A 111,737-nucleotide genomic window follows, 5' to 3' on the forward strand; every position below is an offset into this window, starting at 1 on the left:
AAGAATATTGATTTTTTAAGATATTATCTCAAATTGATAAAATGCACCATCAAAAAAGAAGAGGCTGTACCATTTATTTATGATACAGCCTCTTTTTATTTTCTGCTGGTGGTATCCCTCAACCATGGTCTGCGCCCGGCTTCCAGGATAGGAAGGTTAGCTTCTGTAGGTACATAAATCACTGCCTGTGGATTTTTATCGATGTTATCTATCCACAGCCAATGCAGGTATGCTTCATTATTGCGCAACGACTCGCCGATGATCTGGTTGGAGCGGGCCACGCCATGTGCGCGGATGGTATCGGCAGCAGCCAGCATCGCTGCACTTTCCATTTTAGCGCGGGCCTCGGCCACGGCTACTTCCTTGGATGCCTGGGCATGGGCCAGCAGGGCTTCTCCTTCCATGCGCTGGGAGTATACTTTGTACTGGGGGCAGCCCCATAATCCCAGGATGATCAGGCCAACAAACACCAGCAGTACAAAAGAAGAAAGAGAAATGATAGATCTTGTATTCATACAGGTAATGTCCTGAACCGCAGGACGGGGTTTGGTTTGTGGCGTAAATATAGCTATATGCCGGGGATGCACCGGCTGCGATTTCCCGGAAAAAAGGGAATTTCTGCGTTTTATATACTTCGTTCCCTGCTTCACCGTTTATTAAAATTATATTTGTAGCGTTTATCATTATTGTTATTATGATCGCATCCATATTAGCCAGGCTTGAGTCATCCCGTAAGGAGTTGCTGGATTTGGGGCTCAGGAATCCATTGTTGAATTACCGACAAACCAGTGGTAAAGGATTACATATTGTAGAAGAACAATCTGCCGCCATTTATGAGATATTGGTGCGGGAGAATAAAACCATGTCCTTCCTCGGACGCCCTGAAAAGAAGCAGGAGGAGGAAGCAGTGGAATATAATGAACCGGTGGTGTCGAAAGACGCGTATACAGATACTCGTTTACAGACAAATGAAACCCAGGTAAATCTGCATACCAAACTTTTGAATACGTATTATGCCGCCCGTATGAGTGTAGAGGAAACAGGCGCTAATATCCTGTATATTTCTCTGGGCATGCTGCATTGGTACGAAGAAACCGAACGGGAAGAAGTAAGACTGGCGCCGTTGATCATGGTACCGGTGTTGCTGGACCGTTCCAGTGCACGGGAGCGTTTCCGGTTGAAATACTCGCTGGAAGAGGTAGGCGCCAATATTTCCCTGCAGGCAAAAATGAAAGCCGATTTTAATATCGACATTCCCGATTTGCCAGATACGGAAGATTTTGACGTAAATGCATACTTCGCGGCTGTTACCGCTGCTATTGCTGGAATGCCAGGATGGAGAGTGGAGGCGGATGCTATAGAGCTGGGCTTTTTCTCCTTTGGCAAATTTATGATCTACAACGACCTGGATACCGCCAAGTGGCAGCAGGATAACGATATACTCACCCATCCTATTATTCAAAGCCTTTTTGGTGGCGGTTTTTCGGACGACCGGCCCGCCATACCGGAAGACGCATTTATCGACAATGATACCTCCGCGCATGAGCTGTACCAGGTAGTGGATGCCGACAGCTCGCAGATCATGGCCATGCTGGCCGTACAGGAGGGGCGTAACCTGGTGATACAGGGCCCTCCGGGTACCGGTAAATCTCAAACCATTACCAATATTATTGCCGACGCCATTGGGCGGGGAAAGAAAGTGCTGTTCGTTGCCGAGAAGCTGGCGGCCCTGGAAGTGGTGAAACGCCGGCTGGATAACATTCAGCTGGGAGAAGCCTGCCTGGAGCTGCACAGCCACAAGGCGAACAAGAAAGAACTGCACCAGGAGCTCCGGAGGGTATTGGAACTGGGACGCCCCAACATCCAGAAATTACAGGAAGAAGTATTATTGCTGGCAGATTGTAAAAAAACATTGAATGATTATTGCCTGTCGGTGAATGGGGCCATTGAGAAAAGTGGTTTGACAGTACACCAGGTAATAGGCCACCTGTTACGGTTAAGCGAGATGACGGCCGGTATTACTATTCCCCGGCTCGACTTACCGGATATCGCGCAATGGGATGCCACGGCAATGAGCCGGGCTACTGCTATGGCAGCGCGTATACAGGCTTGTTTGCAGGAAACGGGGGTACCGGCTTCCCTGACGTTTAAAGGCAGCGAGTTGACGGTGTTATTGCCGCATGAACAGGCGGCATTAACGGAGACGTTACATACGGCTATTACGGCCCTGACATCGTTACAGCAATCAGCTGCGGCTATCGCAGAAAAAATCGGGATGGCTACTCCGGCAGATGCCAACGGCATTCATGCCCTGATCGCTATTTGTGAGTTATTGTCGCAGCAACCGGATCTGCAGGACATCGCCGTAGACCACCGGGCCTGGTTACAACAGCGCCAGGACATAACAGATTGGCTGGCTGCCGGCGCTGCGGCTACCGAAGTACAGGAGCAATACCAGGAGGTGTTGATACCTGAAGCATGGGAGCAAAATGTGATGGAAATCCGCCAGGATTTGCTGGCACATGGCGAAAAATGGTATAAGTTCCTGATAGGCGCCTATAAACGCAGTAATCGCCAGCTGGCAGCGCTGTGTATAGGTCCTCTGCCTAAAGATAATGAGGAGAAGTTGCGCTACGTGGCTGCTATTATGGAATTCAGGCGACACGACACGGTGTTGAAAGAGCATGCTGCATTGGGGAGCGCGCTATTTGGCAGCCGTTGGCAGAAATCACAAACCGCCTGGAATGCTTTGAAGGAAGCTACCCGTTATATAACGGAGATGCACCAACGCATTGCTGCGGGTACCTGGCCGGCGGTGGTAATATCCTACCTGCGCGAGCATAAAGATGCCGCCGCCGCGCTGGCGGACAAAGCACTCCTGTTGCGCTTACTGGAAGAACAGCAGGCATATTGCACCACTGTCTTACAAAAGCTACAAATGAACGGGCAGCATTACCCGCTGGCATTTGAAGCGCAGCAAACGCTGTTGCAAAAATGGTCTGACCAATTACCGGAAATTCATCACCTGATTTCCTGGAATAATATCACGGAAACGGCTATAGGAGAAAAACTGGAGTGCCTGGTTACACCGGCTATTGAATGGGCAGGGGCTTCTCAATGGTTGAAGACTGCCTTGCAGAAAACCTGGTATGAGTACCTGGTAGAAACAGCGGTAAAATCGCAGCCGGCACTGCGTAAGTTTGAGCGTGGCGGCCATGAGGAACTGGTAGAGCAGTTCCGCAAGCTGGATGTGCTGAATCTCCAGTATAACCGTGCCCGTGCTGCTTTGCAGCATTGGGAGCAGATGCCCCGTATGGATGCAGGGGGACAGGTAAATATTCTCCGGACAGAATTTAATAAGAAGGCGCGTCATATGCCTATCCGCAAACTGATGCAGGAAGCTGGTTTTGCGATACAGGCGGTGAAGCCGGTATTTATGATGAGCCCACTGTCGATCGCTAATTTCCTGCCGCCAGCCACGCTGGAATTCGACCTGGTAATTTTCGATGAAGCCAGCCAGGTGAAGCCGGTGGAAGCGCTGGGCGCTATCCTGCGCGGAAAGCAGTTGGTAGTGGTGGGTGATAATAAACAGTTGCCGCCTACCAGTTTCTTTGATTCGCTCACCAAAGAAACCGATGATGAGGACAATGTAACTGCCGACATGCAGAGCATTCTCGGACTGTGTGATGCCCAGGGGGCGCCACAGCGGATGCTGCGCTGGCATTACCGCAGCCGGCATGAGTCGTTGATTACTTTATCTAATCATGAGTTTTACGAAAATAAGCTGGTAATATTCCCCAGCCCTGGTTCCAAAGAACAAAAAGGGCTGGTATTCCATCACCTGGCAGATACGGCTTACGACCGGGGAAAGACCCGCACCAATCCCAAAGAGGCAGAAATTGTGGCTGATGCCGTGATGGAGCATGCGCGCAAACATCCGGCACTGAGCCTGGGTGTGGTTGCTTTCAGTACTTCACAGCGACAGGCGATCAGCGATGCGCTGGAGTTGCGTCGCCGGCAATCACCAGAGCTGGAATCGTTTTTCAGCGGGCATGCTGACGAACCATTTTTTGTAAAGAACCTGGAGAATGTACAGGGCGATGAAAGAGATGTGGTCTTTATCTCTATCGGCTACGGACGTACGGAGGAAGGATATGTGGCCATGTCTTTTGGTCCGCTGAACAATGAAGGTGGAGAACGGCGGCTGAACGTACTCATCACCCGCGCTAAGTCGAGGTGTGAGGTCTTTACCAATATCACCGCGGATGATATCGATCTCAGTAAATCAAAAAGTTACGGTATACAGTCACTGAAAAACTTCCTGTATTTCGCGCAGCATGGCAGGTTGTATCTGACGGCGGAAACAGGATTGCCGGCGGACAGTCCGTTTGAAGAAAATGTGGCTGCCAAGCTGGAAGCATTGGGATATGTAGTGCGTAAGCAGGTGGGGTCGAAAGGCTTTTATATCGATATGGCCATTGTAGATCCTGCATATCCCGGACGTTATGTGCTGGGAATTGAATGCGACGGAGCGGCCTATCACTCGGCAAGGTCGGCCCGCGACCGTGATCGCCTGCGGCAGCAGGTGTTGGAAGCCATGGGTTGGAAAATATATCGTGTGTGGAGTACCGATTGGTTCCGCGATCCGGAACGCGAACTGAAACGCCTGGTGGCTGCCATTGAGAAGGCCAAGGCGGCTTATGCGATGTCTGATACAGCTACTATGGAGCCGGTGAACGATGCACCGCCAACGATTATGCGGGAAGCTGTCGAGACCGTTGAAGAAGAGGTGCCGGCTTATGAAACGGCGGTGTTGCCGGAAGAAATAAAAGAACAGGAATTCCACCTGTCGCCCATAGGTAAGTTGTGCGACTGGATAGAACAGGTAGTGGTAGTAGAAAGCCCCGTACACTTCGATGAAGTGGCGCGGCGCATGACAGAAGCGGCGGGCATTACGCGGGTAGGGCCACGTATCCGGGAAATTCTGCGGCATGCAGTGCGTCATTCTGACGCCAGTAAGCGCATTAAGATCAAAGGACAATTCCTGTGGAATACTGCGTTGCCTGCACCGGTAGTACGTAACCGCAGCCAGTTGCCGGCTTCCGCCCGAAAAATCAACTACATTGCCGTAGAAGAAATTGGGGTGGCCCTGGAAAAAGTGGTGAAAGATGCTGTGGCAATTCAACGGGAAGATGCAGTACCCTGCATTGCGAAGATGTTTGGTTATAGCCGCGTAACAGAAGAGATGAGAGAAGAGATTCTCAAAGCCATTGATATTAACGTGGAAGGCCGCCGGGTGCAGCAGGAAGGAGCGTTGCTGAAAGCATAAAGCATAAAGCATAAAGCGGAAAGCTATTGTGGAGAATAACTATTGCGATTTTTAAATATTCGCTAAGATCATTCTCCACAATAGCTTTTTTGCTTTCGGCTTTACGTCGTTTTAAAACAGCGCATACTAATACTGCCGTTTTGTATTTCTTCGTAAGTAAATTGTATGGATTCATTTTTATCTACCAGTCCCAGGGTATAGATCATGGGTAAATAGTGATCATTGGTAGGGATAGATAATTGTGCTTCGAGGCCCAGGTTGCGGTAGTTGACCAGGTCGTTGAAGGCGCCCTGTTCCAGTTTTTGTTTTACGGTGTTGTCGAAAGAGAGGGCCCAGTCGTATGGTTTGGCATTATCGCTGAATACCACCTGGCGGAGATTATGTACAATATTGCCACTGCCCATAATGAGCACGCCTTTGTTGCGCAGGGCTTTTAATTCGGCTGCCAGTTTAAAGTGATATTCCGGTGGCTGATGATAGTCGATGCTCAATTGATATACAGGAACATCGGCCATCGGATACATGTGTTTGAGTACCGTCCAGGAGCCGTGGTCCAGTCCCCAGTGGTCATCTTCTATGACCTGGGTGGAGGTGATGAGTTGTTTGGTTTCCCGGGCCAGTTCCGGTGCGCCGGGCGCCGGATATTGTACCGCGTACAAGGCTTCGGGGAATCCGCCGAAGTCGTGTATGGTTTCCGGTTGTGCCGCTACCAGCACATGGGTGCCTTTGGTGAGCCAGTGAGCGGAAATGACCAGTATGGCGGCAGGCTTATGGGACAGGTCTTGCCCCATTTTACCCAGTGCACGGGTAAAGGCGTTGTCGCTGATGCCATTCATTGGGTTACCGTGGCCAATGAACATGACGGGCATCTGGCTGGTGCTTTTAAATTCGCTGGTAATATTTCTGAGATCGTTGAGTTGCATGCTATTCCTCCTCGTGGCAGCATTGCCTTTGATAAAAAACTATTGAAACTGGCGTAAAAAATCCGCCAGGCTCATTTTCTCTAATCTATGTAGTAAAGCTCCTTCTATATCCTCGTAAAGATGGTCGAGGTGGAGGTTGATTTGTTTGCCGATTGGGCAGTCCGGGTTAGGTTTATTTTTACTGTTTCCCAGCAGGGAAGCCTGTTGTACGGCGTGGTATACTTCAGAAAGCCGGATTTTATCGGCTGATTTGGCCAGGGTGGCGCCGCCGTTTTTGCCTTCTTTGCTTTCTATCAGCCCGAAGTTGCGCAGGTTGCTGATTTCCTTGCGTACCAGTACAGGGTTGATGTTGATACTGCCGGCAATATAGTCGGAGGACAATAATTCCCCGGCCGAGCTGGCCATCAGCGTGAGTATATGCAGTGATATGGGGAATCGTCCGTTGTTCATTCTGTAATTGACTTTATTACAGTACAAAGGTACGATTATCCGGGGAAAGGAAAAATTTATCTGTGGGTGAAGAAGTAGACAATGCAGGCGATGATGAGCACCAGTACGATCAGGGCGATGACGCCGCCGTTTTTATTAGGTTTTTTCACCATACTGCTGAGACCGCGGGTATACAGGATGGCTTCTACCGTTTCTTTGGCTTCCCGGAGCCCGATAGGAGGGATTCCGGGCATTTTGTTCATTTCGGTGAGGTAATACTTGATGGCCGGGAGCTTGCCGGCATTCATACATAGCTGGATGACTTTTTCCTCCACGTTTTGCCTGGCAGGGTTAGTCTTCCTGGCAGCGGAGCTGTTATCAGTATCGGAAATAATCCGTTGGCATTGTTTACAGACGATAATAACGTTAACAGGGTCTTTTTCCGGGATGGTGCGTATAATTTGGTCGCTTCCACACCAGGGACATTCTTGTACAGTGTTCATTAATAGTGGAACGTTTTAAAAACTGCTATATAAGATAGTAAAAAAAGCTGAAAGGAAGGTATAAAATGGAAAGCGGAAAGCAAAAAGCCCTTGTTGCGAATAATCTCAGCGAATATTTAAACATCCTGTCAGTCATTCGCTACAAGGGCTTTTTGCTTTCCGCTTTGCGCTCCATTACAGTCCTTTCTTCAGGTGTCCGGCAAATGCTTTTTTAAATTTTTCGAGTTTAGGTTTGATCACGAAAGTGCAATAAGGTTGAGAACCATTGTCGTTATAATAGTTCTGGTGGTAGTTTTCCGCCTTGTAGAAGGTAGTCAGGGGAGCAATTTCGGTGACGATTGGTTTATCGTAGGCGCCTGATTCCTGTAATTTCTTCTTATAAAGCTCCGCTTTCTCTTTCTGCTCTTCGCTATTATAGAATATTACACTGCGGTATTGGGTACCTACATCGTTGCCCTGCCGGTTTAGCTGGGTGGGATCGTGGCTGAGCCAAAATGCCTGCAGCAGTTCTTCGTAGCTGACCTTGGTGGGATCGTAGGTGACCCGGATTACTTCCGCATGGCCGGTATTGCCGGTACATACCTCTTCGTAGGTAGGATTGGCCACCGTGCCGCCGGCATAGCCAGATTCTACCTTAATCACTCCTTCCAGTTCCTGGAACTGGGCTTCTGTACACCAGAAGCAGCCGCCTCCAAAGGTGGCGGTGGCTGTTTGTTGATTGTTACTTACTTCCATATCGCCCGGTACTTTATCTTTTTTATTTTGGGCACAGGCAAAAAGTGCCAGTGCAATCAGACAAATGAAGATGGAATATTTTCTCATAAAAATAAAATTTTAAAGATGCACCTTTTTTTAAATATGACTCAGATTCAATACTGTAGTCGCATTGCAGTCTGTCTGAGCACCTTTATTATCCCTGTTTTTATAATAATTTACGTAATAAATGATGCAGGAAAAGAACAAGTTAAGTAACTTTAACATTCTTTTGCAGTTTGTGGGAACCCGAGGGCGCCCTGGAAGCCGTCAAAAAACATACGTCAGCAGCAGCAGGAACCGATATAAAAAGCCGGCATAACCGGATACGTTTGATAGCATAATGACAATAGCGATGAACAAGAATTAATCATTTTCCCGGATAGTATTTTCCCCGCCACTCCGTTGGCTGCGCTTTCACGCGCATGATCGTAAACCTTTTACGCAGACACAAACAAGTATGGATTGTTTGTGGCTTCTTACTTTAAATTAAATAACACTTGAAATATTTTCCAGAATCTGCGTTGGTGCAGTTGGAATTCGATAAAGTACAGGCATTGCTGCAAGAGCATTGTAAAACAGAACTGGGCAAGGAAATGGCCGCAGAACTGCGCCTGCACACGCACATAGATTATGTTAAAACAGCCCTTCAACAGGCCCATGAATATAAACAACTCACCCTGTTGCAGGAGAATTTTCCCAACGATTACATACTGAACCTGAAAAAGGAATTACGGCTGCTGGAGATCCAGGGGGCCGTATTAACCGGTGAACAGGCCATGCAGCTGCGCAAGCTCGCAGAAAGTATGCACAGTATTGTCCGTTTCTTTGACCACGACCGCCGCATCCAGTATGCCGGCTTGTTTGACGTGATCAAAGACACCCATTATGAGAAGAAGATTACTGCCACGATTGACGAAGTGCTGGATGAACTGGGACAGGTAAAAGACAATGCTTCGTCCGATCTGGCCAAGATCCGCATGTCGCTGTTCCGTAAGCGTACGGAATTACGCCGGATATTTGACCGTATTCTCCAGAAACTGCAAAAGCTCAACTACCTGGCCGACCAGGAGGAGGCATTCCTCAATGGACGCAGGGTGGTAGCCATCTACGCAGAAAATAAGCGGATGGTGAAAGGGCTTATCCTGGGTGAATCGGATACCCGTAAAACGGCTTTCCTGGAGCCGGAGGAAACGATACAGCTCAATAATGATATACAGTCGCTCGAAAGAGAAGAGGGCCGGGAAGTGTACCGCATTCTCAAAGCCATGACGGCTTCCCTGAGCAGCTACTCCGGTTTGCTGAACAGCTATCACCAGGTACTGGGCACCTTTGATTTTATCAGAGGGAAAGCCAGGTTGGCACTGGACATGGATGCCAATTATCCGATGCTGTTGCCACATGCCCAGTTGAACCTGGTACAGGCTTATCATCCGTTGCTGTTGCTGTACAACCGGAAAAACCAGAAGCCTACCATCCCGGTGAATATCAACCTGGATAAGGACGCGCATATCCTGGTGATCAGCGGACCCAATGCCGGTGGTAAGACGGTGACCCTCAAAACCATCGGGCTGATACAGCTGATGTTGCAGGCTGGCCTGCTGGTACCGGTCCATCCTTCGTCGCAGCTGGGTATTTTCAAACAGCTGATGATCCATATCGGGGATACACAGTCGCTCGAATTTGAGCTGAGTACCTACAGTTCTCATCTCAAAAACATGAAATATTTTATGGAGAATGCGAACGGCAAAACGTTGTTCTTCATAGATGAACTGGGTAGCGGCTCTGATCCTAACCTGGGAGGGGCTTTTGCGGAGGTGATCATGGAGGAACTGGCCAAGAAGCATGCTTTTGGCGTAGTCACCACGCACTACCTGAACCTGAAGGTAATGGCCAATAAGGTGAAAGGTATTATCAATGGAGCGATGGGCTTCGACGAACAAACGCTGTTGCCCATGTATAAATTGATGGTGGGTAAGCCTGGAAGTTCCTATACTTTTTCCATTGCAGAGCGTATCGGGTTACATCCTTCGTTGATAGCCCGTGCCAAGAAGCTGGTGGATGAAGGGCATTTCCAGCTGGATAAATTGCTGAATAAAGCCGAACAGGATCTGCAGAAGGTGGAGCATAAAGAGAAAGAACTGCAGAAGTTACTGAAGGAAAACGAGCGGTTGAAGAAAGAATACGAGATACTGGCCGATAAGGAGCGCAAGCAACAGCAGTATACCTTGTTGAAATTACAAAACCAGATTAAGGAAGATGACCTGCAGTACCTGAAAGATATGGAGCGCAAGCTGAAGCAGATCGTGATAGAGTGGAAGCGCGCCGATGACAAAGAGAAAGTGATGAAACAGGCCGAAATTCTATTATTCCGCCGCAGGGAAAAGCAGCATAATGAGCAGCTGCAGAAAAAAGTGCAGGATAAGTTTGAGGAAGTACGTGGGGAGATTGAAGTAGGCATGCTGGTGAAAATTGTGACCAACCGCCAGGTGGGTAAAGTGTTGGAGATCCGCGACAAGCGTGCCATTGTGAAGATTGGTAACATTCCGATCAATGTAAAGCTCAGCGACCTGGTATTGGTGCAGGAGAAGCCGACAGAAAAGATAGAAGAAGGGAAGTAATATCGATGGTATAGAAAATATCTATACCGCGTATAGTTGGAAGATGGATATCTAATCAGCTACCTTTACTTCCTCAATTTGAATGATGGTTACTGTTAAAATATTCAACCAATGGAAGTATTAGAACGCGTTATAACACGTAATTCGCCTATTGAGGTTTATAACTGTGACTATGCAAATGGCGCTAATTTTTTTATGGGCGAGTGGAAAGGGTTTGAGGCTTGTATAGGGGATATGAATGTCCCGCATCGTCATAACGGATACAGCATTGATATATTGATCAAGGGCCGTATAAGGCAGTCGATCGATTTTAAACAATACGAAATGGACGCGCCTGCGCTGATGTTGATGGAGCCTAACCAGGTGCATCAGCATGAGATGGATCCGGACGCTGAGTTGATCAATATTTATTTTACTAACGACTTCCTGGTGCCCGAAATGCAGGGAGTCGTTAGTTGCTGGCGTTGTGTATTCAGTTCCGGGATGATTCCCCTGAATGAAGAGCAGCTGGAGGAGGTATTGTCGTATGCAGACCTGATCCGCAAGGAGTATAACGGTGATAAGCTACGGAAGGAAGCCATTATCCGGAATTTATTGAATGCGTTTGTGATCGCCTGTGGCCGGATTTCTGAGCCATCGGGCGACTGGATGAATGCGGAGAGCTCGCAATATAATATGGCGCGGCAGTTTAAGATGTTGGTTGACCAGCATTTTCATGAGAAGGCGCAGGTATCTGATTATGCAGAAATGTTGTACGTTTCACCGGGACATCTAAATGACACAGTGAAAGCCTTGCTTGGAAGGAATGCAAAATTTATTATAGATGAAAAGCGGATTATGGAGGCAAAGCGGCTACTGTATTGGGGTGAGCACTCTGTTAAGCAGATCGCGGCGCAGTTGAATTTCGAGGATGACGCCTATTTTAACCGCTTTTTTAAGAAACATTCCGGGTTTACGCCGGCCTCTTTCCAAAAGAGTATCCGTGAAAAGTACAATTAAACCCGTAATAATTTAAACGTCCGTTAACATTATTGTTTTATTTTTGCATCGTTATCAATAAATGGTGTTGCCCGTACACCATTCAAAATTTGAAAACCAATGAGAATTTTTTAGCGGAGATTCCGCAATACCTTTCTATTAATTTTATTTACAGTAGTAACATTTAGTTGTGTGCTTACGTATAATATGCTGTGACATTATGCGTTGCCCGAAGCCGCAACATTAACTACCTGTATTTTCACTCCCGAATGCTGTTACCAAACTGCTGCTGTGAAGCAATGTGAGTTGTATTGTCTTCATTACGGAGAGAGATTTATTGTTGCACGATTAAAAAAAACAAGTATGAAACTAAGGAGAACTATTTTCGCAAATTTGCCGGCAGGCTTAATTTATAGTGCTATCATCCTCGCAGTGATGTCTGGCTGTGGCACATCACAGGCACATCAGGAGCAAGGGGGAGCGCAGCCTTTACCCGTAATTAAAGCAGTTACCTTACCTGCTACAACGTTTCAGGATTTCCCTGCTTCGATAGAAGGGACCCGTGATGTGGAAATAAGACCACAGGTAGACGGCTATCTAACGAATATTTCAGTAGATGAAGGTGCTTACGTCAGCAAAGGTCAAACACTTTTCACGATCGACAGAAGACCTTATGTAGAGCAACTCAACAATGCCACCGCAAATTTACAAGCTGCAACAGCGGCATTAGAGAATGCACAAATCAACGTTGATAAATTGAAACCGCTACTTAGTAATAATGTGGTATCGGATGTTCAATTAAAATCGGCTGAGGCAAGTTACAATTCAGCGAAAGCTAATGTTGCCCAGGCACAGGCCCAGGTAGAAGCTGCCCGTATCAATCTTGGGTTCACAAATATTACCGCGCCCAGCGATGGTTATGTAGGTAGTATTCCCTTTAAAACGGGAAGCCTTGTTAGCAGAGGAATGGCAGGCGCATTGACTACTATTTCTGAAGTAAAGGATATGCGTGTTTATTTTTCTTTGAGTGAAACCGATTTCCTCAAATTCAAGGAAAAATATCCGGGTAACAGCTTTGCTGAAAAAGTAAAAGGAATGCCAGCGGTAGAATTAATCCTGGCAGATGGAAGTGTTTATCCTGAAAAAGGAAAAGTTGAAATAGTGGAAGGGCAGTTTGACAAAACTATTGGTGCAATTAGTTTACGTGCCAGCTTTCCTAATGCACAGGGAGTGCTTAGAAGTGGTAGTACCGGTAAAGTCAGAGTACCTACTTTACATGCTTCTGCATTGGTAATTCCTCAGGAAGCCACCTTTGAATTGCAGGACAAAGTGTTCGTTTATACAGTGGCCGATAGTAATAAAATCGTTACAAAACCACTGACCATTTCTGGCAAAACATCTAATTATTATTTTGTGACTGATGGCGTGAAGGTGGGAGATAAGATTGTATTATCTTCTCAATCTACCATGATGATGGGTGGTTTAAAAGACGGCGTTGTTATTCAGCCACAAATGGTATCTATAGATAGTTTGTTGAAAGCAAAGCCGCTGCTTTAAAATAATTAAGCGTGAAAGCACGCCAGTGTTAAGAACGTTTACACAAAACATTATTCAAATTGTGACGCAGGCAGTGTTGTTACACACATGCACTGTTTGTGTTCGTGCGGACATACCGCAGCCATAATTGTTATTTATGTTAAAACGATTTATTGAAAGGCCGGTGTTATCTACGGTTATTTCTATCATATTAGTTATACTGGGAGGGTTGTCTTTATTCTCCCTGCCTACGGCTTTATTTCCTGAGATTGCGCCGCCATCTGTACAGGTTATAGCCAATTACCCTGGCGCCAACGGGGAGGTGATATCCCGTACAGTTGCTACCCCGATAGAAGAATCGGTAAATGGTGTGGAGAACATGACGTACATGACCTCCAATTCCAACAACGATGGTAGCTACATCCTGACAGTTTTTTTTAAACAAGGAACGGATCCTGATATTGCGGCAGTAAACGTACAAAACCGTGTATCTAAAGCTAATAGCCAGCTGCCTCCCGAAGTATTACAAGCCGGGCTTTCTACACAGAAAGTGCAGAGCAGCTTCCTGATGTTTGTGGCCTTATATAGCGAGGATAGTGTTAAGTATAACGAACTGTTCCTAAATAACTATGCAAGAATTAATATCATCCCTCAGTTACAACGTATACCAGGGGTGGCACAGGTACAGCCATTTGGTTCAAAAGATTATTCGATGCGTATCTGGTTGAAGCCCGACCGGCTTGTTGCTAATAATCTTTCTACAACAGAAGTGATGAATGCGATCAAAGATCAGAACGTAGAAGCTGCACCAGGGCGTTTGGGACAAAGTAGTAAGGAATCTTTCGAGTATATTATTAAATACAAGGGAAAGTTAAATAAGCCTGAAGAGTATGAAAATATGGTGATTAAGGCAAATAACGATGGTTCAGTTCTTCGCCTTAAAGATTTGGCCAGGGTTGAACTTGGTGGCTATACTTATACTGCCTCGAATTTGCTTGATGGCAAACCGGCTACTGGTTTTGGTATTGTGCAGACACCGGGCTCCAATGCCAATGAAATTCTTACCGAACTGGAACGACAGATTGGAGAGTTTGATAAGGCGTTACCCGGTGGTATGAAGTTTAAGATAATGTACAACTCGAAGGAATTTTTGGATGCATCTATCGACCAGGTAAAGGAAACACTGATCATTGCGTTCATCCTTGTGGCCATCGTGGTTTTCATTTTCCTGCAAGATCTGCGCTCTACATTGATCCCGGTAATTGCTGTTCCTGTTTCGATTATAGGTACCTTCTTCTTCTTACAATTATTCGGCTTTAGTATTAACCTGCTTACATTGTTCGCATTGGTACTGGCTATTGGTATTGTGGTGGATGATGCCATTGTGGTTGTAGAGGCCGTACACTCAACGATGGAACGTGAGCATTTAGCGGCAAGAGAGGCAACAGTTAAAACGATGAGTGAGATATCCGGTGCGATTGTTTCTATCACATTGGTAATGGCAGCAGTATTTATACCAGTGAGCTTTGTACAAGGTCCTGCGGGTGTATTCTATAAACAATTCGCCTTTACACTGGCCATTGCTATCTTTATTTCTGCGGTGAATGCGTTAACGCTAAGTCCGGCGTTGTGTGCTTTATTTTTAAAGAACCAGCATATAGGCGAAGGTGGAAAGAAAAAAGGTTTTGGTGCCCGCTTCTTCGATGTGTTTAATACCGCTTTTAATGCGATGACGGCAAGATATATACGGAGCATCAAATTCCTGATGAAGAACAGATGGGTGGCCATTACCGGATTATTGCTTGTGGTGGTTGCAACAGTTTGGCTGATCAAAACAACACCTACCGGGTTTATTCCGGATGAGGATCAAGGGTTCGTAGTTGGTATCACCCAAACACCTCCCGGTAGTTCACTTAGCAGAACGGAGAATGCGACGAGCCAGATTAGTAAAATTGTGATGAAAGATGAGGGTGTGAGCGATGTATGGGCTGCAAATGGGATGAACTTCGTAACAAATGCGAACGCTTCCCCTAATGCTGCGATATTTGTAAGGTTAAAAAATCGAAACGAGAGAGGTGCTGTAAAAGACCCGACTGCTATTGCAGGCGGTTTGTTAGGCAAATCAATGCAGGTACATGATGCCTTAACTTTTTTTGTTGGTTTTCCAACAATACAGGGTTTCGGTAATGTGAGCGGGGTAGAAATGATGTTGCAAGACAGAACAAACGGATCGCTGGAGAAATTAGCAGGAACGGCATGGGGTTTTGTTGGTGCATTGAGTCAGCGGCCAGAAGTGGCAAGTGCGTTCACTACTTTTAATACGGGTAATCCACAATACACAATTGATATAGATGAGGTAAAAGTGAAACAATTGGGTGTATCTGTTGGTGATTTGTTGAGTACGCTGCAAACATATTATGGTAGTAGTTTCGTTTCAGACTTTAACCGTTTTGGGAAATATAGCCGCGTAATGGCGCAGGCCGACATTTCATACCGGTTGGATAAAAGTTCATTGGATGCTATTTATGTAAAGAACAACCTGGGTACGATGGTACCGGTAAGTACAGTGGCCAAATTTACACGGGTATATGGCCCTGAAACAGTTACACGAAACAACCTGTATACTGCTGTTACCATTAATGCTACACCCAAACCAGGTTATAGTACCGGTGATGTAATTAAAGCCATTGGAGAAGTATCGAAAAAGGCATTGCCACAAGGATATGCCTATGAGTTTACGGGTATTACGAGGGAAGAGATAAGAGCGGGGAACCAAACTGCGTTCGTGTTTTTATTGAGTGTGTTGTTCGTATTCTTCCTGCTGGCTGCACAGTATGAAAGCTATATCCTGCCACTGGCAGTAATCCTTACTGTACCTACGGGTATATTAGGTGTATATAGTTTCATTGGCTTTAGCGGCATAGAGGGCAATATCTACGTACAAATAGGTATGATTATGCTGATAGGATTATTGGCTAAAAATGCGATCCTGATTGTGGAGTTTGCCATACAACGGCGAAAGGCAGGCTATAAGCTTGTTCAGGCAGCTTTGGAAGCAGCACAGCTTCGTCTTCGTCCAATATTGATGACTTCCTTTGCCTTTATTGTTGGTATGTTGCCATTAATCTTTACACAAGGTGCATCTGCCAAAGGCAATCATTCAATTGGTTGGAGTACTGTAGGCGGCATGTTTACCGGGGTGGTCCTGGGGGTATTCATCATACCTGTGCTGTTTGTAATTTTCCAGTTCCTGCAAGAGAAAATCAGCCGCAAGCCGATAGTGGAAGTGGAAAAAGTACATGAGGCAAAGCTGGTACACTAAAAGATTAGCATTATCTATTATCAGAATCAGAAAAAAGACAAATGAAAACAAGTTATAGCTCATTTTTAATTCTGTTGTCCTTAGTTGTAGGGTTAGCAGCTTGCCGGGTAGGCCGCAATTATGAGCGGCCCCCGGTGGCGCTGCCCCAGCAATTCGGCAACGTGGCCCCATCCGACAGTAGTATTGCGAGCATAGAATGGAAGCAGTTTTTCACAGATCCTGCCTTGCAGCAATTGATCGACAGCGCCATTACCGGCAACTATGATCTGCAGCTGGCGGTAAAAAGGGTGGCATCTGCCCAGGAGTACCTGAAGCAGGCCAAGGTGGCATGGCTCCCGGCATTCACTGCCAACGCCTCTGCCAATACCAATTTCCCTTCCAAGAATAGTTTCACGGGTTTGAACCTGTCGTTGAATAAGCTGGGCGATCACCTGGAAGATTTCAACCTGGGTGTAAGCATGTCGTGGGAAATAGATATCTGGGGCAAAATACGCCGTCAGAAGGAAGCAGCCCTGGCTACTTACCTGCAAACCTATGAAGGCCAGCATGCCGTACAAACTGGCCTCGTAGCCGCAGTTGCCAACAGCTATTTCAACTTGCTGATGCTGGATAAACAGCTGGACATTGCCCGTAAAAACGTACAGCTCAGCGATACCATCGTAAAGATGATCCGCCTGCAGAAAGCAGCCGGAGAGGTAACGGAGCTGGGTGTACAACAGGCTATATCCCAGCAGCAAACAGCAGAATTGCTGGTACCGCAGTTGGAACAGGGTATCGCCATACAGGAAAACGCCCTGCGCATTTTAATGGGAGAGCTGCCCGCTGCGATTACCCGTACCGGTAAGCTCAGTGACTTCCACGTGGCTGACTCATTGCCTACCGGTATCCCTGCAGCCATGATCAGTCGCCGCCCGGACGTACGGGCCAGCGAAATGGGCCTGGTAGCGGCCAATGCCCAGGTGGGCGCCGCACAGGGGAATATGTACCCCTCACTTACCATTACCGGCAGCGGTGGGGTGAATGCCTTCAAAGCCAGCACCTGGTTTAATTTACCGGCCTCCCTGTTTGGTACCGTGGCAGGTGGTATTACACAACCCATTTTCCAGCGCCGTGCTTTGAAAACACAGTTGGAAGTAGCTAAGATACAAAGGGAGCAGGCGGTGATACAGTTTAAACAAACTGCCCTGAACGCTATTGGAGAAGTGAGCGATGCGCTGGTGAAGTTGGATAAAGTAAGAACGCAGCAGGAAATTGCCATTCGCCAGGTGAGTACTTCCCAACTGGCCGTACAACAGGCGCAGCAACTGTTTCGCAGTGGCATGGCTAACTACCTGGAGGTGATTACCGCCCAGGGCCGGTCATTACAAGCAGAACTGTCACAGGCAGATATTGACCGTCAACGCCTGAGCGCGATGGTAGATTTATACCGTTCGCTAGGTGGCGGCTGGAAATAGTTTGATGCGAACTATGGATCAAAGCGGGGGACTAACAGGCTCATTTTTCGATTCAACAGACAGGCATCTAAGTCGCTGGGGTCCATAGTTCGTTATCAAACCCTTTATGGGAAAGAGTTTTGCAGTTTTTTCTGCAAAACTTTTTTTATTTAAAATTGGTTTTATACATTTGCGTCCCTGGAGAGTTGGCAGAGCGGTCGATTGCGGCAGTCTTGAAAACTGTTGACTGTAACAGGTCCCGGGGTTCGAATCCCTGACTCTCCGCTGGTATAAAAGCCTTTAGACTTTGTCTGAAGGCTTTTTTTTTGGAGATATTCCAGTAATCTCTCGCCCCTGACTAAACACCTCACTTATCAAAGAGAAAAAGAATTGATATTGAAATTTATATATCTTTATCCAGTTGTCATAAAAAGAACATGACAGACGATGTTGTATTGTCATGCTATTAGTGCCTGTATCTGCAATGAACCTTATTTTTTGTTTTAGCCTATCTTTATTACATCTAAGCCCGGCTTCGTCTATTGCTGCAATAGATACAACGCCGCATTATTTTGTAAAACATTTTAGTGACGAGGATGGCCTGCCACAAAACAGCATAAAGGGGCTCGTACCGGATCGGAATGGTTTCCTGTGGCTGGCTACCGAAAACGGGCTATCCCGGTTTGATGGTAATTACTTTTTCAATTTTAACAGTGATAATGTACCCGGACTGAAAAGTAGCCGGATGGCCAGGATTTATCCCAACGATACCGCCATCACTGTAGAAACAGATGTCAAGGAAATATTAACGGTAACAGAGAGCAGGGTGAAACAGGTTGGAAAAGCGTTGCCGGGATATCAATATCAGCAATACCTGGATACTAAGAATGATTTCTATCCTATCAGGGGATGGCCCGACGATTATGCTGTACATTTCGCTACTATGCGTCCGGTAGTTATTCCGGATGCTAACGAAAGTTATTTCGAAGTCAATCGCGATACTATCTCTTTTGTTAAGAATGGGAAAGGCGCCTACCATATTATACAACCTCAGCTTGATCTGCGGCGGTTATTTGTGTGCGGAAACCGGCTTTTTTATCTTAACCGGGATGGGCGTATCCTGGGGTGGAACAAAGACCGGCAGGTAAAAGTATCGCTTACCGGGGATCTGTTTTCCGATGCAGCATTTAGTAAATGCAAGATGGAATTATTCTGGAACCTGGCAACCCACCAGGTTTTTGTTTATACCGATGGCAATTGCTATCAATTACAGCTGAAAGAAGATGGAAATATTCATAGTTCGGTAGTATTGCAGGATTTCGATCTGCATGCCGCTTATATTAATTCGATCTATTATGATGAGGCTAATAGCCGGGTTTTCCTGGGGAGTTCTACCAAAGGGCTCTATGTTTGTACCAGGCAGCAATTTACAGCTTATAAATCTGAAGTTTCGGAGGCGGAGGTGTTTTATGCGCAAGCGCCTTTTCGTAGAAATGCGGTAATAACACCCTCCGGCCTGGCCTTTGATCAGCAAGGTAGGTACAGTCGGTTGCCGTTATCGTTCGATAGAAAAAATTCATTGGAAAAATATACGCTGGCCCGCGACAAGCAGGGAAGATATTGGGGGAGGGATGGATTTTTGTTGATTTGCGTATCGCCGGATTTCAGCAGGATATTGTACAAAATTCAACTGCCGTATCTCATTACCCAGGTTCTTATTGACGCTGGCGGAGATTTATGGATAGGTGGAAAATATCCTGGGTTATATTATATGAAGATGGCTGATCCGGCCCGGGGGCTGCAATTTCTTCCGGCCGCTATCAATGACGTTACTTATATCAAAGAGGGGCAAATCCCGGATATTTTATGGGTGGGCACTGCCAGGGGAATGTATCGAATCCATCTGCCATCCGGACGCACCGATACCATCAAAGGTTTGGAAACGGGGAATATAAGAAGCATTTATATTCCCAAACAAAGAGAAATCTGGATTACAACTTATAACCAGGGTGTTTTTCTTTACCGGAATGAACGGTTGGTAGCTTTGCCCCTGGACAGGCAGCGGTATATGTCAACCACCCATTGTATTATGGAGGACGATAAGGGTTATTTCTGGCTGACTACCAATAAAGGCTTATTTAGTGTTCGCCGGCAGGATGTGTTGGATTTTGCGGATGGAAAACAGCGTGATGTATTTTACTATTATTTTGGGAAGGACCAGGGATTTAACACAAATGAGTTCAATGGCGGTTGCGAACCCTGTGCCATAAAGTATGAGGATGGAGATATTTCCCTGCCATCGCTGGATGGGCTTGTACAATTTACGCCGGCTGCGATCAGGATGGAGATGCCAGATAAAGGCATATTTGTAGACTGGGTAGAACGCGATCTGAAGCAGGCAGCAGCAGAAACATGTATAGCATTGCCGAATAATTTTAAAACACTCCGCTTACATGTTAGCTCTCCTTATTTTGGCGATCCACGGAATCTTTATTTTTATTATTGCCTGGAAAAAGATGGCAGGCAGGAAGAAAGGATATGGCTACCAGTGAACAGCGACCGGACGATCGCTTTATCATCGTTGCCTTCAGGAAATTACCGCATCCGTGTGCGTAAGCTAAAGGGCTTCGGAAGGGACCAGTATATGGAAAAAGTAATTGCCGTTCATGTAGCGGAAGCTTTTTATGAAAGAGGATGGTTCCGCCTGATCGTATTGGCTATCCTGGTTTGCCTGGTAATTTTGCTCTATAAGATGCGCATCCGGCATATCCAGGAGCAAAACAGGCAATTGGAAATAAAGGTATTTAACCGTACCCGGAGGCTGCAGGAAACAATGGCCACCTTACAGGCATCGGACGAACAGGTACGCAAGCAGAGTCTGATGCATAAGCACCTGCTTACCGCCATTACCCATGATATTAAAACGCCCCTGCGGTTCCTGTTGCGGGTCAATAAAGATGAACCATTGTCCGGCGTTCTGCGACAGGAAGAAATAAAAACGGTCACCTATGAAAGCCTTTACCGCATGCATCACCTGGTGGACAACCTGATACATTACATGCGGACCACTTTCCAGACGGGTGAACTTTCCAAAGAAATCGTAGGCCTGTGCCAGTTAGTCGAAGAAAAGATGGACATCTTCCGGCCGGTGTCTGATGCTAAAGGTATACAGCTCATCAGCCATGTTCCGCCGGAAATGACCGTAACAGTTAATAGATTGTTATTGGCTGTTGTGCTGCATAACCTGTTGGACAACGCCGTGAAATATACCATCCGGGGTACCGTGGAAGTAACCGCTGAAGAAAAGGAAGGAAGTGTGGTCATCAATATATCTGATACGGGGATGGGAATGCCGGAAGTAGTAAGAAGTTGGATGAATGATCCGGAAAACGACGGTACAGGGCACTCTCACAGTACCGGTATAGGGCTGATACTGGTAAGGGAACTACTACCGGTGATCAATGCCCGTTTATTGAGCAGCCTGCGCGCTGGCGACGGTACTATACTTTCAATAAAGCTTCTCCAGGATGATTAACGTCCTGGTACATCTGCGCTTTTTCTACTAAAGCAATTACATTTCTCACGCCTGTTTTCTCAAAGATACGCGCTTTGTATGTGCTGACGGTGGTGAGTTGCAGATGCAGTATTTCCGCAATTTTTACGAGTGGAAATCCTTTAGTGAGCAGGTTCATAACTTCTATTTCACGGCTGGAAAGCCCGGAGAAAGGGCTGGGAGAAAGGTTTTCCTGTTTGGTATATTTTCTGAGCAGCTGATCCCGGACGGCTTTACTAATATATTTCTCTCCTCCAAGAACGGCGTTAATGGCTATTTTAAACTCTTCATCGATGGAATTTTTCTCAATATAGCCATCTGCTCCAGACTGAAGGTAGTTAAGCGCATAGAGCATTTCTTCATAGGCAGAGCAAACCAGTATTTTGACGTCAGGGAGCCGTAGTTTTACGGCATCTATCATCTGGCGGTTATTTCCACCGGGCATATTAATGTCCAGTATCAGCAGGCTGTAATGTTGGGCTTCAATAAAAGAAATGGTTTCATCAAATGTTCTTGCTTCAGTTACATGCATGTTGCCAGGCAGGGAGCAGATAATTTGTTTTATGCCAAGTCTTACTATCGAATGGTCATCTGCTATCAATACATGTATCATTTCCATTACGGGTTAGGGACCAAAGGTAGCAAGGATTGTTTGTCAGCACTAAAATAATATATTTTTGTTCAGATGTATATCATTTTTTATAAATTTTTATAACCTGGCGCAGATCTTGTTTTTAAAAAGCCTGCCATGAAATGACTACCCCTAATTGTCATGTAGTATAACTACTACATGTATATCGAACTACGACGACAATCATGAAAAGATAGTTTAATTACTTTCGCAGCAAGACTTGTTCCCTGGAGTCATGTGAACATGTCTTTGAATCGTAGAACATACTGATAATGCCCGTATCCTTTTTATCTAATCTTAATGCTTTCCTATGTGGAATTTTACGCGATTGTCATTACATGCGGACCCTATTTTTTTCTGCTGTTTCAAATTTCATTATTCGTAAAATAAATACTGTTTGTGTTTGATCAATACTGGTTGAAGAGAGTTGCCCGTAGGTCTTAGCAAACAACCATATCGTACCCTTAGCATATAAAGATTTCTAAAGGAATCTTTCCAGGTTCTCTGTGTATAACATAGTGGATCAGAACCCTTATTACCCAATGTTGATTGCATGATGTCCCTCTTAAATAATGTTATGAATCCCGATGTAAGGTTTTTCAGCAAGCACTGCAAGCGATTGTTACTGGCCTTGGTTGGCATGACGATGACTGTTACCGCCACTGCTAACACTTTCCCGGTCACTAATACGAATGATGCGGGGCCTGGTTCATTCAGACAGGCCATCCTGGATGCCAATGCCGCCGGCGCTGGCCCGCATGATATCGTATTCAATGTACACGGGCAAATTACGTTAGCCACGTCGATGCCTACTATTACGGCAAAGAAACTGACGATCGATGGACAGAATAAAATTACGTTGTATGCTACTGGCACCAATTCCATTATCAATCCTTTTGTGATTAATGCGGACAGTGTAACCATCCGGAATTTCACCGTGCAGAATAGCGGGGATATTAACGTAGACATTTTTCCCAATACAACGGGGGTAACGGTGGAGAATATACGTTCTTCCAGCACCGTGGGTAACTTCCTGAATGCTTTTATGAGGGTACAGGGCGCCTCCACGGGATTGACCGTAAGAAATATTTACTCCACAGACGTGGAGCCTGCCGGTAGCGTTTACGTTGGACGGGCCTTCTATTTTACAGGCGGTATGCAAACCAACCTGGTAATGGATAACATCCAACTCAGCACAGCTGGCAATACGCGTGGAGGAGAGGGTATCGTATTCCGTGATGCAGGCGTAAATGGACTGACACTGACTAACAGTAATATCAGCGGGTTCCAGAATGCATTGCTGTTTGATAATACCACCGGCCCGGTAGAAACGGCCAACAATGTGCTGTTGAGGAATGTAACCATCGATAGTTTATGGAGCGGTGTATCACTGGGCATTTACTGCGACTATGCCACCACTAACTTCCAGGTGAAGCGCACTACGATAGATATGAATGTAATTGGGCAGGATGATGACGGGGACTATGCCATTCGCTTCGATAACACTGCCAGCAACATTACCCTGGACACCATTAATATTAATGAGAATGATATTCACGCCATCTGGTTTAATGGCGCTGCGAGTACGGTAAGTATCAATAAAACTGTAGTCGAAAGCCGGTTACCGGGGCTTTATGGAGGAAATGCCTGTATAAGATTTGAAAGTACTATTAATGGTTTTAACTGTACGAATTCTGTATTGAACGGAGATAAGCCCGGCAATACAGATGATGCGGATGTAGGTATTGCCTTTTATGCTGCCGCTACAGGAGTGACGGTTGACAATGTTTCCTTTAATGAATTTGATGTAGACGGTATCTATGCGGCCGGAGCAACTACCAACTTCCAGCTGAGCAATTCTACCTTCACCAGGAATGAAGATGGTATTGAATTTTATAACAATGCCGCCAGAACTAATGTGGATATCATTAATTCGGCGTTTTATAACCAAACACGTTCAGGCATTGTGGTGAGTGGTGCTGCCGGCGCTACGGATGTAGACATTAAAGGAGATACCCTGGCTAACAATGCCAATCATGCCGTATGGTTTTATGGAGCTGCCAACGTTACCGACGCGGAAGTGACTGGTTGTGTGATTCATGATAATGGTGGGGCGGGTGTTGTTAACGTAGCTCCTACTAATGTACTCATCTCCAAAAACTCCATTTATAATAATGCCGCTGCTGGTATTTCCCTGCAAGGAGGTAACTGTAGCTATACCAATGCTGCCGGCAAGACGCCGGTACTGGTATCGTCATCGGCGCTGGGCGGAGGGCAGTATCAGCTGCAACTCACGATACCCACAATAACGGCCGGTGCACAATACTCGGTTGATATTTATGCCAACGATCCCGCTACGAACAAAACGAGCGGGCAATATTATGTTACCACTTTAACAGGACTATCTGCCGGAACTTCTACACAAACTATTACCTATAATGCTGGTCCGGGTGCTACCGGACTTGGTTTCTGGACGGCCACATTGCGCATTCCCGCCAATACCTGCGGTACTTCTGAGTTTAGTAACGCCATCCCGATGGCGGCTAAAGGACCTGCCTGTGTGAGCAATGGCGTGGTGGCCTGGTACCGGGCGGATCAGGCCGTGAACGGCGTCAATTGGGGAGATATTTCTGGTAATGCCAATCACATGACGGTGGTCGGCGATCCGGACAATACCACCGGTATGGTCAATTTCAACCCGGCTATTTACTATGATGGTAATGATGCGCATCTGGTACCTGCTTCGGCAGCCGTATCTGGTGCCTATTCCATAATGGGGATGGGGTTACTGGAAGGCTCTCAAACCGGCCGTGTATTCAACAGCTCCAGCGGGAATAAATTAATGGGATGGCATGCAGGGTTTGAAAATCGCCTGTATGTGGAAGGGTGGCTGAACACCGGTAATGCAATCACCGCCAAAGGCAAACTCTATTCTTTTGAAAGAGGGGCCAGTGGCGCTTACGCATTTAAGAGTAACGGTGCACTGGTGAAAAACGGTGCTGCTTCAGACGGCACTGCATGGACATTGGACGTGGGAGGCGCTACTTACTCGGAATATTCAAAAGTATTTATCCCGGAAGTATTCATCTATAACCGCGATCTTACGTCGGCAGAAATACAGCGCATCGAATCTTATATGGCGCTGAAATACGGTATCACGCTCAATGCAGGCGCAACAGATTATATTAACAGCGACGGCACCGTACAAATATGGACGGCTGCTGCCAATACAGGTTACGGTGCACGCATCACTGGTATAGGCCGTGAAGACTGCAGCATGCTGAGCCAAAAACAATCACTGAGCCAGGATAGTGGTATGGTAACTATCGCATTGGGAAATGCTATCGCTGCTTCTAATGCTGCCAATACAAATAGCTTTACACAGGACAAAGCATTCATTACCTTCGGTGACAACGGCGGCAATACCAACTACTTTACCACTGTTACAAGCGTTAATGCCAACCAGCGGATGGGGCGTGTGTGGCGTGTACAGAAAACAGCTGCCTGGGACAATAGCCAGCAGATAACGCTGCAACTGACAGGCGGCGCAGCAAATAACTACCTGCTTATCAGTACAGACCCTGCTTTCGGCACCGTTACCAAAGAATTGAAATTGAGTGGCACGGGAACAGTTACACTTTCCAGCGCCGATTTGGCCAACGGCGCTTACTTTACTTTCGGGCAACAGCAGCGATATCCGGGAGGCGTAGCCGCTAACTTGCAGGCATGGGTGAAAGCGGATGCCGGTACCACCGTGGCAGATGGTAATATCCTCAAATGGAGCGATCAGGCCGTTCAGCGGGAATGGCCGTTGGCCCTCAGCGCGCCTGTAGCCTGGGAGAAGAATTCCATCAACTACAACCCGAATATTTACTTCCAGGGAAATAACTATTTCAGTGTTGATAAATTCACGGAAAGCTATACCGCCGGTGAAATATTTTCAGTGCAGTCAACAACACTGCCATCTACCACCACTACGGCAAGTTTTCCGTTTGAGTTCGGTGGCGACCCCAGTACGCTCACTACACAGTTTTATGTATACAACGGGTCCCACTATACGCACTTTGGTATCAGTTCAAGACCGGGTTACTCCCTGGCCGGTTATAATGTAAACCGTCCGCACCTGTTAAATAACTGGAGCGCTCCCAGTAACTGGGCACTGAACTTCGATGGTAAAACCATCGGTAGCAGCACTACCTTCCCGGTTACCTTCGGCAGGGCCACCGCGTTGAACGTTGCCATTGGCGCGGGGCATAACGCTGTGTTCAGCGGCCGTATCTCTGAATTAATTCTCTTTAACAGGCAGTTGAACGCTACCGAACGGGCACAGGTAAACAGCTACCTGGCGCTTAAATATGGTATTACGCTCACCACGGCAGCGGGCGCCGCTACGGATTACATCGCCAGCAATGGCACTACCCGCATGTGGACCGCTTCCAAAAACACTGGTTACGGTCAGCGTATCACCGGCATCGGAAGAGATGATAATGGTACACTGCTGCAGAAACAAAGCACGTCGCAGTTAGATGGCGCCAATGTGGCCATTGGTATCGGTAGCAGCCTGGCAGCCGCCAATGCAGATAATGGCAGCAGCGTGGCCAACGACCTTTCTTTCTTTACTTTCAGCGATAATAATCAGCCAGCTACATATACGCAGCCTGTTGCCGGTTTAGGTAACCTTACTACGCGCATGGCCCGTATCTATAAAACAGATCGTACCAACTGGGCTAAGAGTCCGCTTACTTTATCACTCGCAGGAGGAGACAATACCACTTATCTATTAGTGAGCAATGATGAAACTTTCGGTGCAGGCGATAAATCCTATGTGCTGGATGCCAATGGAGCGATAACGCTGGACAGCGATCAGCTGCCCGACGGCGCTTTCTTTACTTTCGCCAACGGTCAGGCAGGTCCTGCCGGTGTAGCCGGCGGCCTGGAAGTATGGGCCAGGGCAGATAGCGCGATAGTGGGAGGTAACAATGTTTCGCAATGGAAAGAGCTGAGCGCTTCCCGTCGTACATGGACGCTTGCGCTTGCGGGAACTCTCCCCTGGAAGGAAACATCCATCAACTTTAACCCCGGCGTCAGTTTCAATGGCACTGGCCCTGGAGGCAATTATTTCATACAACAACCAGAGATAGCGAATACCTTTACTGCTGGTGAAGTATTCACCGTACAAACATCTAATATTGATAATACGGCAACAACAGTTAACTATCCGTTTGAATTTGGTGGTACTTATGTCAGTGGCCAATCTCTATATACCTGGAGTAACAACAATCAATATACGTATTTCGGTTCCGGTACTGCACGCAGGAACTTTGCTTACCCGGCAAGTGTGAATGTGCATAATGCCCATATGCTCAATATCTGGAGTGCCACCAACGACTGGGCAGCCGGTATGGATGGTAAGGTATTACTGACGGCCAACGCCAATGCGGTAAACTTCCTGTCGCCGGTCGGCAATAGAGATTATATCGGCGCCGGTCACAACTCAGTATTTAATGGCGATATTCCCGAAGTTATACTGTATTCCCGCAAGCTGAGTAACCTCGAACGCCAACAGGTACAGTCCTATATGGCGTTGCGTTATGGCCTCACATTGGGCATTGACGCACCAATGGATTATCTCGCCAGCGACGGTACGACCACTATGTGGAAAGCTGCAACCGGCGGCGCTTATACCAAACATATTACCGGCATTGGTCGCGACGACAAGGGCATGTTATTGCAGAAGCAATCGGTAGCTGCCGATACCGGCATTGTAACGATTGCAGTTGGTACAGCAGTGGCTGTTTCTAACAAGGCCAATACAACGACTATTACTAACGATCTTTCTTTCTTCACTTTCGGAGATGATGCGGGCGCAACTGCTTACCAGACACCGGTTACTGGTATCAGTAAAGTCAATAGCCGCATGACCCGTGTTTTCAAAGCACAGAAAAATAACTGGGCAGATCAGAATATTACTATAAAACTTACCGGTGGTAATGCACGGACTTATTTGCTGGTTAGTACTGACAATACCTTCAGTACCGGTGATGCAGCCTATGCGCTGAACGCCGACGGCACTATTACGCTTAACAGTAACCTGTTGGCTGATGGAGCTTACTTTACTTTTGCGAAAAATGTTACGGGTCCAAATGCTATCACTAATGGCGTGTCGTTCTGGCTGCGCGCAGATGATGGGATGTCTGGTGGCAGCAACTGGATTGACTACAGTAATAAAGGGAATGACGCTGCACAGGGCGTAGTGGACAGCCAACCTATCACCGATGCGAAAGCCCTTAACTTCAACTATGGCCTCGTGTTTGATGGTACGAATGACTTCCTGGATATAACTACTACGCGCATAGATCCTGCTACCTCCACCGTTTTTGCGGTGGGTAGCGGTTCGGGCTTTGCATCGGCAAGAGATCTTGTCAGTAGCGGTGCTGTAGGCGCCGCCCACGGAATGGAATTCCGGCTCATTAACACCGGGCAGATACAGTATCTGGAGAATGCCTCATCAGTGGTGGCCATAGGCGGTTTTAATACCTATGAGGCCAATAAACCTTATATTTTTAGTGCCACCCAGGCCAATAATACCCCCAACGGAGTTCGTATTTTTGGAAATTATACTTTTGACAACCAGGGTGCCATCAATTTAACACCACTCACCGACAATCTTATTTCCATAGGCTCCCGTACTATAGCTGCCAGAGGGCTTTACTGGATGGGTAATATAGGAGAAGTGATTGCCTACAACCGCGTATTATCTGATGCAGAGCGCCAGTCCGTGGAATCTTACCTGGGTCTTAAATATGGTATTACCATAGGTAACGGCGCTACCGATTACCTGGCTACCGACGGCTCCAAATACTGGACAGCCGATCCTGTTTATAAATCCCGTATCACCGGTATAGGCAGGGATGATGCTACAGCGCTGAATACCAAACAATCGCTCAGCGTGGATACCGGCTTTGTAACGCTTTCACTGGGTAACAGCATTCCTCTCACGAACGAACAGAATAGCAATACCATCACGAACGATAAATCTTTCTTTGTTTTTGGCGACAATGGATTATCGGCTTCCTCTTATGGAACTATTGTAAGCGGAACGAACGCAACCCGCCGCCTGGCCCGCATCTGGAAAGTAGATAAAACTAACTGGACGGATCAACCAGTTACCCTGAAAGCAGATGCACCCGGCACGAAAGTATACCTGCTGATCAGCACCGACCCTACGTTTGCAACGGTCAACCAGGAACTTCCGCTGAATGCAAACAAAACTATTACGCTCAACTCCAGCCTGATGCCCGATGGCGTGTACTTCACCTTCGGCGCAGCAGTAAAATACCCTGGCGGTGTAAACAGCGGCAAACTCCTGTGGTTGCGCGCGGATCTTGGTACTTCTGCTACTGCAGACAGCATGGGAATCAGCAGTTGGAACGACTATAGCCCTAACGGCAATAACGTTACCCAGGCCGTAGCTGCCAACCAGCCTATCTATATGAACAATGCTGCCAATAACCTGAACTTCAACCCTGTGGTAAGGTTCAATGGCGCTCCTCATGCTATGACAGGAGGCTCTTTCCTGAAAACAGCCAGCTATAATGGCGCCGCTGCATTCTACGCAGGTAACCAAACTGCGGCCGTTAATACCGTTGTATTCACAGAACCGATCGGAACCGGTACCCAGTTTACTTTGCATGCCACCTGGGGAGATAATATTGTTTATTGGGATCCTCCTTATGTCAGCAATCGTTTGACTTACAATACAGGGGGAATCAATAACCAGGTTATTCTCTGGTCCACTACCAGCGATATCAGCCTGGCTGCCAACAAACAGGCTATTTACAAGAATGGTCTGAATGTGGCCAACGGTAATAATACGAGTATCTTCACCGGCAACAACAGTCCATTCCAGTTGGGCTATTCCACCAGTGCAACTTCTTACACCGGCCGCATGGGCGACCTGATCATTTATGCTGGTGCGCTTACGACAAATGAGCAACAGCGCGTGAATACCTATATGGCTATTAAGTATGGTATCAGTTTGAATAACGGCGCTTCCAATTACCTGGCTACTGATGGCAGCACTATATGGAACGCCGTGACCAACACCGGCTATGGCAATTATATCACCGGTATTGGTCGCGACGATGCGGAAGATCTTAATCAGAAACAATCCCGTAATACTGCAACTGGCATGCAGTTGGCTATCGGCCTCAATAACCTGGCGGAAACAAACCTCAGCAATGCCAATGCATTTACTGCCGATAAATCATACATGGTGTGGGGGGATAATGGCGGCAGCAGTCTCTTTAAAACGCCGCTGAGCGGTCACCCGGTAGCCAACTACCGCATGGCAAGAGTATGGCGTGCGCAGGAATCCGGCACTGTTGGCGGTGTACAGGTAGCGGTGCCTTATGATGCACTGCCCAATGCGGCACAGACTTACCTCATTATTAGCAATGATGCTACTTTCGACGGAACGGACAAATTTATTCCTGTAACGGCCACCACCCTCAATGGTGTGAAACATTATGCGGCCAATGTAGACCTGACCAATGGACAATATTTTACCTTTGGAGCTTCTATCAAAACGCCTGGTGGGGTAGTGGGCACGTCCCTCTGGCTGCGTGCAGACGCTGGTACGTCCAATACTACGGATAACACCGCCCTTAACGGATGGACAGACTATGCTTCTGAACTGAACAACGCTACGCAGGCTACAGTTGCCAATCAACCGCTGTATATGAACAACGCCGTTGATAATGCCAACTTTAACCCGGTAGTGAAGTTTGATGGTACAGATTTCATGGGGCTGGATATCACTAAGTTGCCTACAGGCACTGCTGCGAGAACGCTCTTCGGTACTGGTAGTGCAGCCACCACCGGTACAGGTAATAAGTTTATTCTTGCTTATGGTGCAGGTGCAACTAACCAGGGTAATGGTCTCGCGATCGTAGGTGGAAATGGGACAGCCGATTTCGTAGGATGGGCTAATGATGTGGTAAGCCCGGTCGGTAACTGGCAACCAGGTGTGTTTAATGAAATGGTAGGTGTATGGGCTGGTAATGGCGGTACTGCTACACTTTACAGCAAAATGAAATCGCTGGGATCTGCCGCTAAGGCATGGAATACCGGCAACGTGGATGCTGGAATAGGTGCATGGCCCTGGGATCGCGCTCAGGCATGGATCGGTACCATGGGAGATATTATCGTATATCCCACCGCCTTAACACCCACCGAACTGCAACGCGTATCTACTTACCTCGCTATCAAGTATGGCTATACGATAGATCAGACCACTGCAACAGATTACCTGGCTACCGACGGCACCACCAAGGTATGGGATGCCACTGCCAATGCTACCTATAAGAATAATATCACCGGTATCGGTCGCGATGACGTAGAAGGCCTTGCGCAGAAGCAGAGCCAGAACATCAATACCGGCTTACAGCCCATAGTAGGCCTCGGCGGTATCGCGGCAAATAACCTTAGCAATACCAATACTTTCTCTGTAGATAAATCTTATTTGGTGTGGGGCGATGATGGTGCAGCCACCAACTTCTCCACCGTTATCACCGGTAATCCGCTTGTAACCAACCGTATGGCAAGAGTATGGAAGGTGCAGGAAACCGGTACCGTGGGTACTGTGGCACTTTCTGTCAGAAAAGACCAGTTGCCTAAAATTGCTACTACTCCTTACCTGGTAGTGAGCAATGACGCCACTTTTGATGGCACTGATCAGTTTATACAATTATCTGAAAACAGTGTGAATGGTGTGATCAGTTACACGACCAACATCGATCTCACAAATGGACAGTACTTTACTATTGCCAGCTATGTAACAGCACCCGGTGGCGTATCCGATGAAATGTTGTGGGTGAAAGCAGACGCTGATCTCCAGGTGGACGGCAGCAACCAGGTGGAACAATGGCTGAACCAGGCGGGTTCCATGGCGACTGAACTGCGTGCGGCCCCAGTTGCACATACAGATGCCATCGCTGCTTCGGCTGATATTATCCGTGTAGCCAATGGCATCAACTTTAACCCAACGCTTGATTTCACCGGTGCAGTAGGCAAATCCCTGAAAGGAAATGCCACTGCTAACTGGAACACATCGGCTAACTTGTCTATATTCTCTGTAAATAAACCTGAAGGTGTTATTCCAAACTCCGGAACAGCTATTTTCGCCAGTAATGGTAACTGGACCGCAGTTGGAGGATCCGGCAGAGGCCTGATGTATCTTACCGGCGGCAATTTTGCTCTTGACGGCGCTGGATGCCCTACTGGACAATCCACGCCACCTTATGCCGGGCCTGTTATCGCAAGGGGGATTTATGTAAATGCAAGCAACCCGCTGAATGGAAGTACATGGCTGAACGGTAAGCAATCTGTTCTCGCTACCAGCTGCCCAACACAGGCAGATGGCTCCTTCTTCGAAATAGGCGGTCGCACCACAGACGATGCTACATATGACAACCGTATCTTCAACGGTAAGATCCCAGAGGTGATCGTGTATAAATCCGCGCTCACAACTACAGACGCACAGAAAGTGGAATCTTACCTCGGTGTTAAATACGGTATCACGCTCGACCAGTCTACTGCACAGAACTACCTGGCTACAGATGGTTCCGTGATCTGGAATGCGACGAACAACAGCACTTATAAAAACAATATCTTCGGTATCGGTCGCGATGATCGCGAAGGGTTGGTACAGAAACAATCCCGCAGCATCCATACTGGCTCTATCCTGACAGTTGGTGTGCGTGCTATCGCCGCTACCAATGCAGATAATGCTAATACTTTTGGTGCAGATAAAAGTTATCTCCTGTTGGGCAGCAATAGCAATGCCCTCACTGTAAGCGGAACAGACCTGCCCGTCGGCAGCTGTATCCCCGAACGCCTTACGCAGGAATGGAAAACACAGTTTACCAACTATGATATCAGCACGCAACCACTCAGTATGCAGTTTGACCTGACTGGCATTACCACCACAGGTACAACTACAGGCGATTTCAGCATCCTGGTGGATGAAGATGGCGACGGTAACTTCGCCACCGGTACTATCACAGAAATCCCAGCTACTAATGTCGCCGGCAAGATCGTGAGCTTTGAAAACGTGGGTGCACTGAAAGACGGCGTAGTGTTTACACTCGTTACCAGCCATCTGCAACGCACCGCTAACCTGGTGCCAGACGCCACGGTGAGAACAGTAACCGCCACTTGTATCAACAACGATACCCTGTATTTCTACGATCCTACAGATGCTAGTAAATACATTGCTTCCATTGCCCTCAACGGCAATACTATGGACGTGACCAAGCTGTCGGCCATTGTTGATGTGAACAGGGATATGAATGCTGCATTGGGTAAAAACAGTGGTACCGACTATGGCACGCAACTGATGCGCAGGTTGTTACAGATCAACTATACCGGCGGTGCGCTGACACAGAATGGTGGCGTTACCGTTCGCCTGTTCTGGAATCCTGCTGAAAAGACCAATGCAGAAAATATGCTTTCCGGCACCCGTGGTGTAACCGGTACACAGCGTTGGACCTGGTTCAAACACAGCGGCGATATTGCTACTACACTGGCCGACCTGGCCCCTGAAGGACTGGCTAATATTACAGAAATGAATCCTTCGGCTACCGGTCAGCAGGATGGCGTAGACTACGTTGAGTTCAGCGGTATACAGAGTTTCTCCACTTTCGGTGGCCTGACCGCTGTTAATCAAACATTAGCCATCACCAAAGTACAGGATGGTAAAGAAGGTACACAGGATGGTTCCTTCAAAATCAGTTTGCCAGGAACCATAAAAGCTACGGAAGACATTACCGTAAACTATACGGTGACCGGTACTGCCAATAACGGCGGCGACTATACGACCCTCACAGGTACGGTTACTTTCCCGTCCGGCAGCAACAGTATATCCCTGCCAGTAACGGTGACTGATGACAATATCCTTGAAGTAACAGAAAATGTGAATGTTACGCTGAGCGGCGCCGTAGGCGCTGCCAGCGGTAATATTTATAATATCAGCAGCACTCAGTCAGTTGCGTCGCTGGACATTGCAGACAACGACAGCAATGACCCTGCTAAAACTACCGTAGGCGTTACCTGGGTGAAGGATGCCCAGGAACCCACTACCAACGGCGCCTTTAATATCAGCCTGCCGGCTGGTGTTACTTCCTCTGAAGACATCACTGTTAACTACGCTATTGCCGGTACCGCCACCCCAGGTGCGGATTATGTGGCACTGAGCGGGTCGATTGTGATTCCTGCGGGCCAGCCAGGCGTAACATTGCCGGTGCTGGTGCTGGACGATCAGTTGCTGGAAAAACCGGAAACAGTTATAGTAAGTGTAACCAGCGGCAGCTCTACCCATTTTACACTAACACCAGCTGCCGCTGCGGTGACTGCTACCGTTAATGTTATTGACGATGAGAATACACCGGCCAATCGTGTACTGAGCATAACGAAAAAGACCGACGCGGCTGAACCATCCACCAATGGCGAGTTTACGATCCATTTACCGGTAGGTGTGATACCTACCGAAGATATCACCGTCAGCTATAACGTAGGTGGTACAGCCCAAGGTGGATCTGATTATACAGCCCTTACCGGTACGGTGATTATCCCGGCGGGTAAAGACAGTGTAGTCGTACCAGTTAATATAATCGACGATCAGATCATTGAAAATACCGAAACGGTGGTGGTAACACTTACCGGCGGCAGCAGCACCAACTTCAATTATACTGCCAGCACCACCAATGGTAATGCCACTGTTAATATTACAGATGATGACAATACAGCGCTTAACCGCGTGATCAGTATTAAGAAGAAAACGGATGCGGCAGAGCCGTCCACAAACGGGGCATTTACGATTGGTCTTCCTGGTAGTATTACTTCTTCCGAAAATATAACCATAGCCTATACATCCTCCGGTACCGCTACCAGTGGCACAGATTATACCGCCCTGGGAACATCTATCGTGCTGCCTGCTGGACAGAACAGCATTCCTTTACCCATCACCGTTGTCGATGACAAGATCATCGAAAATACAGAAACTGTCATTGCAACGGTGACTGGCGGTACCAGTACCAGCTTTGCTTTCACTATCAGCAGCACTGATGGCAGCGCCACAGCCAATATCACGGATGATGATAATACAGCTGCCAACCGCATCCTCAGCGTGACCAACGACGGAGGAGATGCTTCCGAACCAAGTACCAACAGCCGGTTCAAAATCAGTTTGCCTAAAGGCGCGACTGCAGCCGACGATATTGTGGCTGCCGAGCCTATTACCGTGACCTACACTATTGGTGGCACGGCGATAAATGGCACCGATTATACCACTATCACCAATACCGCCATCATACCAGCAGGCCAGAACAGTGTAACCGTACCGGTAACCGTGATCAATGACCAGCTGATGGAAAGCACCGAAACGGTGACTATGACGCTCGCCGGCGGCACGAGTACCAGCTTTGCCTTTACGGCCAGCACAACCAATGGTAGTGCTACCGTGAATATCCTGGATGATGACAACACTCCTGCCAACAGGGTGCTGAGTATCACCAAAACTGCCGATGGTGCAGAGCCAGCTACCAATGCTACGTTCAAAATCAGTTTGCCTGGAACGGTTACGCCTTCCGAGGACATTACGGTGAATTATACCATCGGCGGAACAGCTACTAACGGCACAGACTATACGACCTTAAGTGGCACCGCTACCATCCTGGCAGGACAAAACTCCATTACCCTGCCTGTTGCCGTAATCAACGACCAGGTAATAGAAAGTACAGAAACCGTAACGTTGACGCTTACCAGCGGTAGCTCTACCAACTTCAGCTATACCGTGAGCGCCACCAATGCTGCGGCCACTGCGAATATTTCGGATGACGATAATACTGCGGCCAACCGTGTGCTGAGTGTTATTAATAATAGTAATGGGGCAGAACCGGGTACTCCAGGTGAATTTAAAATCAGCCTGCCCGCGGGCTTCACTTCATCCGCACCTATTACTGTGAATTACACGATAGGAGGAACGGCTACCAGTACAGCCGATTATGTTCCATTAACAGGTACTGCTACCATAGCAGCAGGTCAGCCTTTTGTAACCGTACCGGTAACTGTGAACGATGATAAGATCATCGAAGTAACAGAAACGGTAGTGATGACCCTCACCGGCGGCACCGGTGGTGGTTCCGCTTATACGGCATCTGCATCCGCTAATACCGCTACTGTGAATATTGCAGACGATGATGATACACCGGCTAATCGTATGGTAAGAGTACAGTTAGGCCGTGATGGTGCAGAAGGCGGCGCCTCAATAAGATTCAATTTCCTTCCGGCGCCGGGTATTACATATTCTGAACCCGTAACAATAAATTATACTATAGGTGGTACCGCTACTTTAGGCGTCGACTATAATGGTATAACTCCTGCACATTTCAGTGGAACGGCTGTGATTTCAGCCGGAGCTACATCAACAGCCACCGTGGCTAATGTGGTGGATGATCAGATTATAGAAGGTACAGAAACCGTGATCATCAATATCACCGGCGGATCTTCCACTAATTTCAATTTCACACCAGATCCGGTAGAAGGCAGCGCAACCGGCAACATTATCGACAACGATGATAATGCGGCCAACCGCGTACTGAGCATCACCAAAACAGGAGATGCAGCAGAACCGGCAACAAACAATACCTTCAAAATTAACCTGCCGGCAGGTATAACAGTTCCCGAGCCTATCACTGTGAATTACACCGTGAGCGGTACTGCTACCGGAGGTGCGGATTACGCGACCCTGAGCGGCACGGTAACCATCCCTGGTGGTTCAAACGGCACCACACTGCCGGTGAATGTGATCAATGATGATTTCATTGAGAATACAGAAACAGTGATAGTAAAGCTTACTGGTGGCAGCACCAGCACGCTCACTTTCACGCCTAGCACCACCAATGGCCAGGACACGATGAACATTGCCGATGACGACAATACTGCCGCCAACCGTGTGCTCAGTATTGTGAAACAGTCTGACCTTGCAGAGCCTGCCGGCAACGGTAGCTTCAAGGTAAGTCTGCCTGGAATCGTGTCTTCATCAGAACCGGTGACGGTTAGTTATACCATTACTGGTACTGGTACTAATGGCGACGACTATACTACCCTGACAGGCAGCATCGTATTACCTGCCAAACAAAACAGCGTAGTTATACCGGTAGATGTAAAAGACGATAAGATCATAGAGGGTACAGAAACGGTGGTGCTCACGCTTACCGGTGGTACCAGCACCAGCTTTACTTTCACTGCCGATGCTACCAACGGCAGTGCCACAGCTAATATTACTGACAATGATAACATTGCAGCCAACCAGGTATTGAGTGTGATCAACGGCGGCGATGCCGCTGAACCAGGCACCAACGGCGCCTTTACTATTGGCCTGCCTGCTGGTTATACCGCAGCAGCACCCATCACCGTCAACTATACCATAGCCGGTACAGCCACCAGTGGGTCTGATTACACCGCGCTCACAGGTACGGTAACCCTGCCCGCTAACCAACCTAGTATATCCGTACCGGTATTGGTGAAAGACGATCAGCTCATAGAGAATACTGAAACCGTTATCATGACGACTACAGGTGGTACCGGTGCCGGCCTTACTTATACGGCTAGCCCGACTAATGCTACCGCTACTGTTAATATTGCCGATGACGAAAATTCTGCGGCCAGCCGTGTGTTAAGCGTTACCAATGGTGGCAACGCAGCAGAGCCAACCACCAACGGCAAGTTCAAAATCAGTCTGCCAGCAAATGTCTTCCCATCAGAAGATATTACCGTTACTTATACTATCGCCGGTACCGCTACCGGTGGTAAAGATTACACTGCGCTGACAGGTACAGCTACTATCCTGGCCGGTCAGAATAGTGTAGACGTTCCCGTAGATGTGATTGACGATCAGATCATCGAAGGTCAGGAAACGGTGAGCCTTATGCTCAGTGGTGGTACCAGTGGCAGCTTCACTTATACTGTGAGCAGCACCGCCGGTAATGCACAGGTGACCCTGGATGATGACGACAACATTGCCGCCAACCAGGTACTGACAGTGACGAAAAATGCCGATGGTGCAGAACCATCTACTCCTGGCAGCTTCAAAGTGAGTCTGCCTGCCAATATTACTTCCGCGAGGGATATTACCGTGACTTACAGTACCAGTGGTACAGCTGCCGTGGGCGCTGACTACCAGGCGCTTGGTACCATTACCATCCCTGCTGGTCAAAACAGTGTAATCGTTACAGTGAATGTGATCAACGATAAGATCATTGAGCCGACAGAAACAGTGGATATGGCGATCACCGGTGGTAACGATACCAAATTTACCTATACCGTAGCTACTGGTGGTGGATCCGCCACAGTGAACATCGCGGATGACGATTATAACACTAACAGTAATGTAGTGCTGCTTACAAAGGTGTCTGACGCCGTAGAGGGCGGTACCCATGGGCAGTACAGGATTGCCCTGCCGCCAGGTGTTACCAGCTCTCAGGATGTGGTGATTAGTTTTACATTAGGAGGCACCGCTAATGATTCAGCTCATGCCCCGGTTGACTACCATTTATTGGGCCTGTCCGCTGGTAATAATATTGTTATTCCCGCAGGGGCCAATGAAGTATATATTGATGTAGACGCATTAGCTGATGGTCAGGTAGAAGGGCCCGAAACAGTGGTGCTGAACCTCACAAACGCTACGTCTTCTTCCGGCATGCCGTTTACCATAGATCCATCTGGTAACGGGGCAACTGTGAACATCATAGATGCCGATGCAGCTACCAGCACTCCTATACAGGTGATTGCCGGAATCAATGCGTCAGAACCAGTCACTAACGGTACTTTCACCGTGAAGCTGGCGGGTGTAGCTACCTCCGCATGGCCTGTCACCATTGGGTATCGCATATCTGGTACTGCTGCCTCTGGGGAAGACTATGAGGCACTGGGCAATATCATCATACCAGCTAATAAGAATAGTGAATCAGTAACGCTCAAAGTGCTGGATGACAAGATCATTGAGCCAACTGAAACCATGACCATTGAGCTTTTGTCGGGTAGTGCTACAGATGGAGGCGGTAATGCCTTTATCTTCCCGCCAGATCCGGCCAATAATAATATTACCGTTAACATCGCGGACGACGACGCCACTGCGGTGAACCAGATACTGAAAGTGGTGAAAAAAGACGATGCCGCTGAACCGGGTACCAATGGTGCTTATACCATCAGCCTGCCTGCGGGTTATACTTCTGCAGCAGATATCACGTTCACTTACAACATGACTGGTGATGCTGCCCGTAACACCGACTATACTATCAGCGCCGTTACGCTACCGGCTAATACCAACAGCTTTACCATACCGTTGATCGTTAGCGATGACAAGATCATAGAACCTACGGAAAAGGCTATACTGAACCTGACCGGTGGTACAGACGCTAACGCATTTACTTATACCGCAGATCCGGCTGGTAACAACGCCACCGTGAATATCATCGATGATGACAGTACCGCTGCCAACCGTGTACTGATTGTGACGAAAACAGCTGATGGTGCTGAACCTGGTATTCCTGGTGAGTTTACTATCAGTCTGCCGGCTGGTTATACCGCGTCCCAAGATATCGACGTAACTTATACCATTGGTGGTACCGCTACGCCAGGTGCAGGTTTTGACTATACTGCGCTCACTGGTACCGCGAAGATCATTGCCAGTCAACCTAATGTTAAAGTAACAGTACCTGTCACCAACGACGATATCATAGAAGGTACAGAAACAGTGGTAATGACACTAACTGGTGGCACCAATGCCAGCTTTAACTTCACACCGGCTACAGGTAATAATATTGCCACTGTTAATATAACCGATGATGACAATACCGCGGCTAACCAGGTGATCAGCATCGTGAAGAAGACCAATGCCGCAGAACCAGGTACAAATGGTGCGTTCACTGTCAGCCTGCCGCCTAACGTAACATCAGCTAAGCCGGTAACTGTGAACTATACCATTGCCGGCACCGCGATCAACGGAACCGATTATGGCACCCTTTCCGGTACGGTGGTAATACCTGCCAACCAGAATGGTATAGACGTGCCAGTTACTGTGAAAGACGAGAAAATCATAGAAGGTACAGAAACTGTGATCCTCACCGTTACAGGTGGCACTTCTCCTGACTATACCTTCACCGCCAGCACCACCAATGCCACCGCTACGGTGAACATCACCGATGATGATGACATTGCCGCTAACCGTGTGTTGAGCGTTATTAATAATGGCGACGCCGCAGAGCCAGGTACCAACGGTCAGTTCCTGGTAAGCCTGCCTGCCGGTTATACCGCCGCAGTGCCGATCACGGTGACCTACAACGTAGGAGGTACCGCCACTGCCGGCGCAGATTACACTGCATTGACCAATACCGTGGTGATACCAGCCGGGGATCCGGGCGTGCCGGTAGCCGTTAATGTGATAGATGACAAGATCATTGAGTCAACAGAAGACGTGACACTGACCATCACCGGTGGTACCGGCGGTGCGGCATACACTGCCAGCACCACCAATGGTAATGCTACGGTGAACATTGCGGACGACGATAATATACCAGCCAATACGGCACTGACGGTGACCAGGACTGCCGACGCCGCAGAACCAGGTACCAACGGAAGCTTCAGCATTAACCTGCCTAACGGTGTAACCGTAGCAGAAGATGTAACGGTTCAATACACCATTACCGGTACTGCGGTTAACGGCACTGACTATGCGACTCTCAGCGGTACAGCAGTGATTCCGGCTAACAGCGACAAAGTAATCGTGCCAGTAACAGTGATCGACGATAAGATCATTGAGACTATTGAAACCGTAATCATGAAACTGAACAGCGGCGCCAGCGCTCACTTCAACTTCACCGCCAGCACTACCCATGGTAGCGATACTGTAAACATCGTGGATAACGACAATACGTCGGCAGCGCTTGTACTGAGCATCACGAAGAAGAACCATGGTGCAGAGCCATTTGCCAATGGCGCCTTTACGATCAAACTGCCTGCTGGCTATACATCCTCACAGGATATTACCGTGAACTACACCGTAGCCGGTACTGCCACCAGCGGCGATGATTACAATGCCCTCAGCGGCAGCATCGTACTGCCAGCCGGTAAAGACAGCGTTGACCTGCTGGTAACTGTGAAGGATGATAAGATCATAGAACCAACAGAAACAGTGGTCGTGGCCCTGACCGGTGGCAGCAGCACCGACTTTACGCTGGTGCCGAGTGGTACTGCAGGCAGCGCCACCGTTAATATTGCGGATGATGAGTCGCTTACCCCGGCTAACCTCGTACTGAGTATCGTGCGGAAGAGTGATGCTGCGGAACCATCTACCAATGGTGCGTTTACTATCAGTTTGCCTACTGGTATCACCACGGCTGAAGCCATCACCGTGAACTATACCGTGGCCGGTACCGCCACCCCAGGTGCTGACTACACCGCCTTAACCGGAACCGTAGTCATCCCGGCAGGAGCAGGTACTGTAGACGTTCCAGTTGCGGTAGCAGATGATAAGATCATAGAGCCTACAGAAACCGTGATCGCCACCCTGGCAGGAGGAACTTCCAGCAGCTTTACCTTCACCGGCAGCGGCAATGCTACTGTAAACATCACCGACAACGACAACGTGGCGGCCAACCTCATACTGAGCGTAGCCAACGCGGGTGATGCGGCAGAACCGTCTGTTCCTGGTTCCTTCCATATTACATTGCCTGCAGGATATACTGCCTCAGAAGATATCACGGTGAACTATAACATTACCGGTACCGCCACCAGCGGCACAGACTATACCGCACTCACCGGTACAGCGGTGATCCTGGCAGGTAAAGACGGGGTAGTGGTATCAGTTCCTGTAATAGATGATAAACTGATAGAGAATACAGAAACCGTGATCATGACACTCAACGGCGGAAGCTCCACTACCTTCACCTTAACAGGTAATGGCAGCGCTACCGTGAATATTGCGGACGATGATAACAACGCGGCCAACCGCGTACTGTCTGTCACCAAAATGACTGACGCCGCAGAACCGGCTACCGATGGCAAGTTCGCCATCAGCCTGCCTGCCGGCATCACGGCCTCCGAAGACATCACCGTGAATTATACTATTGGCGGCAACGCTACCAGTGGAAAAGATTACACCGCATTGAGCGGCACGGTAGTCATCCCGGCTGGTAAAGACACGGTGTTTGTAACGGTGCCGGTAATCGACGATAAGGTGATCGAAACCACAGAAAACGTGGTGATGACCCTCACCGGCGGAGCAAGCACCAGCTTTAACTTCACTGCCAGCACTACCAGCGGTAACGCTAGCGTGAATATTACGGACGACGATAACGTGGCGGCTAACCGGGTGATCAACGTGACTAACCCTGTAGACGGTGCAGAACCAGCTACCAACGGAACGTTTACGGTGGGATTACCCGCAGGTTATACCGCATCAGAAGACATCACCGTTAGCTACACCGTAGGCGGCACTGCTACCGGCGGTACAGATTACACCGCGCTTAGCGGCACGGTGGTGATCCTTGCGGGTCAGACAAGTGTGCCCGTAACAGTTAGCGTGATCGATGATAAGATTATAGAAAATACAGAAACCGTTATATTAACGGCTACAGGAGGTACATCCACCAGCTTTACGCTCGTGGCAAGCGGTACAACCGGAAATGCTACCGTGAATATCACAGATGACGATAACACCGCGGCTAACCGGGTACTGAGTGTAAAAAATGCAGGCGACGCAGCAGAACCGGCTACAAACGGTAAGTTTACGATCAGTTTGCCTGGTGGAGTAACTTCATCTGAAGACATTACCGTGAATTACACGATCGCGGGTACTGCCGCCAGCGGCACCGACTACAATGCCCTCAGCGGCACCGTAGTAATCCCTGCCGGAAAAGATAGTGTAAACGTTCCTGTTAGTGTAATCAATGACCAGATCATTGAAAGCACCGAAACAGTGATCCTCACACTGACCAACGGTACTTCTACCAGCTTTGCCTTCACGGCCAGCACCACCAATGGTAAGGCTACAGTGAATATCAACGACGATGACGATAACGCCGCCAACCGCGTGCTGCTCGTTACCCGGACGCTTGATGCGGCAGAACCAGGCACCAACGGCAACTTCAATATCAGTTTGCCTGCTGGTATCACCGCTGCAGAAGATATCACTGTTAATTACACCATCGCGGGAACCGCAGTGAATGGCACTGATTATGCCAGTCTCACCGGCTCCGCAGTCATCCTGGTTGGTAAGAACGGTGTTAGCGTACCTGTAACGGTAACAGATGACAAGATCATTGAAAACACTGAAACGGTGATCATGACGCTGACCAACGGTACCTCTGCCAGCTTTGCCTTCACCGCCAGCACGACCAGCGGTACTGCGACGGTAAATATTGCAGACGATGACAACACGACGGCCAACCGCGTATTGTCTATCACCAAAAAGGCCGACGCTGCAGAACCAGGTACTAACGGCCAGTTTGCGATCAGTTTACCTGCCGGCATCACCGCCTCCGAAGCTATCACTGTGAACTATACCATTGGCGGTACCGCTACCAGTGGACAAGATTACACTGCACTGAGTGGCACCGTGACCTTCCCGGCTGGTAAAGACACTGTATTTGTAACAGTGCCGGTGATAGATGACAAGGTGATTGAAACGACAGAAACTGTGGATATGATCCTTACCGGTGGTACAAGCACCAGCTTCAGTTTCACCGCCAGCGCTACCAATGGTAATGCTACCGTGAATATTGCCGACGATGATAACACTGCGGCTAACCGGGTACTCACCGTAGTAAAAGGTACCGACGCATCCGAACCATCTACCAACGGTACATTTATTATTAGCCTGCCTGCGGGTATTACCGCAGCTGAGAACGTGACTGTAAACTATACCGTTAGTGGTACTGCCACCGCAGGTACTGACTACACCACGCTCAGCGCCACCGCTTTGATCACAGCAGGTCAGAACAGTGTTACCGTTCAGGTACCGGTAATCGACGATCAATTGATTGAAAATACAGAAACAGTAGTGATGACGCTGAATGGTGGTGCTTCTACCAGCTTTACCTTCACTGGTAACAGCAACGCTACCGTAAACATACTTGATAACGATGATGTTGCGGCCAACCGTATACTCAATGTAACGGCCACCAAACAAGCTGCAGAACCAGGCACCAATGGTGAGTTCACCATTAGCCTGCCAGGTACAGTAGCTTCATCAGAGCCGATTACAGTAACCTACACCATTAATGGCACCGCTACCAGCGGAGTAGATTATACTGCGCTCACAGGTACTGTGGTGATTCCGGCAGGCCAGCACAGCGTAACTGTTCCGGTACAGGTGATTAATGACCAGATCCTGGAGAATACAGAAACCGTGGGCATGACCATCACAACAGGTACTTCCACCAGCTTCACTTTCACTGGCGGTAGTACAGCTACGGTGAACATCACAGATGATGAGAATACAGCGGCTAACCGCACACTCAGCATCGTGAAAACAGCCGATGCCGCAGAACCTGGTACTAACGGCGCGTTCAAAATCAGCCTGCCATCTGGCATCACTTCTTCCGAAGCTATTACCGTAAATTATACAGTTGCCGGTACAGCTACCAGTGGTACTGATTATACCGCCATCACAGGAGCCATCACCATCCCTGCAGGTCAGAACAGCGTAAATGTTCCGGTTGCTGTAATAGATGATCAGCTGATTGAGAATACAGAAACGGTGATGATGACCCTGAGCGGTGGTACCTCTACCAACTTTACGTTTACCGGTGCAGGTAATGCTACCGTGAATATTACAGATAATGAGAACACGGCGGCTAACCGCGTACTGACAGTAAGTAAGGTAGCCGATGCCGCAGAACCAGCTACCAACGGCGGATTTAAGATTAGTCTGCCAGCCGGTATCGCTTCTTCTGAAGCTATCACGGTTAACTACACCATCGGTGGTACGGCTACCAGTGGTACAGATTACGCGGCTATCACAGGAATAATCACTGTTCCTGCCGGCCAGAATAGTATAACTGTACCAGTGAATGTAATAGACGATCAGTTAATTGAAAACACCGAAACGGTGATCCTGACGCTGAACGGCGGTACTTCCACCAACTTCATTTTCACCGGTAATGGTAATGCTACGGTGAATATTACAGATGATGAGAATACAGCGGCTAACCGTGTGCTCACCGTTACCAAAACAGCCGATGGCGCAGAACCATCTACCAATGGCGGATTTAAAGTAAGTCTGCCAGCCGGTATCGCTTCTTCTGAAGATGTAACCGTAAACTATACCATCACCGGTACCGCTACTGCGGGTGCCGACTATGCAGCCATCACCGGCAGCATCACGATCCCTGCGGGTCAGAATAGCGTGAACGTACCGGTAACGGTAATAGATGATAAGCTCATCGAACCTACTGAAACCGTGATGATGACACTGAACGGCGGCACCTCTACCAGCTTCACCTTCACCGGTACTGGTAATGCTACCGTGAACATCACTGACGATGACAGTGGCAACAACGTGCTGACAGTAGTTAAAACGACAGATGCCGCAGAACCGGGTACCAATGGCGCGTTTACCATCAGCCTGCCTGCAGGTGTTGCATCGGCTGAAGATGTAACGGTGAACTATACCATTACAGGTACCGCTACTGCCGGTACAGACTATACCGCTATCACCGGAACCATTACTATCCCGGCAGGTCAAAACAGTGTAAATGTACCGGTAACGGTAATAGATGATAAGCTCATCGAGCATACCGAAACGGTGATCATGACCTTAAACGGTGGTACATCTACCAACTTCACCTTTACCGGTACTGGTAATGCTACTGTGAATATTACAGATGATGAAGACACACCGGCTAATCGCGTGCTGAGCGTAGTGAAAACGGCGGATGCCGCTGAACCTGGCACAAACGGTGCATTCAGCATCAGCCTGCCGGCCGGCATTGCTTCTTCCGAAGACATTACTGTCAACTACAGTATTGGCGGCACCGCTACCAGCGGAACAGACTACAATGCTATCACCGGAACGATCACCCTTCCTGCAGGACAGAACAGTGTGGCGATACCAGTGGTGGTGAAAGACGACCAGGTAATTGAAGTGACTGAAACGGTGGTCATGACCTTAAACGGCGGCACTTCCAGTAGCTTCACGTTTACCGGCAATAGCAATGCTACCGTCAACATCTCCGATGATGAAAGCATTACACCGGCCAGCCTGGCACTGACCATCGCCAAAGACACTGACGGTGCAGAACCATCTACCAACGGCGGCTTTAAAGTGAGTCTCCCTGCAGGTATCACTTCATCTGAAGATGTTACGGTAAATTATACTGTAGCAGGTACCGCTACCTCCGGCGCAGATTATACTACCCTTACAGGATCCGTAGTGATCCCGGCTGGTCAGAATAGCGTGTCGCTCCCGGTAGTAGTGATTGATGACCAGATCATAGAAGTCACAGAAACAGTTGTAGCCACCCTGAGCGGCGGGACTTCCGCTCACTTTACCTTCACCGGTAGTGGTAATGCGACAGTGAATATCACCGACGACGAAAGCATCACTCCAGCCAAGCTGGTATTGACTGCCAAAGGAGCAGACGGTGCAGAGCCATCCACCAATGGTAGCTTTGTGATCGGATTGCCGGCAGGTGTTACTTCATCAGAAGACATCACCTTCAACTATACGATCGCCGGCACCGCTACTGCCAACGCAGATTACACCGCGCTGACAGGTACGATCGTCATCCCTGCAGGTCAGAACAGCATCACCATACCAGTAGTAGTAAAAGATGATAAGATAATAGAAGGTACTGAAACGGTTATTATCACACCAACCAGTGCCAGCTCCGGTCACTTTACTTTCACCAACGCTGGTAGTGCCACTGCCAACATCCTCGATGATGAAGTAGTGGATGCGAACCTGGTGCTGAATGTAACCAAGGATACCGACGCAGCAGAGCCATCTACCAACGGTAGCTTCACCATCAGTTTACCGACCGGTGTTAGCGCAGCGACGGATATTACAGCCACCTACACGGTAGCAGGTACTGCGAAGAGCGGAATTGATTACACGACCTTAACCGGAACGGTGGTAATACCAGCAGGTCAGAACAGCGTTACAATTCCAGTAACTGTTATCGATGACCAGCTGATAGAAGGAAACGAAACAGTGATCGTTACCGGAACAGGTGGTAAGGCTGGTAGTCTCGTATTCACACCGGGTAGCAGCAACACCGCTACCGTGAATATCGCGGATGACGATAATATCAACCTGGACCTGGAAGCCAGCGCTACTAAGGCCAATGCGGCGGAACCATCTACAGCAGGTGAATTCACCATTAAACTTGCCAGTGGCAAAATACCGGAAGAAGACATCACCGTTACCTATAGTATTGCGGGCAGTGCAACGGCAGGCACCGACTACCAGGCGCTTACAGGCACCGTAGTGATCCCGGCAGGTACCAACAGCGTAACGGTGCCGGTGAATGTAACAGACGATGACTTGATAGAGCCACTTGAAACAGTAATACTCACTGTTACTGGCGGCAAATCAAGCTCCATTAACTATACAGCAGGCGCTAGTAAAACAGCTACCGTAAACATAGCAGATGACGACAACACTAACCTGGGTCTGTTGATCACTGCAAGTCAGCCAAACGCCGCAGAACCTAATGTTGACGGGGCATTTACCATCAGCCTGGCAAATGGCAAGCGTACGGCAGCACCTATCACCATACAGTATATGATGAGTGGCAGCGCTACGCCGGATGCAGATTACACGGCCATCAGCGGTACGATCACCATTCCGGCCGGCGCCAGCAGTGTAGTTGTTCCTGTAATTGTTCAGGACGATCGCGAAGTGGAAGGCCCTGAAACAGTAGTGTTCAAGCTCACCGGCGGAAAATCGGCGGACTACGCCTTCACAACAGGCGCAGCCAACGAGGCCACTGTAACGATTGCAGACAATGATAAACTGGCGGGCGATCTGATCGTCACCAAAGAAATCGTTTCACCAGTAGCAGGACCTTACCGTATGGGACAAAACCTCACCTACCGCATTACGGTGAAGAATGTGGGTAATATCCCTGTCACCAGTGTGAGGGCAGAAGACCATTTACCGGTACAACTGGATATACCAACCCATACAGCAGCAGATCGCGGTGATGTGGTAGTAACGCAAGCCACTAAACTGGTAGAATGGAATATCGGCGACCTGGCAGTAGGAGCTAGTGTGCAGATGACGCTGACATCCCGCGTAATTGAAGGTGGTAAGCTGATCAACGAAGCAACGGCTTATAGTACCAATATGCCGGATGCCGATAGTACCAATAACGTAGGCGTGTCAACGATAGCGGTCGAAGGTTCGGACCTGTCATTCCCGAATGTGATCACACCGAACGGTGATGGTAAGAACGAAAGGTTCATCATCGGTGGTTTGGAAAAATATCCGGGCGCTGCCATCTTTATCTTCAACCGTTGGGGTGGACAGGTGTACCAGTCAAAGGATTACCATAACGATTGGGATGGTTCTAACCTGAACGAGGGCACCTACTACTATATACTGGAAGTAAGGAAAGAAAGTGGTATCAAGAAGTACAAAGGATGGGTAACCATAGTACGGTAAGAGATAACAATATTATCTGCTACAAAAAAAAGTGTAAAAGATGCAAACAGTACTTAGAGCAGGAATAATGGTCTTGCTGCTGGCAATAAGCATGCGTGGCACAGCGCAGCAGAACATACAGTTCAGCCAGTATGTCTTCAACGGGTTAAGCGTTAACCCTGCCTATGCAGGCTATAAGGAAGACCTGTATGTGAATACCGTTTACCGTCATCAATGGAGTGGTTTCCCTGGTGCGCCTCGTACAGGTGGCATATCGATAGATGGGGTAACGCCGGCGAGCGACAACAAGGTAGGATTGGGGTTGCAAATGTTGTTTGATAAACTGGGACCACAGGAGGCATTATCGCTCTATGGCTCTTACGCCTACCGGATTCCGCTGGATGATGAAGGTACGCGCCGGCTTTGCTTTGGTCTTGGCGGTGGCGTTACCCAGTATTCCATCGACGGTAATGCACTGCAATACACTGATAACGACGACGTGGCTCTGCCGCTGGGTAAAAAGAGTGTGTGGGTACCGGATGCCCGCTTTGGGATTTACTATTATACTTCCCGTTTTTATGCCGGCGCTTCTGTCATGGACCTGTTTTCGCTCTATACCGATGCTACGCGTTATAACTGGAAAGGAAATAACTATTCGACCATCCGTAAAACACAGCACCTGTATATTACTACAGGTGCTATGTTTCCGCTGGGTGACAACTTACAGCTGAAGCCTTCGATCCTTATTAAGGAAGATTTTAAAGGACCTACCAACGTAGATATTAATGCCTTCCTGTTGATTGGCGACAAATTATGGACGGGCGCTTCATATCGTACCGGCGTGGGATTATGGAATAAAACTAACTTGCAAAAAGACCTCAGCGAAGTAGATGCTGCCAGCGTAATGGTGGAATTTTATGCTACTGAAAAACTGCGCATAGGGTATTCCTATGATCTGACCATTAATAAAATGGCGGGTTACCAGGGAGGATCGCATGAGATATCCCTGGGCTTTTTAATCCCATCGAAGAATTTTACGGTAAAGAGCCCCAGGTATTTTTAACCTTTAGTTATTACACGTATGATACGTTGCACGATAATGACCATTCCGCTGGTGCTTTTGATGACGACACAGTTGTACAGCCAGGAGCAGAAGAGTTTGACGCAGTTGGCCGATGAGGCATACGCCAGGCAGGAGTATGCAAAGGCGGGCTCCCTCTATTACAGGATTGCCCGTAATAAAGGAAGTAAAACGGCGGTAGACCAGTTGATGAAAATGGCGCATAGTTACCAGGAAATTGGTTACTATAAGTCGGCTGCCGACATCTACCAGGAAGTTACCAGTCGCCCCGATTGTCCTGCATCTGCTTATTTTTCCTATGGTGAAGTACTCAAGCAGCTGGAACAATATGATGCGGCAAAAAAGCAATATACTTTATTCAGCACGTCGAATGCCGACAGCCTTAAATTAAAAGATATTGCGTTGCTGGGCTGCGACAGTGCTGTTGTATGGAATAAGCAAGGCGCGCCTATAGAGTTGAAGCCGATCAAAGAACTGAATACCTATGGTTCCGACCTCGTAAGCGGGGCGGTACAAAAAGGCTTGCTGGTGATGTCGAACGGGTACCGCTCGATGGCGCTGAATAGTGGCTCGCAGTCTAATCCTGCCATTGACAAACGCACAGAGCAACCTTATTACAAAGCATATGTTTACCAGCAATACGCAGGTGATAATTCCAACGCCTACCTGGAAGAACTGGTACCGGCGTTGTTGGGCAAATATGATTATCATATTGGCCCTGTATGCTTAAATAGTACGGAAGATACGCTGTATGCTACCATCAATATACAAGGTAAGGGAGTACCCGTTACCGGCAAAGGTGCTGTGAATGGTATCCGCCACCTGCAGATCTACCAGTCTGTGAAAAAGAATGGTAAATGGGAAACGCCGGTATTGATGCCTGGTATTAACGTAGAAGGATACTCGGCCAGCCATGCGGTATTAAGTTCCGGTGGCGATGTATTGTATTTTGTATCAGATCGCCCGGGTGGCCTGGGGCAGACAGATATATGGTATGCAGAGAAGCAGGCAGATGGTACCTGGGGCGCGCCGGTTAACTGCGGCAGCCAGGTAAACACGGTGGCTGCTGAAACCTTTCCCACGGTGAACGAAGAAGGGATTCTTTACTTCTCCAGCAGGGGCTATGCAGGGATGGGGGGCTACGATATCTATCGTGTGAAGGGTGCAAAATCCAGTTGGGAAGTACCGGAGAATATGAAACTGCCGTTCAATTCCGGGGCTGATGATATGGGGCTGGTATTGAAACGAAATGGTTATGAAGGTTACCTGGCTTCCAACAGGCCAGGTGGTATGGGAAAAGATGATATCTACTATTTCTCAGACCCCAATTATTTTAGCCGGGTTAATCCTGTGCCGGAGCCGCCGGTGACTGTCGATCATCCTACAACACCGGTAACGGGCGGTCCGCCTAACCCGGGAGGGAAAAAACACACTGCTGAAGAAATTACGGATAAACAAAAACTGGAAGAATTGAAGTTTTTGTATGACTATAACAGTGCCTCCCTGCTCACAGAGTCCCGCAGGATCCTGGACCAGGTGGCAGCGGTGTTGAAGCGCCATCCCGACTGGAAAATTGTGATTATGTCCTTTGCGGATAGCCGTGGTGGCGATCAGTATAATACCGATTTGTCGGCGTTGCGTTGCTATGCAGTAATAGATTACCTGGCCGGTAAGGGCATTGATCCCAAACGCCTTTACTATAGCAATAAAGGGGAGCGAGACCCTGTGAATGGCTGTAAAGACGGGGTGCCATGTAGTGAAAAAGAATATAAACAAAACAGACGTTCCGAATTAAAGATAAAATGGTAGGGTAGATAGTAAATAGTAAGAGCCTTCAGGTGAAAACCTGGAGGCTCTTTTGTTTGTTAGCCATCTTCTTCACATAGTTCGTTTCCTATTTGGCTGTTATCATGAACGCGCCTGTTATTTCGCCCCTCAAAATAACTAACTCGCGGGCCAATTTGTCCAACTGAGGTGTTTGATAAAATTTCACATTGCGGGACTGTCTACTTTTGAGTAAACAAACAGCAAAACGCAATAACAACCACATTTTATCAAACATTTAAAAATAGAAAAATGAAAACTACTACCACAAAAATCATCTATTGGTCAGGCGTTATTTTTATGTCACTCTGGTTTGGCGCCAGCGGTTTCTTTGAATTAACCAGGAACCCGATTGTATGGGGTATCACGCAGCAGTTGGGCTATCCGCCGCATTTTATCTATATCCTGGGTGTTTTTAAAATTTCAGGGATCATTACCTTATTAATTCCCAACCGGTTACTTCGGTTAAAAGAATGGGTATTTGCGGGCATGTTTTTCGATATCATTTTCGCTTTCTTTTCCAAAATAAGTGTGCTGGGTTTTCCTGCTACTATAGATGCTATTATTGCATTTAGCGTACTGTTGGCCGCCTACCTGATGTTCAGAAAGCTGTACCCGGTTCATTACGCGGTGGAAGTGCCGGCAATGGCGCATTGAGTGGCTGATAATAGTATTACCAACAATCCTGATCTTTTTTGGACAAAGCCATAACAGGGTAAGGAACTAACCTGTAATTATACAGCACAAACCCCGGCTTGTACCTGTTGGAGGCTGATAGGGTGGTCTATTTTTGTGTTATCAATCATCATAAAAAACAGATCAAAATGGAAAACATAATAGCCTCCCTGCCAGCCACTCAATATTTTACTACTGGCGACGGTGTGCGCATTGCCTACGAACTGGAAGGCGAAACAGGCAACCCTGTGCTGGTATTGTCTAATTCTATTGCTACCGACTATCATATGTGGGATGTACAAATGCCTGCTTTTACCCGTTTCTTCCAGGTATTACGGTTTGATACCCGGGGTAATGGCGCTTCCGGCGCTCCCGCCGGAGATTATTCCATTAACCGGATGGCGCTGGATGTAATTGAGTTGCTGGACCACCTGGGTATTGAAAAAGCGCATTTCCTGGGCTTATCGTTGGGTGGTTTTATAGGTCAGTACCTGGCTATACACACGCCTGAAAGGATCGATAAATTGGTATTGGCCAATACTTCCTCTTACCTGGGGCCACAGGCGTACTTTAATAAACAGATAAAATCCTTGCAAGAGGGCGCTACCATGGACGGATTTGCCGATATGTTTATTCATAACTGGTTTCCGGCCGCGATGATCAGCAATGGAGACAGCCGGGTAGCGCCCTTCCGTGACATGGTATTAAACACGCCTCCATTGGGATTGGCCGGCTCTTTCGCTGCTGTGCGTGATGGCGACCTGAGAAAAACTGCTGCCCTGATCCCACATGCAACGCTCATTATAGGCGGACAATATGATACGGTAACCCTACCTGAACACAGTGAATTACTCGCCGCCACCATCGTCAATTCCAGCCTGACGATACTCCCGGTAGTGCACCTGTCGAATATAGAGAGCAGTGAAAGGTTCAACGAGCTGGTGATCGACTTTTTGCAGGATTGAGATGAAATAACCTGGTAGTGGATAGTTCCGGGTGTCAGCCGATTATCCACTACCTATCATAATGGTCAATAATGAAATTTCCTTATTATTGTGGTGAAAATGAGCCAACGAGTTCAATTGTTAAACCAGTTAATCAGTGTTAGCCTGGCTGTTATAGCCAAATTTTAACCACTTTAATTTATGAAGAGAATATTGACGCTCTTATTAGGAACAGCATTTCTATTTTCCTGCAGCAAAAAGAAAGACGATAATACTGGTCCCAGTTCCGCTGATGCCAGCTGGAAGCTCGGCCAATACACCTATGTAAGAGGTACGTCTTCGCAATCGAGTACTACCAGCAGTGGGAAAACTATTACGGCTATGGCCGTTGGCACCACCGGAGATGGAGGAAACTTTGGCGCTTTTTCCGGCAGTGCATTGACCTTCACCTTTTACAGCAACCTGGGAGAGGGAGAATACCGCCTGGGTACAACGGAAGCAATGGTGTCCAGTCCCACTGCCCGCATTATTGTGATTAACTGTACCATTGGCACCGCCGTAAACACAGGCTCCCTGCTGTATTCTGTGCTGGGAACCGGAGGCACTGCCAGCGTAACGCAAGACAGTAATGGTAAGTATCATGTGAGTGTATCAACGCCGGTTACTTTCAAAAAGGATATTGCAGTAAACGGGGGAATTCCTGCTGCGCAGGAAACATATGACCTGACGATCAAGAATGCGTACTAAGCATATTACCGATAAAAGTAAAGCTGGCCCGGACTTGTTTCCTGGTCAGCTTTTTTTATGCGCTTTATAATTTGAGCGCCAAAGAATATTGCCAGATGATGGGTCAACGATAAAGATTTTCTTTAAACCGCTTTGCCAGCAAGCCGGTAGCCAGTGCCGGATCTATGTCGGCCACGGTGATTCCTGCCTGTCCATAGGCGGCGTGCGCAACGCAGCTACCATCCGGTGCAATAACAGCACTGGCCGAATCGGGATAGCGGGAGGCATAGTTAACGCTGGCAAAATAAATGGTGTTTTCCAGTGCCCGCATCATCATCGCTTTTTCATAATAAGGATTGTCTTTGTGGCCCCATTCCGTAGGTGAGGGCCCGTTAGTATTACTGCCACCAAAATGCGGATGGAATATGACTGCTGCCCCTTGCCTCGCCGCCCATCTCACCGACTCCGGGTAACGGAATCCTTCGTGACAAATGGTAATACCAAATTTTATCCCTTTTACTTCAAATATGCTGCGCTCCGTGCCAGGCTCCCATATATTATCTTCTGTAGGATCCAGCTGGTTTTTGGTTTGATAGCCCAGCTTTTCGCCCGTACCTGATATCACCCAGGCGAGGTTGAGTAAACCTTGTGGCTGATACCAATCCATCGGCATGATAATCGCTACGCCATTTTCTTTAGCAATGGCACACACTTCATCCAGTGCAGCCTGTAGTTTTTCCGGCGTGCGCTCTTCTGTATTCATGCCGGGATAGCCGGGTAGATAAGATTCCGGGAAACAGATAATATCGGCATTTTGACCGGCGGCTTCTTTGACGAGTTGCGCTGTCCAATGCAAACCATCGCTGATGGAGGATGGGAAGGGAGGTGCAGCTAAAGCGATTTTCATGTGTTGGGTTTGTGCAATAATTTTTTTTGAGAAAAGTAGTAATAATTCAATTAAGGTAATATATTTGCCAATAAGTGGAAAATGAAAAGTAAAAATGAGAGTGGCACTTTTCATCATCTGCAAAAAACTGTCGAAAAGTATTGTTATTCCCCTTTGATTGTTAAGAATAGTTTTAGTATTAAAATCCTATACCATGAATTTAAATTTACACCCTGGTTTATGCCCACACAATGTCTATTCCTTTCACTTGTATTTGCTACCTGTTTAATGGCCTGACACGCGCACATTTTACTTTTTTGGTTTGATATGTATTTGCCTGGCGAAGTACGCCATGGTATGGTGTAGATTGTTATAAACGATCCCATTGAGATATTTTACCCCTATACTAGCAATTTTATTATTTGTCCTGTGTTGTGAAAGCAGTGCCCAGCTGCATTTACCCAACAGTAACAACCGGTTATTGGATACTGGTTTTTACTACATACACACAGGTTGTAAAATGATGTTGCCGGTACTGATCGTACAATATGAGCAACCGGTAGGAGATACGAGATACCAAACTATCCGGCGAAAACATATCGAAACGTTGCCCCCGGTAGTGCAGCATCCGAAGTTGATTACTATAAAATATCAGAACCCAGTAAATAATATGCAGCCTATTAATGATATTAATGACATTGCCAATTACTTAAGGTCTAATGGCGAGGATTTAGTTCCATGTACTGAGAAAGAAGTAGCCTTTTTGCAAACTTATTTTAATGTTTCATTCCCGCAAGTATATAAAGAGTTTTTGTTAGTGATGGGAAAAGGCGCTGGTACCTATATGCGTGGAACAGATGTATTTTATGGACAATTGTTACCTCTTAGAGATTATGCCAGAGAAACTCTTGAAGAGGCAAAGCTTGATCCCTTGCCTTGTGATGCTTTTGTTTTCTGGATGCATCAGGGCTATATTTATGCTTACTTTATGACAGACGGCGACGAAAATCCTCCGGTTACTGTATTGTATGAATCTGGGGAGGTCATCAAATTTGATAATTTGTTTGATTTTTTTAAAGCTGAGCTGCATCTGGATGGCTTTGTAAAATTATGAGTACGATAAAGCAGATCATATGCTATGACGTATTTCGTTGCAAGAAGTAAGTGATGTCAGGTACAATTGATGTTTGGAGGTAGGGGGTATAGGTTTGGATTTAATGGAAAGGAGAATGATAATGAGGTGAAGGGAGAGGGAAATCAGCAGGATTATGGAATGAGGGTGTATGAACCGAGGATTGAGAAGTTTTTGAGTGTAGACCCTTTAACACGTAAGTGTCCAGAGTTAACGCCGTACCAGTTCTCTTCTAATAGCCCGATATTAAATGTCGATTTGGATGGAGAAGAAAGTATTCCTCATTTTATAGCCAAAGGAATAAGAGGCACATTTACAATTTCAACGTTTGGAAGTGTTTCGTTTGGAAGTGTTCAATCTATGGCAAAAGGTATGGGATGTGATAAAAATGGCAATGTTGCACTTTTTTATTCAAGAACTGCAGGTCCCAGTGTTTCCACAAATCTTGGGTATGATTTAGGTATTAAGGTTGCCTTTTTACCTGGTATTAAGGATTTAACAGGTATAACGGGGATGGGCACTTCGTTTGGAATTTCGGGTGGTATTCCGCAAACGCATTTGTCTGTTGGAGGATCATTAGAGTATAATTCAGATGAGAATTTAGTTGGTTTGGGCATGCAAATAAGTGGCGGTCATGGTCTTGCACCTGTATCTTGGTCAATGGAGAGTTCCAATACAACTGCGGTTCTTTTCTCTGAGAAAGAGTATAGACGTTTTTCCTCATTTGCGGATAATTCTAATAAACGTAGTATGGATAGAATTATGGAATGGAATGATAATGACGAAAACAGAGATGCATACAACTCTCCTTATGGGGTTTGGACAATAGGATTCTCTACAATGTCATTGCAGCCAGTAAAAGGGCAGAAAGGAGTTTTTGAAGCTGTGATTAGCACACAATATAATTACATGTCAACAGGAGGTCATCGCGATGGGGTTCAGCAGAAAGATCAAGTAGTGACAACGGAAGATAGATCCGGAGTTTTCTTTACGAAGCTAGATGATGAAAACTATAGATCAGTAGATTATAAACTAGCTAAAGAATAAGAAAATGTTAAGGTTACGTATTATCGCTGTTTTATTATTTTGCCTTACTTTTTACAGTTGTTTTACTGTACATGATAAGGGTGATGCTAAAGGAAAGGCAATGGACTTGTTTAATAAGAACAAGTCAGATTTTTATGCAATTGGTAATATTTGCGAATCCTTTATGTCTAAGTATCCTAAAGATACTTTTGAACTAATATATGCATATAATTCAAGAGGTTTAGGAGTATTACATCGGATGGAGAGTGGGTTGCTGGATGCTGATGGGAAAGGTATATTCAGTAATAATAACTTAGGAACTTCTTATGATGAGATAAAGCAAATTTGTGATCGAAATTATATTCTGTCAATAGAAATTAAGCAAGGGAGAGCAGACATCAGATTGAATGGCTTACAAGCAAGAGGTTATGAAATGTTCATCGTATATACCAAATCCAAATATCGTGAATCGTCTCCTGAGAAAAATGACAAGGATTGGTGTGATATCCTAGTTCCGGATTATTTTGTGTCAGGTCATTATATTGAATGATATGCTTTGATGAAGATAATACACCTGGCCGCCTACCGGGTGTATTACTTTAGTATTGCTTGTAGTTTTTACTCAGCGCATAGGGGAAGTGAGAGATGATCCCCAAGTGGATGATAAATATAAAATGGTAGGTAGTAAGATAGTAGATGGTTTGTTTGTATCAAAATATGGGGGAATGACCGGAACTTATGATATTGTTGTAACTATGGAAGGATATCTTAAATTAGGGACAGGACATTATTATCTATCTAATTCAGCTCCTGAAGTAATGTTAGCGGGAACAATCGAAATGTACAAAGGAAAGGTCAAAGACATAACAAACCTTTCTGGGCACTATCTTCCAAATGCTGAACAAACTAAAAACTACATTAGGATTTTGAATGATTTAGGAGCTCGTCTATCAGGCGCAACATTGAGTATTTATAAAGTAGAAGGAAATAAAAAGGTGCTTGAAAGTAGAGAAAAAATTGATTAACATGAATAAGGATGTCATGAAAGAATTATCAGATTATCTTTCGATTCATGCCCCAGATGAATCAAGTTGTTTCCCTATTGATAGGTATTATTTACAGCCATTTGTTCACCGCATTCTTGAATTTGATAAGAGAGGTTTTTTGTTGTACAATTTCGAAGATAAGCATATTACATATGTTCATTTTTTGATGCTCTGTCTGCATGAACTTTGGGAAAGAATTGATGTTGATGATATTATTTATATTGTTGAACAGTTGCAGGATCCATTTTCTTTGTTTGCGATTATAATGTTTATGCATAGGTATTTGGAGATTGATATCTTATTCCTTGTTTTTTATAAGTTGAGGGGTATCTCCTCGAATAAAAAGAAGGAGGTAAAAACCATTCTATTAAATTTATGGCCCAATTTAATTAGACCAGAAGACAATATGTATTGGAATGATGAAGATATTTTGGGGATTAGAATAGATGACTGGAGATATATTAAGCAAAAACTATTGCTTGATCCACGCCTTTGCCCTGCAATGGATTTTAAAGAATTATCAACTTTCATAGAAAATATTTGATAGAACTGTATTAGATATACGTTTGCATGTAGGTATATAGGAAGCAATCTCGCTACGAGAGTGGGCTGCTATAGATTTGGATTTAATGGAAAGGGGAATGATAATCATCATTTTCAGCTCACTCATTCAGGAGGAGCAAAGTATGATCCTGGTAAATGGAATTTGAATAATACGTTAATAAAAATGAGAAACAAATGGGATGACAATACTTATGCAAATGAGTTTCATTTTGGTGCAAATGGAAACCCTGCTTTTCGTGATTTCATGGGAATTAATTTGGGGGATCAACCGGACTTTGATAAGAAAAGCTTTGGTAGAAACGAAAATCGTCAGATGAGATTAGCAATTGAATATACTATAGGAGCAATGCGGTATCTAGGTGCCAATGGCAAATTCGGTGAAGACAAAATCTGGTGGTGGAATAGGTTGGCAAGGTGCGGATATAAATACTAATGCGAATTGGAAGTCTTGGTTATATTTCCATTCTGAACATAAGAAATTTGCTTTTAAAGGATGGTCAAATCTACATTTATTAGATAACTCCCAATTTGAAACCACTGGTGTTCATAAGGGTGGATTTGGAACAACAATATTTTATAAATCAACTCAAGCAGCTTTAGAAAAGGATAAAAAAGGAGGATTATGATGTTTTTCAAAAAGGAATTTGTAGCTACATTTTTATGTATAATTGTTAGCGGAAGTTTATGGTCCCAGACTTCCAAAAGTAAATTTTTCATTGAGAAAGTAGATTCTTTTGAAACTATCCAGACTCACATATCAAAAGTCTTGAAGGAAGAGAATACTATTTTATTTTTTGAAGAGAATACTCATTGGGGTAAGATAGGTTTTTATTGTGAATCAGAAATCGGTACAATAAGAGATGTGGGACACCCCATTTTGTTGAATAATTTGGAGAAACTTTCCGAAAGCTCCCCGATAATAATTTTTAATGAGAGACCCGTTGCCCTTTCTTATTCAATTCATGATATGTCAAATCTTTTACCTTCATCGGTGAATCTATTTTACTTTAAGAAAAACAGATTTATCATGATTGATTTAAACCTTGTTTCGCTTATTGGAACTTCGGGATGGGGTTATATTTTATTAAGGATTAATGAAAAAAATGGAATCATAAATGATTATTATTTTGAATCTCAAGAAAGATTAAGGATTGATGATATTGGAGATTTTAATGGAGATGGTAATCTCGATTATATTCTTAGATATAAAACTGTTGATTCGCAAAAACATATTATATATCAAAAGAATGTATATAGTATCTACGATCATAAGAAACTAAAATAGACTTTTGAAGTGGTATTTATAAGTAGTTGACACGACTAATATATAGGTAGAACAAAGATAGGCTTCGAAATGTGCAAATATCCCAAATGCAACACAATTTTATTGAATCCGCTTGGACACGTGAAATCGTTGTAGTAGAAAAATGGAAGTATTAAAAAAACAATTGTGAGACACACTGACATAATAATTTGACACACTTTAATAAAACATCCATTATTAAGACAAATGCCAAACAATACCCTATACCATGAAATCATTTTTTAGTATCATTTTTTTTCTATTCATTGGTACATTTTGTTACGCCCAACAAGTTTACCAGATCAAAGCAGGCAGCGTACGTATATATAACATCTGTGACAAGGCTGAATTGATTCTTGAAAACAGAACACAAAATATAAATTGCTTAATGAGAACCCCAGTTTTCAGACAGCGGCAGCGAGAAACGCAGAAAAGAAATAAACATTGGGAACAAGTTAATCCGATAGTAAAAAGGAACAACTATGTATAAGGGTACAAATAAAGGAGCTATTGCTGTCGCAATATTTTTCTTTACAATAACAGGCATAATGTTGTTGACTAATGGTGGTAGAGAAAGGGCATTTCAGAAAAATGCGCGAATGTCTGTGGGGACGATTACAGACTATTATATTGAAGCTAAGGGTAGTGGCGTCATTTTTAACTATACTTATACGGTTGATACAATGCTCTATCATGGAGAGGGATACCTATGTTTTAGGGTGCCACCAAAAAATGCACGTTTTTTTTTAAATCATCAATTTCCTCTATTATACTCCAAGGTAAGTCCCGAAATAGCACGGTTGTTAGTATTTCCAGATGATTTTATAAAAAATGGAGTTGAGTTTCCAGATAGTTTGAAATGGATACTGAACTATAAATGGTGATACGTTGTCTATTGCTGTGCGCAGCATGTTTGCTTGGTAAAATCCCACAGTGTACTTATGTATAATCCCACAGAAAATACCTGGCTTTTTATTTAATAAAGGCAACGGTAGGACAGAGTTTCGGTAACTGAGGTTATGGATATTAAAATGTAGCAGGTGGATAAAGCAGTTTTAAGACCGGTTCATTAAAAGTAAGGTAATAAAAATAATAAATATAAAGAAATATGGAACTATGAGATTTGTAAATGTGATTAATTGTTTTGCTCTTTCTTTATGTTTATTTATGTCGTGTGAACAACATGGAAAAGCAAAAGAGATATTTAATAACAATAAAGAACGATTTGCAAAAGCCGCTCGCCTTAAGGGTTTTCTCATTAAAAGCGTTCCATCATGTTATTCATTTAGATTTACGTATACCGGTAAATCATTTTGGCAATTATGCGATTCAGTTAAGCCGAATCCAAGTCTTCCTATAGCATATCTTAGTACCAGCGACGCGGACTTTTTGCAAGACTTTATGTACGACTGTGATTTAAGATATATAAAATATAATCAGAATTCAGTCCAGTTCATTTTTAAATCCTATTGTCCGGATAACATAGTAAAAACAGATACCAACTTTAGCGATTTTAAATCCTTCGAGGTAGACAGCTTGTTTTACCTTATTCCCAATAATGAAAAAAGGCCAGAATAATAGGGCATCGACGGAAGAAGCCTAGTCGGGTTTTACAGCACATATATTAAGATATTGAATGGAAATGGCATCAGCATTTCATTATCCATGAAACACTGATGCCATTTTTATAAATAACCCCTACCTATACCTTATCTCAAAAAAGCTAAACACCGCCTCCTCTTTCTCTTCTCCGATAAAACTCAATCCCGGCCGTGGCGCCCGGTCCCATTGCGGCAGGAAGCCAATAGCGTATGGTTGTTTCCCAGAAGTAAGTTCGTTCCAAATTTGCCCTTGTTTCCAGTACACCCGGCAGGTGAAATCAGGAAATACCGACAGCTTCAGGTATACCGGTGAATTTGTGTCAGTGATTGATTGTTCATTAAGCACCACGCGTTTCCCTTCTTTCGATATCCAAAATATTACTTTATTACCGCTGACAGCAATGCCGGCAGCTGCACCAGCATCGCCATAAACCACCAGCCCTTTGGAAGCCGTATTGTGATTGACTACCGCCGTGCTGATATCATAGGCAGCGGAGTAGGGGCGCAGGGTGAGCGCAATACCGGAAGGATTTTGAATGCTGTATTTACCTGATAAATGCAATTTGCCATTGGCATAACGATACAGTGGTTGCATATTCCTGAAATCCCACTGCCAGAAGATGTCGTTGTTGACGTGGGCAAAATCATAATGGTAGGTTGTAAGGGGCGACTGGTTCTCTAGTGCAGTTGATGAGCTGAATACAGGCCACTGACCCACATTCCACGACAAAGCAGATATTAGCCCTTCCCTGCCTGTGAAAACATTGCTATGCTTATTATAGGCATGATAAAGATAGAACGTAGCGCCTTGTGCATCTTGTACGAAAGTACCATGGCCGGGGCATTTCCAATTGCCGCCATCGGTCAGCACCGGATTATTTTGATAGTCAGTATATGGACCGGTGATGGTAGAGGAACGCGCTACATTTACATGATAACTGCAGTCTGCGCCGCAGCAAGCGCCGGCGGAATAAAAGAGATAGTAAAAGTTATCCTTCTTCAGGATACTCTGTCCTTCCATCCCTTTTCTCTCGTTGTCTTTGAGCAGGGTAAACGGTTGCCCAACCAGGGAAAGCCCGTCGGGGGCGAGCTTACTACCCAGTATTTCAATAGGGCGTTTGTCGAGGCCGTAGGCTTTCCAGGTAATGTATAGCTGTCCGTTGTCATCGAACACAAAAGCATCGATGGCTTCCCTGCCGTATTCGATAAGAATGCCATGGTCTTTGAAACCATGATCGGGGTAGGCGGAAGTGGCTACGCCGATGCAGGATATGCCATCGCTCTTTCTTCTGGCAGTATAATAAACGAAGTAGGTATTATGGTGATAAAAATATTCAGGGGCCCAGAAAGAGCCCACAGTCCAGGTAGGCGCCTGATCAAACAGGAATCCGGTTTGTTTCCATTGCCGTAGATTCGTGGAACGGAATATCGGGAATTGCGGTCCCCATTCGCTGGAAGTGCCAATAGCATAGTACTGGTCGCCCTGCCGGAGGATAGAAGGATCTGCAAAGTCGCCGGGAATATTGGCGGAGCGTTCCTGCGCCAGGAGTAGAGTGATGCAGGAGAGCACCAGGGAAAGGGTGATAACGATAGATTTCATTTCTGCCGGAAATTTTAGCTGCTTGACGTGCGTTGTATGAAAACGGCAAAAATAACAGTTCATCGGTATCCCCGGTGGCGTTAACGTCTCATAAATTCGCTGAATCATCTCACTATAGATCTGTCATCGGTTTACGTAGTCTTTACCCCACGTCCGCATAGCATCAATAATGGGTAAGAGGGTTTTGCCCAGGTCGGTCATCTTATATTCCACGCGGGGCGGCGTTTCTGCAAACACCATCCTTTCAATAACGCCATCTGCTTCCAGTTCCCGCAATTGATTGGTCAGCGTTTGTTTGCTGGCCTCTGGCATGGCTTTCTGCATTAAGCTGTACCGGTTGGTGTTATTGCGGATGAGATGTATAATTACCGGCTTCCATTTACCGCCGATAATATTCATACAATAGGTTACCGCACAATTGGTCGGATTAAAGTGCCTGTTCTTTCTAACACTAGCCTTCGTCATTAGTCTAAAATTTTAGCCTAAGCCCATAAAGCTGGACTATAGGGTTCATTTAACCGAAAAGAGGGTATTTGCAACAAATTTACTAAATGCTATGCTACCACTCATGATGAATCATCCAGCTGGGTTTACTGCTTTCAGATCAGGGGAAATGGAGATTTTTTCCGTTACAGACGGAGAAGTCATATACGAAGCCCGCTGTTTTGCACCGGGTATTCCCCGGACCTTATTGGGCAATAGCCCCCGTCATTTTATTTTGCCACATAATATCCTGGTACTTCGTTTCAACAACCGGGTGGTGATGTTTGATGCAGGCAATGGCCATTACACCGCCCCTGAAGCCGGCCAGCTCCAGTTTTATTTACATGCCGCAGGCATTACTCCCGAATCTGTTACAGATATAATATTAACCCATGCACATCCCGATCACATCAATGGGCTCGTAGGAGTGGGGGAGCAACTAATGTTTCCGGAGGCCCGCATACATTTATCGCAAGCCGAATACGATTTTTGGGTGTCAGAAAGTCCCGACTTTTCAAGGAGTAAAAATATACCAGCAGCTTTGCTGCAAATGCAACAGCATATCAAAGGCATATTACGGGTACTGGACAACCGGCTACAGCTGTTCCATAGTACCGATGCCCTATTGGAAGGAATACATCCCGTCGCCGCACCAGGGCATACGCCCGGGCATACCCTGTTTGCCATTAACACCGGTGAGGAACAGTTTATTCATATGGCGGATACCTGCCACGAGAATGAATTATTATTTCATCATCCGGAGTGGGGAACTATTTTCGATATAGATTTTGAACAGGCTGCCCAAACGCGACAGGCCACGTTGCAGGAGCTGGCTAATAACGGGAAACTGGTATTTGGTTATCATTTACCCGCGCCAGGGTTTGGGAAGGTGATACAGGGTGGCGATGGATTTGCATGGAAACCACAGTAAAAACAGGCGCCCACCGGGCGCCTGCAACCATCTCTTTATTTCGTCACCACCTCAATGATGCCACCTTGCTTAAACAAGTTGTGCGATACAAAGTATCCTTTCAACGCCTTCCCATTTACTTTGATGGCTTTTAAGTTCCTGCCGGTACCTGGTTTGCGGATAGTGAGCTGTTTGCCATTACTCGTCGTCCAGCTTACTTCATCGAACACCGGTACGGTAACCAGGTAGTTAGGATCGGTAGCAGAAAACGGATACAGGCCCAGGGCGCTGAATACATACCACGACGACATTTCCCCGGCATCATCCATTCCGCAGAGTGCCAGCCCATCGTCACCAATGCCATATAAATGACCCAGTATATAGTCAATCATCTTTTGTGATTTCTCCGGCTTATTGATGAAATAATAGGCAAAAGGCGCTTCGTGATCTGGCTGGTTACCATGACAATACTGTCCCACCATGGTTTCTACATTGCGGGCAATATAGGAAGGATTCCAGGGTACGGTAAACAGGGAATCGAGCTTGGCTTCAAAGGGCTTAGGGCCGCCATACAGGTCTACCAGGCCCTTCATGTCGTGTGGGGCATAGAAGGATACCTGCCAGGCATTGGCTTCTCTGAACATGTACTCGTAGTAAGGATATTGAGGGTTGAAAGGCGTGATCCAGTCGCCATTGTCCAGTCGCCCTCTCATAAACCGGATGCTGGGGTCAAATACATTTCGGTAATTTTTAGAACGCGCCATCAGGATGCGGTAATTGGCCGTATCACCCAGGCGCTGTGCCAGCTGTGCCAGTGAATAGTCGTCGTATGCATATTCCAGGGTTTTAGATACGCCGGCTTTCCCTTTGGTTTCCACCTGGGGATTTTTAACATCCGGATCGGAAATATAACCCTTCTGGATATACTCTGTAATAAAAGGGCGGGTGCCGCCTGCTACGTTGGCATTTTTCAGCAACAGCTGATAGGTACCACGTACATCAAAATTATCGATCCCTCTCAGGTAGGCGCCGGTAATGGAAGACGCGGCATGGTCGCCATGGAAAAAGGTAGGAATGAAACCTGTTTTATCGCCGATGTCTTTCATGGATTTAATGATATCCAGCGTTACTTGCGGAGAAATTAATCCTAATAACACATCTTTATTGCGATAGGTATCCCAGAGCGACGGCACCGTATAGTATTGGAAGTTTGCCTTGATCACCTGGCGTTTAGCATCGGTATACTCTCCGTTTACATCACTGCGTAATACCGGCCACAGGAGAGATCTGTAGAGGGAAGAGTAAAACAGCTGCCGCTCTTTTTCAGTACCTCCTTTTACCTGTATTTTTGACAGGGTGTTTTTCCAGGTATCATGGGCGGCGGCCCGTATGGCATCAAAGGATTGATTCCCAATTTCCTGCGCCAGATTTTCTTTGGCGTTGGCAGTGCTGACAAACGATAACGCAATTTTTACTTCTACCGGCCCCTTATTATCGTTGCTGATATGTAACAGGGCATATTGGACTTGCTTGTCGAGCCGGGAAATATCACTGTTCAGCGTGGCGTAGAAGTAAATTTTTCCTTCTCCTACTTCCTGGTAGCCCTGTACGGCACGGTTGCCGTCCTGCTCAATCGTCCAGCTGCTTACCTTGTTGTTGGCTTTGGCCAGGTCAAACAATATCTGCCGGTCGTTGGGTTGTTCGTATTCATACCGGTGATAACCGCATCGCAGCGTGCTGGTCAGGCTTACGTTAACTTTATAGTCGTCCAGGTATACCTGGTAGAAGCCCGGAGCGGCGCCCTCTTTCTGGTGAGAGAAGTGAGAACCAAATTTTTCACCGGGGTTGGATACCGGCAGCAACGGGATATTGCACAGGTTCCAATGTCCTTTGTTGGTGTGGGTAAATCCGTAGATGATATTGTCTTCATATTCGTAGCCCGCCCCGGAGCCATATTCCGTAATAGGACTCAACTGCACCATGGCATTGGGTAACGAACTGCCGGGAAATACCAGTCCGGCCCAGGATCTCCAGCCTTTCGGCAATTCATACCCCAGTATTTTCGGATCAGTTAAAGGAGCGGTGCCGATGAACGGGTTCACATATTTCGTATAATCAGTGCTGGATTGGCTTTTTGCGGTGCCTGCGCTAATGGTGCCAAGCAGGGCAACCAGCCATACCATGAAGGAATGCTTATGCTTGTGTTTCATATCTGATGGAATAATTAATAACGAGCGGTAAAGTATACATTCAAAAGCAAAAATGCCAGTATTTTATATGAAGGGTTACAATAGTGATATTTTTCGTGTACAATCAACATCCATCATGGTGTAATTATTGAGTAGCCGATATTAAGGTCAATATATCCGTCATGATGAAAAAAGGTAAAACATATATCGGCACCTTTGGCTGGCACTACCAGCAAACCGTAACGGCCAACTGGGTATATATTCGTTTACACGGCCCCGGAGGCAAATACCAGGGTACCTACCGGTTGCCAACGTTGCAGAAATGGGTGAAGCAATGTAAACACTGGAATAAGGAAGGCAGGGATGTTTATTGCTATTTTGATAATGATCAATCCGGTTATGCAGCGGCCAATGCCGCAAAAATGGAACAGCTGATGGAATAACATGGCTGCTATAAACCCCGCCTGTCGAATACCTGCCGGCAGACGGGGCGATAGCATCATTACAACTTATCGATCCAGGATTTTACTTCCTCTTTGGTTTTCCCTGTCCTCTGCTGTATACGGCCCAATAGCTCATCTTCTTTTCCCTCTACATATAGCAGATCATCATCTGTCAGATCTGCATACTGCTGTTTCATTTTTCCTTTGAGTTCGTTCCAGTTGCCTTTCAATCTTAATAGCAGGCTGTTGTTTTCCTGTGTCATGGTTAAATATTTTGATGATGAGATAATAGTAGAATATCTCAAATAGTAAACCAACCGGGAAACCACCTCGCTGAGCTCCGTTTATCAATAACCTTATGTATGTGCTCGTAGAATTAAGTCAGCACTTGTTGGTGGTAACGCTACGGTATGGCGCGCTGTGGCATAACTATAAAGGCGGCCCGGTATGGACGCCCCTGATTCCATCTACCATGCCAGAGCCGGAAAAATTCGGCAGTGAAAGCCCGATGAAAAGGCCTGCCCAGCCGGCTGAAATTGCGCCCGCCTATGTGTTCCTGGCATCGGAAGAGGCCAGCTATATCGCCGGCGCTACCCTTCCGATAACCGGGGGGAAGGTAGCCATGTAGAGTAACCGGAATAAATAATAACGAAAACGACTATATGAAAAAAGAAAGGGATTTGCAGAACTACCATATAGCAGCGTTTGCGACGTTATTAAACGCCTTGGCAAAGGTTGGAAAATTGACCAGGTAGATGATCTTTCTTCCCTGGTAGGGGAGCAGGTTGACGCAGAGAGTCTATCCTTATATCGTGATGCCGCCATCGATCACAAAATCAGCACCTGTGATAAAAGAAGCCGCGTCCTGGCACAGGTATGCCACCAGCTTTGCCACATCTTCCGGGATGCCCACTTTCTTGAGCGGCACCAGGGTGCTGAGATGATCCCATATATGCTGGGCGGTGGCATCATCATTTAGTTTGTTTAAAACCGCCGTCTTCGTGGGACCGGGACTTACTGTATTTACCCTGATCTTGCGGGGCGCCAGTTCTGCAGCAGCTGTTTTGGCAACAGAATTCACTGCCGCCTTGCTGGCCTGGTAAACAGAACTCTTTGGCTGGTGCGTGGAGGCCACAATAGAAGAAAGAAATACTACCGATGCACCGTCCGTCAGCAGGGGAGTAAATTTGCTTAAGGTGAAATAGGCGCCCTTGAAGTTAATGTCCATCACGCTGTCGAAGTTTGCTTCGGTAGCTTCGGCTATCAGTGTGTTTTCTCCCGTAATACCAGCATTAATAAACAGGATGTCTACCTGGCCAAACTGATCTTGTACAGCCTCGTATAACGTATGGATATCTTCCAGTTTTGATTGGTCGGCCACAAACGGAATGGCCCCTAATTCCTGTGCCGCCTGATCGATAGCTTCTTTCCGCCTGCCGGTAATGATAACCCTGGCTCCCTGGCTGATCAATTCCTTTGCTGTAGCGTAGCCAATGCCACTATTACCACCGGTTACTATGGCCACTTTGTTACTTAAATTCATTGCTTAAAAATTTTACACAAAGATATCGGGGAGATGATATACTTTTGTTACCAGTATACTGGAGTATACCAGTTAAAATTTCAGGCAATGGAAAGAGATCAGGCGGAAGAACTGCGGGCCTTGCAGGACACGCTATATTTTATCGGAGGTAAATGGCGGGTACCGGTTATCAACTCTCTTTGTAATGGCAACAGGCGTTTCCGTGAAATAGAACGGAGCATTCCGGGTATTACCACGCGGATGTTGTCCAAAGAACTCAAAGATATGGAAATGAATAAGCTGGTTACCCGCATGGTATATAACGATACGCCGGTATTGGTGGAGTATGAGCCCACTCCTTACTGCCGCACCTTCGGAAAAATCATCCAGGAGATGATTAACTGGGGAAGGGATCACCGCAAAAAAGTGATACAAAAGAAATAGCTTATCCCAGTATTTCTATATATCCTTCCGTTCCGTTTAACCGGATACGCTGCCCGTCCTTAATCAGCCTGGTGGCATTGTCTATGCCAACAATGGCAGGTAAGCCATATTCACGCGCGATCACTGCTCCATGGGTCATCAGTCCGCCCACTTCTGTAACCAGTCCTTTTATAGACACAAACAAGGGCGTCCAACTGGGATCGGTAAAGGCGGTGACTAATATATCCCCTTCTTCCAGGACAGCGGTTTCCATGTTTAAAATAACCCGTGCGCGACCTTCAATAATGCCCGCAGAAACAGGGAGTCCTATAATGGCGTTGTCCGGCAGGTGATCACGCTGATATTTACCGGTGATAATTTCTCCGTCGGAAGTCATTACCCGTGGGGGACTCAGTTTTTCATATGTTATATACGCTGCTTTACGTTGTGGAATGATTTGCCGGTCCAGTTGACGGGTACGTACCACCTCCCGCAGCTCGTCAAAGGTGAGATAATAGCTATCTTCTTTTTCAGCAATGATATTGGCCTGTGCCAATTGTTCGATTTCTTCCAGAATAGCTTGTTTATAGAGGAAGTAACGGCATATCTTTTCATATTTCGGATACTCCCGGTACCCCATGAAGTTACGGACAAAGCTAATCTTTTGCTGAACTTCCAGTGCCTTCTGTTCGCCGTCAGGCAATAGTTTCAGCCGGTCTGCCAGTTCCTGTGCTTTTTTAAATGCTTCCTGTTGCCCCTGTTCAAACATCCGGATGCTGGCATTAGGCGTGAAGTTTTTAATATGACTCAGTAAAATGGGAACCAGTATAGCCGGATTTTCGCTCCAGCGGGTTTTCGTAATATCAATTTCACCAGGGCAACGCATACCGTATTGGGCGAGGAAACCTTCTATGGCCTCCCGGCTTTCACTGCCGCCTTCCAGGGAGTTCAGGTGCTCCAGGAAGTGAGGAGCTCTTACCTGTTGCAAGTATTCCACTACTTCCGGATAAGGGCGAATCACATCTGCTACGTCCAACAATGCCAGTCCCATTTCTGAGGTGATATTGTTGGGCACCGATTGTGTAAGTATATCGGCTACATTTTTTTCGCCCAGCCATTCATTTATTTTTTCATTAAGCCAGGAGTAAGCATCCATGGCGGCCAGGATCACTCCCAGGCTTTGCGGTGCGTATGCCCTCGTCTTTTGCTGATGGAGATCTTCCTGTATAAAATCAAATAGTGCAGGCCCTGATTTTGTTTGGATCTCCTGTTTCAGGGCCTCGAGCGAGGCCTGTGCCTCCTTCACCAGGTTGACCACTATAGCCGGATCGTTATCGACCGGCGGCCGGGCGCCGGGAGGAGGAATGGTAGGCTGGCCGGCGGCTGGATCATCGGCAGGTACAGACAACGTAAAGTCTTTTCGCTCCAGGATGTTGAGTAATGCATCTTTGATCAGCGGATCGGACTGTCCCAGTACGTTGATCATCATTTCCCTGCCAGCGGGGGTAGCCAGGAGAGGGGCCACATCTACAAACAATCTTCCGCCGGCAGTAAACATAGGCCGGGGTGTTGTTAACAGGAAAAATGATAGCCCCAATGGTTTAATGGGATCTGTCATCATTTGCTGGTGGCCAACGGATACATACACATGATTATCGGCGTTGTTCACCACGGGAATGGGGTATAATGTAGTGATTGGCCTGCTTTGAACAATATAAAAAGTATCATCTGCCAGGCACCATTCAATGTCTTGCGGGCAACCGAAATGCGCTTCAATTTTTTTGCCCAGGCGCGCGAGTGCCAACACCTGTTCATCGGTGAGTGCTTGTTGTTGCTGTAATGCCGGTGTTATTTCCTGCAGCGTAGTGCCGCCATCTTTCGCGGCATATACTGCCCGTTGTTTAGTAGCTATTTGCCGATGGATGATCTGACCATTATTCACCTGGTAGTTGTCTGTATTCACCACCCCTGCAACCATGGCTTCTCCCAATCCGAAGCTGGCATCGATAGACAATATTTTCCTGTTGGCATTTACCGGGTGGGCCGTAAATAAGATGCCGGCGACGCGGGGGAAAACCATTTGTTGCACTATTACCGCCAGCTGAATTTTCCGGTGATCGAAACCATTTTGAATACGGTAAATAATGGCCCGTTCGGTAAACAGGGATGCCCAGCACCGGCTAATGTGTTGGAGAATGGCCGCTTCCCCGGTAATGTTTAAATAGCTATCCTGCTGGCCTGCAAAAGAGGCGGTAGGCAGGTCTTCCGCCGTAGCGCTGGAACGCACGGCAAAGGCGGTATTTTCCCCAAAGGTGGCCAGCTGCTGCCTGATAGCGGCAACGATATCCGCAGGGATCGGTATTTGTGCAATGAGCTGGCGGATGTCGCCGCTTATTTCGCTGATAGCTTTTCGTTGGTCGGCAGCCAGGTGGGTTAACTGTTGCAGCAATACATTAAAAGTGCCGTTTGGTTCTATTACGGCCTGGTAAGCTGCTGTAGTGACACAAAAGCCCCGGGGTACGGCTATATCTCCCGCCCTGGTCAGCTCCCCCAGGTTGGCGCCTTTGCCTCCTACTAATGCCAGGCTGTTGATATCGACGTCGTGCAAGTCAAGTGCGTAAGCATTCATGTGCGTATTATTTATCGTTGAGGGTATGCATGGTTTCGTTCATAATGTCAACCGATTTTGACAGGAACCTTTCAATGATATGAAGCTCCTGGGCAGAGAAGGATGCAATGAGCAGCTCCGATTGACGCCGGTATTCTTTGTACAGCGGCTCCAGCAATGCCATTATTTTTTGTGTATTGGGCGCTATGATCACTTTCCTCCGATCGGTTTTGTCAAATTGTCTTTTCACCAGGTGCTTTTTCTCAAACCGGTCTATTAAACCGGTTACTGCCCCGGTGGTCAGCCCCGTTAAAGCCGATAATTCGCCCGCCGTCATGGGGCCTTTTTGTAACAAAAAGCCCAGGTATTTGTGATCGGTGCCAGGTAGGCCTGCTTTGCGGCCCACGGCCTCGTGCAGGTGAATAGTGGTGTAAGCATGGGCCTGGTTCAGCTTTCTTATCTGTCTGGTTAAATCGGTATCCATTTTATGTCTTATTAACTAAATATCTTAGTTGCTAAGATAAAATTAAATTCGCAATATCCAAGCAGTTTGAAAAAAGATGAGAACAGGGATAACGATACTGGATTGGGTTGAAAACAGCCTATTTTACCTGTTGGAGTAGCTTATTAACATCGCTCATCTGTTTATCGGTTAAAACAATATCCGGGCGCAACAGGTTATCAGCTATCTTCCCCGCCGGTCGTATATGTTCTTTTACGCCAAAGCGCACGAAGATCTGCGTGTGAGGAAGGTTGGTATAAAACATTTCGCCAAATCCGGTAGGATGACCGTTGACAGGCGTTTGACCAATCAACGTGGCCATATGGTTATCTTTGATTAACGTAGCGAAGTTCATCGCACTGGAAAAAGTAGGAGGGCCTATCACCACAAACGTTTTTCCCTTAAACGGGTATGGCACCTGCTCCGGAACCACTTCCTCTGAAGGGAAATGCAACACTTTGCCTACTGGTGCCTGTGCGTAAGTGGCATTGTCGAATCCCCAGGATCGCAGCAGCTTTAGGTATTCATCGCTTCTTTTCCAGTTGACCTGGTAATCCAAATAGGGTTGATGATAGATGTAACTGATCAGGTAGTCGCCTACCGCGGTGCTGCCACCTTCATTGTGACTCACATCAATCACAAGTTTCGTAATGCCGTCGGTTTGTACCTGTTTGAATAACTGGTCTGCCTGCGCTTTAATAGAATCCAGGCAGTACTTTCCTGTGGCCTTTACATCAAATGAACAGGCGTTGATATAACCGATATTCCCATACCGGGTATAGGACAATCGCGCTGCGCAGCTACTCACACCGGACTGCGAAGCCAGCCATGTTTCCCAGTCCTTCTTGCCTATACCCGGCAGCTCAATCGTTTTGCCGGCGGTTGTCCGGATGATAAACCTGTTAGCCGGCGTGGTGCCGGCCCATGGATATAAATACCCAAATTGCCTCAGGGCGGTGGCGGTCCGTTGGAAAGGAAAGCCGGTGGTGGATAACGCACATGCCTGTACCAACTTATCCACCGTTACGCCATTGATACTGCTGACAGCCTGACCACTGTAGCCGGCCGCCGCAGTGCCCAGGCATTGATCAATGCGATAGTTATTACCTTCCTTTTTTAATGTAAAGGGAGGATAGAAAGCATCGTTATTATACCTGGCATCCAGTAATTCGGGTTTCAGGTTGATCTGTGCATGTTCATCTGACAGGTAGGCTATTGCAGGCCTGACCTTTTTCAGGAACTCCGTTGCGCTCGTGGAATCCTGCAGGGAAACAGCTATGTCGCTAAAAAGCTGATCATACTGTGCGGGGGATAATTCGCTGTTGGGATTCACATGTACCGTGGTAATGAGCTGCCGGAGATAGTTAAGATCTTCTTTTAGCTGGCCGGGTGAAAAAAGGGTTGGCTTACGCTGACCAGGACAGGAAATGCTAATGCTGTTCACCAGGACAATAGCGACAGAAAAGAAAAATGACTTCATATATATGCTGACGTAGAAAAGCTAAACAAAATGATGTGTTGATAAAATATACAAATTATATATAGCTTTTGTGGTGTGCCTGACTGGCAGTGGACAAAGAATATTAATTACAATGGCCTGCACACCGGGTCTGGGTGCGATTCCTTTTTTGACCGGTAGCCGTATATTGTTATCATGCCCCGTTGCCCGACTGAATGCCGGTAGAAGGATTACCGCCTTCCGAGTTTCCTGAATGCCAGTGGAGAAAAGTTTGTTTTTGTTTTGAACAGCTTGGAAAAAGATTGCGGATATTCGAAGCCAAGTTCAAAAGCGATTTCATTTACCGACCAATCTGTCATTATCAGCTTTTCCTTCGCTTTTTCTATTATTTTTTCCTGTATATGCTGCTGGGTACTATTGCCCGTAAGGGTTTTAAGCAGACCGCTCAGGTAATTAGCTGAAATATTCAGCTGGCTGGATATATCCTTTACGGTTGGTATTCCTTTCTTTTCCAGTACGTCTTCAGAAAAAGCCTTTTCCAGTAGTGCATCTAACCGGCTCACTATACGGTGGTTGGTGATGTTGCGGGTAATGAATTGCCGCTGGTAAAAACGCGCCGAATAGCCCAGCAGGGCTTCAATGAGTGAAATAATGATTCCCTGGCTGAAAGTATCAATGTTAGTGCGGTATTCCTGGTCAATGTTCATAAATAGTCTGCTAATAGTCTGTACTTCGCTTTCAGACAGGAACAGGGCTTCATTTACACTGTAATCAAAAAAATCGTATTGTTTTATCTTTAGTGCCAGCGGGTGTTTCCATAGAAAGTCCGGGTGAAGGAGCAGCAACCACCCGGGCGAAGTTATTTCTTCGGCCTGACCAGTATTGAAACCAAAAACCCGTCCTGGCGCAATAAAGTTCATCATGCCTTTATCAAAATCATATTCCTGGTGTCCGTATTTCATTTGTAAGCAGGACTGGGCAGCGTTGCCCAGTCCGATAAAATAGAAATCCGTGGTTACGGCAATATCCAAATGCTGAGGTTGATTTTTTAATTCAGCGATATTGAGTACGCTGATCAGCGGATGTTTTGTGTCGGGCAGACTTCTCAGCTGCAACAGCTCAGCAATGCTTTTTATTTTCCGGGGCAGGTTACCGGCCATAGTAGTTAGTTTTGATGATACCAGGTGGCATACTCCCTGGCAAAATCCCGTAGTTTTCGTTCTCCTAATACAGGTCTGTTAAGGTAATAATCTTTCTGCGCTTTCCCGTTGTGCATATTTTCCTGCATCTCTACCAACAATTCAGCCACCCTGGCCGATATACCCGAGGCTTCGAGTCCCTGCTTTACCTGTTCCCCCGAAGCGGTTATCCATTGAAGCCCAGGCATCCCAATGGCTTCCCCTATAATTTGTGCAGCCTGGTTGCAGGTAAGTTCTTCGCTGGCTACATAGGTCACTTTTAAACTGTCGGCTACCCGGCTGTTGATTTCTTCCGCAACGGCGGCGGCAATGTCTTCCGGCGCTACAAAAGCAATCATATCGTCTCCTCCATAATTGGATACGATCATGCCCTGTTGACGGATCATGTCTTTGAGATGATAGAAATTGCTGTAAAAAGGTCCGGGCCGCATAAAAGTCACCGCTACCCCGGGGAGTGCCTCAAACTTTTTCTCTGGCTGAACGGAGCTCAGCAAATGTGCTACCCAGCCACTGAGCATAATAACACGCTGTACCCCGGTTTCCCTGATGGCCAGGATATAATTATCGACCTGGCTGTTCCATACACTCAGATCTGTTGCCGTAAAATCTAACGGCGTCATGCAATAGACTACATCAGCTCCGGTAAAAGTTTTAATAAGAAAAGGCAGGTCGCTAATGTTGCCAATAGCTGGCTGGGCGTCCATTGCCCGTATCTGTTGTGCTTTACCAGGATCCGTACTGATAAGGGTAACCTGGTGGCCGCTCTTTACCAACATTTCAGTGAGCGGTTTACTGATATTCCCAAGGGAACCGGTAACTACAATTTTCATTTTTGCAAGTTTGAATGGAACACAAAGTTCTAACCCGGATGTAGGAAAAAAGTGTTCAAATCTCGCAAGATTGTATGCAGATATATGGTGATATGCCGTAGAATTGACCTCTTCCCTTATCGGAAAAAGAAAACATCAGCGGATCTGTCATTTTTATGAATACTCACTTTTAGCGGCTGGCTGCCAATAGCCAGCCGCTAATCCATCTGGCTATTTCGTTTGATAGTTGTCTTTTTCCTCAAAATTCATCAGCTCTTTATTTACCTCCTCCAGCAATTGCTTTTCAGTTGGCAGATATAGCTCATACTGACTGGCAATGATTTGTTTTTGTCCTTCCGGCAGTGTGAACTTCACCACGGCGTCGTTTTTATCCACGCAAAGTAAAATACCTATGGTGGCGTTTTCGTGCGGCAGTTTCTCTATCCGGTCGTAGTAATTTACATACATCTGCAGCTGCCCGATATCCTGAGGGCCGAGTTTTTTAGTTTTTAGTTCAATAGTGACAAAACATTGCAGTAATCGGTTATAGCATACCAAATCTACATAGAATTCATCTCCATCAAGATGGATTCGTTTTTGCCTTGCTACAAATGAAAATCCGTTGCCTAATTCCAATAGGAAATCCTGGAGATGAGTAATAATGGCACTTTCCACATCTTTCTCATAATACGATGCTTCCCGCTTCAAGCCCAGAAATTCCAATAGCATAGGGTCTTTGATGATTTCTTTGGCATCGGAGGGAAGTTTTTCTTTTTTAGCCACCACCAGCACGCTTTCCTTGTCGTTACTCATCAAAAGTCGTTCATACAAACTACTGTAAACCTGTCTTTCTAATTGTCGTGAAGTCCAGTTGTTTTTGATCGTTTCGGCAATGTAAAATGTTCTAGCATTTTCATTACCAACGCTTAATAGCAGTTTGTACTGGGTCCAGCTCAATTGTGTCCGCAGTGCGGACGCAATTGGAAAGGTCCCGATAAAACTGTCTATACCAATGCAATTGTCTGGTAGTAAAGCCGCTGCCAAATTCCGGTTGAATCTTCTCAGAAAGATGCTTTATTAAATAGGTACCATAATCTGCCCGGTCTTTCCCGGCTTGTTCTTCTTCAAAAATACGTTTACCGATATGCCAGTACATCAGCGTCCGCTGATGGTCTACTGCGCGAATGGCCTTTTCTTTTGCATCTGAAATGATTGATTTGATGTCTGTAATAAAAGACTGGTTGATTAACATAATGATGGTTTTACGATTTGGGTTGATATGATTAACAAAATCTCTTTTTCGCTGGAACATTATCCAGGATTTGTTGCAAATAACACCGGGATATTATTGGGTTATGGTAATTTCTCCGGAGCTACCTACTAAAAACAAAACAGCGATACAAGTTCTCACTGAACTTTTATCGCTGCTGTATTATGTAGAGAGTTGGTATTAGCTCCGGGAACTTATTAAAAAGCTTTTAAAAACTATCTGAATTGATTATATTTACTATGACGAAAGTAAGTACAATCCGCTATCCGCACATAGTTGTTTAATTATCATTTCATAATGAACGCACACGTCGATAAAACCCAGCAAAGCAAAACCCTGACATCCCCTAACACGGCTGCTCAAAAGCAAGGCTACACTATTTCAGCTTTGAGATTTGCTAATAACAGCCCAAATGCCATGGTGCAAAAAAAAATTCAGGACGTTATAAATAACAGCTCCCGGATGGAGGGATTAAATGCTTATCAGGGAATGGCAAATGATAGCCCTCGTGTTGCACAACTGGTAGCTTTTCGGGAAATGGCCAATAACCGCTCGACACAACAACAGTATACCATTCAGAGGAAAGAAAACAACACCGGGTTGCATGATAGTTTAAAGTCTGGTATTGAGCGTCTATCTGGTTATTCCATGGATGACGTTAAAGTCCATTACAACTCTGATAAACCTGCCCAGCTACAAGCGCTTGCCTATGCGCAAGGTACGGATATACATTTAGCACCCGGGCAGGAAAAGCATCTGGCTCATGAAGCATGGCATGTTGTACAGCAGAAGCAAGGCAGGGTAAAACCTACCATCCAGATGAAAGAAGGGGTGAATGTGAATGATGATGTTGGATTAGAAAAAGAAGCTGATGAGATGGGAGGAAAAGTACTCCAACAAATGAACGAAAATAAGAATGCTGAGGTAGTGAATAGGCCAGTGACTAACAAAACGATTCAACGTCAAATTCATTTTTCGGGTGGGGGAGCTGAGTATCTACCACATTTAATTGATAATTTTTCTTTGAGAAGCCCTTACTTTAAAATGGTGGTTACTAATCCAGAAATTAACCTGACCGTCAATTTAAAAACAGGGGTCGCTAAAAATGAGAAAGAAAAAGGAAGCAATGGCTTGACGCAAGCTTTTATGAAATGTGGACGTAATACTTATTTCATGGGGCCTGGAAGCGATCCGGGTACACTTTTAAAAGCTGCCATGGATAGTAAAGATTATAAGAATTTAACGGGTATGGACATCGTTGTCAATATTTATCAAAACCCCGAAGAAGGTGTGACAAAAAGCTTTGAAGCGATGATGGCCACTTTTGCGCATGAGTGGGAGTTACATATTCAACCAGCCCTTCAAATGTATGTTTTAATCAGAACGCGTGCGAAGGCAAAGGACCCACAGGAAAAAGGAAATGTAGACCAGGAATTGGCCGAACATACGGCATTGATGATGGGCGGCGAGGATGCAGAACATGCGGAAAAAACATCCAGGTTTTCTCTGATTGTAACACTCCTGAAAGCAATGGAAACTATAAATGAAGGGGAAGGCGGTAGAAGAATGAAAATGGGATTCCTCGAGCAGGTACATAATTTACATATTACACCGGAAGAACTGGAGGAGTATGAACCTGAGCTCAAGGAGGAAGGCCTGACTGCTGAAACCTGGATAGAGGTATTGAGAGACAAGTGATTAATAACCTGCCTACTTTTAGCATTTTTTACTGTCAAAAGGCCTGTGGCAATATGAATACGCATGCTGTCAAATTACAAGAAAATAAAAGCCAACCGGTAGCGAAAGAGTTTGCTCAAAAGCAGCGCTCCGGTGAATCTCTCTTTCGGTCTGTGGACAACAGGCCTATAGCTATTACGCAAAGAAAGCTACAACACATCGCGAACAACAGTCCAAGGATGAAGCAGGCAGCTCAGTTGCAATCAATGGCCCATAATTACCCTACACCTGAAGCACGGAAGGCCATCCAGATGAAACAGGGAGTGAATGTAAATGATGATGCTGGATTAGAAAATGAGGCCGATGAGATGGGAAAAAAAGCATTTGAAATGAAAACCATTTCAAATGGGCATGACACCAATGGCTTTAATCAGTCCATTTCGCAGTTGAAAAATGTGAATGGTATAACAACGGATGTGATTAGCTTTAAGCTCGCTAATGATAAACTAAATGTGGTGGAAGAAGACCATAAACACTCTGACCCCATCCGGGAGCAGGAAAAAGATTACAACGCATCATTAGGTTTGCCCAGAGAGGAATACTTTGAGGAATATCAATTTCATTACAAAGATCCAGAGACAGAGGAACTGAAACCGGCTGATAATCCTGTCAAGAGGGTTGTTTTTGCAGCTGCTAAAGTATATGAATTGATAGAATTTCTTAGCGAACAAATTGGGGAAATCTATAATCCAAATGACGTTGCTGGTGATGCAAAAGTAATTAATCAGATAGAAGAGACTTTAGAGAATATGGCTGATGTTGAGCATATTTTAACCAATGAAAACATTGGCCTGGAGGATGAAGACTTTGAAAGAATACGCGATGATATTGAAGACTGTGCTTACTTAGCTGGATTTGCCATTGGTAACCTTCAGCGGAAATTGGCGGGCCATGCCCGTCCAAACGTGAGTCAGTTTAAGGAATTGACTGTATTGTTAAAGCAATATAATGAGAAGATGCATCTGGGAGTAGGAGACCTGGCAGGGCGTGCCAATTTTCTGCTCACAGGTGAATTTCCTGCACAAGAACTGGATCAGTGGTTCCGCGGGCTCGATCCTGGAACATTAGTTTCTGCAACATCAATGAACCGGTCTGCCGAATTCTATACTGCGGCCCAGGCTGAGTACAAGACACCTGCTGTGTGGAAGGTCGGATATGTTCACTTTGCGGAGATGGAGATGCAAGCAGCAAAAGATCCGGCAAAATATCACTCCGAACCACGTGACAGTTACGATGAAGAAGTACAGAAATTCATCCTGTCCAAATCAAAATGAAAAAGTAGGCATTCAAACAACTGGTGCTGCAACAGGAAAGCAAAAGTTTACATGGCTGTTGTCGGCCATTGAATGTTGGTTTAACTCCCCGTCCACATTCGACCTCAATTTTAAAAGGATGATGCAACTTTCACCTGATGTAACCTAAAATTGCATCATATTGATATGAATGCCTTTAATACAGGCGAAGAAGATGCTGGTGTATGAGTTCTTTTTTATTATGCGGATACCAGGCTTTCTACGCCCATTTGTTTTCTTAAATTCCCTAATGCATAACGCACCCTGCCCAACGCTGTATTAATGCTGATACCTATGGTTTGCGCTATTTCTTTATAGCTGAGGTCGGCATAGTAACGCAGTATTAATACTTCACGTTGCAGGCGGGGCAGGCGATCCAGCATCATGTTAATTTCTTCGGTGATCTCTGCTTTGATCATATGTTGTTCCTGGCTATGCTCTGACAGTTTCATGTTATTGCCCAGGTCGTCGTTGTAGTTCAGCACTATCTGTGGCCGGGTATGTGCTTTCCTGAAATGGCTGATACAGGCGTTGTGCGCAATTCTTACCGCCCAGGCCAGGAAACGGCTGTTGTCCACATACTGATCGGATTGCAGTGCGTTTACAATTTTTACAAATACTTCCTGGAAAATATCTTCTGCCAGGTTACGATCTCTGACCAATAATACGATAGTGGTAAAGATCCTGTTTTTATGGCGGTGTACCAGTGTGGTAAATGCCGGGTTATTTCCTGCAATATACAGGCGGATTAGCTCCTGGTCCGTAAGGTTACTATATAGGTTCATGCTGGTTTCGTATAATGTTGTCAATGGATTTTGAGAAAGGGGCCGCCTTCAATAAGGCAGCCCTGTATATACTGAAGGTTGTATTAGCCAACCTAGTCCTAGTCTTTAAGATTTAAATATTTTTTCACCTGGTTGTAGTCATTCCAGTTGATCCCCGCCGCAGTTCTGGCGTTTACGCCACCGGGAATAATCACATACCTGTATTGGTAACGTTTATCCGTGGCAGTGGTACTGATAGGCGCGTTGGCAATCAGGTCAATTTTACCGGCGGAAGCCAAAAACCTCACGAGATAGCCGTATTCATCTACATACGGTAAGGGCTGTACGAACGGGGTGGCTGCCGTACCCAGGTTAATATATACGTTGATGGAAGCGTTAGCCAGCAATGTTGCACTGAGCTTGGCTGCAGTGAGCGTGTATCCGAACAGGATGGTGTTAATACTGCCATCCTGGTTACGGATGGTATCTACCGGCGCAAACTTTACATCCTGCCAGGCAGAGTAAATAACGTTGGCGCTGCCCGGAACACCTGAATCACCTTTAGGGCCGGTGGCGCCGGGAATACCGGAAGGGCCGGCAGGACCAGCGGGACCAGCGGGGCCCTGTGCTCCGTCTTTGGAGCAGGCCACAAAAAATAATACAACGGCAGTGATCAATGCATAGGGCATAAAGCGTGTAACCTGTTTCATAATGACAATTGTTTGTTTTTTTATTTATGAATGAAAAGAAAAAAAGTAATGATGCTACCATACGTTCCGCGGGCAGGTGTCGCCATACTTATTGCCCAGCAGGAAACCGATCATGATTTCATGTGTGCCTTTTGTAACGGTATTCAGCGAAGATGCCGTGTAGTCATAAGAGTAGCCAATGTTGAACTGTGAGTTGACGTTTACGCCAAACATGGCCGCCACGCCATCATGCAGCCGGTAGGAGGTACCCAGCCATAGCCGGTCGCGGTACATAAACCTGGCGTTGATATCTATGCTCAGCGGCATCGCTGTAATCATTTTCAGCATTACGGATGGCATCACATTGAGATCGTCATTTATCCATAAGCGATAGCCTGTTGTGAAAAATAAATGTGGCACCAGTTTGCCGCTGTAAACGGAATCGCCTACTACCTTGCCGTTATCAAAACCAATTTGCTGCGGGATAATATTTTGTACAGACAGGCCCGCGAAATAATCGGCAGCGTAGAGCCAAAGTCCTGCGTTTACTTCAGGCTTCCATTTATTCAATACACCGGAACTGCTCCCCAGCACAGGATCGGAGGGATCAAAGAATTGCACTTTGCTGGCATCAAGACTTACCTGCTGCATCCCTATTCCGATGCCGGCACTCACGCTGGTTCTGGGGGAAAGGTTGATATGATGCGCATAGGCGCCTGTTACAGAAAAACGATTCAACGGGCCGGTCCTGTCGTTCAGCACAGTAAGCCCCACACCAGGATGTGGGGGCGGCGTAGTGTAATCCCGCCAGTAAGCCTTTCCCCGTGGATTATTGCCGTCAGGATCGAAGCCGGTGGGAGAGGCGGTACTGTAATCCGATTTACGCAAAGGACCCTGCAGGGTGAGGTAGGTAGTTACGGGTGAACCTTTCATACCTACCCACTGATGCCGGTGACTTAAACGCAGGTCCCAGTAATTTTCAATACCTGCCAAAGCCGGATTGATAATAAATGGATTCATGATATACTGCGTATAATGTGGCTGTTGCTGTGCCTGTGCAAAATGCAGCAGTAGCAGCAGCAACCAACCTGTGAGCACAACGTTTTTCATGGACCAGTGATTTTGGGTGAAACAGCCGGGCTGTTACTTTTTAATGATGGTAAAAGCAGTTCTCCTGTTCTTTTGTCTTCCTTCCGGGTTGTCGCTGCCATCTTCCAATGTGTTGGGTGCTATTGGTTGCGTGGCGCCATAGCCAATGTAAGTGAGCCTGTTCCGGTCGATGCCTTTGCTGACCAGGTAATCTACACAACTCTTTGCACGGGCTTCCGAGAGGCGCTGGTTCAGTGCCGCGGAGCCTTTGCTGTCGGTATGTGCACTTAGTTCTATGTGCATGTCTGGGTGGGCGTTGAGGAGGTCCACGAGTTTATCCAGCGAAGCATAAGAGGCTTCCTGTAAAGTGGCTTTGCTGAAATCGTAGTACACATTTTCCAGTACCACGGGCGCTTCCGGCGTGGTGAGTTTCACGAGGCATAGTATCGGCACCGTCATAGCGGTTGTGTCGTCATTAGCCGGCAGGGGTATCTGCAGTGAGTTTGTCGTATACCCATCGGCATTGGCAACTGCTTTTAAGGGCAGGAAATCCGGGATGGTGAAAGCGTAGCTGCCGTCTGTGCCGGTTTGTTGGGTAAATACCACTTTATTACTGACGGTATCTACAATATTAACGGCGACGCCGGCCAGCGGTGTTTGGTTGTCGCAGGATACAACCGTGCCGCTGAGTTGTTTTAACGGCCGGTTTTTATGCACGAAGAATAATTCCAGGCAGCATTCGGCGGCCCGGTCGGTGCCCAGCAACACTTCATCCAGCAGGTTTTTATTATTGCTCCTGCTGGTGAAATAGATATCGTCTTTTACCGAGTTCACCGGGTAGCCCATATTCACCGGTGCTTTCCAGCTACCGATATTTCCTTTGGAAGAGAAGAAATCATAGCCTCCCATGCCGATCCGGTTATCCGCCGAAAAGATCAGGGTGCCGGTGGCGGCGTGGTAGAATGGCGCCTGTTCGTTGCCGGCGGTGTTGATCACTGCACCCAGGTTAGCCGTTTGCAGCGGCTTGCCGCTTTCATCGAGGATAGCATACCATAGGTCGAAACCACCGTATCCATCGGCCCTGTCACTGGCGTACAACAATGTTTTGCCATCTCCCAAAAGATATGGTTGCTGGGTATTATTACCCGCGGTGTTTACCATGGCATCCATGGGGACCGGGTCATTCCAGTGGTCGCCGTTTTTGCGGGAGAGGTAGATGGACGATATTTTTCTGCCATGATCTATATGCCAGCGGGTGAGGAACAACATTTGCCCGTCGGGCGACAAGCAGGCCGCGCCCTGGTGCAGTCCCTCCGGCTGATCCAGCCGCAACAGGCGGATATTGGACACCTGACCGGCTTCATAATCGGCTGTATACAGGCGGTTGATATACGTATGATTTTTCTGGAAGGAACTATCGGGCCGGGTAGAGGTAAAGATCAGGTTGCTGCCATTGCTCCACAGGGGGGCGTAACTGGCGCCGGTGGTGTTTAAAGACGCCGGCGCTTTTGTTACTTTGTACTCCGACAGATCTTTTTTATTTAACTGGGCGGTGATAAATTCCAGGTTTTGCAATTCCCTTTTCGCCGATTCAGCAAATTTATCGTTGGCGCCGTAACTATTCAGGAAGTTACGGAATGCCTGGGCTGCTTCTTCATATTTAGCCAGCGCCCGCAGGGATACGGCATAGTAATAGGCAGCCAGCGGGAAACTGGTTTTATCCAATTCCATCACCGACTCATAATGCGGGGCGGCCTTGCCATAGTTATGCAGGTTACGGTAACTCTCGGCCAGCTTATAAACGGCCTGTTGCTCGCTGCTTACTTTTACTGTTTTATTTTTGGTAACAGATACCGCCGCATAAGGCTTATAGGTATCGGGTTTCACGGTTTTGTTACGGGAGCCGAGATACTTTTCATAGTAAGTAGCCGCCGAATTGTAATCAGCTTTGCTGTAGTATTGATCTGCTGCTTTGAGGTAGTTATACGTGAACTGCGCGTACGACGCCATGGCCGATAACAACACTGCGGACGTGAAAAATATTTTTTTCATGAGATACTGTTGCTTTAAAGGTTGATTACAATCTTGGACAAACGAATTCCACATCAGGTGTTCTTACCGATCTGCGGCCGATGAACGTCAGCGAGATTTCAAAGCTGTTGGAGCCATGCGCCATTTTGCTGAGGTCAGAAGTATTGATATCATAGCTGGCGCCCAACATCATGTTTTTGTAAATGAATCCTGCATGCGTGGTAATGGCATCTTTATACCGGTAGTTCAGTCCCAGTAGGAAATCGGTACCAGCGGCGGCATTCAGCTGACCATAAGCGCCGATCATTTTTTCCTGGGCGGGACCCTGTTGCATAAAGAGGAAGTTGGGGGTAATACTCAGTATATCCGATAACGTTAATTTTACGCCACCGTGTACATTAAAGCGCATCGGGAAGCGGGCATCTCCTTTTGCACTGAACTGGTCCTGTGGTTTTGTGAGATGCATAACGGAGAAGCCGCCATAGATATTGAATTTTTTTCCCGGTGTGGCATCATAGTATAATGCGCCTGCGCCTGCATCAAAGGAAGCGGCTGAAGTACGTGTAAGCGCATCGGACACTGGATTGCCGGGGTTGTAGCCGGTTACCGGGTTCCATTGCTCTCCATATGTAAGCTTGGAGGGATCAAATTTGCGTTGTATAAAACCTAGTTGCAATCCAAAGTTCAGCTGGTGATAATGCGACGCATCCAGCTTTACGCCGGTATAGGCAGCACTCACATAAGCGGTGGTATAGTTGTATCCACCATCGCCGGCGGTTTGATTTAATACGCTGGCGCCGATGTTGATATTACGGCTGGTTGGTATTTCGCCACTCACGCCATAGGTCTTAAACGGACTGATGTTGCCCCACTGGGTACGGTAAATGGCTGCCACCCGGTAGTCACCGTCAAATACACCGGTTAATGCAGGGTTTAACCACGACGGATATACGTAGTACTGCGAAAAGTGAGGGTCTGTTTGTGCCATCAGCCGGGTGCCGGTGCATGTGGCCACAACAAGGAGGACTAAGGTTGCAATGATCGTTCTCATTTACAATATGATTTTATGTGAATGATTTACTTTACCTGATAATTGTTACATAACCTGTTATAGGTGCCATGCCTGCCCGGAGCCGGATTACATAATAGTAAGTGGCCATAGGGAGTACGTTGCCTTTGAACCGGCCGTCCCACGGTACGTTGTAACCGGTAGAACGGTAAATTCTTTCTCCATACCTGTTGAATACTTCCACGGTACTTTCTGCATAATCAGCCAGGTTGGTGATGATCCAGGTATCGTTGATGTTATCGCCATTGGGAGAGAAAGCTGTTGGAGGTGCAACGGGTTTCAGCACTTTCACCGTCATGCCGTCACGCGCTACACAACCGTGTTTGCCGATAGCGGTCAGCGTATAGGCGGCATCGTGCATTGCGGGTATTACCGGCGACAACAATGTTGGGTTGGGGAAGTCGGCGGCTGGCTCCCAGGCGAATTGCAGGTTTACCGAGTCGTTGGCTACCGGTTTAAAACTGATGATAGTGCCTTGTGGTACCACAAATGAAGGCCCCGCATCGATCACCGGTTGCAGGTAAACGATAACAGTGCCATTATATGCAGCCGAGCCACAGCCCGACTGGTTGGATACCTGTAACTGCACGCTGTATTCGCCGGGCGCAGTATATTTTTTCACGGGGTTTTGATCGGTAGAAACAGCGCCATCGCCAAAGCTCCACTGCCATTTGTTGATAGTGCCGGTGGCGTCTGTGCTTTGATCCGTGAATACGTTATCTGTGCCCTGGCAAAGGGTGTCTGGTGTTACTTTAAAGGAAGCCGTTGGCTGTCCGAAGAAAGCGCTCAGCGTTTTGGTAGCCGAATCTTGACAGCCGTAAGGGCTGGTGGCTATCAGCTTTACATCAAATGGTCCGAACGCTTTGTACTGCCAGGTAGGATCTTTGGTGGCAGCGCCGGCGCCACCGTCGCCAAAGTTCCATTGGTAGGCCAGGCTTGTTTTATCTTTTATCTTAGTGAGATTGATAAAAGCAGCGTTGCCATCCGGCATACATACTTTGGCCGGTAAACTGAAATCTACTACGGGTAAAGGGTGTACCAGCACCGCAACTTTGGCCGTATCACTGGTACAGTTATGATCACTTACCGCCACCAGCTTCACGAGGTAGTTGCTGTCTTTCTGATAAGTGATGGTAAACGGATTGTTATTGGTGTTGTTTTTCAGCGTGCCGTCTGCCAGGTCCCATTTCCAGTTGGTAATGCTGCCGGTGGAAATAGTAGACTGGTCGGTGAAGGTGGTGTTTTGACCCAGACACAGATCCGCAGCGGCGGTAAAGGCCGCTGCAGGTTTAGGATATACTACCATGGTAGTGGAGATAGAATCGGCGCAACCACTATCGGTGTTAAATATGTACCAGATGGTATGCGTGCCCGTGCCTGCGACGGCAGGCGTAAAGTTGCCACTTGAATCGGTGGCTGGTCCGCGGTAGTAGCCCTTTCCGGTTACGCCGTTCTGGATGGTTGCCTTACCGATGGCTACTGTACCCGGCGTATTTACACAAACACCGGTCAGTGCCGCATACGCCAGCTGCGGTTTTAATTTAAAGGTAGCCGTTACCGTAGTATCTTTCGTACAACCTTTATCGGTAGTAACACTATATTTAATGGAATAGGTGCCAAACTTTGTATAGGCGTGCGTAGGATCTTTCAGTACAGACGTATTCGGGTTTGTTCCCGTTGCATTGGCGTCTCCGAAATTCCAGGCATGTGCAGTCAGTGTTTGCGCATCCGGCACTATGGCGCCACTGGTAAACTGCACCAAACCTCCAACAGGCAGGCAGTCGCCCGGGTAGCTGAACAGTGGTGTGGGTTTGGCATATACCGTTAGGGTTTTAGACACGGTGTCGCTCACACACAGGTCACTTACTTTTACTACATGCTTTATAGTGTAGGTATTATGATCTTTGTAGGTAATCGTTTGCGCGGCGCCGGTGGTGGCAGTTAATACGGAATCGTTACCGAAATTCCAGTACCACGATTTCAGTGGAGCGGTGCCGCCATATGTGGAGTTGTCGGTAATTTTCAACACACCGGCTTCGCAGAGCATTGCTGCATCTGTAGTGAATGTGGCTACGGGCTTAGCTACGGTCGCCACCTGGAAGGCAGTGTCTCCCACACAACCATCCCTTGATATAACGGTCAGCTTTATGGCGGAAGTGCCTACCGGGAATACTTTGCCTACCTTTATGCCGCTGTCTTTTACCGGTCCGGGGAATTCCCAGTTCCATCGGTCAATCAACGGATCTTTCAGGCTGGTATCTCCCTTAAAATATACAGTGTCCAGCGTACAACCGGTATGCGCATAGGTCATTACGGCACGGGGCTTGCCTTTCACCAATATAGTAAAGCCTACTTTCTCCGTGTTGTTACAGTTTTCGATGCTGGGGTGTGTTGACATTACCGGGATATCATATTCCCCGATAGTGCTGAACTGGTAAGTGCCGGGCAAGGAGTATTTATAGTAGGTAATACCATTGATCAGCACAGTGCCCGTACTTACCGGTGTGTTCACAGTTACATCTGCATTCGGTGTAATAACAGTACCGAGGGAGCTGAGTTTCCACACCATTTTGGTAGGTTTATAAGCCATTAAAATGGACAGCTCTACCGGCGTATTGGTACAGGTGAAGTCATTGGATGTTTTAGAGGTATCATAACTGTTATGGATAGATCCTACTGCGTTGAGGTTATTGATCAGTGTACCGGCGTTGTAGCCATAGCTTTCCACACTACCCAAACCATAGGTGACGGCGGTAAATGCGGAGTCGCTGCTTACAATACACTGCGCGGGAGCGGCTGGCCATCGTTTTATCACTACCGTGTAACCGTTGAGGTTAGGGTGTGGATAAGCAAAGTCATATAAGGGACTGCCATCTATACGCAGAGAGGTCAGGCCTGCCGTAGGAATGATCATGGTGAGATAGTTGGTTTCTATAAATTCCCGGTCGTTTCGATAAAACCCTATTCTTTTAATGGCCTGTTCCACCGGGCTTAAGTATACCATTTCCGGATCGCCAAGTCCGCTGTTGTTGCCACAGGCGCCTGACGATGCCATAAACTGTGCTACCAGCACAGGTTTATTAGATTCAATGTAATCGGCCGTATTGCTGACAAACTCGTAGTATGAATTGGCGATCAGGCCGGTGAGGATGACGCCATTCCGTTTTACGATAGTAGCAGGATCTTTTACTGCTACTTTGTAGATATTATATTGCAGGGTGGAGGGCATATCGTCTTCTGAAGTAGGCGCCGTCAGGTAACGTTTACCCCATGCCTGGAAAGGGAAGATTTGCTGGATATTATTATCACCGCTGCTGCTGCTGTTGTTACAGGTGATAGCAGTGCGACTGCTGCCGGAGAATACCGCTACGGGGTAACATTGCCCCATGGGGTTGCCGATAGACTTGATAGTGGTACCTGTCAACTGACGCCCGACGCCACCGCCAAGGGAGGCGCCTACCAGCTGGTAAATATCGCCACGGTTCAGCGTAACCGTAAAAGGTACGCCAGCGGGGCGGCCATTACGGGTAAGTACCGAAGGCGTAATTTCCACCACGGTATTATTCTGGTTGGCAATCACAAACATCCAGGAAAAACAGTCGTCTGCATAATTCTGCATACTGTTGACTGAAATATAGGAGTAGCCCCAGGTTTCTTCCGGCATAAGCATGGTAGCACCGGAAGAGGCGCTGCCATAGATATGTGCATAGGCTACGATAGGTACATTGCTTTGTATGTGAATAGACTTACCGGTAAAAATACCTTCCCCGCCGGTGCCACCAAAAGAAGGGGGGAGGGAATAAAGCCTGGCATCATTGGCGCCTGATTTTGGAATCAGGTCCGATGCAATCACGGTATTAGCCGGGATGTTGTAAGTACGTGTCCAGGCAGTACCGGTGATGCTAACGGTGACGGTAGCCGGCTGTTCAGCACTGAGATACAGGATCATTTCCTGGCTGTTGCTTTGACCCATTTCCATGAACTGATGGTGTCCGTAGCCCACCCAGAAATCCTTCCCTTTGTTGGAAAGATTCTGGGCGTATGCAACATTGGCTACGAACTCAAACAGGATGAGGGATATGGCAATCAAATGTGCTTTGTAATATATTAGATTGGTTGACATCTGCTTCAATTTTTCATATTGAAATGATTACTGTTTGATGATCATCTTCGACGTCCGGGTACCATCTTCAAAGATGGTGTTCAGCATATATGCTCCGTTCTTTATATCCTGCACATACAGCTGGTTGTGTTTGCCGCAGGAGGCAACTTTTTTAATGGTTCTGCCGTCCATGGCGTAGAGTATCAGTTGCTGAATGGGTTTGCGCGACCGTATATTCAAGGAGGCCATTACCGGGTTCGGATATACGAGCACTGATCTGCTGTTGCCTGCGATACTGTCTATTTCCTGGGGAGGCAGGATGGTTGCATTGGCACGAGGCCAATGCAACATTATCATACATCCTGCGGCAAGCGACAGTTTTGCTATGCTGATTTTTTTCATACAACTGCTTTTAACGGATCAGGTTAATGACTCCTTTCTTTTCTGTTTTACTTCCATCGGTAAGGGTAAGATGACATACATAGATATACACGCCGGAAGGCAATGCTTTCCCTTTGTATTGGCCATCCCAGCCCGTTGTCTGGTTGTTGGATTCGAATACTTTTTCGCCCCACTGGTCAAAAATGGTCATGTGCATTTGTTTGATGATATAGCCATATACCAGCAGCACGTCATTTTTACCATCGTTGTTTGGCGTAAACGTATTTGGAATGTAGATGCCGTCAGGTAACGTTTTACCTTCTGCAGGCAATGATTCCTTGTCTTCGCAGCCTTTTGCGCGTACAATCAGTTTTACGGTCTGTACCGGTTGTAAGCCGCTGATAATGTGTACCAGTCCTTCTCTGCCGGATGAAGGCAGGGTCCAGGTAGTACCGCCGTCAACCGATACCTCATAACTGGTGGCGTTAGCTATTGCCTTCCATTTAAACCGGATCATATTCACGCCTATGCTGTCTACCGTTACTACCGGTGTAGCAAGTACCGGCAACACATGCACGATGGCTTTGGCGCGAACGGTGCCAGGGCATCCGTGGGTGAGCGTTTCGAGATAGTAGGTGCCACCAGCTGCGATATTATTAATGGTATAATCGCTTCCGGTAAATAAGAGGTTACCTGCTACTGGTGCGTCGTACCAGTTATACAGTACGCCCGGTTCGGGGTTTTTGGCAGACAGGATTACGTTGGTACCACTGCAAACCGTCATGGAGTCTTTTACGATCTGAGCAACAGCGGGAGCATATACTTCCACTTCTTTGGTGGTATCTCCTACACAACCTTCAGCCGCTACAATGCTCAGTTTTACCTGTTTTATGCCTGGATATTTGTAATGTTTCAGGGTGTCTTTTGCCGTGCCCAAAGTAGAGTCACCAAAGTTCCATTTCCAGTTGCTGATTGCCACACCGTTGCTGGTAGCAGCGGTTCCTTTGAAGAGGGCGCCATCGTTTAAGCAGCCGGTGTAGTCAACACTGAAATTCACCACGGGGGCAGGGATTACTTTAATCTGCAGGATGCTTTCAAAGCTATTACTGCAGCTTTCAATATCGGGATGTGAAATCAGGATAGGTACGTCGTACATGCCCGGTTTACTGAAGATATAATCTGCAGGTACGGTGAAGCGATAGTATTTACGGTCATTGCTGATCATAGAATCTACCGGTACCGGGTTGTTCTGTACTATATCTGTTTTAGGCGCCAGATTGGCTACCTGGCTGAATTTCCAGGCGATGCTGGTTGGTTTTACCGGTATCAGCATAGAAAACCGGAATGGTGTTTTAGCGCAGGTATAGGTGTTATTCTGACCACTGTTATTCATTACATTGTTGAATGAAGGCAGGATGTTCAGATTTTTTACCAAAGTACCGGCGTTGTAACCGTAGCTTTCTACACTTCCGAGACCATAGGTGATAGCAGTAAATGCAGAGTCGCTGGTAACCGTACACTGTGCCGGTGCAGCAGGCCAGCGTTTTACTACTACCGTATAGCCTGTGGCGTTAGGATGTGGATACGTATGGTCGAAAGTAGCGCTGCCATCGATGAGCAGGGAAGACAGACCTCCTGTTGGTATAATAAGGGTCAGGTAATTGATGGTGATGGCTTCCTGGGTATTACGGTATAATCCTACTTTTTTGATGCCCTGTTCTACCGGGCTCAGATAGATCATTTCCGGATCGCCACCACCGTCGGTATTGGCGCAGCTTCCGCTGGACGACATATATTGGGCTACCATGATAGGCTGATTAGCCTCGATATTGTCGGCGGTGTTGCTTTCAAACTGGTAGAACCGGTTGTTAATCAAACCTGTTAGTACCATACCATTTACTTTTACCTGGGTAGCAGGGTCTTTCACCAGTACGCGGTATATATTGGTCATAAAGGAGCTGGCGCCGCTGCTGTTGGAAGTTGGTGCGGTGAGGTACTTTTTACCCCATGCCTGTGACGGGAAGTTTTGCTGGATCAGGTTATCACCTGAGCTGCCTGTCTCTCCACCGCAACCAATGCCGGTACGGCTGCTGCCGGAAAATACGGCCATGGGGTAGCATTTACCATCTTCATTGATCACTGATCTTACCCGGCTACCAGACAGATCATATCCATCGCTGCTGCCGCCTGGCATCATAGCACCCAGTACCTGGTACACTTCACCCTTGTTCAGTGTCACTGTGAACGTTGTATTGGCTGGCTTGCCGGCCAAGGTGGGTACCGAAGGAGTAATTTCTACTTTGGTATTGTCATAGTCGGCGATCACATAGAACCAGGAATAGGTGTCATTACTGTAATTCTGCCTTGACGACAAGGTGGCATATTCATATCCATAAGTGCCTACCGGCAACAGCATGGTGGCACCGGAAGAAGCGCTGCCATAGATATGCGCGTACGCAACAATGGGCACATCACTTTCTATACTGATGCCTTTATCTGACCACCCTTCTTCTATGAGACGGGCATCATTCAGTCCGTTCTTTGGTATAATCTCCGTAGTGATGGTTTTATTGGATGGAATATGATACACGCGTTCCCAGTTGGTACCATTGATACGAACGGTGACATTGGCAGAGTCCTGCGCATTGAGGTACAACACCATGTTCTGAGAATTATCGCCGGAGAAGAACTGGTGATGGCCATAGCCGACCCAGAACCGGGTGCCCCTGTTGGAACTGTCGGCCGGTTGTAATAATTGTGTATTGTTGGCGCCACCATTCAACCCGGTAAATTTATCCAGGAAGTGCAGCGAGCTATCCCTGATCACGTTCGGGATATCGTATACATGGCTCAGCGAATCGACTATCCAGGTATTGGCATTGTCGGTACGGCCCATCCTGATGTCTTTCTGACGCCTGATAAATCCTTGCCAGGGGTCGAGATAGAATTGATCGATATTAAAGTTGTATTGCCCGTTGGCTGGTGTTACGTCCACATCTGTATAGAAATACATATGTGCGGTACCGTTAGCCAGGTTAGGCGGCTTAATACCGGAGTAACGTCTTACTGCTATGTTGGTGGGAATAGCAGTACCCGGATTCCAGGTGATTTTTGTAACCGTATCCGTACCAAACATAAATGTTTGTGTTACCCCCGGCGCCGGTGTGGCAGGGAAGGCGGGTAACACCGGTGGTACAGCTGTTGGCAGGAACTCATAAGCGCCCATATCCGGTACGCCATCAGTCAGTTTAACTGGTCTGGCTGCGCCGGTGATATCTTTGTCGTTACCTTCTATCTGCACACCACGACCATGGATGGCCCATACTTCAGGATTGGCAATGGCCGGTTGCAGCGTGGTATCATTTACAAAAGCAGGTTTGTAAACAATCGAGTTGATGTCGAGGGTATCTGCGCTGATATAGTCATGCAGGGTAGCATAGCTGCCGGCAGGTGTTGCCTGTTTTACAAGTACGGTACCTTTTGTATACAGCGTATTGTAATCGCTTTTCAGGTAAAGCGGGTCGGCCACATACATCGCCACGCCGCTGGTATCTGATGCGAAGATGTTGTTTTTGATCTTCACATTGCCATAGTTGGTGGAGGTATGACTGAAGTAAGCGGCGTAGTTGTCATCCGTAGTAACACCGCTGTTCAGTACCGAGTTGTTATAGTAATTGAGATTGGAACTGCTTTCGCTGTAAATGCCATAGGCATTGCTACCACTGGCTTTCACACTGATCACGTTGTTGGAAATAGTGGCAGCATCAACCTGGTAAAGTTCCAGTCCGCGTACGTCCCCGGTAATATTTCCTCTTGTAATGATCCGGTTGCCGGATACTAGTCCTTTTATACCTGCATTGGCGTCTGCATTTTCCAGGTAGATGCCGTGGATGTTTTCACCAGTATTATTGATAGTAACTTTGTTACCGGAAATAATATAACCGTTGGTGTTATCTGTATGGATGCCATAAGCATCGGAAGCGAGGTTGCCGCTCATACTCACCTGGTTGCGCTGAATCATCAGGCTGTCGGTATATTCTGCATAGATGCCGTTTACATACGACTGATCCAGTTTGTTACTGTCCAGTACGAGGCCGGGTGTAACAGCGCTGTAAGCGCCAGACCAATAGATGCCAGTAGATCCGTTGCTGATGGTATTGCCACTGATCACGTTACCGGTACCGGTACATTCGTCGCCGTATATACCGCTCACCGTTGTTCCTGTGCTGGTAGTAGCCGGTAAAGGAATGATACAGGCACTGATGCTGTCGTAAGACGATGTGTTGGTATACACTACGCCTCTTGCATTGGTGGTGCCGGCAGGTTTAATAGTGATCGCTTTCCAGGTAACGTAGTCTACGCTATCCAGCTTCAGCACATAGTTCAGTGCGCTGGTACCGGTGTAGGTAAGCGTTACTGCAGTAGCATTGCCGGTTTCGCTGCTAAAGGTAACCCTGTTCACCGCAGACGCACCAGGGATATGATGCATGGTAATTTGCTCGGTGTAGATACCTGCTTTTGCGAGGAAGGTAACAGGACCGGCTATACCGCATTCCAGCTTGGAAACAGCGCTGCTGAACGACTGGAAGTTGGTAGCACTGGTGGGCAACGCTGGGTTAATGGTATATACGCCAGCCAGCAATGGCGGATTCAGGTTAGCCTTTACCGTGGTGGAATAGGCAGTGTCTGTCCCTCCGCATATAATCCGGCAGCGATAGTAGTTTTCGATACCTATGGTGGTATTAAATACGCTTACGTATTGCGTATCGCTGGCATTTACCCATGGACCGGCAGCAGAAGCGGAACGTTGCCACTGATAGGTTTGGGTACCTCCGGTGCTATTGCCCGTCAGGTCCAGTTTAATGCCGGTGCCCATACATACCGGGGTAAGCGGGAACACCGTTGAAGTACCCGGTACAACCGGTTTACTGCAGTTAGGCACGCTTATTTCATAAGCGCCCATATCTGGTTTGGTAGTACTTCTGGTTGTACCCCGGATATCTGTGGTAATGCCTACTGGTTTACCGGTGTTGTCGAGGGGAGATATTACCGGGGCAAAGTTACCGGCAACAGGATCTGCAAATACAGGCGGAACAGCTAATGAGTTGCTATCCAGTTTGGTGCCGGTTGTCCATGCTGCGAGGGTAACATAGTTGGAACCTGCTGCGCCGGTGTAGGCAGTATTGAAATCACTTTTTACAAAGATGTCATTGTAGTTGGATGTGATCACAGTGCTGGCAGCAATGCTCACACCTGTTCTGCTGCCTTTACCAGCTCTGCTGATGTCGAGTATATTGTCGAAGAACTGTATACCGGTAGCCGTACCTGACTGGTATAAGCCCGTGGTGGTACTGGAAGACGTATTTTGACTATCGTTCAGCACAATGGTGTTGTGATAGTAGTAAATGTAATCGGCACTGTAGTTGGAGAAACCATACTGTGTACCTTGTCCGCGGAAATCATATACCACGTTGTTGAAAACTTTGGCAGGATTGGTAGCGGTGGCATCTGCATACGAAAACTCGAGCCCGTATACAGAAGAAGTGGAAGCAGGTGAACCACCGAGCATGTTGTGGATGCGGTTATTGCTGACCACTACATCTGCCGATTTATTTTCTACGCCGATACCGTATACAGAATAGCTGTTATTGGTACGTGCTGGCCTGGAAATATCGTTGTGGTCTACCAGGGTGTTGGTAGTATAGCTTACAGAGATACCTGTTTCATAAAACTCTTTGATGGTATTGTAGCTGATGCTGTTGCGGGTAGCTGGTGCGGCCGTTTCAGCATAGATCGTGATGCCATAGTATCCACCGGTGATAGTATTTTTTGAGAAGATATTACCATCACAACCATTATTGGTACCGCTGTTAGGGCTGGATTCACTGCCATTTACCACGATGCCTGCGTATTCGTAGTAGGTGCCTTCGATATCTGTCAGGATCGTACAACGGGTGATTTTGTTGCTGTCTGCGTTGTTAAGCAGTTGTACGCCATATCCATAGTCGCCGTTGGTAGCGTCTATAACAAGACTGTCGAACACGATATGATCGGCGCTACGCAGTTTGATGACTGCTCTTTCATTGCCGTCGGCAGGCGCAAATTTTATCGTATTGCCGTTACCATTGAAGGTAATAGTATTGATTGCAGAGGTACCCGCAATAGAGTCCAGTACCAGTTGTTCGAGGTAAGGACCGGAAGCTGGCGCTACATTCAATACAACCGGCCCCTGAATACCGCATTCCATTGCCGCTTTAGCCGCGTTGAAGCTGATAAAATTGGTGGCGCTGGCGGGGATGTTTTTATTAATGGTGTAAGATCCCGCCGGGAAAGCCTGGTTTACGGTGAGGAGAATGGGCTGTGAGTAAGCTGTGTTGCCACTGCAGGTAACGGCTACCCGATACCAGGAGGTGGTAACAGCTGTAATCACCGTATCCGGGTTGGTCAGCAAACCGCCTACCGGTGTATAAGTACCGGTAGCCGTGGCAGATTTTTGCCATTGGTAGGTTTGTCCCAGCCCGATGGTATTATCTGTCAGCGTTAAGGCTACTTTTCTGTTCACACAAATCACAGAAGGGCTCACCTGTGCATTACCGCCCAGAGGTGGCGTTACGCAGGGGCCTGGTGTAAATTCATATGCACCAATGTCCGGTGTGGTAGTGCTTCTGGTGGCATTGTTAATATCCACGGTGATATTTACCGGGGTGCCCTTATTGTCAATAGAGGCGTTGGCAGGTTGATAATTGCCGCTGCTAACGGATACAAACAGTGGATTGGAACTTACGGAGTTGCTGTCCTGTTTGGACGCAGTTTGCCAATCAAGCAGGCTGGCGTTGTTGGCGCCATAGTAGCCGACGTTATTGGTGCCGCCGGCCGCTGCCAGGTAATAGTCGTTCCTGTTGGCATGGATGGTGCCGTTGGTGGCAGCGAAGTAAACACAATATTTATTGCCGCCACCGGTGCGTGTTACCGAGATGAGATTGTTTACAAATTCAACACCATCTGCTTTGGAAGTCTGGTAAAATCCGCGGGAGGTATAAGTCGAAGAGGTAGTAGACGCGCCATCCAGTGCAATGGTATTGTGATAATACCAAACGTTGTCTGAGCCTGAGTTATAGATGCCATATACATCTCCTTTACCTGTGAAATTATGCAACAGGTTATTGCTTACCACATTCTCCAATTGGGAGAGTGCATCGGTGCTGGAGAAGTAGATGCCATAGGCGGTGCTGGTACTACTGGGGGCGCCTCCAAAGGGGTTACGGACAATGTTACGCGTAATGTTTGCCTTCGTACTCAGATCCGTAAAATAGATACCATAAAACGAAGTAACATTGCTTCGTGTAGGTCTGCTGATAATATTGTTTTCAATCAGTGTGTTAAACGAGCCGGTTACATAAATACCATAGCTGTAGAAGTTACTGATCTTATTATTGATGATCTTATTGTTACCGTTGGCAAATGTATTGCTGCCGGTTAAGACGATACCGTAGTAACCGCCGTTGATATTGTTATCAGCAAAGGTGTTGAAATCGCATTTTGCTTCGCCGGTAGACGTGGCGGAAGTGGAATTGCTGATCACGATACCTGCGTTACTGGTAGAACTGGAGGTGGTGTCCAGTAGAAAAGTACAGTTGCGGATGTTGTTATAATCCGCATCGCTGGTCAGGTGTACTCCCCATCCGTTGTTGGTGCCGATGGGTTTGATCACGAGATTATTGAAGGTGAAGTAATCTGCGTCAGAGAGTTTAATGACCGCCGGTGAAGAAGAGGTACCACTGTAGGTCAGCGTATCCCCGTTACCGTTGAAAGTAATAGTATTGGTGGCGGAGGCGCCGGGAACAGGGGTGATCAGTAGCTGTTCGTTATAAGCGCTGCCGCCTGCCGCTACGTTGAATATAACGGGGCCGTTGATCCCGCATTTGATCGAGTTGTAGGCGTCATTAAAGGAAGCAAAGTTGGTACCGCCGGTAGGCAATGCCTTATTAATAGTAAAAGTACCGGATACTGCCAGTGGTGATGTTACTATGGCACTGCTGGAAATGGCGGTGGTATTGGTGGCAGTACAGGTTACTTTACAGCGGTACCAGGTGGTAACTGTTTGTGTGGTTTCCAGTCTGTTGGTGGTATCGTTGGGGATATCTGTCCAGGTGCTGTTATTGGGGGACGACTGCCATTGGTAATGTATCCCCGAGGCGATCGTGGTACCTGATAAGGTAACCACTACCTGCCCGTTCATACAAACAGTAGAGGGACTGGCAGAGGCAGTACCGGCGGTAGGTATGCCGGTGCACGCGGCTGCCGGTGTCCAGGAAAATTTAATATCGGGGCGGGTAGTCATAGCACCGGTGTTGCTGGTATTGGAGGTGCCGCATAAATAGTTAAGCCCGTCGGTTCTGTAGGTATGCGAGCCGTTAAAGGGAAGTCCTGTTGTAAAAGGTACTTCAGGGTTGTGGCTGTAGGTAAGGCGCGTATCTGAATCGGGAGCGCCATTACATATTTCCACTACGATATTATCTGATCCATTCCAGAAAAAGCTGGAAGAGAAAGTCAGGATGTTGATACCAGTTTTGGGCAGGTAGTCCACCGGGCCGTATACCTGGTTGCTGACGGTGACCCAGGTGGTGCTGCTCAGCGTGGCGTCGCTGGTAACGCCAATTTTGATAGTGTATTGCTCAATAGTATCTGTAGCATTGAGATTGAGTACATTAAATTTCAGACCACTGATCACGCCAGCGGCCATACCTGCGCTGTGCAGCTCAGATGCGCGGTACAGGAACTGCGCGCGGCTGCCTTCATAGTAATCCTGCAGGGGGCAGGGATATCCCAGGTCTGTATTGCCGGAAGTACTATTGCCAATACTGATATCTGTTTGTGCCGATAGCCGCGCTACCAGCATTAGCAGTACTCCTATAAGTAATGTTGTTTTATATAGATAACGAACCGTACAATTTCTCATATGAGGCTATTTTGAATTTGGTTGTTGCAATTAGAAAGTCCGCCAGTTGATCCACGATTTGCCATCCCTGGCATTGACCATATCAAAGGTGGATGTGCCGGTTTGTACCAGGTAGAAGCCTTGCGGGTCAGCCATCAGTGCTCTTGTTTTTTGCACAGCAGTAACATAGTTGGCTGGGTCTCCATAAAAACCGTTGTCATTGAAAATGATCCGTCCGTCTGTGGTAAAAGAGGGAGCGCTGTAACCCGGGCCAAATTCGATACTATTCTTACCATCGTCTTGCTTTATCACAAACCCGAGGAGATCCAGTGAGGTACCAGGGCCATTGATCTGCGGGTAGTAGGTGAGAAAGGCGTAGTTGGGTAAGTCGGTGATATGGCAGGCGTCATCTTTACCATCCGCATGAAACCCGCTGGCTGTTATCCAGTACTTTTCATTTTGTATGGCATACTGGTACCACCGTTGGGCTGCTGCTGGATCAATAACCAGTGGTGTGGCCGTGTTGGTGATGGTAGCCGGCTTACCGTTAATAGTAAAGGCGATAGCGCCGTTTTCCCATTTTACCTGTTCCAGGCTGCTGATGGTAATGTTATTGGCTTTAAATGCAGGGATAAGGGTAATGCCTGTTGGCGTATAGGTGTAACCGGTAGTTACTTGTTGCGGCTTTCCATCTTCTGTCCAGGTAAAGGTGATCCAGTGCAGGTATTGGTTAATGCTTACATCATAGTCGCCAGAGCTGGTAGATAGCCGATGAAAGTAGGTGAGCAGTGCACCAATGCTATCGATCGACCGGTTGATTTTATGCTGCAGGTAGTTTTCCTGGTCCTGTTGCGTAGCCTTGATCAATACAGCTTTGCTGCGATGGAAGCGGCCGGTGAGCCAAACGGAATCGCCTTGTGCGCCGTTGATGGAAAATTCAAAATCGGAGCCCAGGCCATTGCCATATACGCCGCCGTTGTGGCTGGCGTCAGGGTCACAGAGTACGTGCAAATAAGAATAGGTATCGAATAGCAGGGACGGCTGTTGTAATGCTTTCAATCGCCAGCTGCTTTCATGTATGTTGTTGGTACTGGCAGCATCGAAGTCGGAAAACATTTGTACCCGGTTGGCATCGGAGAAACTGAAATAGAAGCTGTATACGCTTCCGGGAACGCCTGCCGGGTATACCAGTGCCCTCCAGCCATACGGGGCGCCGGTGAGCACTTGCTGGTAATGCGACAACGTATCATTGATACGTTGGTCCGGTGATTTATCAAAAACGGGATCTGTTTCCTTTTTACAGGAGGCGATACCGGCCAGGATGAATAATAAAAAGATCAGGTTGTTTCTCATACTGTTATTTTTACTCTCTGTGGAGCGTTGCTTTTAATAGAGTAACTGATTGATTTCTCTTCGCGTGCGTGTTTGGAGACTGTAGAAGTCGATATGCCATACAATGGAGAAATAGCTGACCACGAGGGCTTCCTTTTGCCGCAGCCGTGACTGGGCCTCGGCTTTGGATACGCCATTGATGCTGGTGCCGTCGGGGATACTATTAACCATGGCGTCAAATCCAGCTTTTCCTTCTACCAGCATAGTGGATACCATCTCTACAAAATCTTCGTCAAAGCTGGCCATGGAGTACGGTGTTACAAAACCATCGCGGCGGGCCTCCTCGTCCGAAATGTTATTCCAGTTGCCGGTGTAGAATCCTGCGCAGATACGTTTAAACGCAACGGGATACATTACGGTCTGATGCAGGATATGGCCAAACTCATGCTCTATTACATGGAACATTTGTTTTACGTTGGAAGAATCGGAAGGCCGGTATCCTTCCATTCCTTTTGTCAGAAAATCGTTGACGAGGTATAGCACTACTTTTCGGCCGCCTTCTGCTGTCCCGAGGGTAATGGTGCCGTTTTCGTTCCAGCTGGCGCTTCCGGACAGGATAAAATACTTCGGGCAGTATTTTTTGAAGAAAATAGCCCCGGCCTCACTGATATAGGTATTCATCCATACTTTTTGAATGGCCGACATTACGGGTATTATCTTTTCTTCTTTAGGCGGTACCAGTGTCTTGTTCAGTTCAAATTCGAACTGGTCCCATTTATATTTTACCGCAATATTGAACGGCACCGTCAGGGTATCGTGCAACCATTTATCCAATGGTGAGTTCACCCAGGTATCGCCGCCAAGGCCGGGAATATTTTCCACGTTGCCCGGGTCATCTTTCTTGCTGCAGGCTAACAGCAAGCATAGGGGGATGATGAGTAATAATGCTTTCATTTTGTTGATGTATTAGTGTTGGTAGTATCGCTTGTTATTATCTTGGGTTTAATGCTATTCCGGAGGTGGTGGCAGCCGCCGGGATCTGGAACAGGCGGCGGTTATCGTCGGCTTTCAGTTCCAGTATTTGTCCTTCCCTGGTAGTGTGTATCACCGGCATTTTGTAGCGTTGCAGGTCAAACCAGCGTTGTCCTTCCTGTATATATTCTGCCCGCTTGAAATCCAGGATGGTGCGGATACAGGCGCTTCTGGCATCGGTGATGCCGTAGAATTGCTGCATGGCCGACAGCGTGATGGTATGTTGCGCGGCGTTGTAATTCCGGATACGTTTGCTGGCAAACAGGTTGAGATCCGCCAGCACGGCGCTGGTGTTGTTAAGCCAGGCATTGGCTTCTGCGCGGTTAAACAATACTTCTTCCGTGGTGAACAACGGGGTCATCACATAGGGCTGTCCGATGGTGGCGTTCACGGAATTTTTCACGAAGTATTCCGATAATTTAGGCACAAAATAATCCTGGGAGCCATAGTAGTATAATGGGTACGCCCACACGCCACCGGTTACATTACGGCCCAGTATCTCCGCCTCATGTACATAGTCGAGATCATACCGCAGCCGGCCGGCATTGCGGCCCCAGAGGGAGGGGGCTTCTGCAATCAACAGGTTGGCTTTTTCGTTGGCGTTGGCGTAGAGGTCGAAGATCTGTGCGGGCGACATGTTGCCGTAAGTGCTATTCCACCGACGCATGTTGTTGGCTACATCGTTATTGGAAAAGGTATGGTCTGCATAGGCTATCACTTTAGGATAATCTTTCTTAAAAAGATAAAAACGGCTAGCAAATGCATAGGCGGCGCTCTGGTTAAAATGATAACGGGGAACGCTATACGCATCATCGCTGATCAGCGGCAGGCCGGATAGCAGGTCTTTTTCCACCATGTCGTATACATAGGCTACCGTTTTACGTTCATACTGTTTGATGACTACGGTTTCGGGTACGGTTACATAGGGGATACCGGGATCCTTGGCGGCGGTGGCAGCATCGTAGCTTTTGGCAAAGATATTTACCAGCATAAAATGCGCGTAAGCCCTCGCCAGCAGAGCTTCACCTCGCTGACGGGTATAAGCGGCGGGATCTGCTGCTTTTTCACATGCTGCCAGCGCCTGGTTGGCGGCGGCGATAGCAGTGTAGCAGGCTTTCCAATAAGCCTCGGGTGAGTCTTCCTCGATCCACTGGATATCATTAAATACATAAGCATCCTGGTTGGGGCGGTAGTATACGCCTACGCCTTTGTCACCTACATTGTCAGACATCGCCTCGCACATTGTAGTATAGCTGGCCTGCGGGTATGCAGTACCCAGTAGCTTGCTTACTTTGGCAGGTGTGCTGAGATCTGTCCAGGTGCTGTCAGGCACCTGCTCCAGGTATTTTTTACATCCGCCGGCGATAAGTGTGGTGAGCGCAAATATGCCGATAAGGGCGGGCTTTATTTTTCGTTGCGTTGTGGACGTTATATAGCAGGTTGACATATATACTTTTTTAAATACCAACTTTTAAAGAAAATGTGAATTGCTTCTGAATAGGCTGGGCTACGCCACCGGCGTTGAAAAACTCAGGGTCCTGGCCCTGCAGCCTTTTATCTGCATAGAGCAGCCATGGATTGATGGCGGCAGCGCTTACTGCTACATTACTGAACCCGGCAAGCCGGGTGAGTTTTCCGGGCAGCTGATAAGTCAGCGACACTGTTTTCAGCCGGATGAAATCACCCTTGGCCACTCTTTCAGTGGAGTAGTTGTAATTGTTGTATGGATGGGCGCCTTTGAGCAATATTTGTTCAAAAGCATCCAGGATAGACGGGACATGTGTGGTGCCTTCATCACCCGGCATTACCCAGCGGTCGTAGAATTCCTTGGGCATGGCGTCAAGGTCGGAGTAACTGGTTTTGAAGGCAGGATACAAGCGGATCTTGTTGCCAAACTGGTAGGTAAAAAATATATTCAGTGACAAAGCTTTATAACGGAAGGTATTGGAGAACCCGCCTGTGATTGGTGGATCTACCGGTCCCTGGTATACCAGGTGACTGGTGTTGAGTGATTGGAGGTCTACATCAGCACTCTTGACGCCATTCTGGTTAATAAATGAGGGCGCGCCTGATTTTGGATCAAGACCCGTATATCGGAGAGAGAAAAGACTGTGTACCGGGTATCCTTCTGTGTTACCACCTTCTGCGACCACGAGATCGAAGATGCCGGGGATATTTTTTGCGTTGGTAATTTTGTTGGTGCTGTAACCAAAGGTAGCGCTGGATTTCCAGTTCCAGTCTTTAGTCCGGATGATATCTCCGCCTATCATTACTTCGAGTCCTTTAGAGTCCATGTCCGCATAGTTGGCGGCTTTAAACATTTCGCCACCGATCCCGGAAGTTTTGATGCGGCTGATCAGGTCGAAGCTTTTACGTGTATAGGCATCGATGCTGAAGTTGAGGCGGTTATTAAAAAATCCACCGTCGATCCCAATGTTGGTGGTGTATAATTTCTCCCAGGTGAGATCATCATTTTGTAAATGCGATAACCGGATAACAGATTCAACTTCTGTGAGATGCGGGCGATTAGTATTAACGGTTTGATAGACTATGTTGGAATTGGTGGCGGGCCCCATACTGGCGGTTAAGCCATAGCTGGCACGAAGCGTCAGGTAGTCCAGCTGACGGATGCTTGCGGCAAAAGCTTCCCTGTCTATATTCCAGGAACCGGCCACGCTCCAGGTAGGGAGCCACCGGGCCTTGCGGGATTGCCCGAGACGGTTGGAACCGTCGTAACGGCCGGTAGCCGTGAAGTTGTACTTGTTGTTGTAAGCGTAGGTGCCGGTGGCATAAAATGCGGCGAAACGGTCGTAGTCTCTGCCCATACCAAAGTAGGGGAAATTACTTTCAATGGTTTGTTTGAGGATACGGTAATCGGTAAAGGTGGCGCCGCCGTTGTCGTATTGATAGCCATAACCGGTGTTGGATGCATTCTGGCGGTCAGCATATTTTACTTGTTGTCCTACCAGTATATTGAGATTATGTTTTTGCGCGAAGGTGTCGGAGTAATTGATGCCATTACGGAAGTCATAGTTCAATAGCTGGTCTTCGGTACGGTTATAGAAGCCGCCAGCGGGTAATACTATTACCGGCAAAGCGTCCGGGTTATCAGGATCGCGGTATAAAAATTTATTTCTTTCGGCGATGGTGGCGTTGCCGGCTGCGCGGTAGGCGTTGGCCATGTTGGCATTTTCTGTGATCTGGTGTTCCCTGGAGGATTTCACATACCGGATAGCGCCGGTAAATTCGTAGCGGATATTTTTTGTCAGTTTCCACGACAAGTCACCCTGTAGGCGGAGGTCCATCATATTAAGGTCCAGGTAATTATTTTCCAGTTCGTTGATGATATTGAACGGCGCATAATTTCGTCTGAAGTATTCCAGCTTTCCGTTTTCATCATAAGCGGTCAGTGTGCGGCTGGTATTGAGGGAGTAGCTGAATGGGTTGATATCGAAATCGCGGTCGTATTGACCTTCTACCGGGTTACTGCTGCGGGTGAGTGCGCCGGGTGCTTTTTGGCGGCGAACAGAGGCGAGTGTAGAGAACCCGGCGGAGAGTCTGTCGGACAGTTTATAGTTGTTCCGGTAGTTCAGTGTATAACGGGTAACTTTATCGGCCAGCGTCCATCCGTTATCGCTATAAAAACTGGTGGAAAAATAGGATTGTGCTTTATCGGTTCCTGATGAAATGCTGAGTGAGTGTTCCTGTACAAAGTTATTCCGGAAGAGGAGGCCAAACCAGTCGGTGTTGGCTTTGGCATAGCGTAATAAAAATGCCTTGCGGTGTTCAGGGTCGTTTTCCACGGGGAAGTTTCCGTTGTTGTCAGCGTCGAGCTTTTCGTATAATTTACCAAATACGCCAATATCGCCCTGGGAAAGTATATCCGAGTTAAGGATTCCTTTTCTTTCGAGTTCAGCCAGTACAGACATCTGCTGCCCGGAGTTCATAATATTGAAGTTGTTGTAGTTGGGTTTTAGTTGTGTGCTGAAATTACCGCTGTAATTAATAACGGGCTTGCCTGCACGACCTTTTTTGGTAGTGATTACTACCACGCCGTTCATGGCGCGGGCACCATACAAAGCTGCCGCTGCAGCGTCTTTTAAGATATCAAAACTTTCGATGTCGTTGGAGTTAAGACCAGCCACTGCAGAGCCAAGCAGGGTGGTAGGGTCCCCGCTGGAGAGCTGGTCGTTAGAGATATTGACCACATCTTCCAGCACCACACCATCTACTACCCATAATGGCTTGTTATCGCCATTGATAGAAGTAGCTCCACGGATACGTACTTTTGGCGCAGAGCCAAAGGTGCCGGAAACATTTTGGATGGCTACGCCGGCAACCCGTCCTTCAAGCATGCGACTTACGTCGGTAAGCCCGTCTATTTTCACATCTTCGCCTTTCAGCCGGGTGGCGGCGCCAGAGAATTTTGTTTTATCGATGCTCTGGAAACCGGTAACTACCACTTCCTGGAGGCGGGTGGGTTTTTCTTTCAGTACAATGGTAAGCGCGCCGCTTTTGAAGGAAGCAACACTGATTTCTTCTGTTTTGTAACCGGTGTAATTGAATACGAGGATGGCGTCGTTGGCCACTTTTTTTAGTTCAAATACGCCTTTTTCATTAGTGGTTACACCACGGGAAGTGCCTTTGATCATGATACTTACGCCTGGCAAGAACTCTTTCTTTTCATTGGTCACCACACCTTTTACGTCTGTAACGGGAAGGGTTATACGCATCAGTTTACCTGTTACCGCCAGAGAAGCAGGCTTTTTGCTGTTGTCATGTTTGATGACTACGCGGTCGTACATCACACTATAGGAAAGAGAGTAGGGGGTAAGCAGCTTGTCGAGCAGATCGCCTACTTTTTCATTATGTGCATCCACACTTACCTTATTAACATCCAGTGCCTCATTGCTTACAAATACAAAGGATACTTCAGCGAGATTCCCGATTTTTTCCAGCGCATCTTTAAGAATAACATTCTTTAATTCAATGGTGATCTTTTTGTCAAGCGCATCCTGCAAACCATTTCTGGCATAGGTTTTTGTTGCTGCAAGCAGCAGTAGTAAACAATAAGTAAATAACTTTTTTTTGCGGAACATAAGTATGTTTTATTGGTTTCGTTCGGGCCATAGAATCTCCGTTCCGGCTTCTGGCTGAAACCGGGCAATAGACGGCCTGCTGCATGAGCAGGAATGTTTTTAATCAATTATATGGTGGCTGTTTTAGCCGGACAATAAAGAAGTAATCGGTATCATGTGCGATATAGTTTTTGGTTGAAAATTGTATTACAGTCTATAGCTATGGTATGTATAGGCAACAAGCAGCCACCTGATCCAATGTGTTACATTTGATCAATCAGTTAACCAGCATGAAGTACATTCAGGCTAAAGGTCACCAGGATAGTATACCAGACTTATAGTATTTTCTTTCTTAGAATCGGGTTCAATTTTGTTGATAGCAGTCCATCTTGAATATAGTTTGGTTAACGATATTTCGGTTGTTTTTTTTCTATTTACAGTTACCGCCAACGATAATGTATCCATTGCCAGCACTGTCTTTCCTGACTTTGGTATCTAATAAAAATGCAATTAGCGAAAGCGCTTTGTCTAAATCGTCTGTTGTGTTAAAGGAACCGTAAAACCTGCACTGCGCGGATTTCTGGTCTGTTACTACGGGTACGTTATAATATCTTTGCAGGTCAGTGGCTACTTTAGATAAAGGATCTCCTTTGTAGATAAATTTACCACTCATTTTCTGCGTAAAAAACCGGGCATCTTCGCTGGCATCCTGGAGTCGCAAGTCTTGCGATACGGGGTTGTACACCGCGCCTTTGTTGGCTGTTAGTACCAGTTGTCCGTTTTTGTGGGCCTGGTTTCCATGTGTGTTTACCTGTACCATTCCCGACACGACTACCACCCTGGCCATATTTTCTTCGCGTACTTCCATATTAAAGGAGGTGCCTAATACGGTGGTGTTTATCAGCGAAGAAGAAATAATAAAAGGGTGTTTCGCGTCATGGTTAATTTCAAAAAAAGCTTCTCCCTTTAAAACTACTTCCCGGTTCTTGCCGTTAAATTCCTCCGGAAAGCTGATGCTGGAGGCTTTTTCAAGGTGAACGAGGGAGCCATCCGGCAGTTTCACTGTTTGTCGTTCTGTGGTAGTGGCAAATGCCTTTTGTTTCACCCGTTCCTGCAACAGTATATACCAGGCGGAGCCGGCCAGCAGCAATACCACGGCTGCTGCGGCAATTTTTTGTTTATATAAACGAAATATACCTTTAAAAGAACTATCGTTGGCGCCTATACGTTGATGGATATTTTTCAGCATCCGTTCAGACAGACGTTTATCCAATATCTGCTTTGCTGTGAGCAGGTCGGCTTCAAAGTACTCGGTGGCTGCCATTTCCAGCTCTGAAAGATCGTTGGTCTCCAGGTAATCCGCCATCCACTCCTGCTCTGCGGCGGTCCACCTATCTTTCTTTAACAGTTGTTTGAGGTATTCCTTTCTGTTGGGCACTGGCGTGATGGTTTAATCTAAATACGCACGGTTGATAAAAAAGGGGGGGCCCTTTCCGGACTTTTTTTTGGAAAAATAAACATTAATTAAATCATAATATAAAATCCATTGGCTGGATTAGGAATCATGATAGTTTAGAAACAGTAGCAGCAACACAATATATTTATGGTCTCCGTTGCGTTGCATATAATCATTTAGTTTGATCATGGCAGCCGATAGATGTTCTTTTACTGTATTCCGGGAGATATTAAGTTCATTGGCTACTTCTTCATAGGTTTTACCTTCCAGTTTACAGCGGGTAACTATCGTTCTTTTTTTAGGAGATAATTTTGAAATGGCCTGTTCCAGTAAATGATACTGTTCTTCGTCGATGTTCTTTCGCTCAATGGCTACCGGGTCATCTGCATCGGCCTGGAGAATGTTTTTATGAAAAGCCTGTTCACGCAGCTTTTTTCTTACAAAAGATACACACATGTTAAAGCTGATCACAAACAGCCATCCGCTGACGGATTGGTCCGATTGTATATCCTGTCGTTTTTCCCACAGGCGCGCAAATACGTCCTGCAAGATATCCTCTGTTACCACCTCATCTTTCACAAACTTGAAAATATTGCGGTACACCGCCTGATGATATTTCCAGTACAAGGCATCGAAGGCGCTTACTTCGTGGTTTTGTAATCGTGCTACCAATTCGGCATCTAGTATATTCATATTTCTTCTTTTATATAAATCATATCGTGGAATATAATTTATATGGCTAGAAAAAAGCCAGGTTCCCAAAGGCAATGGCCATCAATTCCGCTGCATAAATTAGTAACAAATATTATTATTTAATAAATAAATTCGTATTAACTATAATTATTAATTGTTACAAGCATATACAGAGGGATAAGTGTAAACGAAGCGGGGGCGTTAATGAAGGGTGGGCGGCCGGTATAACCGGCTATGCCGCTTATTTGGGTGCCCACTGCCAGGGTAAGTAACGTAATGGGATATACGCCGTTGCCGGCGCTTAGCGCACCACGCATTTGTGATACGATGTGCATCGGTATACCATAACGTAAAGTGACCGGAGTTACGAAAGTTTTTTTAGGGAGCGGTTTCCAGGAAAAAAGCCTGCAGATGAAATATCTACAGGCTTAATGCACCTTCTGGTAAGGTTATTTGCGGGCTGTTGGGGGGCAGTCGAACCCCTGATACCGCTTTTAATGATCAATCACGCTCAATCTCACTATAAATCACTCTTTAAAACGGCGCCACTACTGGCATTCGTCACCAAAGCCCTATACTGTCCAAGCCATTTTGACTTCAGATGTTTTTTTACCGGTACAAACGCTGCTTTCCTCCTTTTAATCTCCTCTTCCTCCAAATTCACCTCTAAAATGTACTTATGCACATCAATATGAATCTCATCTCCATCCTTCAGCAACCCTATCATTCCCCCTTCTGCCGCCTCCGGCGATACATGTCCAACAGATGCGCCTCTCGTGGCCCCACTAAACCTACCGTCCGTAATCAATGCTACGGAACTACCCAGTCCCATCCCCATTATCAAACTCGTTGGTGTCAGCATCTCCTGCATTCCTGGCCCCCCCTTTGGCCCTTCGTACCTGATCACCACTACATCGCCAGCCTTCACTTTCCCCATCAAAATCCCCTCTATCGCCGCTGGTTGCCCATCAAAACACACTGCTTTGCCTGTAAACACCCGGGAGCCTGTAATCCCTGCTGTTTTAATCACAGCTCCCTGTTCCGCCAGATTTCCATACAAAATTGCCAATCCACCTACCTCGCTATAAGGATTATCTATCCTATGGATGATCTTGTCATCCTTGATTTCCGCATCCTGAATCTTTTCAAAAAGCGTCTCTCCACTAATCGTTAGGTTATCAATCAGTACGCCATTTCCCCGCTTAGTCATCTCCTTCATTACCGCATTCACGCCTCCGGCCTTATTGATATCCTCCATATGCACTGTCAGCAGACTAGGTGAGATCTTTGCAATATGAGACACATTCCTGGAGATCTCATTAATATCCTTCAACTGGAAATTCACATCCGCCTCCCGGGCAATTGCCAGCATATGCAGCACTGTGTTGGTACTTCCACCCATCGCCATATCTACTGCAAATGCATTGCGCACAGCATGCTCATTAAGGATGTTCTTTAATTTAAATCGCTCCCTTGCCACATCGTCCTTCACGATATCACAGATCCTTTTGGCAGCTTGCCTATACAGTGCTTCCCTTTCCTGCGTCTGCGCCAGAATCGTTCCGTTCCCTGGCAGGGCAATACCCATCGCTTCCATCAGCGTATTCATAGAATTTGCGGTGAACATACCTGAGCAACTACCGCCACCCGGACAGGCATTACACTCAATATCGCTGAGTTCTTCGTCGCTTATCATTCCTGCCTCGTGCTTACCTACTGCTTCAAAAGCTGTAGCCAGATCAATTGGGGCGCCATCTTTCGTGTATCCTTTTGCCATAGGCCCACCACTAACAAAGATGGTAGGTACATCGACCCTGAGTGCTCCCATGATCATACCGGGTACAATCTTATCACAATTAGGAATAGCGATCATGGCATCGAGCTTATGAGCATTCATCACACTCTCTACAGCGCTCGCAATCAGTTCTCTGCTTGGCAGAGAAAACAGCATTCCATCATGGCCCATTGCAATCCCATCGTCAATCCCAATAGTATTGAATTCAAAAGGAACGCAGTCATTTGCCCGGATTTCATCCTTAATGATCTCCGCTACTTTATTCAGGAAAAAGTGTCCTGGAATGATTTCGATAAATGAATTAGCAACGCCAATGAAAGGCTTATTGAAATCGTTATCTTTTAACCCGGTTGCTCTGAATAACGATCTATGTGGCGTTCTGTGATACCCCTTTTTTACTTCGTCGCTTCTCATGATGGGCATGGTTGTTTTAGAATTACAAATGTGATTTCAGCCTGCTAAGCGTCTCCGGCGATATATTAAGATAGGCAGCAAGATTAGCATTGGACAATCGCTGAATAAGTTCCGGATTGTTTTGAAGCAGGCTTCGGTACCGTTCCGCAGCGTTTTGCGTAAGCAGACTACTGAGTTTTGAGTTGATGACAGTCAGGCCATATTCGAGGATGTAGATATAGATCTTATCCCATCCTGGCATAATTTCTCTCAGTTTGAAGAAGTCGTGGTGTGTAATCACGAGCAGCTCCGAGGTCTCTACTGCCTGTATATACTCCGTTGCCGACTTTCTGGAAATAAAGCTGACAATAGAGGTCAGGAAGGTGTTTTCGAAAGCCATGAACCTGGTAGATTCATTCCCGTAAGAGAGCCGAAGGCAGCCTTTTGCAATGAAAAACATTTTATCCGCCACCATGCCCTCTTCGAGTAGCAGTTCATTCTTCTTTGCGGTAACCGGTTTAAAATAGGAAAGTGTTTCAGCGAGCTGTTCTTCACTGAGAGATGTACTTTTCCGGATGAGGTCTGCAAGGTCGGCTGTCATTAGTCTGCAATTGAAAAAACAAAGATGGGAGAAAATCTTTTGAAAAAGATTGACCTTCGTCAAAATCGGTGGCCCGTTGCGCTCCTTCAACAACCATCTCCAGGTATCCCCTTATAATTATCTACAGTGCTAAAAAGAATGACAATGATGTTAATATCATACAGTAAGAAATAACTATGGGCGCTTTATTCAAAGATTAATTAATGTTTCTGCATAGGGTTAATAAGGGATCAAGTTGAAAAGTTGGGGAATTAGGCATAAAGTTTATATAATCTAAACAGAAAGAATTCTACATCCCGTACCCCTCGAAGAGCGTTTCTAA

The 111,737-nt window shown here is 46.9% G+C and carries 62 protein-coding genes, 1 tRNA gene and 2 pseudogenes; 29 read left to right on the forward strand and 36 right to left on the reverse strand.

Features of this window, described 5'->3' with window-relative positions; all coding sequences use genetic code 11:
* Positions 1 to 95 precede the first annotated feature (95 nt).
* The gene (locus tag FHW36_RS28790) at positions 96 to 515 is read right to left on the reverse strand and encodes a hypothetical protein (RefSeq protein ID WP_145674718.1); all 420 of its coding nucleotides are present in this window, start codon (positions 513 to 515) and stop codon (positions 96 to 98) included.
* Positions 516 to 694: 179 nt separating this feature from the next.
* Here FHW36_RS28790 and FHW36_RS28795 point away from each other — a divergent pair, with 179 nt between their 5' ends.
* The gene (locus FHW36_RS28795) at positions 695 to 5,329 is read left to right on the forward strand and encodes a DUF3320 domain-containing protein (RefSeq protein ID WP_145674724.1); all 4,635 of its coding nucleotides are present in this window, start codon (positions 695 to 697) and stop codon (positions 5,327 to 5,329) included.
* A 101-nt stretch (positions 5,330 to 5,430) separates the two neighbouring features.
* Here the strand turns inward: FHW36_RS28795 and ygiD are convergent, their stop codons facing one another.
* The 4 genes from ygiD to msrA all read right to left on the reverse strand — a co-directional run bounded on the left by ygiD (position 5,431) and on the right by msrA (position 8,006).
* A complete protein-coding gene (ygiD, locus tag FHW36_RS28800; protein WP_145674730.1) occupies positions 5,431 to 6,252 on the reverse strand; it encodes a 4,5-DOPA-extradiol-dioxygenase in 822 nt (273 codons plus the stop codon).
* Between the two features lie 39 nt (positions 6,253 to 6,291).
* Complete coding sequence (locus tag FHW36_RS28805) at positions 6,292 to 6,702, reverse strand: Rrf2 family transcriptional regulator (protein ID WP_145674733.1); 411 nt, start codon at positions 6,700 to 6,702, stop codon at positions 6,292 to 6,294.
* 56 nt (positions 6,703 to 6,758) lie between these two features.
* Positions 6,759 to 7,184: a hypothetical protein gene (locus FHW36_RS28810; RefSeq protein WP_145674735.1), complete on the reverse strand. Its 426-nt coding sequence runs from the start codon at positions 7,182 to 7,184 to the stop codon at positions 6,759 to 6,761.
* A 174-nt stretch (positions 7,185 to 7,358) separates the two neighbouring features.
* Positions 7,359 to 8,006, reverse strand: a complete 648-nt coding sequence (gene msrA / locus FHW36_RS28815; RefSeq protein WP_145674737.1) for a peptide-methionine (S)-S-oxide reductase MsrA — start codon at positions 8,004 to 8,006, stop codon at positions 7,359 to 7,361.
* A 431-nt stretch (positions 8,007 to 8,437) separates the two neighbouring features.
* Here msrA and FHW36_RS28820 point away from each other — a divergent pair, with 431 nt between their 5' ends.
* The 7 genes from FHW36_RS28820 (at position 8,438) to FHW36_RS28850 (ending at position 21,362) form a co-directional block, all read left to right on the forward strand.
* A complete protein-coding gene (locus FHW36_RS28820) occupies positions 8,438 to 10,558 on the forward strand; it encodes an endonuclease MutS2 (RefSeq protein ID WP_145674739.1) in 2,121 nt (706 codons plus the stop codon).
* 111 nt (positions 10,559 to 10,669) lie between these two features.
* Entirely contained in the window at positions 10,670 to 11,557 is an 888-nt protein-coding gene (locus tag FHW36_RS28825; protein WP_145674741.1) for a helix-turn-helix domain-containing protein, read from the forward strand.
* A gap of 342 nt (positions 11,558 to 11,899) precedes the next feature.
* Positions 11,900 to 13,093: an efflux RND transporter periplasmic adaptor subunit gene (locus FHW36_RS28830; RefSeq protein WP_145674743.1), complete on the forward strand. Its 1,194-nt coding sequence runs from the start codon at positions 11,900 to 11,902 to the stop codon at positions 13,091 to 13,093.
* A gap of 136 nt (positions 13,094 to 13,229) precedes the next feature.
* Positions 13,230 to 16,394 (forward strand): efflux RND transporter permease subunit, encoded by a 3,165-nt coding sequence (locus FHW36_RS28835; RefSeq protein ID WP_145674744.1) that lies wholly within the window; start codon positions 13,230 to 13,232, stop codon positions 16,392 to 16,394.
* A gap of 74 nt (positions 16,395 to 16,468) precedes the next feature.
* Positions 16,469 to 17,848 carry an efflux transporter outer membrane subunit gene (locus FHW36_RS28840; protein WP_246121249.1) on the forward strand — a complete coding sequence of 460 codons (1,380 nt, stop codon included), beginning with the start codon at positions 16,469 to 16,471 and terminating at the stop codon, positions 17,846 to 17,848.
* Between the two features lie 179 nt (positions 17,849 to 18,027).
* A tRNA-Ser gene (locus tag FHW36_RS28845) sits at positions 18,028 to 18,112 on the forward strand.
* 199 nt (positions 18,113 to 18,311) lie between these two features.
* Positions 18,312 to 21,362: a sensor histidine kinase gene (locus FHW36_RS28850; RefSeq protein ID WP_186452666.1), complete on the forward strand. Its 3,051-nt coding sequence runs from the start codon at positions 18,312 to 18,314 to the stop codon at positions 21,360 to 21,362.
* Here the strand turns inward: FHW36_RS28850 and FHW36_RS28855 are convergent.
* A complete protein-coding gene (locus tag FHW36_RS28855) occupies positions 21,328 to 21,993 on the reverse strand; it encodes a response regulator (protein WP_186452667.1) in 666 nt (221 codons plus the stop codon). The genes FHW36_RS28850 and FHW36_RS28855 overlap by 35 nt on opposite strands.
* A gap of 595 nt (positions 21,994 to 22,588) precedes the next feature.
* Here FHW36_RS28855 and FHW36_RS28860 point away from each other — a divergent pair.
* From FHW36_RS28860 to FHW36_RS28885, 6 genes are all read left to right on the forward strand, one after another.
* The gene (locus tag FHW36_RS28860; protein ID WP_145674753.1) at positions 22,589 to 48,739 is read left to right on the forward strand and encodes a Calx-beta domain-containing protein; all 26,151 of its coding nucleotides are present in this window, start codon (positions 22,589 to 22,591) and stop codon (positions 48,737 to 48,739) included.
* Between the two features lie 40 nt (positions 48,740 to 48,779).
* Positions 48,780 to 49,781 carry a PorP/SprF family type IX secretion system membrane protein gene (locus tag FHW36_RS28865; protein ID WP_145674755.1) on the forward strand — a complete coding sequence of 334 codons (1,002 nt, stop codon included), beginning with the start codon at positions 48,780 to 48,782 and terminating at the stop codon, positions 49,779 to 49,781.
* Between the two features lie 18 nt (positions 49,782 to 49,799).
* Entirely contained in the window at positions 49,800 to 51,608 is a 1,809-nt protein-coding gene (locus tag FHW36_RS28870; RefSeq protein WP_145674757.1) for an OmpA family protein, read from the forward strand.
* Between the two features lie 267 nt (positions 51,609 to 51,875).
* Positions 51,876 to 52,280 carry a DoxX family protein gene (locus FHW36_RS28875; RefSeq protein ID WP_145674759.1) on the forward strand — a complete coding sequence of 135 codons (405 nt, stop codon included), beginning with the start codon at positions 51,876 to 51,878 and terminating at the stop codon, positions 52,278 to 52,280.
* Positions 52,281 to 52,447: 167 nt separating this feature from the next.
* Positions 52,448 to 53,263 (forward strand): alpha/beta fold hydrolase, encoded by an 816-nt coding sequence (locus tag FHW36_RS28880; RefSeq protein ID WP_145674761.1) that lies wholly within the window; start codon positions 52,448 to 52,450, stop codon positions 53,261 to 53,263.
* Positions 53,264 to 53,443: 180 nt separating this feature from the next.
* Positions 53,444 to 53,989 (forward strand): hypothetical protein, encoded by a 546-nt coding sequence (locus tag FHW36_RS28885; protein ID WP_145674767.1) that lies wholly within the window; start codon positions 53,444 to 53,446, stop codon positions 53,987 to 53,989.
* Between the two features lie 103 nt (positions 53,990 to 54,092).
* On the opposite strand, the gene FHW36_RS28890 is transcribed toward FHW36_RS28885, so the two are convergent.
* A complete protein-coding gene (locus FHW36_RS28890) occupies positions 54,093 to 54,875 on the reverse strand; it encodes a carbon-nitrogen hydrolase family protein (protein ID WP_145674769.1) in 783 nt (260 codons plus the stop codon).
* Between the two features lie 364 nt (positions 54,876 to 55,239).
* On the opposite strand from FHW36_RS28890, the gene FHW36_RS28895 reads away from it, so the two are divergent.
* The 9 genes and pseudogenes from FHW36_RS28895 (at position 55,240) to FHW36_RS28930 (ending at position 60,809) form a co-directional block, all read left to right on the forward strand.
* Positions 55,240 to 55,968, forward strand: a complete 729-nt coding sequence (locus FHW36_RS28895) for an SMI1/KNR4 family protein (RefSeq protein WP_145674770.1) — start codon at positions 55,240 to 55,242, stop codon at positions 55,966 to 55,968.
* A 69-nt stretch (positions 55,969 to 56,037) separates the two neighbouring features.
* Positions 56,038 to 56,241, forward strand: a pseudogene (locus tag FHW36_RS31120) (RHS repeat-associated core domain-containing protein); the annotation flags it as partial.
* A gap of 3 nt (positions 56,242 to 56,244) precedes the next feature.
* Complete coding sequence (locus tag FHW36_RS28900; protein ID WP_246121250.1) at positions 56,245 to 57,033, forward strand: hypothetical protein; 789 nt, start codon at positions 56,245 to 56,247, stop codon at positions 57,031 to 57,033.
* Between the two features lie 4 nt (positions 57,034 to 57,037).
* Entirely contained in the window at positions 57,038 to 57,562 is a 525-nt protein-coding gene (locus FHW36_RS28905) for a hypothetical protein (RefSeq protein WP_145674774.1), read from the forward strand.
* A gap of 55 nt (positions 57,563 to 57,617) precedes the next feature.
* Positions 57,618 to 58,037 (forward strand): hypothetical protein, encoded by a 420-nt coding sequence (locus tag FHW36_RS28910; protein ID WP_186452668.1) that lies wholly within the window; start codon positions 57,618 to 57,620, stop codon positions 58,035 to 58,037.
* Position 58,038: 1 nt separating this feature from the next.
* Positions 58,039 to 58,602 carry a hypothetical protein gene (locus FHW36_RS28915; RefSeq protein ID WP_145674778.1) on the forward strand — a complete coding sequence of 188 codons (564 nt, stop codon included), beginning with the start codon at positions 58,039 to 58,041 and terminating at the stop codon, positions 58,600 to 58,602.
* A 385-nt stretch (positions 58,603 to 58,987) separates the two neighbouring features.
* A complete protein-coding gene (locus FHW36_RS28920; protein WP_145674780.1) occupies positions 58,988 to 59,248 on the forward strand; it encodes a hypothetical protein in 261 nt (86 codons plus the stop codon).
* Positions 59,245 to 59,907, forward strand: coding sequence for a hypothetical protein (locus tag FHW36_RS28925; protein ID WP_145674782.1), 663 nt, complete (start codon positions 59,245 to 59,247; stop codon positions 59,905 to 59,907). Before FHW36_RS28920 ends, FHW36_RS28925 begins: the two co-directional genes overlap by 4 nt.
* A 500-nt stretch (positions 59,908 to 60,407) precedes the next feature.
* Positions 60,408 to 60,809, forward strand: coding sequence for a hypothetical protein (locus tag FHW36_RS28930; RefSeq protein ID WP_145674784.1), 402 nt, complete (start codon positions 60,408 to 60,410; stop codon positions 60,807 to 60,809).
* Between the two features lie 814 nt (positions 60,810 to 61,623).
* On the opposite strand, the gene FHW36_RS28935 is transcribed toward FHW36_RS28930, so the two are convergent.
* Positions 61,624 to 63,126 (reverse strand): glycoside hydrolase family 43 protein, encoded by a 1,503-nt coding sequence (locus FHW36_RS28935; protein WP_145674786.1) that lies wholly within the window; start codon positions 63,124 to 63,126, stop codon positions 61,624 to 61,626.
* Positions 63,127 to 63,249: 123 nt separating this feature from the next.
* On the reverse strand, positions 63,250 to 63,591 hold the full coding sequence (locus FHW36_RS28940) for a winged helix-turn-helix transcriptional regulator (protein WP_145674788.1): 342 nt from the start codon (positions 63,589 to 63,591) through the stop codon (positions 63,250 to 63,252).
* A gap of 103 nt (positions 63,592 to 63,694) precedes the next feature.
* Between FHW36_RS28940 and FHW36_RS28945 the strand changes: the two genes are divergently transcribed.
* The gene (locus FHW36_RS28945) at positions 63,695 to 64,540 is read left to right on the forward strand and encodes an MBL fold metallo-hydrolase (RefSeq protein ID WP_186452669.1); all 846 of its coding nucleotides are present in this window, start codon (positions 63,695 to 63,697) and stop codon (positions 64,538 to 64,540) included.
* Positions 64,541 to 64,575: 35 nt separating this feature from the next.
* On the opposite strand, the gene FHW36_RS28950 is transcribed toward FHW36_RS28945, so the two are convergent.
* Positions 64,576 to 66,729 carry a GH92 family glycosyl hydrolase gene (locus FHW36_RS28950; protein WP_145674792.1) on the reverse strand — a complete coding sequence of 718 codons (2,154 nt, stop codon included), beginning with the start codon at positions 66,727 to 66,729 and terminating at the stop codon, positions 64,576 to 64,578.
* Between the two features lie 161 nt (positions 66,730 to 66,890).
* On the opposite strand from FHW36_RS28950, the gene FHW36_RS28955 reads away from it, so the two are divergent.
* Complete coding sequence (locus tag FHW36_RS28955) at positions 66,891 to 67,151, forward strand: DUF72 domain-containing protein (RefSeq protein WP_145674795.1); 261 nt, start codon at positions 66,891 to 66,893, stop codon at positions 67,149 to 67,151.
* 59 nt (positions 67,152 to 67,210) lie between these two features.
* Here FHW36_RS28955 and FHW36_RS28960 read toward each other — a convergent pair whose 3' ends face one another.
* A complete protein-coding gene (locus tag FHW36_RS28960; RefSeq protein WP_145674797.1) occupies positions 67,211 to 67,414 on the reverse strand; it encodes a CsbD family protein in 204 nt (67 codons plus the stop codon).
* A gap of 101 nt (positions 67,415 to 67,515) precedes the next feature.
* On the opposite strand from FHW36_RS28960, the gene FHW36_RS31005 reads away from it, so the two are divergent.
* Complete coding sequence (locus FHW36_RS31005) at positions 67,516 to 67,779, forward strand: SDR family oxidoreductase (protein WP_317131896.1); 264 nt, start codon at positions 67,516 to 67,518, stop codon at positions 67,777 to 67,779.
* A gap of 177 nt (positions 67,780 to 67,956) precedes the next feature.
* Here FHW36_RS31005 and FHW36_RS28970 read toward each other — a convergent pair whose 3' ends face one another.
* Positions 67,957 to 68,694, reverse strand: a complete 738-nt coding sequence (locus tag FHW36_RS28970) for a glucose 1-dehydrogenase (RefSeq protein ID WP_145674801.1) — start codon at positions 68,692 to 68,694, stop codon at positions 67,957 to 67,959.
* A gap of 87 nt (positions 68,695 to 68,781) precedes the next feature.
* On the opposite strand from FHW36_RS28970, the gene FHW36_RS28975 reads away from it, so the two are divergent.
* A complete protein-coding gene (locus FHW36_RS28975) occupies positions 68,782 to 69,117 on the forward strand; it encodes a winged helix-turn-helix transcriptional regulator (protein WP_145674803.1) in 336 nt (111 codons plus the stop codon).
* 1 nt (position 69,118) lies between these two features.
* On the opposite strand, the gene ppsA is transcribed toward FHW36_RS28975, so the two are convergent.
* The 8 genes and pseudogenes from ppsA to FHW36_RS30905 all read right to left on the reverse strand — a co-directional run bounded on the left by ppsA (position 69,119) and on the right by FHW36_RS30905 (position 76,985).
* Positions 69,119 to 71,725, reverse strand: coding sequence for a phosphoenolpyruvate synthase (ppsA, locus tag FHW36_RS28980; RefSeq protein WP_145674804.1), 2,607 nt, complete (start codon positions 71,723 to 71,725; stop codon positions 69,119 to 69,121).
* Between the two features lie 7 nt (positions 71,726 to 71,732).
* The gene (locus FHW36_RS28985) at positions 71,733 to 72,188 is read right to left on the reverse strand and encodes a MarR family winged helix-turn-helix transcriptional regulator (protein ID WP_145674807.1); all 456 of its coding nucleotides are present in this window, start codon (positions 72,186 to 72,188) and stop codon (positions 71,733 to 71,735) included.
* Positions 72,189 to 72,306: 118 nt separating this feature from the next.
* Positions 72,307 to 73,539 (reverse strand): S41 family peptidase, encoded by a 1,233-nt coding sequence (locus FHW36_RS28990; protein ID WP_394349266.1) that lies wholly within the window; start codon positions 73,537 to 73,539, stop codon positions 72,307 to 72,309.
* 356 nt (positions 73,540 to 73,895) lie between these two features.
* Positions 73,896 to 74,825 carry a helix-turn-helix domain-containing protein gene (locus FHW36_RS28995; RefSeq protein ID WP_145674811.1) on the reverse strand — a complete coding sequence of 310 codons (930 nt, stop codon included), beginning with the start codon at positions 74,823 to 74,825 and terminating at the stop codon, positions 73,896 to 73,898.
* Between the two features lie 5 nt (positions 74,826 to 74,830).
* A complete protein-coding gene (locus FHW36_RS29000) occupies positions 74,831 to 75,694 on the reverse strand; it encodes an SDR family oxidoreductase (protein ID WP_145674813.1) in 864 nt (287 codons plus the stop codon).
* Between the two features lie 210 nt (positions 75,695 to 75,904).
* Positions 75,905 to 76,486 (reverse strand): PDDEXK nuclease domain-containing protein, encoded by a 582-nt coding sequence (locus FHW36_RS30900; protein ID WP_246121251.1) that lies wholly within the window; start codon positions 76,484 to 76,486, stop codon positions 75,905 to 75,907.
* 66 nt (positions 76,487 to 76,552) lie between these two features.
* Positions 76,553 to 76,609: pseudogene (locus FHW36_RS31125) on the reverse strand (hypothetical protein); the annotation flags it as partial.
* Positions 76,590 to 76,985 (reverse strand): DUF1016 N-terminal domain-containing protein, encoded by a 396-nt coding sequence (locus tag FHW36_RS30905; RefSeq protein ID WP_246121252.1) that lies wholly within the window; start codon positions 76,983 to 76,985, stop codon positions 76,590 to 76,592. The pseudogene FHW36_RS31125 and the gene FHW36_RS30905, both read right to left, overlap by 20 nt.
* Positions 76,986 to 77,240: 255 nt before the next feature.
* On the opposite strand from FHW36_RS30905, the gene FHW36_RS29010 reads away from it, so the two are divergent.
* Both FHW36_RS29010 and FHW36_RS29015 read left to right on the forward strand, forming a co-directional pair.
* The gene (locus FHW36_RS29010) at positions 77,241 to 78,641 is read left to right on the forward strand and encodes an eCIS core domain-containing protein (RefSeq protein WP_246121253.1); all 1,401 of its coding nucleotides are present in this window, start codon (positions 77,241 to 77,243) and stop codon (positions 78,639 to 78,641) included.
* Between the two features lie 53 nt (positions 78,642 to 78,694).
* Positions 78,695 to 79,954 carry a hypothetical protein gene (locus FHW36_RS29015; protein ID WP_145674815.1) on the forward strand — a complete coding sequence of 420 codons (1,260 nt, stop codon included), beginning with the start codon at positions 78,695 to 78,697 and terminating at the stop codon, positions 79,952 to 79,954.
* A gap of 218 nt (positions 79,955 to 80,172) precedes the next feature.
* Here FHW36_RS29015 and FHW36_RS29020 read toward each other — a convergent pair whose 3' ends face one another.
* The 16 genes from FHW36_RS29020 to FHW36_RS29095 form a co-directional block, all read right to left on the reverse strand.
* Positions 80,173 to 80,757, reverse strand: coding sequence for an RNA polymerase sigma factor (locus tag FHW36_RS29020; protein WP_145674817.1), 585 nt, complete (start codon positions 80,755 to 80,757; stop codon positions 80,173 to 80,175).
* A 98-nt stretch (positions 80,758 to 80,855) separates the two neighbouring features.
* A complete protein-coding gene (locus FHW36_RS29025; RefSeq protein WP_145674819.1) occupies positions 80,856 to 81,446 on the reverse strand; it encodes a hypothetical protein in 591 nt (196 codons plus the stop codon).
* Between the two features lie 54 nt (positions 81,447 to 81,500).
* Entirely contained in the window at positions 81,501 to 82,535 is a 1,035-nt protein-coding gene (locus FHW36_RS29030) for a PorP/SprF family type IX secretion system membrane protein (RefSeq protein WP_145674821.1), read from the reverse strand.
* Between the two features lie 33 nt (positions 82,536 to 82,568).
* Positions 82,569 to 84,566, reverse strand: coding sequence for an OmpA family protein (locus FHW36_RS29035; protein ID WP_145674823.1), 1,998 nt, complete (start codon positions 84,564 to 84,566; stop codon positions 82,569 to 82,571).
* A gap of 25 nt (positions 84,567 to 84,591) precedes the next feature.
* The gene (locus tag FHW36_RS29040) at positions 84,592 to 85,596 is read right to left on the reverse strand and encodes a PorP/SprF family type IX secretion system membrane protein (RefSeq protein ID WP_145674825.1); all 1,005 of its coding nucleotides are present in this window, start codon (positions 85,594 to 85,596) and stop codon (positions 84,592 to 84,594) included.
* Between the two features lie 31 nt (positions 85,597 to 85,627).
* On the reverse strand, positions 85,628 to 89,737 hold the full coding sequence (locus FHW36_RS29045) for a PKD domain-containing protein (RefSeq protein ID WP_145674827.1): 4,110 nt from the start codon (positions 89,735 to 89,737) through the stop codon (positions 85,628 to 85,630).
* Positions 89,738 to 89,764: 27 nt separating this feature from the next.
* Positions 89,765 to 90,118 carry a T9SS type A sorting domain-containing protein gene (locus tag FHW36_RS29050; protein ID WP_145674829.1) on the reverse strand — a complete coding sequence of 118 codons (354 nt, stop codon included), beginning with the start codon at positions 90,116 to 90,118 and terminating at the stop codon, positions 89,765 to 89,767.
* 10 nt (positions 90,119 to 90,128) lie between these two features.
* Positions 90,129 to 99,056, reverse strand: a complete 8,928-nt coding sequence (locus tag FHW36_RS29055) for a T9SS type B sorting domain-containing protein (RefSeq protein WP_145674830.1) — start codon at positions 99,054 to 99,056, stop codon at positions 90,129 to 90,131.
* Positions 99,057 to 99,086: 30 nt separating this feature from the next.
* Positions 99,087 to 100,388 (reverse strand): DUF4302 domain-containing protein, encoded by a 1,302-nt coding sequence (locus tag FHW36_RS29060; protein WP_145674831.1) that lies wholly within the window; start codon positions 100,386 to 100,388, stop codon positions 99,087 to 99,089.
* 33 nt (positions 100,389 to 100,421) lie between these two features.
* Entirely contained in the window at positions 100,422 to 101,321 is a 900-nt protein-coding gene (locus FHW36_RS29065) for a zinc-binding metallopeptidase (RefSeq protein ID WP_145674833.1), read from the reverse strand.
* 37 nt (positions 101,322 to 101,358) lie between these two features.
* Positions 101,359 to 102,846 carry a RagB/SusD family nutrient uptake outer membrane protein gene (locus FHW36_RS29070; RefSeq protein WP_145674835.1) on the reverse strand — a complete coding sequence of 496 codons (1,488 nt, stop codon included), beginning with the start codon at positions 102,844 to 102,846 and terminating at the stop codon, positions 101,359 to 101,361.
* 10 nt (positions 102,847 to 102,856) lie between these two features.
* Positions 102,857 to 106,498, reverse strand: a complete 3,642-nt coding sequence (locus FHW36_RS29075; protein ID WP_145674837.1) for a SusC/RagA family TonB-linked outer membrane protein — start codon at positions 106,496 to 106,498, stop codon at positions 102,857 to 102,859.
* Positions 106,499 to 106,907: 409 nt separating this feature from the next.
* On the reverse strand, positions 106,908 to 107,915 hold the full coding sequence (locus FHW36_RS29080; RefSeq protein WP_145674838.1) for a FecR family protein: 1,008 nt from the start codon (positions 107,913 to 107,915) through the stop codon (positions 106,908 to 106,910).
* A gap of 117 nt (positions 107,916 to 108,032) precedes the next feature.
* The gene (locus FHW36_RS29085) at positions 108,033 to 108,626 is read right to left on the reverse strand and encodes an RNA polymerase sigma factor (RefSeq protein WP_145674840.1); all 594 of its coding nucleotides are present in this window, start codon (positions 108,624 to 108,626) and stop codon (positions 108,033 to 108,035) included.
* Positions 108,627 to 109,146: 520 nt separating this feature from the next.
* A complete protein-coding gene (ilvD, locus tag FHW36_RS29090) occupies positions 109,147 to 110,835 on the reverse strand; it encodes a dihydroxy-acid dehydratase (protein ID WP_145674842.1) in 1,689 nt (562 codons plus the stop codon).
* A 22-nt stretch (positions 110,836 to 110,857) separates the two neighbouring features.
* Positions 110,858 to 111,415, reverse strand: coding sequence for a Crp/Fnr family transcriptional regulator (locus FHW36_RS29095; RefSeq protein WP_145674844.1), 558 nt, complete (start codon positions 111,413 to 111,415; stop codon positions 110,858 to 110,860).
* Positions 111,416 to 111,737 lie beyond the last annotated feature (322 nt).

The organism is Chitinophaga polysaccharea (assembly GCF_007829335.1).
GTDB lineage: Bacteria > Bacteroidota > Bacteroidia > Chitinophagales > Chitinophagaceae > Chitinophaga > Chitinophaga polysaccharea_B.

Bases quoted from the DNA above. Each gene is read 5' to 3' on its own strand.
- FHW36_RS28790 (WP_145674718.1), bottom strand. From the start codon at position 515: ATGAATACAAGATCTATCATTTCTCTTTCTTCTTTTGTACTGCTGGTG.
- FHW36_RS28795 (WP_145674724.1), top strand. From the start codon at position 695: ATGATCGCATCCATATTAGCCAGGCTTGAGTCATCCCGTAAGGAGTTG.
- ygiD (WP_145674730.1), bottom strand. From the start codon at position 6,252: ATGCAACTCAACGATCTCAGAAATATTACCAGCGAATTTAAAAGCACC.
- FHW36_RS28805 (WP_145674733.1), bottom strand. From the start codon at position 6,702: ATGAACAACGGACGATTCCCCATATCACTGCATATACTCACGCTGATG.
- FHW36_RS28810 (WP_145674735.1), bottom strand. From the start codon at position 7,184: ATGAACACTGTACAAGAATGTCCCTGGTGTGGAAGCGACCAAATTATA.
- msrA (WP_145674737.1), bottom strand. From the start codon at position 8,006: ATGAGAAAATATTCCATCTTCATTTGTCTGATTGCACTGGCACTTTTT.
- FHW36_RS28825 (WP_145674741.1), top strand. From the start codon at position 10,670: ATGGAAGTATTAGAACGCGTTATAACACGTAATTCGCCTATTGAGGTT.
- FHW36_RS28830 (WP_145674743.1), top strand. From the start codon at position 11,900: ATGAAACTAAGGAGAACTATTTTCGCAAATTTGCCGGCAGGCTTAATT.
- FHW36_RS28835 (WP_145674744.1), top strand. From the start codon at position 13,230: ATGTTAAAACGATTTATTGAAAGGCCGGTGTTATCTACGGTTATTTCT.
- FHW36_RS28850 (WP_186452666.1), top strand. From the start codon at position 18,312: ATGAACCTTATTTTTTGTTTTAGCCTATCTTTATTACATCTAAGCCCG.
- FHW36_RS28855 (WP_186452667.1), bottom strand. From the start codon at position 21,993: ATGATACATGTATTGATAGCAGATGACCATTCGATAGTAAGACTTGGC.
- FHW36_RS28860 (WP_145674753.1), top strand. From the start codon at position 22,589: ATGAATCCCGATGTAAGGTTTTTCAGCAAGCACTGCAAGCGATTGTTA.
- FHW36_RS28865 (WP_145674755.1), top strand. From the start codon at position 48,780: ATGCAAACAGTACTTAGAGCAGGAATAATGGTCTTGCTGCTGGCAATA.
- FHW36_RS28870 (WP_145674757.1), top strand. From the start codon at position 49,800: ATGATACGTTGCACGATAATGACCATTCCGCTGGTGCTTTTGATGACG.
- FHW36_RS28875 (WP_145674759.1), top strand. From the start codon at position 51,876: ATGAAAACTACTACCACAAAAATCATCTATTGGTCAGGCGTTATTTTT.
- FHW36_RS28880 (WP_145674761.1), top strand. From the start codon at position 52,448: ATGGAAAACATAATAGCCTCCCTGCCAGCCACTCAATATTTTACTACT.
- FHW36_RS28885 (WP_145674767.1), top strand. From the start codon at position 53,444: ATGAAGAGAATATTGACGCTCTTATTAGGAACAGCATTTCTATTTTCC.
- FHW36_RS28890 (WP_145674769.1), bottom strand. From the start codon at position 54,875: ATGAAAATCGCTTTAGCTGCACCTCCCTTCCCATCCTCCATCAGCGAT.
- FHW36_RS28905 (WP_145674774.1), top strand. From the start codon at position 57,038: ATGTTAAGGTTACGTATTATCGCTGTTTTATTATTTTGCCTTACTTTT.
- FHW36_RS28915 (WP_145674778.1), top strand. From the start codon at position 58,039: ATGAATAAGGATGTCATGAAAGAATTATCAGATTATCTTTCGATTCAT.
- FHW36_RS28920 (WP_145674780.1), top strand. From the start codon at position 58,988: ATGGCAAATTCGGTGAAGACAAAATCTGGTGGTGGAATAGGTTGGCAA.
- FHW36_RS28925 (WP_145674782.1), top strand. From the start codon at position 59,245: ATGATGTTTTTCAAAAAGGAATTTGTAGCTACATTTTTATGTATAATT.
- FHW36_RS28930 (WP_145674784.1), top strand. From the start codon at position 60,408: ATGTATAAGGGTACAAATAAAGGAGCTATTGCTGTCGCAATATTTTTC.
- FHW36_RS28935 (WP_145674786.1), bottom strand. From the start codon at position 63,126: ATGAAATCTATCGTTATCACCCTTTCCCTGGTGCTCTCCTGCATCACT.
- FHW36_RS28940 (WP_145674788.1), bottom strand. From the start codon at position 63,591: ATGACGAAGGCTAGTGTTAGAAAGAACAGGCACTTTAATCCGACCAAT.
- FHW36_RS28945 (WP_186452669.1), top strand. From the start codon at position 63,695: ATGATGAATCATCCAGCTGGGTTTACTGCTTTCAGATCAGGGGAAATG.
- FHW36_RS28950 (WP_145674792.1), bottom strand. From the start codon at position 66,729: ATGAAACACAAGCATAAGCATTCCTTCATGGTATGGCTGGTTGCCCTG.
- FHW36_RS28955 (WP_145674795.1), top strand. From the start codon at position 66,891: ATGATGAAAAAAGGTAAAACATATATCGGCACCTTTGGCTGGCACTAC.
- FHW36_RS28960 (WP_145674797.1), bottom strand. From the start codon at position 67,414: ATGACACAGGAAAACAACAGCCTGCTATTAAGATTGAAAGGCAACTGG.
- FHW36_RS28970 (WP_145674801.1), bottom strand. From the start codon at position 68,694: ATGAATTTAAGTAACAAAGTGGCCATAGTAACCGGTGGTAATAGTGGC.
- FHW36_RS28975 (WP_145674803.1), top strand. From the start codon at position 68,782: ATGGAAAGAGATCAGGCGGAAGAACTGCGGGCCTTGCAGGACACGCTA.
- ppsA (WP_145674804.1), bottom strand. From the start codon at position 71,725: ATGAATGCTTACGCACTTGACTTGCACGACGTCGATATCAACAGCCTG.
- FHW36_RS28985 (WP_145674807.1), bottom strand. From the start codon at position 72,188: ATGGATACCGATTTAACCAGACAGATAAGAAAGCTGAACCAGGCCCAT.
- FHW36_RS28995 (WP_145674811.1), bottom strand. From the start codon at position 74,825: ATGGCCGGTAACCTGCCCCGGAAAATAAAAAGCATTGCTGAGCTGTTG.
- FHW36_RS29000 (WP_145674813.1), bottom strand. From the start codon at position 75,694: ATGAAAATTGTAGTTACCGGTTCCCTTGGGAATATCAGTAAACCGCTC.
- FHW36_RS30900 (WP_246121251.1), bottom strand. From the start codon at position 76,486: ATGAGTAACGACAAGGAAAGCGTGCTGGTGGTGGCTAAAAAAGAAAAA.
- FHW36_RS30905 (WP_246121252.1), bottom strand. From the start codon at position 76,985: ATGTTCCAGCGAAAAAGAGATTTTGTTAATCATATCAACCCAAATCGT.
- FHW36_RS29010 (WP_246121253.1), top strand. From the start codon at position 77,241: ATGAACGCACACGTCGATAAAACCCAGCAAAGCAAAACCCTGACATCC.
- FHW36_RS29015 (WP_145674815.1), top strand. From the start codon at position 78,695: ATGAATACGCATGCTGTCAAATTACAAGAAAATAAAAGCCAACCGGTA.
- FHW36_RS29020 (WP_145674817.1), bottom strand. From the start codon at position 80,757: ATGAACCTATATAGTAACCTTACGGACCAGGAGCTAATCCGCCTGTAT.
- FHW36_RS29025 (WP_145674819.1), bottom strand. From the start codon at position 81,446: ATGAAACAGGTTACACGCTTTATGCCCTATGCATTGATCACTGCCGTT.
- FHW36_RS29030 (WP_145674821.1), bottom strand. From the start codon at position 82,535: ATGAAAAACGTTGTGCTCACAGGTTGGTTGCTGCTGCTACTGCTGCAT.
- FHW36_RS29035 (WP_145674823.1), bottom strand. From the start codon at position 84,566: ATGAAAAAAATATTTTTCACGTCCGCAGTGTTGTTATCGGCCATGGCG.
- FHW36_RS29040 (WP_145674825.1), bottom strand. From the start codon at position 85,596: ATGAGAACGATCATTGCAACCTTAGTCCTCCTTGTTGTGGCCACATGC.
- FHW36_RS29045 (WP_145674827.1), bottom strand. From the start codon at position 89,737: ATGTCAACCAATCTAATATATTACAAAGCACATTTGATTGCCATATCC.
- FHW36_RS29050 (WP_145674829.1), bottom strand. From the start codon at position 90,118: ATGAAAAAAATCAGCATAGCAAAACTGTCGCTTGCCGCAGGATGTATG.
- FHW36_RS29055 (WP_145674830.1), bottom strand. From the start codon at position 99,056: ATGAGAAATTGTACGGTTCGTTATCTATATAAAACAACATTACTTATA.
- FHW36_RS29060 (WP_145674831.1), bottom strand. From the start codon at position 100,388: ATGAGAAACAACCTGATCTTTTTATTATTCATCCTGGCCGGTATCGCC.
- FHW36_RS29065 (WP_145674833.1), bottom strand. From the start codon at position 101,321: ATGAAAGCATTATTACTCATCATCCCCCTATGCTTGCTGTTAGCCTGC.
- FHW36_RS29070 (WP_145674835.1), bottom strand. From the start codon at position 102,846: ATGTCAACCTGCTATATAACGTCCACAACGCAACGAAAAATAAAGCCC.
- FHW36_RS29075 (WP_145674837.1), bottom strand. From the start codon at position 106,498: ATGTTCCGCAAAAAAAAGTTATTTACTTATTGTTTACTACTGCTGCTT.
- FHW36_RS29085 (WP_145674840.1), bottom strand. From the start codon at position 108,626: ATGAATATACTAGATGCCGAATTGGTAGCACGATTACAAAACCACGAA.
- ilvD (WP_145674842.1), bottom strand. From the start codon at position 110,835: ATGAGAAGCGACGAAGTAAAAAAGGGGTATCACAGAACGCCACATAGA.
- FHW36_RS29095 (WP_145674844.1), bottom strand. From the start codon at position 111,415: ATGACAGCCGACCTTGCAGACCTCATCCGGAAAAGTACATCTCTCAGT.